We start from the raw sequence: 115343 nt of genomic DNA, 5'->3' as shown, positions 1-115343 counted from the left end.
GCAGCTTCACGTTTCGCTTTATCAGCGGCTTCACGCTTAGCTTGTTCTGCGGCCTCACGTTCGGCTTTTTGTTGCGCCTCGCGTTTGGCAGCTTCTTCTGCCTCACGACGGGCTTGCTCTTCCGCTTCACGCTGCGCCTGCTCTTCCGCGGCAAGGCGTTCAGCCTCTTGCGGATCGCGTTTCACAAAGGTGCGTGTCTTGCGGACTTCGATTTGTACCGATTTGCTTTTTCCACCGGTACCTGGAATATTGAGAGTACTGCGCGTTTTACGCTGCAATGTCAACTTATCCGGCGCTGAGCCGTTTTCACGGTTCAAATGCGCCAGTAAGGTTTGTTTCTCTTGTGCGGACACAGAGTCGTCAGCAGACTTCGGGATACCGGCATCAGCAAATTGCTGTACCAGGCGATCCACGGAAGTCTGTATCTCTGCAGCCAGCGTTTTTACGGTTACATCTGTCATACTGTTCCTTCCTGCTACAGTTTATTACGCTTCGTCGCCGAACCAGCAAATATTACGGGCAGCCATAATCAGCTCACCGGCTTTTTCGTCGGTCAACCCTTCGATATCAGCCAGATCATCAATGCCCTGTTCAGCGAGATCTTCCAGCGTACAAACACCACGGGCCGCCAGTTTGAAGGCCATCTCACGATCCAATCCTTCCAGATTCAGCAGATCGTCAGCCGGTTTGTTATCACCGAGGCTTTCTTCCTGGGCCAGTGCCAGAGTGGTCAGTGCGTTTTTAGCACGCTCGCGCAGCGCTTCAACGGTCTGTTCATCCAGGCCGTCAATTTCCAGCAGCTCTTTCATTGGCACGTAGGCCAGTTCTTCCAGCGTCGCAAAACCTTCTTCCACCAGAACGGTCGCGAAATCTTCATCGATATCGAGATATTTGGTGAAGGTATCGATGGCTGCATGTGCTTCAGCCTGATGCTTCGCCTGCAGGTCATCAACGGTCATCACGTTGAGTTCCCAACCGCTCAGTTGTGAAGCCAGGCGGACGTTCTGACCATTACGTCCAATCGCCTGAGCCAGGTTACCGGCTTCAACCGCGATATCCATGGTGTGCTTGTCTTCATCCACCACGATAGAAGCAACGTCTGCTGGCGCCATTGCGTTAATCACGAACTGCGCCGGGTTATCATCCCACAGGACGATATCGATACGCTCGCCGCCCAGTTCGGTAGAAACCGCCTGAACGCGCGCACCGCGCATACCAACACAGGCGCCGACCGGATCAATACGCTTGTCGTTGGTCTTAACGGCGATTTTCGCACGCGATCCCGGATCACGGGCAGCCGCTTTAATTTCGATAACTTCTTCGCCAATTTCCGGTACTTCAATGCGGAACAGCTCAATCAGCATTTCCGGTTTGGAACGGGTTACAAACAGCTGCGCACCGCGCGCTTCCGGGCGTACAGAGTACAGAACGCCACGAATACGGTCACCTGGGCGGAAGTTTTCACGCGGGAGCATGTCTTCACGCAGGATAACAGCTTCAGCATTGCTGCCCAGATCCAGAGAAATGTTGTCGCGGTTTACTTTCTTTACCACACCGGTGACGATTTCGCCTTCGTGTTCGCGGAACTGATCGACAACCATTGCGCGTTCAGCTTCACGTACTTTCTGTACGATAACCTGTTTCGCGGTCTGGGTGGTGATACGGTCAAAGGTGACAGATTCAATCTGATCTTCAACATATTCGCCCACGTTCAGACTTTCGTCTTCGAAGCGTGCCGCTTCCAGCGTAATTTCTTTGGTCGGCTGAGTAACTTCTTCTACGATTACCCAACGACGGAAGGTATCGAAATCACCGCTTTTACGATCGATTTCTACGCGAACGTCGATCTCTTGCTCATATTTTTTCTTTGTTGCTGTAGCCAGCGCACTTTCCAGTGCTTCAAAAATTTTCTCGCGTGGCAGCGCTTTTTCGTTGGATACGGCTTCAACAACAGCCAAAATTTCTTTGTTCATCGCGGGCTTTTCACCTCAATCCAGACTGTTAAAAGTGGGGAACCAGGTTCGCCTTCTGGATATTACTCAGCGCGAACACTTCATCTTTGCCTTCGACTGTGACCGTGATCATCTCACCGTCCACCGCTTTGATAACGCCCTGCCATTTACGACGGTTTTGTACCGCCATACGAAGAACCAGCGTGACTTCTTCACCCAGGAAACGCACGTAGTGTTCAGCTGTGAACAGAGGACGGTCGAGACCCGGAGAGGAGACTTCCAGGTTATAGGCAACGGTGATTGGGTCTTCGACATCCATCACGGCGCTTACCTGATGGCTCACATCAGCACAATCATCAACATTGATGCCATCTTCACTATCAATATAGATGCGCAGTGTGGATGTGCGACCACGAATAAATTCGATGCCGACCAGTTCGTAGCCCAGGGCTTCAACTGGCGCTGTAATCATCTCTGTTAATTTTTGCTCTAATGTGGACAAGCCCACCCCCAAGACATAAAAAAAGGGCCTAAAGCCCAGTTATTCTGTAGTCAGATAACAAAAAACCCCGATAAATCGGGGCTTTAGATAACTGAACCCTATGACCGCACCTGCGGTTCGGAGAACCTTCCGAAAGAATTTTTTTCAAATCCAGCTACGAAGGCCTAAGTCTTCACAGTATATTTGAAAAAGAACTCTAAGGGAAAGTGGTTGCGGGGGCCGGATTTGAACCGACGACCTTCGGGTTATGAGCCCGACGAGCTACCAGGCTGCTCCACCCCGCGCCTGAAACGTGGCAAATTTTACTCGTTTTGGGTAAAAAATGCAAATACTGCTGGGATTTGGTACCGAGGACGGGACGTAAAATCTGCGCACAGTATATTGATTCAATATGTGTTATGTCAACCTTGTTACGACTATGCAAATCAATGAATGCTGCCCAGCGCTAGCCCAGCAAGATAAATATGCCACCCACGCCGTTATTTAACGAAATTATCACTAAACTCTTCCTGTCATCCAGAAAAGATGATTAAATGAAAACTCATTTATTTTGCATAAAAATGCAATTAGCATAATAAGCGACCTCTTCACCAGTCTATCAAGCAGGGTTTTATTTTATGACGACGATTCTCAAGCATCTCCCGGTAGGTCAACGTATTGGTATCGCTTTTTCCGGCGGCCTGGACACCAGTGCAGCACTGCTGTGGATGCGACAAAAAGGGGCTGTCCCATATGCATATACTGCGAATTTGGGCCAGCCGGATGAGGATGACTATGACGCCATTCCTCGCCGTGCAATGGAATATGGTGCTGAGAATGCTCGCCTGGTAGATTGCCGTAAGCAGCTCGTTGCCGAAGGGATCGCTGCCATTCAGTGCGGTGCATTCCACAACACCACTGGCGGACTGACCTACTTCAATACCACCCCGCTGGGCCGTGCCGTGACCGGCACCATGCTGGTTGCCGCCATGAAAGAAGATGGCGTAAATATCTGGGGTGACGGTAGCACCTATAAAGGTAACGATATTGAACGTTTCTATCGTTACGGTCTGCTGACCAACGCCGAACTGCAGATTTATAAACCATGGCTGGATACCGATTTTATCGATGAACTCGGCGGTCGCCATGAGATGTCCGAATTTATGATTGCCTGTGGTTTCGACTACAAGATGTCCGTTGAGAAAGCGTACTCAACAGACTCCAATATGCTCGGGGCGACCCACGAAGCAAAAGATCTGGAATTCCTGAACTCAAGCGTCAAAATCGTCAACCCAATTATGGGCGTGAAGTTCTGGGATGAGAGCGTGAAGATCCCGGCAGAAGAAGTGACTGTGCGTTTTGAACAGGGTCATCCGGTTGCACTGAACGGTAAAACCTTCAGCGACGACGTTGAGATGATGCTGGAAGCCAACCGTATCGGCGGCCGTCACGGTCTGGGTATGAGCGATCAGATTGAAAACCGCATCATTGAAGCGAAGAGCCGTGGCATCTACGAAGCCCCGGGGATGGCATTGTTACATATCGCATACGAGCGTTTGCTGACCGGTATTCACAACGAGGATACCATCGAGCAGTATCACGCACATGGTCGCCAGCTTGGTCGTCTGCTGTATCAGGGTCGCTGGTTCGACTCTCAGGCGCTGATGCTGCGTGACGGTCTGCAGCGTTGGGTTGCCAGCCAGATTACCGGTGAAGTGACGCTGGAACTGCGCCGTGGTAATGACTACTCGATCCTCAACACCGTATCTGACAATCTGACTTATAAACCAGAACGTCTGACGATGGAAAAAGGCGATTCCGTATTCTCTCCGGACGACCGTATCGGTCAGTTGACCATGCGTAATCTGGATATCACCGATACCCGCGAGAAGCTGTTCGGCTATGCGCAGTCTGGTCTGCTGACCGCTTCTTCCACAACCGGCCTGCCGCAGGTTGAGAATCTGGAAAATAAGGCGAAGTAAAGATACACCATCTTAAGGCCGCGAAAGCGGCCTTTTTTATGTGCGGAATATAGCTCTGCGGCCCTGTAGGTCGGATAAGGCGTTTACGCCGCCATCCGACATTATTACAACGCCTGATGGCGCTATGCTTATCCGACCTACAGGACAGCCAAAAATAACAGACGAAAAAAAAGACGCTTTGCAGCGTCTTTTTTTTGGAATTTGGTACCGAGGATGGGACTCGAACCCACAAGCCCGTTAGGGCACTACCACCTCAAGGTAGCGTGTCTACCAATTCCACCACCTCGGTACAGAATACTTAGCGTGGGATATCGCTGGTCGGCTGAGCCGGAGCAGCTGGCTGAGTTTGCTCGATTTTCGCCGGTGCACTCAGATTTTCCCACTCACTTCCTTTATTGGTCTTATTGCTGTTCATGTTACCCAGCACCAGACTGATGATGAAGAACAAGGTTCCCAATACAGCTGTCATACGGGTCATGAAGTTACCAGAACCACTTGAACCAAACAGAGTACCAGAAGCGCCTGCGCCAAAAGAGGCTCCCATATCAGCGCCTTTGCCTTGCTGCAGCATGATCAAGCCTACCAGGCCAATTGCCACAATAAGGAAAACTACTAAAAGAGCTTCGTGCATAATCAACCTGTTCCTTGCGGAGTTGCCGCGTACAATGCTTCGACCATTAAAGCGGGAATATTTACTGTTTCCCACTGAAGCGGGTGTGAATACTAACCAAAGCGAATAACCTTCGCAAGGGCAATTTGTTAGCATTGTATCAACTGCGGAAAAAATCGCCATATCAATCAAAAACGCAGCAACTTCTCCCAGCATCTCTGCATGACGGCGCGTTGATCGTCAAGATTCGCCCATACCACAACGGGGATTTCACAAATCAGATCTGCATTTTGTGGCCAGCAGTGAATAATTTGCTGATTCACCAACTCTTCCGCCACCATTGATTCAGGTAACCAGGCCATTCCCATATGGCGCAACACCATTTCTCGTATCGTTTCGCTTAAACCACTCTCAAACACTTTTTTCAACCGTGGTCGCACTCGTTGTTCTGCCAGATCAATAATACGTCTGACAAAGGTATAGTCGCTGTAACATAGCCAGGGGATCGGGGTATGCGGATCGTCAAGCGTATCCACCAACTGTGCAGAAATCACAGGAATAAATCGCTCATACCGCCATAGTGAACGTTTTAACCCTCCGGCAATCTCCAGCCCTGGTTGTGAAGAGGGTAAATCGTAAGTCACCAGCATATCAATTTGCCGGTTTATCAGGGCATTGAAGTGGTTGTCTATCCCCTGGATACTGGCGTTTACCGTAAAGTTTAACTGCGGCTCACTCTGTCGCAGGTAGTTGATCATATCCGGCAGGATATTCACCGACAGCGTATGCAGGCTGACCATCACCAGCGTGTTATCCGTTGCTGGCGTCATCGCCGACAGCTCATGGCGTGCCTCTGTTAACGTACTGAGGACGTGCCGGGCATAAGGTTCAAAGCGTTCACCATAGCGCGTCAGCGTGACGGGGGTCGTTGTCCGATCAAACAAAGGCACGCCCAGCACCTCTTCCAGCGCCTTTATACGCCGACTCAGCGCAGGTTGAGTAATATGCCGCTGCGCCGCGGCCTGAGAGTAGTTTCCATGCTGGCTCAAGGCCAGAAAATCTTCCAGCCACTTACAATCCACGTTGTGCTCTCCGCCATGCCATAACCGCATCCTCCAATAACAAATCGGTAATAGTCATAGTTATAGTAATGGCTTTATGGTGGGCATCATAACAACAATATTCCGTTTCACCTGCCGACTCTCACCTTCGACGTTTGACAGGACCGCTATGTTTACTTTATTGACCAATGCCCGTGTTTTTTCTCCTGAGGATTTAGGCCTCTGCTCCCTGCTCATTCATGCCGACCGAATTGTGGCGGTAGAAAAAGATATTTCATTGTTTGATGGCGTCAACGAGGTCATCGATTGTCGGGGTAAATGGGTTATCCCTGGCATCATCGATCAGCATGTTCATCTTACCGGTGGCGGTGGCGAAGCCGGATTTGCCAGCCGGACACCCGCCGTCAAGCTGCGCGATCTGATTCAGGCGGGTATTACCACGGTGGTTGGCGTGTTAGGCACCGATGCCATTTCTCGTTCGCCCAAAGATCTCTACGCTAAAATGCAGTCTCTCAACCTTGAGGGATTACGCGCGTTTATGCATACGGGAGCCTACGCCGTTCCCAGCCCAACCATTACGCGATCCATCCGCGATGATATGGCCTTCATTCCGGCAATTCTTGGTGTAAAAATCGCCCTCGCCGATCACCGCGGCTCTTACCCCTCTTTCCAGGAGTTGCTGAGGATAGTGAGCGATATTCGCGTCGCTTCCCTGCTGGCAGGGAAAAAAGGCTTGCTGCATGTGCACCTGGGGAATCTGCCGGAAGGGATGTCGCAACTTATTGAGTTGTGTGATGCAGGTATTCCGATTAACCATATTTCACCGACCCATGTTGCAAGAACAGAGCCCTTGTTCGAACAGGCTATTGCTTTCGCCCATCGTGGCGGCCATATCGATGTTACGTCTGGTGGCAGTCGTTTTATGCCTCAGGAGCAAGCGATTCTCCACGCACTCGAAGCACAGGTTCCGGCGGAGCGCATCACGATCAGTTCTGACGGCAATGGCAGCGTTCCGCGCTTTAACGCTCAGGGTATCGTTGAAGGTTTAAGCGCGGCACCGGTCGCAGGCAATCTTAACCTACTTCCTCGCCTGATTGATGTCGGTATTCCGGTGCCGCAGGCCATCGCAATGCTGACGGCAAACGTTGCACGCTCGCTGGGTATTTCCGGGGGCGTGCTCTGCGCCGGAGAACGTGCCGATATCTGTGTACTCAATGATGACCTCTCGCTGGCCCATCTGTTTGCCGCGGGTAAACCGTTGCTGCGGGATGGCGAGTGCCTGGTTACCGGCAACTTCGAGTAAGGGGGCAAGAATGTCATTACTACTGGCGCTAATCGCCATCATTTTTGCCGGACGTCTGATCCTCAAAAAATATCACCCCCAGTCGGTACTGTTATTGACCGGGATTGTGCTGTTGCTTATCGCGCATTTTAGCGGAATGACCTCACTCAGTGGCCTGGTGAAAAAGAGCACCGGATTTGGCCCCTTTGACGCCTTTGAGTTTATCCGCGATACCCTGAGCGTGCGTCTCGGCGGCCTCGGGCTGCAAATTATGCTGATTGGTGGTTTCGCCACGTACATGTCAGCCATTGGCGCAAGCCAGGTACTGGTTCGGGTAACATCTCGTCCTTTACAACGGCTAAACTCGCCTTATCTGCTGCTGGGACTGGCACTGCTATTAGGCCAATTCCTGTCGCTGTTTATCAGCAGCGCCACCGGATTGGGTCTGCTGTTGATGGCGACGCTTTACCCATTGCTTACCCGTCTTGGCTGTAGCCGCGCCGCAGTTGCCGCAGTTATCGCCAGTACCTGTGCGGTTGAGTTTGGCCCAGGTTCCGGCAACTCGGTTCTCGCCGCCAAAACCGCAGGTATTGAGGTGGTGAACTATTTTGTGCAGGATCAGTTGCCGATCGTTGTGCCCGTCATCCTTTTCATCGCCCTGTTGCATATTGTTGTGCAACGCTTTTTTGACCGTCGGGAAAGTGGCGACAATGCAGCTCAGCAGATGCAGACATTAACGGCAACTGATGAAGCCGACGCACCTATCGCCTGGCTGTTTCTGCCCATGCTGCCGCTTGTATTGATGTTGGTGTGCAGCGATTTAGTATTCAGCTCGCTTAAGATTACGCTGGATACCGCCGTACTGATAAGCCTCGCTATTACGCTGGTTTGTGAGTACTGCCGTCATCGCAAAGCGCGCGAGGTGATGGCTGGCGTACAAAAGGTTTTCGACAGCATGGGCAGCGTTTTTGCCACCGTCGTGACGCTGATTATCGCCGGTGAAGTTTTTTCCGCCGGGCTGAAAGCCATTGGCGCCGTCGACGCGCTGCTGTCGCTTTCTGGCGAATTTGGCCTCAGCGCCGCCTCTATTATCCTGCTGATGACCCTAATCACCTTCGCAATTTCAGCGCTGATGGGCTCCGGGAATGCGGCATTTTTCTCCTTCGCACCCATGGTGCCGGACATCAGCCGTCATATCGGTAGCGATATCGCAGTCATGATGTTGCCTATCCAGATATCGGCGGGTATTGGTCGTACGTTATCGCCGATTGCCGGCGTCATCATTGCTATCGCAGGGATTGCAGGCGTCTCGCCTGTGGATATTGTTAAGCGCACCGCGATTCCGATGCTGGGCGGTTGGCTACTGATGATTGCGCTAACCTTTGCCCGGTCTGGGCATTTGCTGGCGGTTCTGCCGTGGCTGGCAGTCCTTGTACTACTGATGGTCGGTGGTTACTTCTGGCAGCGCCGACGTAAACAGCCGCTTACCGTACAGTAAAAAAAAGCCGGAGTCTCAGACTCCGGCTCTCACTTTCTTCGGGATTACGCCGCTTTCACAGCATCGGCAATACGGTGGGCGAATTCAGTCACCTGCGCTTCGTCTTCACCTTCAACCATCACACGAATTAACGGTTCGGTACCAGACTTACGCAGCAGGACGCGTCCACGGTTACCCAGTGCCGCTTCCACTTCCGCCATCACCGCTTTCACATTTTCATGTTCCAGCGGATCGCCGCTACCTGCGGTGTAACGTACGTTAACCAGCAGCTGTGGGAACATTTTCATGCCGCTGCACAGGTCGTGCAAACTCATATGGTTACGCACCATCGCCGCCAGCACCTGCAGGCCCGCCACGATGCCGTCACCAGTGGTGGTTTTGTCCAGCAGGATCACATGACCAGAGTTTTCGGCACCGATACGCCAGCCTTTTTCCTGCATTTTTTCCAGCACATAGCGGTCGCCAACTTTCGCCCGAGCAAAAGGAATACCCAGTTGTTTCAGCGCCAGCTCGAGGCCCATGTTGCTCATCAGCGTACCTACAGCACCACCACGCAGCTGTCCCTGACGCAGGGCTTCACGGGCGATGATGTACATGATCTGATCGCCATCGACCTTATTGCCTTCGTGGTCAACCATAATGACGCGGTCGCCATCGCCGTCCAGCGCAATACCCAGATCGGCTTTTTCCGCAATCACGCGCGCCTGCAGGGCACGGACGTCAGTGGCGCCGACTTCTTCATTGATGTTCACACCGTTTGGCTCACAGCCAATGGCAATCACGTTTGCACCCAGCTCACGCAGTACATTTGGTGCAATGTGGTACGTTGCACCGTTAGCGCAATCCACCACAATTTTAAGCTCACTCAGACTCAGTTCGTTCGGGAAGGTGCCTTTGCAAAACTCGATATAGCGACCGGCAGCATCAACGATACGGGTAGCTTTACCCAGTTCAGCCGAGTCCACGCAGGTGATCGCTTTTTCCATTTCGGCTTCGATAGCTTCTTCAACCGCATCCGGCAGTTTGGTCCCATCGATGGAGAAGAATTTAATCCCATTGTCATAGAATGGGTTGTGCGAAGCGGAGATAACAATCCCGGCCTCAGCACGGAAAGCACGCGTCAAATAAGCAACGGCAGGTGTTGGCATTGGCCCTGTGAATGAGGCTGAGAGTCCGGCGGCTGCCAGGCCCGCTTCCAGCGCGGACTCCAGCATATAGCCGGAAATACGCGTATCTTTACCGATAATAATTTTACGTGAACCATGACGAGCCAGCACTTTCCCTGCAGCCCAGCCCAGCTTGAGCACAAAGTCAGGAGTAATTGGGGCATCACCTACGCGACCGCGGATCCCATCAGTGCCAAAATATTTACGATTACTCATAGCGTTTTTTTTCCTTTGCAGACAATGTGGCTTCCACCACACGCATCGCTTCTACGGTTTCTTTGACGTCATGGACACGAACGATCTGCGCCCCCTGCATTGCGGCAATCACCGCGCACGCCAGACTGCCGCTCAGGCGTTCGGATGGCCCCACATTCAGCAACTGGCCAACCATTGATTTTCGTGACATCCCAACCAGCAGCGGCAGATTAAAATGATGAAACTCCGCCAGACGTGCCAGTAATGTGTAGTTGTGAGTGAGATTTTTACCGAATCCGAACCCGGGGTCGAGCAACAATTTATCTTTTGTGATTCCAGCCCGCTCGCAACGTGCTATTTGCTCAACAAAGTAACGATCTACCTCAGCAAAAACATCCTCATACTTTGGCGCTTCCTGCATGGTTTTCGGCTGCCCCTGCATATGCATCAGGCAAACCGGCAATCCGGTCTCCGCTGCGGCTTCCAACGCTCCAGGCTCCGAGAGTGAGCGAATGTCATTGATGATATGCGCGCCAACTCTGGCGCATTCGCGGATCACTTCGGGCTTTGAGGTATCAACCGAAATCCACACTTCAAAACGCTGAGCAATCGCCTCCACCACAGGGATCACTCGCTGCAACTCTTCTTCCACACTCACATCAGCCGCGCCCGGACGCGTGGACTCACCACCCACATCAATGATAGTCGCCCCGGCGTTAATCATCAGGTTTGCGTGTTTTACCGCCTCAACCAAAGAGTTGTGCGCTCCACCATCGGAAAATGAGTCTGGCGTGACGTTCAAAATCCCCATGACGTGCGGATGGCTGAGATCCAGTGAAGAACCCTGAGCAAAGAGTTTCATAGTTTTATCCCTGGTAAAATCTTGAATATGCAGATAAGAAAAACCCCGGAGCAAGCCCCAGGGTTTTCAATTAAAACACGGTCATCATCAACGATAACTTATTTGTCGCCCAGCTGCTCTGACATAGTGCCAGAGTCCGGCGCACGCGGTTCATCAACCGGACGCGGTGCACTCGGCTTGCCGGTGCTGCCAGAGTTGTTGTTAGAAGAACCCGGTTCCTCCCAACCCGCAGGCGGACGCACATCGCGGCGAGCCATCAGATCGTCAATCTGCGGCGCATCGATAGTCTCATATTTCATGAGCGCATCTTTCATCGAGTGCAAAATGTCCATGTTTTCGTTCAGCAAACGACGTGCACGGTCATAGTTACGCTCAATCAGCAGTTTAACTTCCTGATCGATAATGCGAGCGGTTTCATCGGACATGTGTTTCGCTTTCGCCACAGAACGTCCCAGGAACACTTCGCCTTCTTCTTCAGCGTACAGCAACGGACCGAGTTTATCGGAGAAGCCCCACTGAGTAACCATGTTACGCGCCAGGTTAGTCGCGACTTTAATGTCGTTCGACGCACCGGTAGAAACATGTTCAGCACCGTAGATGATCTCTTCCGCCAGACGGCCACCGTACAATGTGGAGATCTGACTTTCCAGTTTCTGACGGCTGGCGCTGATTGCATCGCCTTCAGGCAGGAAGAAGGTCACACCCAGCGCACGACCGCGCGGGATAATCGTCACTTTGTGCACCGGATCGTGTTCCGGCACCAGGCGACCGATAATCGCGTGGCCTGCTTCGTGATACGCGGTAGATTCTTTCTGCGCTTCCGTCATCACCATGGAGCGACGTTCCGCACCCATCATGATTTTGTCTTTCGCTTTTTCGAACTCAACCATCGACACTACGCGCTTGTTGCCACGAGCAGCAAACAGTGCCGCTTCGTTGACCAGGTTCGCGAGGTCCGCACCGGAGAAGCCAGGCGTACCACGTGCAATGATTGCCGCATCGATATCCGGAGACAGCGGCACGCGACGCATATGCACTTTCAGGATCTGTTCACGACCGCGAACGTCCGGCAGACCAACCACAACCTGACGGTCGAAACGGCCTGGACGAAGCAGCGCAGGGTCAAGAACGTCCGGACGGTTAGTCGCTGCGATAACGATAATACCTTCGTTACCTTCGAAGCCGTCCATCTCAACCAGCATCTGGTTCAGCGTCTGTTCACGTTCATCGTGACCACCGCCCAGACCTGCGCCACGCTGGCGGCCTACGGCGTCGATTTCATCGATGAAGATGATGCACGGTGCCGCTTTTTTGGCTTGTTCGAACATGTCACGCACACGAGATGCACCGACACCCACGAACATTTCCACGAAATCAGAACCGGAAATTGTGAAGAATGGAACCTTCGCTTCACCTGCGATAGCTTTCGCCAGCAGGGTTTTACCCGTACCCGGAGGACCGACCATCAGGACGCCTTTCGGGATTTTACCGCCCAGTTTCTGGAAACGGCTCGGTTCGCGCAGATACTCAACCAGCTCAGCGACTTCTTCTTTTGCTTCGTCACAACCCGCAACGTCAGCAAAAGTCGTTTTGATCTGATCTTCCGTCAGCATGCGCGCTTTGCTCTTGCCGAACGACATGGCACCTTTGCCACCACCGCCCTGCATCTGACGCATGAAGAAGATCCAGACACCAATCAGCAGCAGCATTGGGAACCAGGAAATGAAGATAGAAGCCAGCAGGCTCGGCTCTTCAGGTGGTTCGCCAACAACCTTGACGTTTTTGGTCAGCAGGTTATCAAGCAGCTTCGGATCGTTAACCGGGATGTAGGTCGTGTAACGGTTACTATCTTTCTTGGTAACGTTAATCTCACGTCCGTTGATCTTCGCTTCACGAACCTGGTCCTGATTGACCTCTTGCAGGAAGGTAGAGTAATCAACCTTACGGCCATTAGACTCGCTGGGCCCAAAGCTCTGGAATACTGACATCAGCACAACGGCAATGACCAGCCAGAGAATTAGGTTTTTCGCCATGTCACTCAAGGGATTAACCTCATATTACAACTGTGTTAAAAACAGCGTCAGGATACTCTATATCCAGTTTCTTTCAAACTTTCGTTTGAAATCTGCCGGTTATGGTTTACGCCCGGTCGCTACAATATACACTTCACGCGAACGGGCGCGAGAAGAGTCCGGCTTACGAACTTTGACCTTCGTAAACAGGGAGCGAATCTCTCTTAGATACTCATCGAAGCCTTCGCCCTGGAACACCTTCACTACAAAACTACCACCTGGCGCTAATACATCACGAGCCATTCCAAGCGCCAGCTCTACCAGATACATGGCCCGGGGAATATCCACCGCCGGTGTTCCACACATATTTGGCGCCATATCAGACATGACAACTTGTACTTTACTGTCACCTACGCGTTCAAGTAACGCTTTCAGGACTAATTCATCACGAAAGTCGCCCTGAAGGAAGTCCACACCAACGATTGGATCCATAGGTAAAAGATCGCAAGCGATAATGCGGCCGGTGTTGCCGATCTGCGTAACTGCATATTGCGACCAGCCACCGGGTGCAGCACCGAGATCAACTATCGTCATCCCCGGTTTAAAAATTTTGTCACTTTGCTGTATTTCATCAAGTTTAAACCAGGCACGGGAACGTAACCCCTTTTTCTGCGCCTGTTGAACATATTTATCGCTAAAGTGTTCCTGAAGCCAGCGACTCGAGCTGGCAGAACGCTTTTTACCTGTCATTTCACATTCCCAAAGGGCAGTTCATCGTAACCAATGGTGTAAATTTCTACACAGCTATTTGGTGATATATGGGAGATGGCGGTAGAATGACCCGTTTTCAATCCCAACGTAAGCAAAAATATACGATGAATCTGAGTACTAAACAAAAACAGCACCTGAAAGGTCTGGCACATCAGCTCAAGCCTGTAGTTATGCTTGGCAACAATGGTTTGACCGAAGGGGTACTGGCCGAGATTGAACAAGCGTTAGAGCACCATGAACTTATCAAGGTGAAAATCGCCTCGGAAGATCGCGATACTAAAACCTTGATCGTGGAAGCTATCGTACGCGAAACCGGCGCCTGTAATGTGCAGGTCATCGGCAAAACGCTGGTACTGTATCGCCCGACTAAAGAACGTAAAATCTCGCTGCCACGCTAAGAATATCCCAAAGTTGCACACGAAGTTTGTGTAAAACGCGGGGTTTTCCGCTAGCAGGAGAGCAAAATGCCACGCTCTCTTCGTTGATAAAAGGCCGCTATGCGGCCTTTTTCCTTTCTTTACAATGTATCAACATCTTAACCAAGATGCGAATTACAGGTATTCTACCTTCGTCACTTCATATTCAACTTCGCCGCCCGGCGTTTTGATAACCACGACGTCATCCTGCTCTTTACCGATAAGGCCACGAGCGATAGGCGAGTTCACTGAAATCAGGTTCTGTTTAAAATCGGCTTCATCATCGCCGACAATACGCCAGGTCTGCTCTTCATCGTTATCAAGATTCAACACGGTAACCGTCGCGCCGAAAACAACGCGGCCATTGTTCGGCATTTTAGTAACGTCGATTACCTGCGCGTTGGACAGTTTAGCCTCGATATCTTTAATGCGTCCTTCGCAGAAACCCTGCTGTTCGCGCGCCGCGTGATACTCCGCGTTCTCTTTCAGGTCACCGTGCTCACGCGCTTCAGCGATAGCGGCAATAATTTCAGGACGGCGCACAGATTTCAGAAAATCCAGCTCTTCGCGCAGTTTTTCAGCACCACGTAAGGTCATCGGGATAGCTTGCATTTGTTATACCTCTTGAACATTCCTGTAGGGGGCAGTTGCTCTCACCCCGGCTGCTAAGCCCACCCTGGCGAATGTCATGCCAGAGTCAGAAGCAAAAAAATACCGACCCGGGGCTCAAGGTCCCAGGTCAGCTACAATTCTCTATTTGATGATCATTTTACCCTGGAGTTCCTTATGGGTCATCGTTTACTTTTTGGGGCGTTGCGCCGTAGTATGACGGCCTGTTTCCAGGTTGTTAGCGCGAGATTATGCGATTTTCCAGATTTACCATCGGATTGACTGCCAGTATAGCGTTCAGTGTTCAGGCTGCGAACGTCGACGAGTATATCAATCAGCTCCCTGCCGGGGCCAACCTCGCCCTTATGGTACAGAAGGTTGGCGCACCTGCACCCGCTATTGATTTTCATAGCCAGCAGATGGCGCTGCCGGCCAGTACCCAGAAAGTGATCACCGCGCTGGCGGCATTGATTCAGCTCGGGCCTGACTTTCGTTTTACCACTACGCTTGAGACTAAAGGCAACGTGGAAGGCGGCGTATTGAAAGGTGACTTAGTGGCACGATTTGGTGCTGATCCGACGCTAAAACGCCAGGATATTCGCAATATGGTGGCAACCCTGAAAAAATCAGGCGTGACGCAAATTGCCGGAAATGTCCTGATCGATACCTCTATTTTCGCCAGTCATGATAAAGCGCCCGGTTGGCCCTGGAACGACATGACGCAGTGTTTTAGCGCACCGCCCGCAGCGGCTATTGTCGATAGAAACTGTTTCTCGGTTTCACTCTACAGCGCGCAAAAACCCAACGATCTCGCCTTTATTCGCGTGGCATCTTATTACCCGGTCACCATGTTCAGTCAGGTGCGTACTCTCGCCCGAGGTTCTGCGGAAGCGCAATATTGTGAACTGGATGTGGTTCCCGGCGATCTCAACCGCTATACGCTGACCGGATGCCTGCCCCAACGAGCCGATCCGCTGCCGCTGGCGTTCGCCATTCAAGACGGAGCCAGCTATGCCGGGGCGATTATCAAAGATGAGCTAAAACAAGCAGGTATCACCTACAGCGGTACGCTGCTGCGCCAAACGCTGGTCAACGAGCCGGGAACGGTGGTCGCCAGTAAGCAGTCAGCGCCACTGCATGACCTGCTTAAGATTATGCTGAAAAAATCGGACAACATGATTGCCGATACCGTTTTCCGTATGATTGGTCATGCCCGATTTAACGTGCCAGGCACCTGGCGGGCGGGTTCTGATGCCGTACGCCAGATTTTGCGTCAGCAGGCTGGCGTTGATATCGGCAACACCATTATTGCCGACGGTTCAGGCCTCTCCCGGCATAACCTGATTGCTCCGGCGACCATGATGCAGGTGCTGCAATATATCGCTCAACACGATAACGAGCTGAACTTTATCACTATGCTGCCGCTGGCGGGGCACGACGGCTCCCTGCAATACCGTGCGGGTCTGCATCAGGCTGGTGTGGATGGCAAAGTATCGGCGAAAACAGGCTCGCTGCAAGGAGTCTATAACCTTGCTGGCTTCATTACCACGGCAAGCGGCCAACGCATGGCATTCGTGCAGTATTTGTCTGGTTATGCGGTAGAGCCAGCTGACCAGCGTAATCGCCGTATTCCGTTGGTGCGCTTCGAGAGCCGATTGTACAAGGATATTTATCAGAACAATTAGATGGGTAGTTTGATTGCCGGATGGCGGCACTAACGTGCCTTATCCGGCCTACAGAGAGACCTGAAAACAATAACCCCGGCAACATGGCCGGGGTTTTTCATGCGATTAACGCTTGTAGATGAACTCGACGCCTTCGTCGTCTTCTTCGTCCCAATCGTCATCCCAGTCATCTTCCGCTTCGTCTTCGACTTCAGCGAGCTGCTGGCGGTGATAATCATCCCACATGAACTCAACTTTCTCTGGCTGTTTCGCTTCTTCAGCCTGAACAATCGGGTTCTCGATGATAAAGGTCATCACATCCCAGCAAAGATCCTTCACGCCCAGCTGGCTGGCGGCAGAGATCAGGTAATATTTACCTTCCCAGCCCAGCGCTTCGGCGATCGCTTTCGCTTTCTCTTCCGCTTCAGCCTTGTCCATCAAATCAATTTTGTTGAACACTAACCAGCGCGGTTTAGATGCCAGATCCTGACTGTATTTTTCCAGTTCGCCAATAATGATACGGGCGTTTTCTACCGGATCGGAACCGTCAATCGGATCGATATCGATGAGGTGCAGCAACACGCGGCAACGTTCCAGATGCTTCAGGAAGCGGATACCCAGGCCTGCGCCTTCAGCCGCACCTTCAATCAGACCCGGAATGTCGGCAACCACGAAGCTCTTTTCGTTGTCCATACGCACCACGCCCAGGCTCGGCACCAGGGTGGTGAACGGATAATCAGCGACTTTCGGCTTCGCCGCAGATACTGCACGGATAAACGTCGATTTCCCGGCGTTTGGCATACCCAGCATACCCACGTCTGCCAGCAGCATCAGCTCCAGCATCAGATCGCGCTTATCACCCGGCGTACCCATTGTTTTCTGACGCGGAGTACGGTTAACCGATGATTTGAAACGGGTGTTGCCCAGACCATGCCAGCCGCCTTTAGCGACCATCAGACGCTGACCGTGTTTGGTCATGTCGCCCATGGTTTCGCCCGTGCCCTGATCGATAACACGCGTACCAACAGGCACTTTAATCGTGACGTCTTTGCCACGCTTACCGGTGCAATCACGGCTCGCGCCATTCTGACCACGTTCCGCACGGAATGATTTTTCAAAACGGTAATCGATTAGTGTGTTCAGGTTTTCGTCGGCTTCCAGCCAAACGTCACCACCGTCACCACCATCACCACCGTCCGGACCGCCTTTTGGGATGTACTTTTCGCGGCGGAAGCTGACGCAACCATTACCGCCATCACCTGCAACGACCAGAATCGATGCTTCATCAACAAACTTCATTTTACTCTCCGTAAATCATTCGCCTGAGCGGGGTTGCGAAACCACCGTTTCATGCTTACGTAAACCGCCCCAAATTCGATGACCAATGGCGGAATACATCGCGCCCGCAACCACGATAAACGCACCGAGATAACCTAATAGGTTTAGCATCGGTCTGGCGAAGAAATCGGGCCAGGCCAGTGATAATAAATCTGAAAATAACAACGTAAACAGCGGTGTGAGCGTGATAATAGCGCTCACCTGCGCCGCCTGCCAACGCGCCATCGCTTCCGCAAGAGCGCCGTATCCTACCAGCGTATTCAGGCCGCAGAATACCAGGCATGCCAGCTGCCAGTCGCTGAGCTGCGTGATGACACCGGGTTTAGCCAGCGGCAACAACGCAATCGTACATAAAGTGTACAGTAAAAACAGGATCTGCGGTGATGCCAGGCGGCGCAATAACACCTTTTGCGCGACCCCATAGCTCACCCAAACCATCGCCGCACCGACACCAAAGATAACGCCCCAGGTGTAATCGGTGAGTCGGGTAAAAATTTCGATCAGACTGGTATTAAAAAACAGGACCAGGCCGCTCAGAAGCATAATGGCGCCAATTACTTGCGTGCCGCGCATCTTTTCTTTCAGGATAAAGACGCTGGCGATCATCATACCAACCGGTGACAGCTGACCGATAACCTGCGAAGCCGTTGGGCTCAAATACTGCAAGGATGAACTAAACAGAATGAAGTTACCGAACAGCCCACCGGTTGCGATAGCCAGCAACACCAGCCAACGCGCTTTGCGAAAAATACGCAACGGAGGGAGCTTTTTTTTAACCGCAAGAATAGCGCCAAGGCCAATGCTTGCCATTAAAAAACGGTAGAACACCACGGTAGGAGGCTCCATCACCTCCAGCACTTGCTTCATTGCTATTGGCAAAGCCCCCCAACATACTGCCGTTGTGAGTGCTAACAGAATACCAATGCCTGCCTGTTGCTTCATGCCGTATTCCCTGCAAGGGCTCGTTTCCGGGTTGTCACGGCGTGACGAGCGTATTTACCGGCCGTCGAATGTAAAAAGCCCCGCAACGTGTTGCGGGGCTTTTATCCGTTACCGGGACGCGAAAAACTTATTCAGCAACGATGCTGATGAATTTACGGTTTTTCGGGCCTTTCACTTCAAATTTCACTTTACCGTCTGCTTTAGCAAACAGAGTGTGGTCTTTGCCGCAACCAACGTTGGAGCCAGCGTGGAATTTAGTACCACGTTGACGAACGATGATGCTACCAGCCAGAACTGTTTCACCGCCGAAGCGTTTTACGCCCAGACGTTTAGCTTCTGAATCGCGACCGTTACGAGTCGAGCCGCCAGCCTTTTTATGTGCCATTTAATCTGCTCCCCTTAACTTAAGCGCTGATGCCAGTGATTTTCACATCAGTGAACCACTGACGATGGCCCTGCTGCTTACGGTAGTGTTTACGACGACGAAACTTAACAATTTTAACTTTCTCGCCACGACCGTGAGCAACAACTTCAGCTTTGATAACGCCGCCATCAACGAAAGGAACGCCGATTTTGACTTCTTCACCGTTTGCGATCATCAGAACTTCTGCGAATTCAACAGATTCGCCAGTTGCGATGTCCAGCTTTTCCAGGCGAACGGTCTGACCTTCGCTTACTCGGTGTTGTTTACCACCACTTTGGAAAACCGCGTACATAAAAAACTCCGCTTCCGCGCACACCTTTTTGATGATTCAGAGTGCGCTATAAATATTCACAATAGGGCGCGAATATTACGCAAAACGCGAGCCTTTGACAAGTGCTACCGTCAATACATGAAGAAAAAAAACACAACACGTACGGTAACGTTTATCTACGGCGTTTTTTCAGTACAATCAGCATATATTTATAACCCTAAACCCGACGTTACCTTCTCACACAGTAAGGTAATCGGGGCGAGAAGCCCGGCTTTTGCGATGAATTTAGAAAAAATCAATGAGTTAACCGCGCAAGATATGGCGGGGGTCAATGCGACAATCCTTGAACAGCTCAATTCTGACGTTCAGTTGATCAATCAACTGGGGTACTACATCGTTAGCGGCGGCGGAAAACGCATTCGCCCAATGATCGCCGTCCTCGCAGCGCGGGCCGTTGGTTACCAGGAAAATGCGCACGTTACGATCGCGGCCCTCATCGAGTTTATCCACACAGCGACCCTGCTGCACGATGATGTTGTGGATGAGTCAGACATGCGCCGTGGGAAAGCTACGGCAAATGCGGCGTTTGGTAATGCGGCCAGCGTGCTGGTTGGCGATTTTATCTATACCCGCGCATTTCAGATGATGACCAGCCTTGGCTCGTTGAAAGTGCTGGAAGTCATGTCGAAAGCAGTCAACGTCATCGCCGAAGGTGAAGTCTTGCAGCTGATGAACGTCAACGACCCAGACATCACCGAAGAAAACTATATGCGCGTCATCTACAGTAAGACGGCGCGGTTGTTTGAAGCGGCAGCCCAATGTTCAGGCATTCTGGCTGGCTGTAGCGAAGAACAAGAAAAAGGGTTGCAGGATTATGGCCGTTATCTCGGTACAGCTTTCCAGTTAATTGACGATTTGCTGGATTACAGCGCAGATGGCGAGCAGCTGGGTAAAAACGTCGGTGATGACCTCAACGAGGGTAAACCTACGCTGCCGCTGCTGCATGCCATGCGCCACGGTACTCCAGAACAAGCGCTAATGATCCGCCAGGCCATTGAGCAAGGTAATGGTCGTCACCTTCTGGAGCCGGTTCTGGAAGCGATGAACGCCTGTGGTTCCCTGGAGTGGACGCGCCAACGTGCAGAAGAAGAGGCTGATAAGGCCATCGCTGCGTTGCAGGTGCTGCCTGATACGCCGTGGAGAGAAGCGCTGATTGGTCTGGCACATATCGCCGTACAGCGCGACCGTTAATTCCCTACAGCATCCTCCCTCATCCCGTGCTCTGCACGGGATTTTTTTATAAGTTCTAGTACCCCCCCACTCTCCTCCGGATAATCACGCAGAACCTTGGCATATTCTGAATATACACACACTTTACATGAACATTTTAGAACATTCGTTCTTCGGGCGTTATAGTGTCGCCACAACCGATCGTGGAACCGTAAGTCGTTAACCAAAGGAGAGATGAATTTATGGAAAACAAGCTGATTGACTGGCATCCGGCCGACATCATCGCCGGACTGCGCAAGAAAGGGACCTCAATGGCCGCTGAATCACGTAAAAATGGATTGAGTTCATCAACGCTGGCAAATGCGTTAACGAGACCATGGCCAAAAGGTGAGTTGATTATCGCCCGGGCACTGGGAACTGATCCCTGGGTGATTTGGCCGTCACGCTATCACGATGCCAAAACGCATGAGTTCATCGACAGAACGCGGATGATGAGGAGTCGCAGAGAGAAAAAGAATCCGGAATGAACATTGAGCTGTAACCCCCGGCCAACTGAACTGGGGGTTACAAGAGACGTTGACGATTACTCGCCTTTCACGCGCTCAATGTTTGCGCCCAGCGCACGCAGTTTATCTTCGATGCGCTCATAGCCGCGATCGATGTGATAAATACGATCGACCACTGTTGTACCTTCAGCAATACAACCTGCCAGCACTAAACTTGCAGATGCGCGCAGATCGGTCGCCATAACCTGTGCGCCTGAGAGTGTTTCCACGCCGTGGCAAATCACGGTATTGCTTTCGATTTCTGCGTGAGCGCCCATACGGCTCAGCTCAGGCACGTGCATAAAGCGGTTCTCAAACACGGTTTCCGTGATGAAGCCGGTCCCTTCTGCCACCAGGTTCAGCAGCGTGAACTGGGCCTGCATATCGGTAGGGAACGCCGGATGCGGCGCAGTACGCACATTGACCGCTTTCGGACGTTTGCCGTGCATATCAAGGCTGATCCAGTCGTCACCCACTTCAATATCCGCACCCGCATCACGCAGCTTCGCCAGAACGGCATCCAGTGTGTCCGGTTGTGCATTACGGCAGATAATTTTGCCACGAGAAATTGCCGCCGCCACCAGGAAGGTACCGGTTTCGATGCGGTCTGGCAGAACGCGATACACACCGCCGCCGAGACGCTCAACGCCTTCGATCGTAATACGATCGGTGCCCTGGCCAGTGATCTTCGCGCCCAGCGCAATCAGGAAGTTCGCGGTATCCACAATCTCCGGCTCGCGCGCAGCGTTTTCGATGATGGTGGTGCCTTCGGCAAGCGTTGCTGCACACATGATGGTGACAGTCGCACCGACGCTCACTTTGTCCATGACAATATGCGCGCCTTTCAGACGGCCATCAACGGACGCTTTCACATAGCCTTCTTCCAGCTTGATAGTCGCGCCTAACTGCTCCAGACCGGTAATGTGCAGGTCAACCGGACGCGCGCCGATGGTGCAGCCGCCCGGCAGTGAAACCTGGCCCTGACCAAAGCGGGCAACCAGCGGCCCGAGCGCCCAAATGGATGCACGCATGGTTTTCACCAGATCGTACGGCGCACAGAAGACGTTCACATCACGCGCATCAATGTGCACGGAACCATTACGCTCAACTTTCGCACCCAGCTGGCTCAACAGCTTCATTGATGTGTCAACGTCCTTCAGTTTCGGGACGTTTTGGATCTCTACAGGTTCTTCAGCCAGCAGCGCCGCAAACAGGATCGGCAGTGCGGCGTTTTTAGCGCCTGAAATTGTGACTTCGCCCTGGAGCTTGGTTGGCCCCTGAACACGAAATTTATCCATTATTCTGTTCTCTGTTAAGAATTTATCTTCGCTACCGGCACATCACCCGTAGCTCAAAAACCGTTAAGTTTGCGATCGCGCGCCCATTCCGCTGGGGTAAACGCCTTAATCGACACGGCATGAATGCGGTTATCCGCAATGTACTCCATCAACGGGCCATAGACCGATTGCTGCTTCTTGACCCGGCTCATGCCTTCAAACATCTCACCCACGGCAATAACCTGAAAGTGACTGCCGTCGCCAGAAACGTGGACTTCCTGGAGGGAGAGTGCATTCATCAGCACGCTCTGAATTTCATTATTTTCCATGGGCTCTTCATTCGTCAGATAGTGAAAACAGCCCAACATCTTAGAGCAAAGTGGCGCTGTCATAAATAAGCAAAAAGCCTCGCTGATAAATCAGACAAGGCTTTAGTGGCAGATCCCCCTCGGGGGTTTTGCCGGATAGCGGCACAAGACCTTATCCGGCCTGGAAAAATTAACGCGGAAGGACGTCGTCAGGCAGATTGTAAAGCTGCGCCAGCGTGTACACTTTATCGTTAACACCAGTGAGCGAAACGCTGTTTCCCTGCTGCTTGCCTTGATTAATCAGATGCAACAGTAACGCCAGACCGCCGGTATCTACCCGGGATACCTGGTTCAGATCGATGCAGGATACCCCTTTCATCGCCTCAATTCGCGCATCCCATAAGGGATTTAACACGTCCTGATCCAGCTCTCCCACCAGCACCAGCTTGTCGCCTTCGCGCGTCCAGGTGAGTGACTGCGTCATTATTTTTTCTCTTCCAGCGTGATTTTCTGCTGAGAAATAGATTTCAGCTGTGCCGTCAGGCCATCAATACCTTTGGTACGCAGCAGGTCGCTCCACTCATTTTGTTTGGTGGTGATCATACTTACGCCTTCGGCGATCATGTCATACGCCTGCCAGTTACCGGTCTGGGAGTTTTTACGCCACTGGAAATCCAGACGTACCGGAGGACGACCGTTTGGATCGATGATGGTTACGCGGATAGGTACGATGGTCGCATCACCCAACGGCTGCTCAGGGGCAATCTGATAGGTCTGGCCGTGGTACATCGCCAGTGCCTGGCCGTAAGCCTGCTTCAGATATTCACGGAATGCAGCAAAATAGGCTTCACGTTGGGCAGGAGTCGCATCTTTGTAGTAACGACCCAGTACCAGCGCACCGGCATACTTAACCTGCACATAAGGCAGCAGTTCTTGATCGACGACCTGACGCAGGTAATCGGGGTTGGAACGGATTTTTGGTTGCTCGTTTTTCAGACGGTCAAAGGTCTTTTGCGCCGCCTCATCCATCAGTTTGTACGGGTTAGTCTGGTCTGCTGCGGTTGCCGCGCTAAGTGGAGCAATCACCAGCATAGCCACCATCATCAATCGTTTAAACATACGTCGATTCTCCTGATATTATTTCGTTGCGCCCGCAGGCGTAGTGGCTTCATTATTGCCTTCAGTCGCGGCTGGCGCATCGCCAGAATTCTTATTGTCATCACCTTTGCTGTTGCTGTTGTAAAGGAACTGACCAATCATATCTTCCAGCACCATCGCGGATTTCGTGTCCTGAATCGTACCGCCATCTTTGAGGATAGACGTTCCCAGCTCAGGATCTTCAAAACCCACGTTCAATGCCAGATACTGTTCGCCCAGCAGACCGGAAGTACGGATGCTCAGAGAACTGGTGTCAGGAATATGGTTAAAACGCGATTCGATTTCCAGCGTCACGCGCGGCAGGTACGTTTTCGGATCTAACGAGATGTCCGATACGCGTCCAACTACCACCCCGCCAATCCGCACCGGAGAACGCTCTCTCAGGCCGCCGATATTATCAAAGGTCGCATAAATCGTGTAAGTCGGTTCAGTACGCATTGAGGTAACGTTCGCCGCCTTCAGGCAGACAAACAGCGCAGCCAGCAGCGCAACCAGCAGGAATAACCCGACCCAAATTTCATTTTTTTTCGTTTGCATGAACTCAATTCCCAAACATCAGTGCGGTCAGCACAAAATCCAGCCCCAGAACGGCAAGAGAGGCGTGCACAACGGTGCGTGTCGTTGCCCGGCTAATCCCGGCAGAGGTCGGGATCGCATCATAACCATTGAACAATGCAATCCAGGTGACCGTAATGGCGAACACCACGCTCTTAATCAGACAGTTGACCAGGTCCAGACGCCAGTCGACGGCATTTTGCATAGCCGACCAGAAAAAGCCCGCATCAATACCCTTCCAGCTTACGCCAACCAGTGAACCACCCCAGATCCCCACGGCGACAAATATAATCGTTAGCAGCGGCAATGAAATGACACCGGCCCAAAAACGCGGAGAGATCACCCGGCGCAGTGGATCGACGGCCATCATTTCCAGGCTGGAAAGCTGCTCGGTCGCTCTCATCAGACCAATCTCTGCAGTTAAGGCCGATCCGGCCCGCCCGGCAAACAGCAGTGCCGCAACAACCGGCCCCAGCTCACGTAACAATGACAGCGCCACCAGCATACCGAGGCTGGTTTCCGCACTGTAGGTCGTCAGCACCAGGTATCCCTGCAATCCCAACACCATACCGATGAATACGCCTGACACAATAATGATCAGCATCGATAAGACACCGACATTATAAAGCTGGCGTATCAGCAGCGGCGCATGTTTGCGAAACTCCGGTTTGCCGACAACCGCATTGAACAACATTAATCCGGCTCGCCCGAACGTCCTGAGGGTTTTTATTCCTCGGTGTCCGAGTGATGCCAGCGCATTTAACAACATGGGTGGCTTAACTCCCTGTTTAGAGTAAATCGATATGGTAGTCACCCGCCGGGTAACGGAACGGAACCGGTCCATCGGCAATGCCGTCAAGGAACTGGCGTACGCGCGGATCGGCATTTTCTTGTAGCGCCTGAGCACTACCGTAGGCCACTATTTTTTTGTCCGCCATTATATAGGCGTAATCCGCAATACTCAGTACTTCAGGCACATCATGGGATACCACCACACAGGTGACACCCAGCGCGCTGTTCAGTTCTGAAATCAACTTCACCAGCACGCCCATGGTGATGGGATCCTGACCGACGAACGGCTCATCAAACATAATGAGGTCAGGCTCCAGCGCGATAGCACGCGCTAACGCAGCGCGGCGCGCCATCCCACCGGATAATTCAGAAGGCATTAATTTGGCCGCACCCCGCAGGCCGACGGCCTCGAGCTTCATCATCACTGTGCTCTTCAGCAACGGCGCTGGCAACGTCGTATGCTCGCGCAGAGGGTACGCAACGTTGTCAAACACATTCATGTCGGTAAATAGCGCACCTGACTGAAACAGCATACTCATGCGCTTACGCACGGTAAATAAACGCGAACGGGACATGGCCGGGACGTTCTCACCGTCAAACAGAATCTCGCCCTTATCCGGTGAGATCTGTCCGCCAATCAGACGCAACAGCGTCGTTTTGCCGATGCCTGATGGCCCCATGATTGCCGTCACCTTACCGCGCGGTACCGTCAGGGAAATATTATCAAAGATGCAGCGGTCGCCCCGGGAAAAGCTGACATCGCGCATATCGACTAGATTCGCCACAGACTGCCCCATTGATTCATCCTTTACTATTGCCTTGTTGATCGAAGAGTTTGGCGCTCAATTTAGCCCTGAACTCAACATATTTACAGATTATTGCCTGTCCTGGTTAGCGAAAGCTGGCATTTGTTTTACTTTTTAGCCGCATAAAGTCAAAATTAAGACTTCGTTACGGCTTCCAGAAGATCCTTCAAGAGGACCGGCGAGTATACCTGAAGAAAGGACTTTAGATGCTTTTAGCGACGGCGCTGTTAATAATTGGTTTACTTCTGGTGGTCTACGGTGCCGACCGTCTGGTATTTGCCGCATCCATTTTATGTCGAAACGTCGGTATTCCACCCATTATCATCGGAATGACCGTGGTCAGCATTGGTACGTCGTTACCCGAGATCATTGTCTCCGTTGCCGCATCGATGAATGGGCAACTCGATCTGGCTGTCGGGACCGCCATAGGTTCTAACATCACCAACATTCTGCTTATTTTAGGCCTGTCGGCGCTGATTCATCCTTTTACCGTGCATTCTGATGTTCTGCGTCGTGAATTACCGCTAATGTTGCTGGTAAGTATTTTAGCTGCATCCGTCCTGTATGACGGGCAGTTGAGCCGCAGCGACGGTTTCTTTCTTCTGCTCCTGGCCGTGCTATGGATGCTATTCATTGTTAAAATCGCTCGTCTGGCCGAGCGACAAGGCAATGACAGCCTGACACGCGAGCAGATAGCTGAGCTGCCGCGCGAAGGCGGGTTACCCGTCGCATTTTTGTGGTTGGGTATTGCGCTGATTATTATGCCTATGGCTACGCGTATGGTGGTAGATAACGCTACCGTACTGGCGAACTATTTCGCCATGAGCGAACTCACCATCGGGTTGACGGTGGTCGCCATTGGTACCAGCCTGCCGGAACTGGCAACGGCGATTGCGGGTCTGCGTAAAGGTGAAAACGATATTGCCGTCGGTAACATTATCGGCGCGAACATTTTTAATATTGTTATCGTCCTCGGGCTACCGGCGCTGATTACGCCGGGCGAAGTCAATCCGATGGCCTTCGTCCGGGACTACAGCGTCATGCTGCTGGTGAGCGTTATTTTTGCATTACTCTGCTGGCGACGTCCGCGCCAGATTGGTCGCGGCGCGGGCGCGCTGCTGACCGGCGGTTTTATCATATGGCTGGCGATGCTGTATTGGTTATCGCCACTTCTCGTTGGATAACTGGAAACGCATTATGTCGCACTTAGAGTTGCAACCGGGTTTTGACTTTCAGCAAGCAGGCAAGGAAGTCCTGGCAATTGAACGTGAAGGCCTGGCGGAGCTTGATCAGTACATCAACCAAAATTTTACCCTGGCATGCGAGAAAATATTCAGTTGCCCGGGCAAAGTCGTGGTGATGGGAATGGGGAAATCCGGCCATATCGGGCGGAAAATGGCAGCCACATTTGCCAGCACCGGCACCCCCTCATTTTTTGTACACCCAGGCGAAGCTGCACATGGCGATCTGGGTATGGTCTCGCCGCAGGATGTGGTCATCGCCATCTCTAACTCCGGTGAATCCAATGAGATAGCGGCGCTGATCCCGGTATTAAAACGTCTTCATGTACCGCTTATATGCATGACCGGTCGTCCGGAAAGCAGTATGGCGCGTGCAGCAGATGTGCATCTGTGTGTTAAAGTGCCCAAGGAAGCTTGTCCGTTAGGCCTGGCGCCGACCAGCAGCACGACAGCAACACTGGTGATGGGCGATGCCCTTGCGGTGGCATTATTAAAAGCGCGCGGCTTTACCGCGGAAGATTTTGCATTGTCTCATCCCGGTGGCGCACTGGGCCGTAAGCTTTTACTGCGCGTTAACGATATTATGCATACGGGCGACGAGATCCCGCATGTAACCAAAAACGCCAGCCTGCGTGACGCCTTAATTGAGATCACGCGTAAAAATCTCGGCATGACCGTCATTTGCGATGATGCCATGAAGATTGACGGTATTTTCACCGATGGTGATTTACGTCGTGTCTTCGATATGGGCGTTGATGTACGCCAGTTAGGCATTGCCGATGTGATGACCCCTGGAGGCATTCGCGTGCGTCCGGGTATTCTTGCCGTCGATGCCCTGAACTTAATGCAGTCCCGCCATATCACCTCGGTAATGGTTGCTGATGGCGACCAGTTACTCGGTGTGTTACATATGCATGATCTGCTACGTGCAGGTGTAGTGTAAGAAACTCAAGGATAACGAAAATGAGTAAAGCAGGTGCGTCGCTTGCGACCTGTTATGGACCCGTCAGCGCAGACGTTATCACCCGGGCAGAAAACATCCGTTTGCTGATCCTGGATGTGGATGGCGTACTGTCTGATGGTCTGATTTATATGGGCAACAACGGTGAAGAGCTGAAGGCTTTTAACGTCCGCGATGGTTACGGAATTCGCTGTGCGCTCACTTCCGGTATTGAGGTTGCCATTATTACCGGACGAAAGGCTAAACTTGTAGAAGATCGCTGTGCCACTTTGGGGATCACCCACCTGTATCAGGGACAGTCAGACAAACTGGTTGCTTTTGGCGATCTCCTTAGCAAACTGGCGATCGCGCCGGAGAATGTCGCCTACGTTGGCGATGACCTGATCGACTGGCCGGTGATGGCACAAGTGGGATTGAGCGTCGCGGTGGCAGATGCCCACCCTTTGCTGATCCCGCGGGCCGATTATGTCACCCGTATTAATGGGGGACGTGGCGCTGTGCGTGAAGTCTGCGATTTATTACTCCTGGCGCAGGGCAAACTGGACGAGGCCAAAGGGCAATCGATATGAGCAAAACCAGACGTTGGGTTATCATTCTACTGTCGCTGGCTGTCCTTGTGATGATTGGTATTAATCTGGCAGACAAAGAGGACACCGCTCAGGTCGTCGTCAATAACAACGAGCCAACCTATAAGAGCGAACATACTGATACCGTCGTGTATAGTCCGGAAGGCGCGCTGAGCTATCACTTGATCGCACAACACGTTGAATATTATTCGGAACAAGCGGTTTCGTGGTTTACTCAACCAGTATTAACCACATTTGATAAGGATAAAGTACCGACCTGGACGATCAAGGCCGATAAAGCCAAATTGACCAACGATCGGATGCTGTATCTGTACGGCCATGTTGAGGTTAACGCCCTGGTGCCTGACTCTCAACTACGCAGAATTACGACCGATAACGCGCAGATTAACCTGGTGACACAAGATGTCACTTCCGATGATCTGGTGACGTTGTATGGCACAACATTTAACTCCAGCGGACTGAAGATGCGCGGCAACTTACGCAGCAAGAACGCCGAGCTGATTGAAAAGGTTAGAACCTCATATGAAATCCAAAACAAACAAACTCAGCCTTAATCTTGTACTTGCCAGCTCACTTCTGGCCGCCAGCATTCCGGCATTTGCCGTCACCGGCGATACCGAGCAGCCGATTCACATTGAGTCGGACCAGCAGTCCCTGGATATGCAGGGCAACGTGGTAACGTTTACTGGCAACGTGATTGTGACTCAGGGCACCATCAAAATTAACGCCGATAAAGTCGTCGTGACCCGTCCTGGCGGCGAAGACGGCAAGGAAGTGATTGACGGCTATGGCAATCCAGCGACGTTTTACCAGATGCAGGACAACGGTAAACCGGTTAAAGGCCGCGCCTCGCAGATGCACTATGAACTGGCGAAAGACTTTGTCGTGCTAACCGGCAAGGCGTATCTGGAACAGCTCGATAGCAACATCACGGGCGATAAGATCACCTATCTGGTAAAAGAGCAGAAAATGCAGGCCTTCAGCGATAAAGGCAAACGCGTCACCACCGTTCTGGTTCCGTCGCAGTTGCAGGACAAAAACAAGGCTCCGGCAGAGAAAAAAGGTAACTGATTCGTTATGGCAACATTAACTGCAAAGAACCTTGCAAAAGCCTATAAAGGCCGTCGTGTGGTGGAAGATGTCAGTCTGACCGTCAACTCCGGGGAGATCGTCGGTCTGCTCGGTCCTAACGGTGCAGGCAAGACAACAACCTTTTACATGGTGGTCGGCATTGTCCCGCGCGATGCGGGTAACATTATCATTGATGACGAAGACATCAGCCTGCTGCCTCTGCATGCGCGCGCGCGTCGCGGCATCGGCTACTTACCGCAGGAAGCATCGATTTTCCGTCGCCTGAGCGTGTTTGATAACCTGATGGCGGTACTGCAAATTCGTGACGATCTGACCAGCGAGCAGCGGGAAGATCGCGCCAACGAGCTGATGGAAGAATTCCACATCGAGCACCTGCGTGACAGTATGGGGCAGTCGCTCTCCGGTGGTGAACGACGCCGCGTGGAGATCGCCCGCGCACTGGCCGCTAATCCGAAATTTATCCTGCTGGATGAACCGTTTGCCGGTGTTGACCCGATTTCCGTTATTGATATCAAACGGATCATCGAACACCTGCGCGACAGCGGCCTTGGCGTGCTGATTACCGACCATAACGTCCGCGAAACGCTGGCAGTGTGTGAGCGCGCCTATATCGTGAGTCAGGGGCACCTGATCGCGCACGGCACGCCAACAGAAATACTGCAGGATGAGCACGTTAAGCGCGTATACCTTGGGGAAGACTTCAGACTCTGATAGGGTAGAAGACTTCACGTCACCGCAGGAGAAAACAACTCTGAACATGAAGCAAGGTTTGCAACTCAGGCTTAGCCAACAACTGGCGATGACGCCTCAGCTACAACAGGCTATCCGTCTGTTGCAGCTGTCCACGCTGGAACTTCAGCAAGAACTTCAGCAAGCGCTGGAAAGTAACCCACTGCTCGAGCAAACCGATCTTCACGACGAAATTGATACCCAGGAAAAACAGGACAGCGAAACCCTCGACACCGCTGATGCTCTCGAACAAAAAGAGATGCCTGAGGAGCTGCCACTCGATGCCAGTTGGGATGAAATTTATACCGCCGGGACGCCTTCGGGCACCAGCGGAGATTACATCGACGACGAGCTGCCTGTGTATCAAGGTGAGACCACGCAATCACTACAGGATTACCTGATGTGGCAAGTGGAACTGACCCCGTTCTCGGATACCGATCGCGCCATTGCGACATCCATTGTGGATGCGGTAGACGAAACCGGTTATCTCACCGTGACCCTGGACGATATTCTCGAAAGCATGGGCGATGACGACGTCGGTATGGACGAAATCGAAGCCGTGCTTAAACGCGTTCAGCGCTTTGATCCCGTCGGCGTGGCCGCTAAAGATCTCCGCGACTGCTTACTGATCCAACTTTCGCAGTTTGATAAAGCCACACCGTGGCTGGAAGAAGCGCGCCTGATCATCAGCGATCATCTCGATCTGTTAGCCAACCATGACTTCCGCACGCTGATGCGTGTGACCCGACTGAAAGAAGACGTGCTAAAAGAAGCCGTCAATCTTATTCAGTCACTGGATCCAAGGCCTGGGCAGTCGATCCAGACTGGCGACCCAGAATACGTTATTCCGGATGTGCTGGTGCGTAAGCATAACGATCGCTGGGTGGTCGAACTCAACAGCGACAGCATCCCACGACTGCAGATTAACCAGCACTACGCCGCTATGTGCAATAGCGCGCGCAACGATGCCGACAGTCAGTTTATCCGTAGCAATCTACAGGATGCGAAGTGGCTGATTAAAAGCCTGGAAAGCCGCAATGATACACTGCTGCGCGTAAGTCGTTGCATCGTTGAACAACAGCAAGCCTTCTTTGAGCAAGGCGAAGAGTTTATGAAACCGATGGTGCTGGCGGATATCGCCCAGGCCGTCGAGATGCACGAATCGACCATTTCCCGTGTGACCACGCAAAAGTATCTGCACAGTCCGCGCGGCATTTTTGAATTGAAGTATTTCTTTTCCAGTCACGTTAACACTGAAGGTGGAGGCGAAGCCTCATCCACGGCGATCCGTGCGCTGGTGAAGAAATTAATTGCTGCGGAAAACCCCGCGAAACCACTGAGTGACAGCAAGTTAACCTCTATGCTGTCAGAACAGGGTATCATGGTGGCACGCCGCACCGTTGCGAAGTACCGAGAGTCTTTATCCATTCCGCCGTCTAACCAGCGCAAACAGCTGGTCTGACCCAACCGATAAGGAAGACACTATGCAGCTCAACATCACTGGAAACAACGTCGAAATCACTGAAGCCCTGCGCGATTTTGTTAATACAAAATTTGCCAAGCTTGAACAATATTTCGACCGGATTAATCAGGTCTATATTGTGTTGAAAGTGGAGAAGGTTACACATATCTCGGATGCAACGCTGCATGTGAACGGTGGCGAAATTCATGCCAGCGCGGAAGGTCAGGATATGTACGCCGCCATTGACGGTTTAATTGATAAACTGGCTCGGCAGTTAACAAAACATAAAGATAAACTGAAACAGCACTAACTTGTCCGGGCAGTTAGCGGGTGCAGGACGGCCTGTTGTGTAGCACAACGGGCCATTTGTACAGTTAGCGCTTAGGTGAAATTATGACAAATAACGATACGACTCTACAACTGAGCACTGTTCTTAACCAGGAATGTACACGCGCAGGCGTTCACTGCCAAAGCAAGAAACGCGCACTGGAAATCATCAGTGAACTGGCGGCAAAACAGCTCAGCTTGCCTTCTCAGGTGGTATTTGAGGCCATTCTGACGCGTGAAAAAATGGGCAGTACCGGCATCGGTAATGGTATTGCTATCCCGCATGGAAAGCTGGAAGAAGACACGATGCGCGCGGTTGGTGTGTTTGTGCAACTTGAAACGCCTATCGCCTTCGACGCTATTGATAATCAGCCAGTCGATCTGCTGTTCGCCCTGCTGGTTCCGGCGGACCAAACCAAGACGCATTTGCATACGTTGTCACTGGTCGCAAAACGTCTGGCGGATAAAACCATCTGTCGTCGTCTGCGCGCCGCACAGAGTGACCAGGAGTTGTATCAAATCATCACGGACACCGAAGGTGGACAGGATGAAGCATAACAACCCAATGGCATCCTTTTTTGTCGTTGTGAGGAGAAACAGTACATGGTACTGATGATCGTCAGCGGCCGTTCAGGGTCAGGTAAATCTGTCGCTCTGCGTGCGCTGGAAGATATGGGTTTTTACTGCGTGGATAACCTTCCCGTAGTGCTGTTGCCCGATCTGGCTCGTACTCTGGCCGATCGCCAGATTTCTGCGGCCGTCAGCATTGATGTGCGCAACATGCCTGAGTCCCCGGAGATTTTCGAGCAGGCAATGAACAATCTGCCTGAAGGCTTCTCACCACAGCTGCTGTTCCTTGATGCTGACCGTAACACGCTGATTCGTCGCTACAGTGACACGCGTCGCCTGCACCCACTCTCCAGCAAGAACTTGTCTCTGGAAAGCGCTATCGATAAGGAAAGCGATTTGCTTGAGCCTTTGCGCTCTCGCGCTGACCTGATCGTTGATACCTCCGAAATGTCCGTGCACGAACTGGCGGAAATGTTGCGTACCCGACTGTTGGGCAAACGTGAACGTGAATTGACGATGGTTTTCGAATCCTTTGGCTTCAAACACGGTATCCCGATTGATGCGGATTACGTCTTTGACGTGCGCTTCCTGCCTAACCCGCACTGGGATCCGAAGCTGCGCCCAATGACCGGTCTTGACCGCCCCGTCGCCGCGTTCCTCGACAGGCACACAGAAGTACACAATTTTATCTACCAGACGCGCAGCTATCTTGAGCTATGGTTACCCATGCTGGAGACCAACAACCGCAGCTACCTCACCGTAGCCATCGGTTGTACCGGCGGGAAGCACCGTTCGGTGTATATTGCAGAGCAGCTGGCAGACTACTTCCGCTCACGCGGTAAAAACGTGCAGTCACGCCATCGTACGCTGGAAAAACGTAAATCATGACCGTGAAGCAAACCGTTGAAATCACTAATAAGCTGGGCATGCATGCCCGTCCAGCTATGAAACTGTTTGAATTGATGCAGGGTTTCGAAGCAGAAGTTTTGCTGCGTAATGATGAAGGAACGGAAGCCGAGGCCAACAGCGTTATCGCTCTGCTGATGCTGGATTCAGCCAAAGGGCGTCAGATAGAAGTTGAAGCCACGGGTCCGCAGGAAGTTGAAGCCCTTGCCGCAGTGGTTGCCCTGTTTAATTCAGGTTTTGATGAAGATTAGTCAAGTGGTTTTAACACGTAGCCAGTAGGTCGGATAAGGCGTTTACGCCGTATCCGGCAATGCCATTGTGTCGTATTGTGTCTGATGCGCTGCACTTAAATCAGGCCTACAAAAACAGCGACAGCAGCAATTAATATAGCTTATTTTCCCGCATAAACGACTCACCGCCTAACTGGCGCATTTGACGCATGATCCACGCCTGACGGCTACGCACATAACCAGAAGGCGCATTCGCTTTAAAACGCAAAGGATTGGGTAATACCGCCGCCAGCAAGGCCGCTTCAGACAGACTCAACCGACTGGCAGGTTTATGGAAATAGCGCTGCGCCGCCGCCTCCACGCCGAAAACCCCATCGCCAAACTCAGCGATATTCAGGTAAACGGTCAGAATACGTTTCTTGCTCCAGACGGTTTCCATACCCAGCGTTAGCCCGGCTTCAAGACCTTTACGTACCCAGCTACGCCCATCCCACAGAAAGAGATTTTTCGCCGTCTGTTGCGATAACGTCGACGCCCCGCGAATACGGTTTTCATTGCGTTCATTGTGCGCCAGCGCTTTCTCTATGGCGGAGACATCGAATCCCCAGTGCTCGGGAAACTTCTGGTCCTCCGCGGCAATGACGGCCAGTCCCATCCACGGTGAGATCTCGTCCATGCTCACCCAGTCTGAGTGCGCCACATAACCAAAATCACCGGACAGCCATGCTCCCAGTTGCCGTTCAACCATCACCGCCGAGAAAGGTACAGGCATCACGCTGAAAAGTGCGATGCCTCCGCCCCAGAATACGCCGAGGACAATGACCGCCCGCAGAAAGATACGTCGCAGAAAGGCGGTAACTCCTGTTCTCATTCAGCCAGCACCAGCACACGTGATACCAGTTTATCGATGCCACTCGCAGCCTGAGCGATATCCTGCGCCAGCATATAGGCGGGCGTGGTGACAATTTTGTTGTCCTCATCGACGACAATGTCATCAACCGGACAAGGCACATGCTCAGCGCCCATCTCTTCCAGCACCTCTGCCGTATCGATATCAGTACCAATGGTCAGACGCAGAGGGAAATCAAAAATTTTAGGTAACATAGCGGGCGCAATGCACATAAATCCCAGCGGCTTACCCGCCTGATGCATAGCCACCGCCAGCGCGGCTAAATCGCTGTCAACCCGGCATTCGCTGCCCTGACTGGCAAAATTGCTCAGATTTTTGGCCGCACCAAACCCACCCGGCACGATCAACGCATCCAGTTCCGTTGAGACTGCCTGAGCGAGCGGGCGAATTTCACCGCGTGTTATACGTGCGGCTTCAATCAGTACATTACGCGTTTCCAGCATCGGCTCGCCGGTCAGATGATTAATCACATCCGCTTGCTGTTTATCCGGAGCAAAGCAGACGGCCTGAGCGCCGTTGCGGGCAATGGCCAGAAGCGTGAGAACAGTTTCATGGATCTCTGCACCGTCATACACGCCGCATCCGCTGAGCACTACACCCACTTTTTTCATCGTGATACTCCTTTCTCAACTGGCTGAAACATATTAGTTATTATGATTTAAATGCTACGCTTCACACATTTAACTGATTCATGTAACAAATTATTTAAGATTTGCTATCTTAACTGCGTGCGGCCTGAAAATTAGGGCTGCGCCCTTGTAAACAATGATAATAATTTACGGCGCAGCCACGATTTCCCTGGTGTTGGCGCAGTATTCGCGCACCCCGGTCAAGCCGGGGTCATTTTTTTTCCACGCTCGCCACCCAGGCTTTTAATACCGCCACGTCGTGCTGCCACTCCTGCTTCATCTCTTCAATCCATTCAGCAACGTTATCTTCCCAGGCGGGAAGGTCCGGCGACTGGATTTGCTGACCTAACTGTTGCAGGTGACGCAGCCCCACTGAACCTGCTGCGCCTTTAATTTTATGACCTTCCTCAACCACGCCTTTTTTATCCCGTGCGGTCAAGTTGGACTCCAACACGCTCAAATATCCCGGCATCATCTTCTCAAACACCGCCAGCCCGTCGGTAATTAACTTCGGTCCCACCAGCTCGAGGTATTGTTCCAACATAGGAATATCTAACAGCGCTTGCGATTTACTGCTTTCTTCAGATGTCACAGTGCTCTCCTCTTCGTTTCTGGTATCCCAGTATTTTTTGATCATGGCGGTTAGCGCCGGAACCGACAGCGGCTTACTCAGCACGTCATCCATTCCCGCGTCCAAATACTCTTTTTTATCTTTCAGTACGTTGGCGGTGAGTGCAACCAGCGGCGGAAGGTCCTCACGAGCGTATTTTTGCGTGAGCTCCCGCGAGATATCCAGACCGGTCATATCCGGTAGCTGAATATCCAGCAGCACCAGGTCATATTCACCCGGCTTAAACATTTCCAGCGCGGCTTTCCCGGTCATCGCGACATCCACGCTGTTGCCTAATTTTTCCAGCACGGAACGCGCAACAATAACGTTTAGTTCAATGTCTTCCACCAGCAGCACATTCAGGGCTGGCAGCGGCATGTCATCGTCTTCAAAGGCGTCTTCAATCTCTTCCGCTACCGCAGGCGCATGTACGGTCAGCGTAAAGATGGAGCCTTTACCTGCCTGGCTGGAAACCGTAATATCGCCGCCCATATTTTTCGCCAGACGCTTCGACACGGCCAAACCAATCCCGGTTCCTGTGGCCGGTTTACCGCCGTTACTGTCCTTCACCTGATAATACATGGCGAAGATTTTATCCTGCTCATCCTGCGGAATGCCGATCCCAGAATCTTCAACCTCGAAATGCAGCATATCGCCCTGGTCATAGCGCGCCCGCACGGTCACCTGTCCCTGCTGAGTGAACTTCACGGCGTTGCTGATCAGATTCCACAGAATCTGGCGCAAACGCGTGCCGTCGGTAATGACCTTATGCGGTAGCGGTAATGTTGGCTCAAGTACAAAACGCAGCCCTTTTTGCTGCGCCTGCAGGCCAGAAAGGTTTTCCAGATCCGCCATAAAGCTGGTGAAATCAACAGGCTGGTTATCGAGCTGGACTTTACGTCGCTCCATCTTATCCATATCTATGATATCGTTGAAAATATTCCCCAGCGTCACGGCAGAGACATGGATGGTTTTCAGGTATTTTTCCTGCTCAGCGGTCAGGTCTGTATCCAACAGGATCCGGCTTAAGCCGACAATGCCGTTAAGCGGAGTGCGCAGCTCGTGGCTGATGGTGGAAATGAAGGTGGTCTTATCACGGCTGGCACGTTCAAGCGCGTCCTGATAGCGCTTACGCTCGGTAATATCGCGCCCAAAGCCCATCAGGCCATGTCGCTTACCTACGCGGTCATAGTACGGCACTTTACGAATTTCAAAGCAGGCTTTGCGCCCGTCCGGGTAGTCCAGCCACTGTTCGTAGGTGAGTGAGACGTTATGACGGAATACCTTCTCGTCGGTTTCAATTACCTTTTCAGCCGCTTCAGGAGAGTAAACGTCAGCCGGTTTTAAGTTCACCAGCTGCTTTTCGCTTTTGCCAGTCAGCAGTTCCATGGCACGGTTACAGCCGGAAAATTCTTTATCTTCATTGCGATAAAAAACCAGATCCGGCGAGGCATCAAGGAAAGAGCGTAAAAAGGAAGACTGTTGCTCGAGCTGGATCTGCGCTTCTTCGCGCTCTTTGATTTCAACCTTCAGTTGCTCGAACGTTTCCTGGCGCTCCGCTTCGGCTTTTTCGCGCTCAACAATTTCCTGATTGAGCTGGGCTATATTATCTTTCAATTGCACATTGAGCTTGAGATCGCGCTCGCGCATCTCTTCCAGCTTTTGTACCAGTCGTGACAGGCGTTGCCGGGACTCTTCCAGTTGCTCCACCACCACTGACAGGAAATAGACAGCCCAAGGGGTAATTAACAGACCAAAAAAGATAGAACGGATAACATCAATGCTTTCTACCTGGCCATGCAGCACCATGGTGACAGCCATCTGCACCACAATTGCCAACACGACCAGAGCCAGCGCCAACAGCAGCGAAAAGCGCACCAGACCCAACTTCATCATTAGGTCGACGTAATATTGCGCCAGCATACGGATTTGCTTCATAGAGGGTTCCTTCACGACAACTTGGCACAATAATACTCAATTCTTGGCGTGACGTTTGAGAATGTGCAAGAAATGCGGAGGTTATCAGTGAAATGACCGTAGAGAGGTTAATCGTAGGCCTGATAAGCGAAGCGCCATCAGGCAAGCAGGCGCAGATTGCCGGATGTCGGCTTTGCCTTATCCGGCCTATGAGGGTTAGATCCCCGGCTGCACCCATGGCGTACCCAGCGCCGAGCCTTGCACGCCGTGCTCGTTAAGGTACTTATCCAGTTCAACCATCCCAGTCCAGCGATTTTCACACCATAGCGGTGCTAACAGCGTTGGGCGACGCGCGCTGGCGGAAATGCGATGATAAATCACCTCTGGCGGCGTATGGCGGATCATCTCCCCGGCGGTAACCGTATAATCGTCCAGTTCAATTCCGTTCAGCCGCCCAGCTTCCCAGGCTTTCGCCATCGTACTGCCTTTCACAATATGCAGCGGATGCAGCTTAATACCGTCGACACCCGTCTCCACCACACGTTCCATGGTTTGCAGGCATTCTGCCTGCCCTTCTCCCGGCAGACCGACAATCAGGTGCGAACATACTTTCAGCCCGCGTTCACGCGCCAGCCGCGTGGTGTTCTGGTAGCAGGCAAAATCATGACCGCGGTTAATACGGTGCAGGGTTTTGTCATGTGCGGTTTGCAGACCAAGTTCCAGCCATACCTCATAACCCAGGTCTTTATACTCGCAAAGCAGATCGAGTACCGCATCCGGCACGCAGTCGGGGCGCGTCCCAACGCATAACCCGACGATACTGGCCTGGCTGACCGCCTGCTGATACATCGAACGCAGCACCTGTACTTCAGCAAAGGTGCTGGTATAGGCCTGGAAATAGGCCAGATAGCGTCTGGCGCGATTGACCAACTGCGCCTGATGCTCAAGTTGCTCGGCAATGGAATGATGCTGCTGAGTTTCATCGGCAAACGAGGCGACATTACAGAAAGTACATCCGCCACGTCCGATGGTGCCATCACGATTTGGACAGCTAAAGCCGCCGTGCAGCGTGAGTTTATGAACCTTTTGCCCATAACGGCGAGAAAGATCCCCACCAAACATATTGACTAATTTCTGTAACTGCATAATCTGGTAGACCGCGCCTTGAAAAGAGGCCAAAGCCTGCCATTTTTTGCCCCAGTCGGCGATGACCTGGATCAATCGCCCTGGCGAGCCTTTATTTATTGCATAACAAATCAAAATAATTGAAATTTCATTCACTCAAAATCTAATTACTTTTCCTTATATTCAGCGGTTTTTTTTATCTTCTTATACTCTGAGCGTAAAAACAGTATCTTTAAGACGCCTGAACTCTAAAAACCAGCATAAAATGCCAGTCATCTCGATAAATAAAGGGAGGACGAGGGATATCCAGCCTTTCTGACAGTGAGACAGATCACACTTCCAGGGGGATTCCTCTTAGGTTAAATCAATGTAAAAAATCCTTTTATTTCAACATTTTCATAAAGTTAATTGCCCTATAGCACATTTATGCATAAATAAGATTGCCATTTGACCTGTGTGTGGATTCCCGATAACTTGGAAATCCGCTGGAAGCTTTCTGGATGAGCAGTCTGCTCATCATATTTATGCAGTAATTGAGATTCCCTCTGAAGCAAGTCCTCAAACTTGTTTGACCTGTGCGAAAAGGATAAAGAGGGCGAATGCGAGGTAAGCGTATGACACGCAAACCCCGTCGCCATGCTCTTGGTGTGCCCGTGCGCAACGGTCCAGATGGGAATCCCTCAGAGCCTGGGGAGGTTCACTGATATGTTGTACGATAAATCCCTTGAGAGGGATAACTGTGGTTTCGGCCTGATCGCCCACATAGAAGGCGAACCTAGCCACAAGGTAGTGCGTACCGCCATACACGCACTGGCCCGTATGCAGCACCGTGGCGCAATTCTTGCCGATGGAAAAACCGGCGATGGTTGCGGCCTGCTGTTACAAAAACCTGACCGCTTTTTCCGCATCGTGGCGCAAGAGCGCGGCTGGCGTTTAGCCAAAAACTACGCCGTCGGCATGATCTTTTTAAATAAAGACCCTGAACTGGCTGCGGCTTCTCGTCGCATTGTTGAAGAAGAATTACAGCAGGAGACCCTGTCGATTGTCGGCTGGCGCGACGTGCCGACCAACGAAGGTGTTCTCGGTGAAATTGCGCTCTCCTCCCTGCCTCGTATCGAGCAAATTTTTGTTAACGCCCCTGCGGGCTGGCGTCCGCGTGATATGGAGCGTCGCCTGTTCATCGCGCGTCGTCGTATCGAAAAACGCCTCCTGCAAGACAAAGATTTCTACGTCTGTAGCTTGTCGAATCTGGTCAATATCTATAAAGGTCTGTGTATGCCGGCGGATCTGCCGCGCTTCTACCTGGACCTGGCAGACCTGCGTCTGGAATCGGCCATCTGCCTGTTCCACCAGCGCTTCTCTACCAACACCGTACCGCGTTGGCCGCTGGCGCAGCCGTTCCGCTATCTGGCGCACAACGGTGAAATCAACACCATCACCGGCAACCGCCAATGGGCGCGCGCCCGTACCTATAAGTTCCAGACCCCGTTGATCCCGGATCTGCACGACGCCGCGCCGTTTGTTAACGAAACCGGCTCAGACTCCAGTTCGATGGACAACATGCTGGAACTGCTGCTGGCAGGCGGGATGGACATCATCCGTGCAATGCGCTTACTGGTTCCACCGGCATGGCAGAACAACCCGGATATGGATCCGGAGCTGCGCGCGTTCTTTGACTTTAACTCCATGCACATGGAACCGTGGGACGGCCCGGCGGGCATCGTCATGTCCGACGGCCGCTTTGCCGCCTGTAACCTTGACCGTAACGGCTTGCGTCCGGCACGCTACGTCATCACCAAAGACAAGCTGATTACCTGCGCCTCTGAAGTCGGGATCTGGGATTATCAGCCGGATGAAGTGGTAGAGAAAGGCCGCGTCGGCCCTGGCGAGCTGATGGTTATCGATACCCGCAGCGGGCGCATTCTCCACTCCGCCGAAACCGATGATGACCTGAAAAGCCGTCACCCATACAAAGAGTGGATGGAGAAAAACGTCCGCCGCCTGGTACCGTTCGAAGACCTGGCTGACGATCAGGTCGGCAGCCGTGAACTCGACGATGATACCCTCGCCAGCTATCAGAAACAGTTTAACTACAGCGCTGAAGAGCTGGATTCCGTGATCCGCGTGCTCGGCGAAAATGGCCAGGAAGCGGTCGGTTCAATGGGTGACGATACCCCGTTTGCCGTACTCTCCAGCCAGCCGCGCATCATTTATGACTACTTCCGCCAGCAGTTCGCGCAGGTGACTAACCCGCCGATCGATCCGCTGCGTGAAGCGCACGTTATGTCGCTGGCCACCAGCATCGGTCGTGAGATGAACGTCTTCTGCGAAGCCGAAGGTCAGGCACACCGCCTGAGCTTTAAATCGCCGATCCTGCTGTACTCCGATTTCACCCAGCTTACCACCATGAAAGAGGAGCATTATCGCGCTGACCGTCTGGATATCACCTTCGACGCGACCGAAACTACGCTCGAAGAGACCGTCAAAGCATTGTGCGATAAGGCGGAACAGATGGTGCGCAACGGCACGGTACTGCTGGTACTCTCTGACCGCAACATCGCTAAAAATCGTCTGCCGGTTCCGGCGCCGATGGCCGTGGGCGCAGTGCAAACGCGTCTGGTAGAACAAAGCCTGCGCTGCGACGCCAACATCATCGTTGAAACCGCCAGTGCCCGCGATCCGCACCATTTTGCCGTCCTGCTCGGTTTTGGCGCGACGGCAATCTATCCGTATCTCGCGTATGAAACATTGGGACGTCTGATCGACACTCAGGCGATTGCCAAAGATTACCGAACCGTGATGCTGAACTACCGTAACGGCATCAACAAAGGTCTGTACAAAATCATGTCCAAGATGGGCATCTCGACCATTGCCTCCTACCGCTGCTCGAAGCTGTTTGAAGCCGTTGGTCTGCACGATGATGTGGTTGCGTTGTGCTTCCAGGGCGTGGTCAGCCGTATTAGCGGTGCAGGGTTTACCGACTTCCAGCAGGATCTGCTGAACCTCTCCAAACATGCATGGCTGGCGCGTAAACCTATCAGCCAGGGCGGTTTGCTGAAGTACGTCCATGGCGGCGAATACCACGCCTACAACCCGGACGTGGTACGCACTCTGCAGCAGGCGGTACAAAGCGGCGAGTACAGCGACTATCAGGAATACGCCAAGCTGGTTAATGAGCGTCCGGCGGCCACGCTGCGCGATCTGCTGGCGATTACGCCTGGCGATGAAGCCGTAAGCATTAGCGAAGTAGAACCCGCGACCGAACTGTTTAAACGCTTTGATACCGCCGCCATGTCTATCGGCGCATTAAGCCCGGAAGCACACGAAGCGCTGGCCGAAGCCATGAACAGCATCGGCGGCAATTCGAACTCCGGTGAAGGCGGCGAAGACCCGGCGCGCTATGGCACCAATAAAGTGTCACGGATTAAGCAGGTTGCTTCCGGTCGCTTTGGCGTAACCCCGGCATACCTGGTCAATGCCGATGTCATTCAGATTAAAGTCGCTCAGGGCGCGAAACCTGGCGAAGGTGGTCAGTTACCGGGTGATAAAGTCACCCCGTACATCGCCAAACTACGCTATTCCGTACCGGGCGTGACGCTGATCTCCCCGCCGCCGCACCACGATATCTACTCTATCGAGGATTTAGCGCAGCTGATTTTCGACCTCAAACAGGTCAACCCGAAGGCGATGATCTCGGTGAAGCTGGTTTCCGAACCAGGCGTTGGTACCATCGCCACTGGCGTAGCGAAAGCCTATGCGGATCTGATCACCATTGCTGGCTACGATGGCGGCACTGGCGCAAGCCCGCTCTCATCAGTGAAATATGCGGGCTGCCCGTGGGAACTCGGCCTGGTGGAAACCCAGCAGGCGCTGGTGGCTAACGGTCTGCGTCACAAGATTCGTCTGCAGGTCGATGGCGGTCTGAAAACCGGCGTCGATATCATTAAAGCGGCAATTCTGGGTGCAGAAAGCTTTGGCTTCGGTACCGGCCCGATGGTGGCGCTGGGCTGTAAATATCTGCGTATTTGCCACCTGAACAACTGCGCAACCGGTGTTGCAACTCAGGATGAGAAACTGCGTAAGAACCACTATCACGGCCTGCCGTTTAAAGTGACCAACTACTTTGAATTTATCGCCCGTGAAGTGCGCGAGCTGATGGCCTCGCTGGGCGTTACCCGCCTGGTGGATCTGATTGGTCGCACCGACCTGCTCAAAGAGCTGGATGGCTTCACCGCCAAGCAGCAGAAGCTGGAGCTGTCTCGTCTGCTGGAAACCGCCGAACCGCATCCTGGTAAAGCGCTGCATTGCACCGAGAACAACCCGCCGTTTGATAATGGCGTGCTGAACGCCCAGCTGTTGCAGCAGGCGAAGCCGTTCGTCGACGAGCGCCAGAGCAAAACCTTCTGGTTCGATATCCGCAACACCGACCGTTCCGTCGGCGCATCGCTGTCGGGCTATATCGCTCAGACGCATGGCGATCAGGGGCTGGCGTCTGACCCGATCAAAGCGCACTTCAGCGGTACTGCAGGCCAGAGCTTTGGCGTGTGGAACGCGGGCGGCGTGGAGCTGTATCTGACCGGCGATGCCAACGACTATGTCGGTAAAGGCATGGCGGGTGGTCTGCTGGCAGTGCGTCCTCCGGTTGGCTCTGCTTTCCGTAGCCATGAAGCGAGCATCATCGGTAACACCTGCCTGTATGGCGCCACCGGTGGTCGCCTGTTTGCTGCGGGTCGTGCGGGTGAGCGCTTTGCAGTACGTAACTCCGGCGCAATCACCGTGGTTGAAGGTATTGGCGACAACGGCTGTGAATACATGACCGGCGGCATCGTCTGTATTCTCGGCAAAACCGGCGTTAACTTTGGCGCGGGCATGACCGGCGGATTCGCCTACGTGCTCGACGAAGACGGTGAATTCCGCAAACGCGTAAACCCGGAACTGGTCGAAGTGCTGAGCGTGGACTCGCTGGCGATCCACGAAGAGCACCTGCGTGGCCTGATTACCGAGCACGTACAGCATACCGGCTCTTCTCACGGCGAAGAGATCCTGGCGAACTGGCCAGCATTCTCGGCGAAATTCGCGCTGGTAAAACCAAAATCCAGTGATGTGAAAGCACTGTTGGGTCACCGTAGTCGTAGCGCAGCAGAGCTGCGTGTGCAGGCGCAGTAAGGGGTAGCAGCAATGAGTCAGAACGTATACCAATTTATCGACCTGCAGCGTGTTGATCCGCCGAAGAAGCCGCTGAAGATCCGCAAGATCGAGTTTATCGAGATTTACGAGCCGTTTTCCGAAGGCCAAGCCAAAGCACAGGCAGATCGCTGCCTGTCCTGCGGTAACCCGTACTGCGAGTGGAAGTGCCCGGTGCATAACTACATCCCGAACTGGCTGAAGTTGGCGAATGAGGGACGTATTTTTGAAGCGGCAGAGCTTTCGCACCAGACCAACACCTTGCCGGAAGTCTGTGGCCGTGTATGCCCGCAGGATCGACTGTGTGAAGGATCCTGTACGCTGAACGATGAGTTTGGCGCGGTAACCATTGGCAACATCGAGCGCTATATCAACGATAAAGCGTTCGAGATGGGCTGGCGTCCGGATATGACCGGCGTTCGCCAGACGGACAAGCGCGTGGCGATTATCGGTGCGGGGCCAGCGGGCCTGGCCTGTGCTGATGTGCTGACCCGCAACGGCGTAAAGGCGGTGGTATTTGACCGTCACCCGGAAATCGGCGGCTTGCTGACCTTCGGTATCCCAGCCTTCAAGCTGGAAAAAGAGGTCATGACCCGTCGCCGTGAAATCTTCACCGGCATGGGCATTGAGTTCAAACTGAACGTGGAAGTAGGCCGTGACGTACAGCTCAACGATTTGCTGAAGGATTACGACGCCGTGTTCCTTGGCGTAGGAACCTATCAGTCGATGCGCGGCGGGCTGGAAAACGAAGACGCTGATGGCGTGTTTGATGCCCTGCCGTTCCTGATTGCCAATACCAAACAATTGATGGGCTTTGGCGAAAGCAGCAATGAGCCATACATCAGCATGGAAGGCAAACGTGTCGTCGTGCTCGGCGGTGGCGATACCGCGATGGACTGCGTGCGCACCTCCGTACGTCAGGAAGCATCACACGTTATCTGCGCCTATCGTCGTGATGAAGAGAACATGCCGGGTTCGAAACGCGAAGTGAAAAACGCGCGCGAAGAAGGCGTCGAGTTCCAGTTCAACGTCCAGCCTTTAGGTGTGGAAGTGAATGCCAACGGGAAAGTGTGCGGCGTGAAAATGGCGCGCACTGAAATGGGCGAACCGGATGCGAAGGGACGTCGCCGTGCGGAGATCGTCGCTGGCTCCGAGCACGTTGTTCCGGCTGATGCCGTGGTCCTGGCGTTTGGTTTCCGCCCACACAGCATGGAATGGTTGAAAGAGCACAGCGTCGAGCTGGATTCACAGGGGCGCATTATTGCCCCGGAACGTAGCGACAACGCTTTCCAGACCAGCAACCCGAAAATCTTCGCAGGCGGCGACATCGTACGCGGTTCGGATCTGGTGGTCACCGCGATTGCCGAAGGTCGTAAAGCGGCAGACGGGATTCTGAATTATCTGGAAGTGTAAAAGAGCCTTCTCTGGCCCCTGTTCACGTTTGTCGACAGGGGCTTTTTTTCTCCGTATTTCTCCACCATTCTTTGAAAGCTACTCGCAATTAAGACTGCAATTCTTTGTAATTAGTAGAACGTGGATTGACCACTTCAGCACCCGGGCGTATTGATCGCGGAATATTTTTACACCGTAACTTTCACGAAAGGGATGAAGTATGACCACGCCGACGTCACTTCAGGATGCAGATGACTATCAGCAAATCCATAACGGAATTGTTCGACTACTGGACACCGCGCGGACAGAAACTGTCCGTAGTATCAATGCACTAATGACGGCGACCTACTGGGAAATTGGTCGACGAATTGTTGAATTTGAGCAAGGTGGTGAATCCCGGGCAGCCTATGGCGCTCAGCTTATTGAACGGCTGTCAGTGGATCTAAACCAACGCTATAAACGGGGGTTTTCCATGGTAAACATACGGCAAATGCGTATGTTTTATCTTTATTTTCAACAAATTGAGATTCAGCAGACACTGTCTGGTGAATCTCAAAATCTCATACAACTCGCCAAAACATTCCCACTACCCTGGTCGGCGTATGTCCGCCTCTTGTCTGTTAAAAATGCCGATGCCCGCACTTTTTATGAGAAAGAGACTCTCCGTAACGGCTGGTCAGTACGGCAGCTCAATCGACAAATTGCCACTCAGTTTTATGAGCGGACGCTGTTGTCCCGCGACAAATCCGCCATGTTGCAGAAGGCAGTCCCGACGGAGCCTGAAGTCTTGCCTGAAAAGGCCATCCGCGATCCGTTCATTCTGGAGTTTCTTGGCCTCAAGGATGAGTATTCAGAATCGGATCTTGAAGAGGCGCTGATCAATCACCTGATGGACTTTATGCTGGAGCTCGGCGACGATTTTGCTTTTGTTGGCCGTCAGCGTCGATTGCGCATTGACGATAACTGGTTCCGCGTCGATCTGCTGTTCTTTCATCGTCGTTTACGCTGCCTGTTGCTCGTTGATCTAAAAGTAGGCAAATTCAGCTATGCGGATGCCGGGCAGATGAATATGTATCTGAACTATGCCAAAGAACATTGGACGATACCGGGGGAAAATCCGCCAGTCGGGCTGATTCTGTGCGCAGGAAAAGGGGCGGGGGAAGCGCACTACGCGTTGAACGGCCTACCGAATACCATCCAGGCGAGCGAGTACAAAGTACAGCTACCTGATGAAAAATTACTTGCAGACGAGCTCATTCGTTCACAAACCATGCTGGGAACTCAACTCACAGACGCGGGTTAACTGTCGACCAAGGAAAATCAACGCAATCATCAACACCATAAATAATAACCATGTAAAGATTATACGTAATCGTTTGCTTTATTCTGAGAACTGTATATTATGCGGCGGATTTTTTGGGCAAAATTCATGGAGGCGTTGTGTCGCAGGACAACAATTATAGCCAAGGCCCCGTCCCTCTGGCGGCGCGGAAAGGCGTGGTTCCACTAACATTTGTCATGTTGGGGCTTACATTTTTTTCCGCCAGTATGTGGACCGGTGGCACACTCGGTACCGGTCTTTCCTATAATGATTTCTTCCTGGCAGTTCTCTTCGGTAATCTTCTCCTCGGTATTTACACTGCATTTCTCGGTTTTATCGGCGCAAAAACAGGGCTCTCAACCCACCTTCTGGCGCGTTACTCATTTGGTTTGAAAGGTTCATGGCTTCCCTCACTGTTGTTAGGCGGTACGCAGGTAGGCTGGTTTGGCGTGGGTGTGGCTATGTTTGCTATCCCGGTGGGCAAAGCGACAGGAATTGACGTCAATATCCTGATTGCGGTTTCCGGTCTGTTGATGACCCTGACCATCTTTTTTGGCATCTCGGCGCTGACCGTTTTATCTATCATCGCCGTGCCTGCCATCGTCGTTCTTGGCAGCTACTCCGTCTGGCTGGCGGTGAGTGATGTCGGCGGTTTAGACCATTTAAAAGCGATAGTGCCGCAGACGCCGCTGAATTTCTCCACCGCCCTGGCGCTGGTGGTCGGTTCGTTTGTCAGCGCAGGAACATTAACCGCCGACTTCGTTCGCTTTGGTCGCAACGCCAAAGGCGCGGTGCTGATTGCCATGGTGGCGTTTTTCCTTGGCAACTCCTTGATGTTCATCTTCGGCGCTGCGGGCGCGGCTGCCGTTGGACAGGCGGATATCTCTGACGTGATGATTGCCCAGGGACTGCTGCTGCCCGCGATTGTAGTGCTCGGTCTGAACATCTGGACGACTAACGACAATGCGCTGTATGCCTCAGGTCTGGGATTTGCCAATATTACCGGCCTTTCCAGCCGTACGCTGTCGGTGGCTAACGGTATTATCGGCACATTGTGCGCGCTATGGCTTTACAATAACTTTGTCGGTTGGCTGACTTTTCTGTCGGCAGCAATTCCTCCGATTGGCGGGGTGATCATCGCCGACTATCTGCTGAACCATCGTCGCTATGCCGACTTCAGCAAAGCGCAATTTATTTCCGTAAACTGGATAGCGATCCTGTCCGTTGCATTGGGCATTGCCGCAGGTCACTATATTCCCGGTATTGTGCCCGTCAACGCCGTACTTGGCGGCGTATTCAGCTATATCCTGCTGAATCCACTTTTTAATCGCAGCCTTGCTAAATCACCAGAGGTCAGCCATGCAGAATAATAACATCACCCTTCGTCAGGCACGTTTACAGGCACGCGAAGGATTGTGGCAGCTCACGATTGAAAACGGGCGCTTCAGCCGGATTGAGCCACAGGACACCGCCACGTTTCCGCAGGGCGAAGTGCTTGATGCCGAAGGCGGCCTGGCCATTCCACCGTTCGTTGAGCCACATATCCATCTGGACACCACGCAAACCGCAGGCGAGCCGAGCTGGAACCAGTCTGGTACGTTATTTGAAGGCATTGAGCGTTGGGCCGAACGTAAGGCAATGCTCACGCACGAAGACGTCAAAGCGCGCGCCATGCAGACGCTGAAGTGGCAGATGGCCAACGGCATCCAGTATGTCCGCACGCACGTTGACGTTTCCGATCCGACGCTGACTGCACTGAAAGCCATGCTGGAGGTGAAGCAAGAAGTCGCGCCGTGGGTAGAGCTGCAAATTGTCGCCTTCCCGCAAGAGGGCATTCTTTCTTACCCCAACGGTGAAGCGCTATTAGAGGAAGCCGTGCGTTTGGGCGCAGACGTCATTGGCGCGATCCCCCACTTTGAATTTACGCGTGAATATGGCGTTGAGTCTCTGCACAAAATTTTCGCTCTGGCGCAGAAATACGATCGGCTTATCGATGTGCACTGCGACGAAATTGACGATGAGCAGTCACGCTTTGTTGAAACCGTCGCGGCGCTGGCGCATCGTGACAATATGGGCGAACGCGTGACCGCCAGCCATACCACGGCAATGCATTCCTATAACGGCGCGTATGCTTCCCGCCTCTTTCGCCTGTTGAAAATGTCCGGCATTAACTTTGTCGCGAACCCACTGGTAAATATTCACCTGCAAGGGCGCTTTGATACGTATCCTAAACGTCGCGGCGTAACGCGCGTCAAAGAGATGCTGGAAGCGGAGATCAACGTCTGCTTCGGCCATGATGACGTCTTCGACCCGTGGTATCCGCTGGGCACCGCCAATATGCTGCAGGTACTGCATATGGGATTACATGTGTGTCAACTGATGGGATACGGACAGATCAACGATGGGCTGAACCTGGTTACCACCCACAGTGCGAAAACCCTGCACCTGCAGGATTACGGTCTGAACGTGGGAAACTCCGGAAATCTGGTGATTTTAGCGGCAGAAAATGGGTTTGACGCAGTTCGTCGCCAGACGCCTGCACGTTATTCCATTCGTCACGGGCGAGTCATTGCTGAGACAGTGCCAAGCCAGACCACGCTGCATCTGGCGCAGCCGGAAGCGGTGACGTTTAAGCGCTAAGTTGTTCTATCCAGTGTCGGATGGCGCAAGCCTTGCCATCCGACACGGTCTCTCATCGTCAGGCTTGTAATAAGCTGGCGCGCACCTTGATCACGACCTTTTTGATTTCCCCCGGCCCCCCCACCATACAGCCCGGTTTATGCGGCTCGCCCGGCATAAAAATCGCAAATCTTCCCGGTTTCAGTACGATCGCCTGCTCATCGGCAATCTCGCTGCACAGCTGATAGTCATCCTCAACATGCATCTCATCGCACTGGCGAGCAGAATCGGTCATCCCGAACAGAATGCGTTCTTCGCCGGACAACAGCACCTGAATATCAATGTACTGCTGATGCAGTTCCGCTTTCTTTTGCTCTGGGCTCTGCGTCGCAAACTGCATGACATTCATAAAAATAGTATCGCCCTGCAACGCGTAGCGCCCTGGCGTTTTCTCCTGCGGATTCGCCGCAATGGCAAGCGTTAATGCCTGCTGTAAGACCGGATGTAATCCGGCAGAAGGCAGTGAACGCAACTCATCTGATATCATCATCATTCTCCCTGGGCCAACAGCGCGGCCCCCAGTAATCCAGCGTCATGGCGGTAATGCGCCGCCAGTAATTCCACGTGATAGGCCAAGGGCTCTTGTGCCAGATAATGTTCCACCAGCGCCAGATATCCTTCAGCCAGCCCAACGCTGCCGCCAATCACCACAATCTGGCAATCGGTCGTGGCCTTCACATCGCCGATAAGCCTTGCCAAAGTACGCGCCGAGCGATGGATCAACCTGCTTGCCTGCTCATCTCCTTGCCCGGCGCGGCTAAAAATGGTTTTGGCGTCGCATCCAGCAAGCGTACCTTCGGCTGCAGCCGCGATCCCTCGACCGGAAGCAATCACCTCGACGCAGCCCACACGTCCGCAGCCGCAGGCCGGTCCATTGGGATCCGCCAGCGTATGTCCTAAGTGCCCAGCCAGACCACCAGACCCGGTGAGTAACTTGCCGTTGCTGATCACGCCGCCGCCGACGCCTGTCGACACGGTGATAAACACCATGTCGCTTATCCCATCTGCCATAGCGTGGTATTCCGCCCAGGCCGCCGCCTGTGCGTCATTGACTGCCAGCGTCGGCAGGCCGGTGATTTGTTCCAGCGTTTGTGTTAGCGGAAAATGCATCAACCCGCCAAGGTTATGCGGATTCAGCGCCAGTAAAGCCCCCTCACGGATAATCCCCGTCGAGGCGATCGCCACCCGATTAGCACGCCCCTGTAGCGGTGCAACCAGTGCTTGTAGCGCAGCGCGCAGCGCCTCCGGCGTTTTGCTGGCGGGCGTCGGCAATTCACGCCGCTCGCGAATTTGCAGATTACTGTCTAACAGCGCGGCAGCCAGTTTGGTACCGCCGATATCCATTGCCAATGTGGTCATGACACCGCCTTCTGCATCGCGGTGATACGCTTTTTATCCCGTTGCTCAAGTAACGACATACTTCTTCCCTTACGCTAATTGCCCGGTTCAACACCGGGCAATGGGATTAACTTTTGGATTTCACCATGGTGCTTTTGTCACCGCCGAACGGCACAGCCCCGCTAAACGGTCGGCCATCAATGGCATCATGCGTACGTAACGCTTCAGGACGCAGCCAGCGCTGTACGCGAGACGGCATATCGAGACCAATCAGCAGGATCACCACAAATGTCAGACCGAAAGAGAGCGATCCCAGCGCGGTGCCCAGATCCAGACGTTGGGCAATCAGCGCGCCGATGATCGGTGCCAGAGCCCCACCCAGCGCGCCCACGTTATAGGTGAAGCCCAGGCCCGCCGCACGCTGGTCGGTATCGAAATAGCCGCCAATCAGTTTTGGTAAGATCCCGGAGATCCCCTGGCCGAGCATTTGCTGGAAAAACAGCAGCAAACCCAGTACCCAGACGTTTGAACCGCCTATCGCAAACACCGGAATAATCAGCAACTGCGAGGCCAGCAAACTGCAGACATAGGCTTTACGCGTGCCCAGCCAGTCGCCAAGAAAACCGCCGACGCAACAACCGACCGCCGCACCAAAACCGCTAAAGAAGAGCACTCTGGCCACCGTGGAAGGATCGTACAGCAGTTCGGTTTTCAGATAGGTTGGCAACAATGCCTGAATCGGCCACGAGTACAGGAAGGCGAATAGTACGACCACCATCAGCATGACGCCCGTCGGCCAGCGCTTCCCGCTGCTTTGCACCATAAAGCTAATGAAAATAAACGCACATATCAGGCCGAGGACCGCCACGATAGCCGCATTTTGCAGGTCGCCAGCAAAGCAGAACCACAGCGCGGTTGCAGCGGCGATCGTCATCAGAATATTAATTACCCGATGCTCGCCCCGGTAGAGAATATCCACCATCGTGCGCACTGGCGCTTTGCCTTCGTGTTTCTCTTTCCAGTCTTCCGCTTCCGGAATATTTTTACGCAGCCAGAGGGCGAAGATAATTGGCAGAATGCCGATGAAGAACAGCGCGCGCCATCCCCAGACCGGAACCACCAGGCTATAGACCTGCGCGGCGATCACCGCGCCAACGGAAAAGCCGGAAATCAGGAAGCCACTGGCTTTATTTCGCAGGTGTTTAGGCCAACTTTCAATAACATAGGTTGCACTGGAGCCGTACTCACCCGCCATTCCCATACCGATAACCAGACGGGCGATAAACATGGTGGTGTAGCCCGGCGCGAAGCCGCAGGCCAGCGTCCCCACGGAGAACAGAATGATGCTGGTGACCATTGCCAGACGGCGTCCGTAACGGTCGCCCATTGCCCCCAGCATTAACCCGCCAAACCAACGGGAGATAAAGGCGGCCGAGATCAGGCTGGCGGCCTGCACCGTCGTCAGTCCGAATTCGCCCTGCACTTCTGTCAGCACAAGGGCGATTAACACAAAATCAAAACCATCAAGCAAATATCCCAGCCAGGCGGCGGAAAATGCCCGCCATTGTGCCCGATTGAGATGGCGATACCACGGGATGCTCTGGGTAGAAGTACTCATTTTACTCTCCCGACGATCTTTGTTGTTGTGCCGGGTGGTGGCTTTGCCTTACCCGGCTTACGGTCGAAAAATCCAGGCCGGGCAAGCGAAGCGCCCCCGGCGACCCGCGATTACGCCTTTTCCGCCAGCAGTTGGTTTGCCAGCGCTTTCAGTTCCGGCAGATAGCGTTCATCTACCGGAGCAAAGGGTTTACGGCACAGTGGAACAGAAACCACATCCATATAGTGCAGTACTGTTTTCAGGCCGCGGAAAACGCCAACCTTAATAAGCAGATCGATAACCTTATTGCACTCGGTTTGCAGCTTTTGCGCCGTGCGGATGTCGCCTTCTTTGAGCGCTTTCACAATTCCCTGATAACGCCATCCCATGATGTTGTAAGTGCTACCGATACCGCCATCTGCGCCTGCTAGCAGTCCAGAAGCGAAGATCTCGTCATAACCGTTATAAAGCACCAGATTGGGATGAGCGCGGCGGATCTGTTCCATCTGATAGAGATCGCCCGAAGTTTGCTTCAGTGCGCCAACGCCCGGCAACGTCACCAGCGTGTTGATCTGATCCAGCGTCAGTTTTACGCCGCTCAGCGCCGGGATGTTATAGACCACCATCGGCAATCCATTCGCTGAATCAATAATTGCGCGGTAGTGATCGCAGTGCTCTTCAAAGCTGAACGGATAGTAAAACGGCGTGACAGCGGAGACAGCATCAAAGCCGTAACGATGCGCGGCGCTCGCCAGTTGCTGGCTTTCTTCCGTACTGACCGTGCCAACATGGGCAATTAACGTCACTTTGCCTTTCGCTTCTTCAGCAACGATTTCCAGCACCTGCTCTCTTTCAGCGCGGTTTTGGACAAAGGCCTCACCCGTTGAGCCACCGACATACAGCCCATCGATCCCCTGACCAATGTTGAAACGCACCAGACGGCGCAGGCTCTCGATGTCCAGTTTCTGTTGGTTATCGAATGGAGTTAACAACGCTGGCATTACGCCTTTTAAATTTCTTGCCATAACGACCTCTGACGATGATTAGTGTTATCTGACTGTATACCTTTATACCTGTTATACCAGATCAAATAAGCAGCAATACAATAGAGAACGCTTATAGTGCGATCTACCTCACTAAACACTTCATCCTTCGAGCCGCCTCTGCGTTGGCTGCGTTCGCTCACCCCTGTCACATAGTTATCTATGCTCCAGGGGACTCGCTCTCTTGCCGCCTTGATGCAACTTGAATGATTTTGGGTTTAAAAGATCGTCAGGATCGCGATTACTTACGCAATTTTTTACTTTTGCTGAAGGCGTGCCAGGTTGCGGAAACGCTATTGAGATGTTCTTGCAGTGCGCGGTCTGCTTCTTCAGGATCGCGCTGACGAATCGCGTCAACGATAGCGATATGCTGCTGATAACTCACGTTATTGTGTTCATACAATTCTTGATCGGCAACGGCCGGACGGGCAGCAATTAACCAGTCTAACAGCGCAACATGGATCGCCATAAAGATGGGATTGCCCGGGATCTCCGCCAGTACGCGGTGAAAATCAACGTCCGAACGGATGAACAACGTATTGTCATCGAGCGACTGGCTGTTGATCTCCAGCGCTTTCGCCAGCCTGTCGATTTGCTCATCCGTCGCATGTTCGGCGGCGTATCGAACCAGGCTTGATTCAAAGAACAGTCGCAACTGCTCGAAGTGGGCAATGCCGCCGGGATGTGCGAGGAAATCTTTCGCCATACCAGACAGCTCGCTGATGATGGTATCAGCTGAAGGACGCGAAACGCGGGCGCGCTCGCCGTTGTTGATTTGTACCAGACCTTTGCGTTTTAACGCGGCCAGCGCTTCTCGTACAGAAGGACGGCCCACGTTAAAGAAGGCCATCAGCTCCCGTTCAGACGGCAACTGTTCGCCCTCGCCAAATTCCCGACGACGAATCATCTGCTCCAGTTCTTCCTCAACCATTTCAGACAGTTTTTTACGCGCCAGCGGGCGATTGCGTAAGCTACGGCCAATGGTGGATGGAGAGTCTTCAGCTTGCGAATCAAATGCGTTCATAGGGTCCATTCAGCTAAGTCGTGGTGACAAACAACAGCGGGTTTATCCTAACACAGGATCGAAAGCAGGGTGAAATGATGGTCGATCCGCCCCCGCTGGCTTATTGATAATATACGTAACAGCAATATTATTTTAAGCGAGTATCTTCCGCCTATTTTTAATTTAATAGAGTTATATCATCTTCATGAAATTTATGAACATTAACGTGATAATTTATCATAACCATCTATTTTATAAAGATAAATAATTAAACCCTTGAATTAAAAATAAGATATTCACTCCATAAAAAATGCCCAGAAAAATATAACATCCGTTGGGATAACAGCGTTATTACCGGATTTATCTTCTTCTCTGGCATGGAGTGAAACAATGTTCGGCATCATTATCTCTGTCATCGTTTTATTAACGATGGGTTACTTGATCCTCAAAAACTACAAACCGCAGGTCGTGCTGGCCGCCGCCGGGATCTTCCTGATGATCTGCGGCGTCTGGCTGGGCTACGGCGTGTTGGTCGCTGACAATAAGAGCAGTGGCTATCTACTGGTCGATATTTACAACGAAATTTTGCGTATGCTCTCCAACCGCGCGGCCGGACTGGGTTTATCAATCATGGCGGTGGGTGGTTATGCCCGTTATATGGACAGAATGGGAGCCAGCAGAGCGATGGTTAGCCTGTTAAGCCGCCCGCTCAAGCTAATCCGCTCACCCTATGTTGTGCTTGCCGCCACCTATGTGATTGGTCAGATCATGGCGCAATTTATTACCAGCGCATCCGGGTTAGGTATGTTGCTGATGGTGACGCTATTCCCAACGCTGGTCAGTCTTGGCGTGAGCCGTTTATCCGCTGTTGCGGTCATTGCCACTTCGATGTCGATTGAATGGGGCATTCTGGAAACCAACTCTATTTTTGCCGCGCAGGTCGCGGGTATGAAAATCGCCACTTATTTCTTTCAATACCAGTTGCCCGTCGCGTCGTGTGTCATTGTCGCCGTCGCCATTGCGCATTTTTTCGTTCAGCGTCAGTTTGATAAAAAAGCCGCACCGGAAAGCAACGGATTTGCTGAACAAAAGACGCTGGAAAACGTACCTCCGCTCTATTACGCCATTCTACCCGTCATGCCGCTGATCCTGATGCTGGGCTCGCTTGCCCTTGCGCAAATGGGGCTAATGAAAGCAGAGTTGAATCTGGTGGTGGTGATGTTGATGAGCATGACGCTGACTATGTTTGTTGAATTCCTGCATAAACATAATCTGCGCGAAACGATGGATGATGTGCAGGCTTTTTTTGACGGCATGGGGACGCAGTTTGCCAACGTTGTCACGCTGGTGGTCGCCGGTGAAATCTTTGCGAAAGGGTTGACGACTATCGGGACTGTCGACGCCGTAATAAAAGGCGCAGAGCATTCCGGTCTTGGCGGCATTGGCGTGATGATCATCATGGCGATGGTCATCGCCGCCTGTGCGATTGTCATGGGGTCAGGCAACGCACCGTTTATGTCTTTTGCCAGCCTCATTCCGGATATTGCCGCCGGGCTGCATATTCCTGCAGTAGTGATGATTATGCCGATGCATTTTGCCACTACGCTCGCCCGCGCGGTGTCACCCATAACCGCTGTAATTGTCGTGACATCAGGTATTGCCGGCGTATCGCCCTTTGAAGTGGTAAAACGTACAGCAATCCCGATGGCAGTAGGATTTGTGGTGAATATGGTAGCCACCATCGCGCTGTTTTACTGATCCCGAAGCCAGAAAACAGAACAGGCCCGAAAGGGCCTGTTTTTTTATTTCACTATTTATTTCACTACGCGCAGCGCTGGACGCCCACCGCGAGGTGGCGGCGGAGTGTCATCAGGATCGTTGTCGTCGCCATTGTCAGGCTTATCGCCATCAATGACCGACATGACTGTTTCACTCTCAAAACCAGACGCGTCGTTGTCGTCATCATTTAAGCTGGCGACATCTTCATCGTAGGCGGCTTCCGGTTCGAACATCGTACCAGCGCCATTTTCACGTGCATAAATTGCCAGAACAGCAGCCAACGGCACAGACACCTGACGCGGCACACCACCGAAGCGCGCGTTAAAGCGCACTTCATCGTTAGCCAGTTCCAGGTTGCCCACCGCACGCGGTGCAATATTCAGAACAATTTGCCCGTCACGCGCATATTCCATTGGAACCTGCACGTCCTGGAGCGTCACATCCACCACCAGATGCGGCGTGAGCTGGTTGTCTAGCAACCACTCATAGAATGCGCGCAGCAGATACGGACGGCGTGGTGTTAGCTGTGGCAAATCCATACAGGTTAACCCCGGCCCAGACGCATTTCACGTTCAGGCTCAGTCAGAGAAGCCAGGAAAGAATCACGTTCGAAGACGCGAGTCATGTACCCTTTCAGTTCTTTCGAACCTGCACCGTTGAATTCAATACCCAGCTGCGGTAAACGCCACAGCAGCGGCGCCAGGTAGCAGTCTACCAGGCTGAACTCATCGCTCAGGAAGTAAGGTTTCTGGCCAAATACTGGCGCAATTGCCAGCAGTTCTTCGCGCAGACGCTTACGCGCGACTTCGGCTTCAGATGCAGAACCGTTCACGATGACATTCATCAGCGTGTACCAGTCTTTTTCAATACGCTGCATGTACAGGCGGCTTTCACCACGCGCAACCGGGTAAACCGGCATCAGCGGCGGATGCGGGAAGCGCTCATCCAGGTATTCCATAATGATGCGAGATTCCCACAGGGTCAGCTCACGATCCACCAGTGTCGGTACGCTCTGATTCGGGTTGAGGTCGATCAGATCCTGAGGTGGATTGTCCTTTTCCACGTGCTCAATCTCGAAACTAACACCTTTCTCAGCCAGCACAATGCGGACCTGATGGCTATAGATGTCAGTAGGACCAGAAAACAGCGTCATTACCGAACGTTTGTTGGCAGCGACAGCCATGAAAACCTCCAGGTATATTCAGAATTTTTACTGCTACCAGCCACTCAGTGGCCAGCCAGAAGTGATGTCACCCAGACTCGGGAAAGTCATTGCTGTTCAAAATACAAACAAAAAATGAACGATACCGGACATTTGGGCAGAAAATTGGATGATAGTTTACCAGATTTTGTGACCTTTGTGGTGAGTCGATTCTTGAAATGGGGAAAAAGAGGTAGCAATCAGCGGATTACCGTGGATCTGAGGCGAAAAATAACGATAAAAAAACCCGCCAAAGCGGGTTTTTTCGCAAATTGTCGTCTGCCGAAGCAGAGTACAATTAACGTTTGGAGAACTGAGGACGACGACGTGCTTTACGCAGACCGACTTTCTTACGTTCAACCTGACGAGCATCACGGGTAACGAAGCCAGCTTTACGCAGTTCGCCACGCAGGGACTCGTCGTACTCCATCAGAGCGCGGGTGATACCGTGACGGATCGCACCAGCCTGACCAGAGATACCACCACCTTTAACAGTGATGTACAGATCCAGTTTCTCAACCATGTCGACCAGTTCCAGCGGCTGACGAACTACCATGCGGGCAGTTTCACGACCGAAGTACTGTTCCAGAGAACGTTGGTTGATTACGATTTTACCACTGCCCGGTTTGATGAAAACGCGAGCTGCGGAACTTTTGCGGCGACCAGTGCCGTAGTATTGATTTTCAGCCATTGCCTATAATCCCGATTAGATGTCAAGAACTTGCGGTTGCTGTGCCGCGTGGTTGTGCTCGTTGCCAGCGTAAACTTTCAGTTTACGGAACATAGCACGACCCAGCGGGCCTTTTGGCAGCATGCCTTTAACCGCGATTTCAAGCACACGCTCAGGACGGCGAGCAATCATCTCTTCAAAGGTCGCTTGTTTGATACCACCGATGTGGCCGGTGTGGTGATAGTACACTTTGTCAGTACGCTTGTTGCCGGTTACAGCAACTTTGTCAGCGTTCAGAACGATGATGTAATCACCGGTATCTACGTGCGGAGTGTATTCCGCTTTGTGCTTACCGCGCAGGCGCAGAGCCAGTTCGGAAGCCAGACGGCCCAGAGTTTTACCGGTCGCGTCAACAACATACCAGTCGCGTTTTACGGTTTCTGGTTTAGCTGTAAAAGTTTTCATTAAAAGCTTACCCAAATAAATAAGTTACACGTTGGTGAACACCCAAACGTTTTGTCAGTTGAGGTTCACACGACATTGTCCAGCAAACCTACCCCTTCGAATAGCCTATGCCGGCGCATAGAAAGTTTTGGGAAAAAAACTCTCTCGTAACGTGGGGTCGCAAGATTATAGAGAAGTCAGGGTCAAAGATCGACCCCTTTGTGTGATTTGCGGCAGGTTTAACCGGCTAAATGTTCCCGCTTCAGATACTCTTCGCTTTGCATCTCCTGCAAACGCGACAAACAGCGCTGAAATTCAAACTTCAGACGCTCGCCCTGATAAATTTCATAGAGTGGCGATGCCGCGCTGACCACCAGCTTGACGTGGCGTTCGTAGAACTCATCCACCAATGCGATAAAGCGCCGCGCTTCACTCTCCATCAGCGGAGTCATGACCGGCACATCAGACAACAGTACCGTGTGAAACAAACGCGACAGCGCAATGTAGTCATGCTGGCTACGCGCATCGACACAGAGCGTGGTAAATGACACCGCCAGTGTTTGGTTTTCGACGGCCAGCGTCTGCATCGGACGATGATTGATCTCCAGCGTCGGCGCATGTTCACCTTTGGTTCCCGCTAATGCCAGCCAGAGTTTATCCATCTGTTGGCGGGTTTCCTCATTCAGTGGCGACAGCCACAAATGCGCCTGCGTTAAGGTGCGCAGACGATAATCGACGCCAGCATCAACATTCATGATGTCGCAATGCTGTTTGATAGCATCAATGGCAGGAAGAAAACGCGCGCGTTGTAAACCGTTGCGATACAGCTCATCGGGCGGAATATTGGAGGTCGCCACCAGCGTAATGCCACGGGCAAACAGTGCCTTCATCAGGCCGCCGAGTAGCATGGCGTCGGTAATATCAGAAACAAAAAATTCGTCAAAGCACAGCACGTCCGTTTCGGCCTTAAAGCGATCGGCGATGATTTCCAGCGGATCGCTCTGCCCCTGTAAGGCAGTAAGCTCTTCATGCACACGCAGCATAAAACGATGAAAGTGCAAACGCTGTTTACGTTCGCCCGGCAGACTATGGTAGAACAGATCCATCAGCCAGGTTTTTCCGCGCCCAACTCCGCCCCACATATATAAACCACGCACCGGTGTGTTGATCGGCGACTCACGCTTGCCCAGCAATTTGCCAAAACGCGCCATCAGTCCGCTCTCCTGCGGCGCAGGTCGCGCTGGCGTCGTAAGTGCCTGGAAAATTGTTTCCAGTCGATTCACGGCTTCTTGTTGTACATTGTCGGGCTGATGACTGCCGTCGTTGAGGGCTTGCTGGTAACGCGATGTCGGGGAAAGGCTTTGCATGATGTTATTGTTATTCCTTGAGAATCGATGTGCCGTCGCTCACGGTTGACGAAAAAAAGGCCGTTCTACATTACGTGATATAAACACGGGATTCCACTTCTACGGGATTAGCGGTTATAGTGGCATAATCAGGCGCAGGCATGGAGCCTAAAGCCAACACCCTACGGAAACACAAGACAACGGGAGATGTTCATGACCTGGGAATATGCGCTAATTGGGTTAGTCGTCGGTATCATTATTGGTGCTGTAGCCATGCGTTTTGGTAATCGGAAATTACGCCAACAGCAGGCATTGCAGTACGAACTGGAAAAAAATAAAGCTGAGCTGGAAGAGTACCGTGAAGAACTGGTGAGCCACTTTGCCCGCAGCGCTGAATTGCTGGATAACATGGCGGACGATTATCGTCAGATTTACCAGCACATGGCGAAAAGCTCCAGCAACCTGCTGCCGGGTATGTCGCCGGAAAACAACCCGTTCCGTAATCGTCTGGCAGAGTCTGAAGCAGGCAACGATCAGGCGCCGGTTCAGATGCCACGTGACTATTCTGAAGGGGCATCTGGCCTGCTGCGTAGTGGCGCAAAGCGCGACTAACCGCACATCGTTAAGAAATTTATTGGGCGCAGCAATTGCGCCCTCCGCTTCTCTTCCCGTCCCAGCTATTATTTAGTCGTTAGCCTCATTGTGACCAAACCGAAAATTCAATAACATCAAACTGTTTTGAATCATCTTCCGTTTACTCAAGGTACGAGAGCAGGATCCATGAAAAAACAAACCCAGCTGTTGAGTGCATTAGCGTTAAGTGTCGGGTTAACTCTCTCGGCGCCATTCCCGGCCGTTGCGTCGATTCCCGGCCAGGTTCCCGGTCAGGCTGCGCTCCCCAGCCTCGCCCCGATGCTGGAGAAAGTGTTGCCAGCCGTGGTGAGTGTAAGGGTCGAAGGCACCGCCACTCAGGGGCAGAAAGTCCCGGAAGAGTTCAAAAAGTTTTTTGGTGATGAACTTCCCGATCAACCTTCCCAACCTTTTGAAGGACTGGGTTCAGGTGTCATTATTGATGCCGCCAAAGGCTACGTCCTGACCAATAACCACGTTATTAATCAGGCGCAAAAAATCAGCGTTCAGCTTAATGATGGTCGTGAGTTCGACGCAAAGCTTATTGGCAGCGACGATCAGAGCGATATCGCACTGCTACAAATTCAACACCCCAGCAACCTGACGCAAATTGCCATTGCTGACTCTGATAAACTCCGCGTGGGTGATTTCGCGGTGGCTGTGGGTAACCCGTTCGGTTTGGGTCAAACAGCCACCTCCGGCATTGTATCGGCTTTGGGTCGCAGTGGGTTGAACCTGGAAGGTCTGGAAAACTTTATTCAGACTGACGCCTCTATCAACCGCGGTAACTCCGGCGGCGCATTGCTTAACCTCAACGGTGAGCTGATCGGTATTAACACCGCGATTCTGGCCCCCGGTGGCGGCAGCATCGGTATTGGTTTTGCAATCCCGAGCAACATGGCGCGCACGCTGGCACAGCAGCTGATGCAGTTTGGTGAAATCAAACGCGGTCTGTTGGGCATCAAAGGCACCGAGATGACTTCCGATATCGCCAAAGCGTTCAAACTGGACGTACAGCGTGGCGCGTTTGTCAGTGAGGTTCTGCCTAACTCCGGCTCCGCAAAAGCGGGGGTGAAATCAGGTGACGTCATTACCAGTCTCAACGGTAAACCGCTTAACAGCTTCGCCGAACTTCGTTCACGTATTGCGACAACCGAACCAGGGACCAAAGTCAAACTGGGCCTGCTACGTAACGGTAAACCGCTGGAGGTTGAAGTCACCCTCGATACCAGCACATCATCGTCCGCCAGCGCAGAGATGATTGCGCCTGCGTTGCAAGGGGCCACGCTCAGCGACGGTCAGTTAAAAGACGGTACCAAAGGCATCAGAATTGATAACGTTGAAAAAAGCAGCCCTGCCGCACAGGCCGGACTGCATAAAGATGACGTTATTATTGGCGTTAACCGCGATCGCGTAAACTCGATCGCTGAAATGCGTAAAGTGCTGGAAGCGAAACCGTCGATCATTGCCCTGCAGGTGGTGCGCGGTAACGAGAGTATTTACCTGCTCCTGCGTTAACGCATGCAACCGGACATCAGCCCCTCGTGTGATGTCCGGTAAACTCGTGATATGCTGCAGCCGTTCCCTTTATTAATGACGCCGCCATCATGTTTGTGAAGCTTTTACGTTCGGTCGCGATTGGTTTAATCGTCGGCGCTATTCTGCTGGCCGCGATGCCCTCGCTGCGCAAAATTAATACGCTTACCGCACCGCAGTTCGACAGTGCAGATGAAACGCCCGCCAGCTATAACCCGGCGGTTCGCCGTGCAGCACCTGCCGTCGTTAACGTTTATAACCGCAGTATGAACAGCACAGCGCATAACCAGCTTGAGATCCGCACGCTCGGCTCAGGCGTTATCATGGATCAGCGCGGCTACATCATTACCAATAAGCACGTCATTAACGATGCCGACCAAATCATCGTCGCATTGCAGGACGGTCGCGTATTTGAAGCGCTGCTTGTGGGGTCTGATACGTTAACCGACCTTGCGGTGCTGAAAATCAACGCCACTGGTGGACTGCCGACAATTCCAATTAATAACAAACGCGTACCGCACATCGGCGATGTGGTTCTCGCAATCGGGAACCCGTACAACCTCGGGCAAACCATCACTCAGGGGATTATCAGTGCCACCGGTCGTATTGGCCTGAACCCGACGGGGCGGCAAAACTTCCTGCAAACCGATGCCTCCATCAACCACGGTAACTCCGGCGGCGCGCTGGTCAACTCGCTGGGCGAGTTGATGGGTATTAACACCCTGTCATTTGATAAGAGCAACGATGGCGAAACCCCGGAAGGGATCGGCTTTGCTATTCCTTTTCAGCTGGCAACCAAAATCATGGATAAGCTGATTCGTGACGGGCGCGTGATTCGCGGCTATATCGGCATCAGCGGCCGAGAAATTGCGCCACTGCACGCCCAGGGCGGCGGAATGGATCAAATTCAGGGGATTGTGGTTAACGAAGTAGCCCCGGACGGTCCGGCAGCGCAGGCAGGTATTCAGGTTAACGATCTGATTATCTCGGTCAATAACAAACCGGCGGTATCTGCACTGGAAACGATGGACCAGGTGGCAGAGATTCGACCAGGTTCAGTTATCTCCGTGGTCGTGATGCGCGATGACAAGCAGTTGACGCTGCAGGTCACGATTCAGGAATATCCGGCGACCAACTAATACGGATATAAAAAAACCGGAGCAAGTGCTCCGGTTTTTTACTTTTGGGCAGTTCGTTACTTAACGAACTCTTCGCCCAGAGTGATATCTTTCTTCAGCGTATCCAGCATACCTTCCAGCGCAGCTTGTTCAAACGCGCTCAGCTTGCCGATAGACTGACGCTCTTCTACGCCGTTTTTGCCCAGCAGCAGCGGCTGAGAGAAGAAGCGAGCATACTGGCCATCGCCTTCAACGTAAGCACATTCAACCACACCTTTTTCGCCGCTCAGTGCGCGAACCAGTGACAGTCCGAAACGTGCTGCGGCCTGACCCATAGACAGGGTTGCAGATCCGCCACCGGCTTTAGCTTCCACAACTTCAGTACCCGCATTCTGGATACGTTTGGTCAGGTCAGCTGCTTCTTGCTCGGTGAAGCTTACGCCAGGAATTTGTGACAGCAGCGGCAGAATGGTCACGCCAGAGTGGCCGCCAATAACCGGGACTTCAACGTCGCCAGGCTGCTTGCCTTTCAGTTCCGCAACAAAGGTGTTGGAGCGGATGATGTCCAGCGTGGTCACGCCAAACAGTTTGTTCTTATCGTATACGCCTGCTTTTTTCAGGACTTCTGCAGCGATAGCAACGGTCGTGTTCACCGGGTTGGTGATGATACCGATACATGCTTTCGGACAGGTTTTAGCAACCTGCTGCACCAGATTCTTCACGATACCGGCGTTGACGTTGAACAGGTCGGAACGATCCATACCCGGTTTACGTGCGACGCCCGCAGAGATCAGTACCACATCAGCACCTTCCAGTGCAGGGGTAGCGTCTTCGCCGCTGAAGCCTTTGATTTTCACAGCAGTAGGGATATGGCTCAAATCAACGGCCACACCAGGTGTTACTGGAGCGATGTCGTACAGGGAGAGTTCTGAACCTGAAGGCAGTTGGGTTTTTAACAGTAATGCTAGCGCCTGACCGATACCACCAGCAGCGCCGAGGACTGCAACTTTCATCCTAAACTCCTTATTATATTGATAAGCAAAATGTCTATTGCTCCGCGGCGGCGACCTTAATTCACAAATCCAACGAATACAACAACCACGCGTCAAGAATGCGTAGTCACGCAAATTTGGCTTTTATGCATTTAACTTACGTAAAATAAAACCTAAGTTACGTAATTCAAAACCACCCGCACAGTAGAGCAACTTTCCAACAGGTGCTGACAATATACCCTACCCACCTCTCAAAACAACATCAATTTGATAACATTTAATTTACTTTTAACCTTATTTGCGAGCCGTGACACAGGCATGTTTCTTGATAACGAAATTTGATAAAATTCCGCTCTTTCATAACATTATTTCAGCCTTGAACAAGGCAGACTGTTTGCATAAAAATTCATCTGTATGCACAATAATGTTGTTTCTACCGCCATATTACGGGTGACTTATGCGAAGCTCGGCAAAACAAGAAGAATTAGTAAAGGCGTTTAAAGCGCTGCTTAAAGAAGAAAAGTTCAGCTCTCAAGGCGAAATCGTCCTCGCATTGCAGGATCAGGGCTTTGATAATATCAATCAGTCCAAGGTTTCACGCATGCTGACCAAATTTGGCGCCGTGCGTACCCGCAATGCGAAAATGGAAATGGTGTACTGCCTTCCGGCGGAACTGGGCGTGCCTACGACCTCCAGTCCGCTGAAAAATCTGGTGCTGGATATCGACTATAACGATGCGGTCGTGGTTATTCATACTAGTCCTGGCGCTGCTCAGTTGATTGCACGTCTGCTGGACTCATTGGGGAAAGCGGAAGGTATCCTGGGTACGATTGCCGGTGACGATACCATCTTCACCACCCCAGCTAAGGGTTTTACGGTAAAAGATCTGTACGAAGCCATTCTGGAACTGTTCGAACAAGAACTGTAATACCGCCTCCCCGTCGCCTCGCGGCGGGGGAAAACACTCTCTTTCTACCCCCTTCCGTCTATTTTTAACTGCTATGCATTTAACAAATGGTGCGTTTAACCGTCAAAAACCATTCACACAGTGAATATGAAGGCTTAAAAACGCACATTTTGCAAAAAACCATATCCAATTGATTTTATTTAATTTATTTCTTTTAAAATGTTCGAAACGCTCTTTTTAATTCCATTTGGTTATAAAAAATATTTTTCTTAACACTTACTACCCATGGAAACAATTAGCGTGGTATTAATTTATCAGGTTATTAGTGTATACTTGATTTTGTGATGAGGGTCACGAAACGTAGACCCCTATAAAAGAATTCGACGAGGTAAATATCATGAAAATCAAAACTACTATTGCAACCTTAAGCCTTCTTTCTGTTCTCTCCTTCGGTGCAAGCGCCGCAGTTACTCAGGTGAACTCACAAGAAGCACAGAATCTGCAATCTATGGGTAGCATCTCCGTATCTCAAATCGGTAGTTCACCAATGGACATGCGTCAGGCCATCGCCGCTAAGGCTGAAAAAGCAGGCGCCAGCAGCTATCGCGTCACCGAACTCCGTGAAGGTGCTCACTGGCACGCTACTGCAGAACTCTACAAATAAACCCTCGTCGTCTAAGTCCGACGACTTGCCCCCGCCTGCCGGGGGCTTTTTTATGTCTTACATTGAGTGACGAACGTTAAAACGCAACTGCCCTTCCAGCTCTTCTTCCGCTTCATCGAACAGTAAAATCAGCGCGCCGTATCGCCTGCGCAGCTTGTCCGGTAAATGGACAAATTCAATCTCCAGCGGCAACGGTAAAACTTCCCCGATAACCACCTCCCACAGAGAATCTAAATCAACCACCTTCTCTCTGGCGAGACCGAACGTGCGCGTAAACTCGCGATAGAAATCACCCTGGTCTTCTATCTCGTCAAAATCAAATGTATAGATATTCATCTATAGCCACCATCCCGACGCCAGCCACTCTACAGACCGCCAATATGTAGGGGTCTCTCGCATTTTCAGGTAAGTATAGCCATAAAAAAACCGACGCTTTTAGCGTCGGTTTTCAACTCTTAATTACTGACCAGCGCATGCTGGTATTTGTGCAACATCCCACTGAGTCGTTTTACCGGCTCGGTCACCTGTGGTGGTGCTTGCCAGATGATTAATTTCTCCTGATAGATCTCAAGCTCTTCCAGCAACTGGCTAAAGTAGCGTCGGCGCTTGTCGTCATTTCCTGCAGAAATCACGCGATCGGCAGTGCGTCGAAGCTGGCGATGGAATGCGGAGAGATCTTCGTTTACCGGCACCGGCGCATCGCGCAGGCGCTGATGCGCGATGATCATGGTCAGCGCCAGGCGAAACTTCGCCAGGTCGCCCGGAAATTTGTTCATCAGCAAAAACAGCTGCTGATAAAGCGCCGGGAGGTGGTTTTCTTTACGACGTACCACGTTGGTGGTCATCGCTGAAACCGCCGCCGAGACAAACTGGTTGAGCAACACACGACCCGTTCTGTCACGAGAGTTATCACGCACTAGCAGAATGACGATAAACGCCAACATGCAGCCAACAATCTGCCCCAGTGCACTGTCAAGGAACTGGCTAAAGTGGAAGGTCATCGGGTTATCCAGCACGATGATATTAATGGTGCTGGCCAGCGCCCCCATCGAACCCAGCCGTCGTTTCTGTACTTCAATCCCCAGAAAGAATCCCAGCACTGCCAGGCTTAGGCACAGCAACAACATGCTTTGCTGCGTATTAGGGATAATCACCAGGAAATAGAGCGCGCCGAGCGGTAACGCCGCCAACGTACCGTAGATAAAGTCTATCGCCACCATGCGCGGGTTGGGCAAACGCATTGCCAGCGAGGTGACGACCGCAATCATCACCATTGCGCCGCTGCCGGATGTCCAGCCGGTCCACAGCCAGAATAAGGTTCCCAGCACACAAGAAAGCGTGGTGCGCCAAAAGTTAACCATCGCATGGTGACGCTCGGCAGATTCCACTTTCACCACCGGTTCACCTTGCAGGATCTCTTCTTCGATAGCGCTAATTTTGGTGTTGCTGACAACTCCACGTTTAAGTAACAGATAGCGCGTTGCCGCCCCGGCCCAGGTGTAAATTGTGACAGGTGTGTCACGTTCACCGGTCCATGCAATCACCCGACGCATCCGCTTCAGCTGTTTATGGACATCCTGTACCGTTTCAACCGGCGTATCGAACAACTCGCGGAAGGTATCGGTGATCAGTTCTGGTCGGGTGTTCTGAATAAGATAGGTTTCGCAGGATTGTGTGATAAGCGTAAGCGACAGCGTATTCAATGCCTTGAGTCTGCGGTTAGCCCGCACCCAGCGCGAGGACTCCATATTCAGGTTACTACGCATCCCTTCCAGCGCCGCCGTACGCCGGACTAAATCTCCCCAGGCTTTGTCTACTTCTTCACTGTCGCCATGCTTAATGCACAGCTGCATAAGCTGATATTGCGCCACCAGCAGGCTATCCAGTTCAACATCAATCTCCTGCTTCACCGAACGGGGCGAAAAGAGCAGGTCGGCAACAATGGCACAGACAATACCCATCACAATTTCACTACAGCGTTCGAGCGCAAATTGCGGCGTCAGCAGCGGTTCAGCCTGGATAGTAATGACGATGATCAGCGCCGTATAGCCTGAAAGCCCCCAGGCATAAGAGTTTTCGATCTTCACTAACGACGAGATCCAGGTACAAAAACCGGCCCAGATACAACACACCAGGATCATCAATAGCGGGGCGCGGATCATGCTGATGATAATGATCAGGGCGGCAATACAGCCGATAAATGTCCCGACAATACGCAACATGCCGCGATAGCGGATAGCACCTGAATAAGGTTCTCCGCCAGCGGCAAAGGCCGGACCTGCAGCCACAATGGCCGCGGTCAGCACCGCCCAGCGCGGGGTCTCAAGCTGGAAGTGAAAGCCAACGAACAGCGCCAGTACAATCGCGCAGGCCAGTTTTACCGCAAAGCGGATATGCTGGTTGGCAATGGAGAAAATACCCATCGCGATTAACCAAATTCGCGCAGGCGGTGCGCCATTTTACGGAAGAAAGATTCCTGGCTGGCATCGCGATCCTGCTTGCCGGTAATGACGACGGTCGCCGTCGTCCCGGCAGGCCACAAGGTTCCCTGCTGCTCATCAAGACGAATTCGCACCGGCACACGCTGCGCCAGACGCACCCATTCAAGATTGGAATCAATGGTCGCCATACCCTTGGCGTCCCGCGTGCTGCTGGCATTCGTTACGCCAGCCGCCACACTATCAACCGTGCCCTTCAGCACATTATTACTGCCAAGCGGGGTGATTTCAGCGCGATACCCAGGGCGGACGCCTTCCAGTTTGGTTTCTTCCATATACGCCAGCACATAGAAAGAATGCTGTTTGACCAATGCCACCGCCGTGGAACCGCGCGTGATAAATTCGCCGCTATAGACGTTCAGGTTAGTCACCCAGCCGTCTGCTGGCGCGCGGATAACGGTACGTTCCAGATCTAATTTCGCCAGATCGCGGGTCGCTTGCGCCTTCGCAAGCTGGTGTAATACGGTTTGCAGGACGTTGTTTGATTGGTCAATCTCTTCACGAGACATAGCCTGCACGCCCAATCGGTTACGACGACCGGCCTCCTGGCGTTTTTCCTGCGCCAGTACCTGATAATAGGCCACGTCAGCTTCGGCCTGCTCGAGGGCTTTCTTATAGCGTGGCTGGTCGATAGTGAACAGGATCTGATCCTTTTTCACCAGTTGGTTATCATGGATGTTAACGTTGGTAATAAGGCCCGCAACATCCGGCGCAATCGCGACGACATCGGCGCTGAAACGCGCATCACGCGTCCACGGCGACTCGGTGTAGAACACCCATGCGCGGAAAATAGCGATGAAAGCCAGAATGACCAGTATCACGGTAATGGCCGTGCGGGAGAGTTTTCTTGTTAGTGTTTTCACTTCAACCTCAAACGAACAGGCGCGTTATTAAATAGAACAGACAGCAATACAGCGCGGTGTTAAACAGAGCCGGATGCCAGACAAAATCATAGATGCCAGTCGGAACAAGCACCCGGCGCACCAGCCAGAAAATCGCCAGTGACAAAAGTAATTCGAAAAAAATCGGTGGGAAGGACAGACCAAACACCACGATAACGGGAAACAGACTCATGTTGACCTTGGTAACGTAAGAGAGTGCAGATGATAGATTTTCTAGCGTATGTCACCGCAGAGAAGGGCAAGGATGAGCCAGGCGAGAGCGACATAGCCGTTATTTGAATAATAATATATTAACGTAACTGTTATGCTGTTATCTATATTATGTGATCTAAATCACTTTTAAGCCAGAGTGAACAATGGAACGATTAAAACGTATGTCGGTGTTCGCCAAAGTTGTCGAAATGGGCTCCTTCACCGCCGCCGCAAGACAGCTACAAATGAGCGTTTCATCGATAAGCCAGACGGTCTCAAAACTGGAAGATGAGCTACAAGTCAAGCTGCTAAACCGCAGCACGCGTAGCATTGGGCTAACTGAAGCCGGTAAAATTTATTATCAGGGCTGCCGGAGAATGCTGCACGAAGCGCAGGATGTTCACGAGCAACTCTATGCCTTTAACAACACGCCCATCGGCACTCTGCGCATTGGCTGTTCTTCAACTATGGCACAAAATGTCCTCGCCGGATTAACCGCCACGATGCTGAAAGAGTATCCGGGATTGACGGTAAATCTGGTGACCGGCATCCCGGCCCCGGATTTAATCGCTGATGGTCTGGACGTGGTTATCCGCGTCGGCGCGTTGCAGGACTCCAGCCTGTTTTCACGCCGTTTGGGGGCTATGCCGATGGTGGTCTGCGCGGCGAAAAGCTATCTCGCACAGTTTGGCACCCCAGAGAAACCTGCCGATCTCAGCAACCACTCGTGGCTGGAATACAGCGTGCGCCCGGATAATGAATTCGAGCTTATCGCTCCGGAAGGAATTTCCACCCGCCTGATCCCAGAGGGTCGTTTTGTGACTAACGATCCGATGACATTGGTGCGCTGGCTGGCCGCAGGCGCGGGCATTGCCTATGTACCGCTGATGTGGGTGATCAATGAGATCAATCGTGGCGAAGTGGAGATTCTGCTTCCCCGCTACCAGTCGGATCCGCGTCCGGTCTATGCGCTGTATACCGAAAAAGACAAATTGCCGCTCAAGGTGCAGGTGGTGATTAACTATCTGACAGACTATTTTGTCGATGTAGCGCAGCTGTTTCAGGGAATGTACGGTCGGGGAAAAGAGAAATAAAAAAAGTGTAGGCCGGATAAGGCATTGACGCCGCATCCGGAAAGATGCCCGATGGCACTGGTGCTTATCGGGCATACATCATGATGTTATGCGGTGCCACCCACGGTCAGGTTATCCACCTTCAGCGTGGGCTGGCCCACGCCCACCGGCAGGCTCTGCCCTTCTTTACCGCACACACCAACCCCGTTATCCAGTTTCAGGTCGTTACCCACCATCGAAATCTGCTGCATCGCTTCGATACCAGAGCCAATCAGCGTCGCGCCTTTCACCGGTTTGGTGACTTTACCGTTTTCAATCAGATATGCTTCAGACGTAGAGAACACAAATTTTCCGGAGGTGATATCCACCTGGCCGCCGCCGAAGTTAGGCGCATAAATACCGTATTCAACGGATTCGATGATTTCCTGCGGCGTAGATTTCCCCGGCAGCATATAGGTGTTGGTCATACGTGGCATCGGCAGGTGCGCGTAAGATTCGCGGCGACCGTTACCCGTTGGCGCAACGCCCATCAGGCGCGCATTCAGTTTGTCCTGCATGTAGCCTTTCAGAATACCGTTTTCGATCAGCACGTTGTACTGACCCGGCGTGCCTTCATCATCAATAGCCACAGAGCCACGACGGTCCGCCATTGTGCCGTCATCCACCACGGTGCACAGTTCTGACGCTACCAGCTCCCCCATGTGACCACTGAATACCGAGGTACCACGGCGGTTAAAGTCGCCTTCCAGACCATGACCGACCGCTTCATGCAGCAGAACGCCAGGCCAGCCAGCGCCGAGTACTACCGGCAGCGTACCAGCAGGCGCAGCTACCGCTGAGAGATTAACCAACGCCATGCGTACGGCTTCTTTCGCCCATGCGTCAGCACGAACTTCACCATCAAGGTCGCCCAGGAAATAGTCATAGCCAAAACGACCGCCGCCACCGCTGGCGCCGCGCTCGCGCTTACCGTCCTCTTCCACCTGTACGCTTACGGACAGGCGTACCAGCGGGCGAACGTCAGCGGCCAGCGTACCGTCGGTCGCTGCTACCAGGATCAGTTCATAAACACCGGTCAGGCTGGCGGTTACTTCCTGGACGCGCTTGTCGGCGGCACGCGCCACGCTGTCTACGCGGCGCAGAATATCCAGTTTCTCTTCGCGGCTCATGCTCTGCAGGGGATCAACCGAGGTGTAAAGTGCCTGATGCTCCACAGCTCCCAGCGTTTTTACTTTGCCGTCACCGCTGTCACGCACGATAGTACGGGCAGCATGAGCACTCTGCTCCAGCGCCAGCAGGCTAATCTGGTCTGCATAGGCAAACCCTGTTTTTTCGCCGCTGATGGCGCGCACGCCAACGCCCTGATCGATATTGTAAGAACCATCTTTAATGATGCGGTCTTCTAAAACCCAGGATTCGTGATAGCTCGACTGAAAATAGAGATCGCCGTAATCAAGACGGCGTTCGGCCAGTTGGCCCAGGATGGCAAACAGATCCTGATGTTTCAGGCCATTTGCCGCTAGCAATTGTTCACTTACCAGGTTCAGACTCATCGTTTTGCTACTCATTAGTTACTGTTGTAGGCCTGATAAAACGCGCCAGCGTCGCCATCAGGCACTTCAATGCCGGATGGCGGCGTGAACGCCTTATCCGGCCTACGGACTGCGGTAGAGGATCTATGTTGAGATTGGGGCAATTACTCGCCCCCGTCAAATTATTGCTGGCTTTCTTTGCGCGGCTGACGCAGAACTTCGTTAATCTGCGGCTTATCGACCGGACCGGTGATGCGATAGCGCAGAATCGACACTTTGCTCCACAATGGTCCCAGAACCTTACTGGCAGCAAACACCGCCGCGCCGACAATCGGATTGACAGCAAACGCAGCGGCAACGCCTACGGTGGCAGAAATTTCCGGCGCGACAATGGCTTCCATATCCAGCTCCCGGCGTACCAGGTTCACCGAGCCTTTCATCGCAATGTCTGCCTCCAGACCGTCCACCAGCGTGTCATCGGTATGCATCACGCCATCTTTGATCCAGGCCGTGCTGCGAATCGAGTCGAAATAGAAACCTTCGCTGAAGGTGTCGCTGAAATCAAAACGCAGTTTACGCAGCAACGCATCAAAGCTTAGCAGTCGCAATAGTTGCCCCGCATGTCCGGTGCTGAGTTCAGTAAGCTCACCTTTGCCCAACCGGGTACGCAAAATCCCATTCAGCGAAGCTTCATCTGGATCCCATGGCGGGTTACGCCAGTGCAGGTCATACTCCACGTTGAACGAAGAGTTACGAATCGGGGTCGATACACCAAAGAAACTGGCAGCGGAGTCAATTTTACTGCCGCTCAGTTTACCCTTCAGTGACGTTCGTTCTTTGCCCGGCGCGTTCACCCACACGCCATCGGTGGTCAGTCTGGCAAAGCCTGTATCCAACAGACCGTTACTCAGCGTTAGCGTGTCGCCTTTAATCGCCACATCGGCATCAATACGCCCATATTTCTGTCCCCACATCCAGCACTCGGCACAGCGTAACTGAAGATCCGGCCAGCCGTGGAAGCTGACGTTGTCCACGGCGGAAAACGGCGAGGCTGGAGTACTATTCAGTGGTGCTTTCGTCGGCGACGCTTTCGCCGCGCTGGGGTTGTAATAAAGATACTTAATATTGGCCAGCCACGGCGCATTATTGCGCATAGCCAGCGTGGCATTAATTTCACGTCCCTGCGCCTGCACGATGGAGCCATTGCTCGCAGGCTCAGACACGATACTCAAGTTATTCCACTGCTGACCGCCCAGGGATAACGATGGCGTACGCACCGTGATGCGCTGCGGGAAGTTGGCGTTGGTGCCAACGTTATCTGCTGCGCCTTTCTGGAACAACGCCAGCCATTGCGCGCCATCCATAGGGGGAAGGTTAAGCTCAATGCCTTGCTGATCGGGTAACGCGGGCACGGTGCGGCTTTCCGACGTCCAGATTGCGCGGTCAAGCGTCAGTTTCTGATTCAGCAACCAGCGGCTGTTAAAGTGGTTCTTACTGCCCGCGTTGCCGGTCAGTTCAAAACTGCGCAGATTGCCGTTGGCCTTAACGTTCACCGGTAATGCCTCACCGGCTGCCTTATTCAGCGGAGCAGGTAAGTGACTACTTACATTCTTCAGGTCGCCTTTAAGCTCAATGTCGTAGGTCGGTCCGGCATGATACGGAAGATCGATACCCACCTTGCCATTCCACGCCATGCTACCGCTTAAGGCATCGTTGACCTGCGCCGGTAAAATCCCCATGCGGGTTGGCTGCCAGTCGCCTTGCAGGTTCACGGCTACCTGATAGGCTTTCGCCCCTTCGGTGGTGGAGAAGTCGACGTTCAGCGGCTGATTAAACCAGTTCGCCGTCATCGGCTCGCTCTTCAGATCGCCGTTGATAAAGCTGAATTTACCATTCAAATTCTTCAGCGTGCTGTCGAGCGGTTTAATAAACAGGCTGTTATTACGCAGGTTGACATCGCCTTTGGCGGTAACCAGCGAGCCGTCTAGCGGAATATCCAGATGTAAGCGAGCATTCACATCGCCGTCAATCTGCAACTGCTCAAGCGTGGCGCCGAGGGAGTCCTTCAACGGCGTCTCATCAAAATAAGGTCCGACCGCCTTGCCCGGCCCGTTGATATCGGCATCAATCAGCAGTTTTTCTTTAGCATAGTCGGGGATATTGGCCGTCAGATTACTGGCCTTCACGCCGCCCAGATTAACGCTATCCGTCTTCATCCACAGACCATCGTTAATGAAGTTCAGTTCAATATTGAGATCGGTTAGCGCAGGCCAGTCGGGCTGGAAAGCAAATTTCGCGTTACGTAGCGGCACCAGGACCTGAAATTGCCCTTCGTTGTGCAGATACGGGAACAGATGCGGGTTACCGCCATACACCAGCGTGGCGTTATCCGCTTCACCGCCCTGAATAGCACCGCTGAGGTAGTCAACCAGCTCTTTGCCCATCAGGTTTTCCGGGAAATAGCGCCAGGCCTGAGAGCCGTCGTCGGTGCTAATGCCAGCCAGAATGCCTAACCACGGTTCATCTCCAGTGGGCTGCAGATAGCGAAAACCACCGCGCGCGCGTACCGCTTTCGCTTTAACATCGATGTTGCGCCCATCTAACTGAAAACCTTTATCATTTTTCAGCCAGCTTAGCGTCGCTACGCCGTTCTCTATTTCCAGCGGCGCGCGGAAGACAGTTTCATACGGCATTTTGGCTTGCTTCATGGAGGCGGTGAGCGTCCCATTTTCAACGCTGCCCGCAAGCGTACCGGAGAAATGTTCTGCCCCCGGCAGCAGCTTCCACTGTTTCCAGGCCAAATCGGTCCACGAGGACAGGAAGCGGGTTTTTTCTGTCGCCTGTAACGGGATATCCAGCGCCAACACATCGATCTTGCCACTTGGCTGCGTGGCCCGCCAGATATCACCCAACGCTGGTGATAACCTGGACGCCATCGGACGTAGCCCTTCTAACCCGGCCAGTTCCAGATTGCTGGCACGAATGCGTAACTCGTCGCTGCGTTTGTTATTCTCGCCACCGACTTCCTGCTCAGGGATCCAGGCCAGCGTTAATGCACCGCTCGGCCAGGGTTTATCATCCATGGTAATACGAGTATCGGGAATAAAGAATTGCCAGCCCGCCTCTTCACGGCTGATGTGCGCTGTCAGATTATCGACGGAGAGCGTGTGCGTACGATTTTCACCCAGCCAACTTGCTCCACCTTTTTTCAGCCAGACATCGCCCCCGGAGACGACGCCTTTATTGATCGTCATCCATGCTTCCAGGCTAAAACGCGCGGTTTGTAGCGCGACATTATCCTGCATCCATTTGCCCAGCCATGGTTTGACGTCGATGTCGTCTGCCTGCAGCCAGACCCGACCGTTATTCAATAGCCCTTCGTCATCACGCAGATCCATACGCACCTGCATAACGCCGTGCTGTCCGGTCAGGCTGGAGAGGCTGACCTGACCCTCGGCGCGATGCCGATTTTTACCGTTCAGCCAGGTAAGCTGTGGGATCGCCAGTTCAGCACGTTGACCTGAGAGGGTTATAAAGCTGATATGACTGTCGCGTAGATCGAAATGATCAAACTGACGCAGGAAGAGATTGCTGAGATGGTCGGTTTCAATTCCATCTCCGCCTTCGCTGCGCTGGATAGGAGTATTGGTGCGCAACTGCAGTTGCCAAAAGGTGAGATCGCGAAACTGCCAACGCATGTGCAGCAAACTTTGCCAGACATCCAGCGCCAGCGTGACGCGTTTTACCGAAAATTCTCCCCCATCTTTTAGCTGCGCATGGATATTACGCGCTTCAAGCGTAGGACCGAAATTTTGCCAGTTGGCAGAAAGCTGACTGGCGGAAACAGATAGACCTGTAGCGGATTCAATCTTGCCAAGAATGGCTGGACGCCAGCTATCAAGATGAGGTAACGCAAGGCGCAGTCCACTGACCAGCAGCGCTGCGATGACAACGAATGCGGCTCCAGTGAGCAGTAATATCCCCGGCAATCGCCTCACGCACCTCTCCTTGTCTACCAAAAAATATGACTCACACCCCTTGAGTGAATATTGCCGGATGACGGCGCTTGCGCCTTATCCGGCCTACATGCGCGGGTGCCACTACACGATTTACATCATGACGACGTCGAACTGCTCCTGGTTATACAGCGGTTCGATTTGTACTTTGACCTGTTTGCCGACAAAGATCTCAACCTCCGCCAGCGCATGTGACTCTTCACCTTTCAGGGTTTCAGCCACTGCCGGAGAGGCATAAACCAGGAAACGATCGGAGTCATATGCATGATGTACCCGCACGATTTCGCGCATGATTTCATAACATACGGTTTCCACCGTTTTCACCGTACCACGCCCATGGCAGGTTGGACACTCGTTGCACAATACATGTTCCACGCTTTCACGTGTGCGTTTGCGCGTCATCTCCACCAGGCCCAGCTGTGAAAAACCGTTAATGCTGGTTTTTACACGATCCTTGCTCAGAGCCTGCTCCAGGGAGTGCAGTACCCGGCGACGGTGATCTTCATTATTCATGTCGATAAAATCGATAATGATAATGCCGCCGAGGTTACGCAGACGCAGCTGACGAGCAATGGCCTGCGTTGCTTCAATATTAGTATTAAAGATAGTGTCGTCGAGATTACGATGCCCAACAAACGCGCCGGTATTGATGTCGACGGTAGTCATCGCTTCAGTTTGATCGATGATCAGATAACCGCCGGACTTCAGCTCAACTTTGCGTTCCAGCGCGCGCTGGATTTCATTCTCTACGTCAAAGAGATCAAAAATAGGCTGACGCCCGCTGTAATGTTCCAGCTTGCTGGTCATCTCGGGGATATATTCCGCCGTAAATTCCAGTAACGCCTCATAGGTCAGACGGGAGTCGACGCGGATGCGGTCAAGCTGGGCATCAGCAAAGTCACGCAACACGCGCTGTGCCAGTGCCAGTTCACCGTACATCTGGTAGCGCGTTTGCGGGCGCTTTTTACGCTCCATGACTTTTGTCCAGACGCGCTTCAGGTAGGCAGCATCCGAGGCCAAATCCTCTTCGCATACGCCTTCTGCCGCCGTGCGAATGATGAAGCCACCCTGCTCATCGCAGTAATCCGCCACCACTTTTTTCAGACGTTCGCGTTCCGTTTCGCTTTCGATACGTTGGGATACGCCAACGTGCGAGGCCCCCGGCATAAAAACGAGATAACGGGAAGGAAGCGTGATGTCCGTCGTCAGGCGTGCGCCCTTCGTTCCCAAAGGATCTTTTACCACCTGCACCATCAGATCCTGACCCTGGCGCACCAGTTCAGAAATGTCGCGTACCGTGAACTGTTTTTGTTCTTCACCCGCCACGCATTCGGTGTGCGGCATGATGTCAGAAGCGTGAAGAAATGCGGCTTTATCCAGTCCAATATCTACAAAAGCCGCCTGCATACCCGGAAGTACACGACTTACACGACCTTTGTAGATATTGCCTACGATTCCGCGTCGCGCCTCACGTTCAATATGAATTTCCTGCAGAATACCGCCATCAATGTAAGCCACCCGAGTTTCCGATGGCGTTACGTTTACCAACAATTCAGCCGTCATGTTTATCCCTTTTCTCACGCAGTGCGTTAAAATTGGTCAGCAACTCATACGTTTCTACCAGCGGTAAGCCGACTACGGCGTGATAGCTGCCATTTATCTTCCTGACAAAACAGCCACCCAACCCTTGAATACCGTATGCACCTGCTTTATCCATTGGTTCACCGCTGGCAACATAACCCGCGATGTCCTCATCGGTTAGTGCTCTGAATGTCACTTCCGTCACTACCAGGCAGTCCAGACTGTGCTGGCAATCGGCCAGTGCCACGGCCGTCATAACTTGATGCGTTTTGCCCGACAGTTTGCGCAGCATTGCTGCGGCGTGGGCAGCGTCGTGCGGTTTTTCCAGCACTTCGCCATTAAGGATAACGATGGTATCCGCACCCAATACCGGCAAATCGCGCGGTGCCAGCGCTACACCAGCCTGCGATTTTTCGCGCGCCAGACGCGAAACGTACTGCTGCGCACTTTCCTGCGGGTGCCGCTGTTCTTCAATCCCAGGGATCAGCCGTTCAAACGTAACACCAAGCTGAGCAAGCAACTCCTGACGACGTGGAGAACCTGAAGCAAGATACAGAGTATTCATATCAACCTTATTGCACCGCAAACTGCTGACGGACTTTACGCATCAGTAAGAATAGCCATGGCCAAAGCACGCCATTCACTACACTACTCCAGAACACTTCAGGTCTGAAAGAGACGTTGATCACTAAAAACTCGGCCCAGAAAACAATAATATCCACGACCAGTGATAACAACATGACCACCAGCGCCTGTTGCCAGAGCGCGAGGTTTCGGAATAGCTGGAATTTCAGCGCGACCAGATAAGCAATGATACTCATCGACAATGCGCGCACGCCAAGCGTGGAGCCGCTGATGAGATCCAGTATGGCACCCACCACAAATCCCGTGCCCACATTTACGCGATGCGGCAGCGCCAGGATCCAATACAACAAGATGAGCAGTACCCAGTTTGGCCGGAAAACCAGAATGTCATCCGGCCAGGGCATGACTTGCAGCAACAGTGCAATAAGGAACGAGAGCCAAATCACCCAACGTCCCTGGCTACGATAGCTTGCCACTTACTGTCCTCCCGGCTTACGCGGAGCAGGTTGTGGCGGCGTGGTATCCACAGGCGCAGGAGTCACACCTGTTGCAGGAGTTGGCACTGGCGCAGGCGGCCCCATGGCATCTGGTGCTGGCAGAACTTGCGGCATCATTTGCATCAAACGTTCATTGGCAACGCGGTGTACTTCTTCCGGCGTCATCGGGTTCGCGCCATTACGATCGGCACCCCACAACAGCAACAGATAGCGCAAACGCTGCAGACCCGCGGTCGGGCGAGCCTGAATCACGGTATAAGCGCGCTGAGTGTCCAGCTTAACGGAAGAAACAACAGCAACTGGATAACCTTCTGGGAAACGTCCGCCCAGACCCGAGGTGACCAGCACATCGCCAACGCGAATGTCGGTATTGGCCGGCAGGTGTTCGAGCTGAAGATCGTCAGTGCAGCCGTTACCCGCAGCGATCACGCGAATATCGTTACGCAGAACCTGAATGGGCAGCGCATGCGTTGCATCGCAAATCAGCAGCACACGGCTCGTCAGTTTAGCCACCGCCACGACCTGACCCACAACGCCTTTGTCACTAATAACCGGCTGACCTTCGTAGACGCCGTTAACGCTCCCTTTGTCGATCACCACCTGATCGCTGTAAGGGTCATTAACCGTTGAGATGACTTGCGTCACCATCTTTTGTTCGTCCTGACGCAATGGCGATCCCAGCAGCTCACGCAAACGCGCGTTCTCCTGTTTGTATTGCCCCAGCATCAGCAGTTCGCTATTTTTCAGCAGCAGTTCCTGACGCAATGCCCGGTTTTCAAGTTCGAGTTGGTCACGCGAAGCCAGCGTTTGCGACACGCCGTCAAGTAATTCACGAGGACCATTTGAGATAAAGTAGAAAGGACTGACGGCGGTATCCATGTACGTTCGGATTTGACTAAACGTACCCAAGCGGCTGTCGGCAATAATAACGCCGAGCGCCACCAGCACCGCCAGAATAAGGCGAATCTGTAGCGAAGGGCCACGGCTAAAAATTGGCTTCATAGTCTATGCGTATTCTCGTATCAGAGCGGAAGGGCAACCCGCGGGGGCTACCCAACCTGCATCCGATTACTCTTCGCTGAACAGGTCGCCGCCGTGCATGTCGATCATTTCCAGCGCCTTGCCGCCGCCGCGCGCCACGCAGGTCAGCGGATCTTCAGCAACAACAACTGGAATACCGGTTTCTTCCATTAACAGACGGTCAAGGTTACGCAGCAGCGCACCGCCACCGGTCAGCACCATACCGCGTTCGGAGATGTCAGACGCCAGTTCCGGCGGGCACTGTTCCAGTGCAACCATTACCGCGCTAACGATACCGGTCAGCGGTTCCTGCAGGGCTTCCAGAATCTCGTTGGAGTTCAGGGTAAAGCCGCGCGGAACGCCTTCAGCCAGGTTACGACCGCGAACTTCGATTTCGCGCACTTCGTCGCCCGGATAAGCGGAACCGATCTCGTGTTTAATACGTTCTGCGGTCGCTTCACCGATCAGAGAACCGTAGTTACGACGAACATAATTAATGATGGCTTCATCAAAGCGGTCGCCGCCAATACGAACAGAAGAGGAGTAAACCACGCCGTTCAGGGAGATAACGGCAACTTCAGTGGTACCACCACCGATGTCAACAACCATTGAACCGGTTGCTTCAGAAACTGGCAGACCCGCACCGATCGCAGCCGCCATCGGCTCTTCGATCAGGAAGACTTCACGAGCACCTGCGCCCTGAGCTGATTCACGGATCGCACGGCGTTCAACCTGAGTTGCTCCAACCGGTACACACACCAGTACGCGCGGGCTTGGACGCATGAAGCTATTGCTGTGCACTTGCTTGATAAAGTGCTGGAGCATTTTTTCAGTCACGAAGAAGTCAGCGATAACGCCGTCTTTCATTGGGCGAATTGCAGCGATATTGCCCGGCGTACGACCCAGCATCTGCTTCGCATCATGACCTACTGCAGCCACGCTTTTCGGCGAACCGGCACGATCCTGACGAATGGCCACAACAGAAGGCTCATTCAATACGATGCCTTGTCCTTTTACATAAATAAGGGTATTCGCGGTACCCAGGTCAATGGACAGGTCATTGGAAAACATGCCACGAAATTTTTTCAACATACTAAGGGATAATCCTGAAAGCTGGGGCGGAAAACAAAATCCGCTTACTTTACCAACCACACGCAGCAGCGACAAGGCGCAAAAATCATCTGCTACGGTGAAAATTAGTGCAGTTCGTTTCCTTTGTTACAAAACCGGCCTGAGTCCATCAGGGCTGAATAAATCAGCAGCACTCCTCGCTTTTGTTTGCAACCTGTCAAAGGTCATTCACCTGCATGTTTGCTGTTACAACCTGGCGAGCAGGCAAGCACACCCCCAGAAGGCACAGCGCGCGTTATTCTACGTGAAAACAAATTAAACGGCAGGTTAAACCGAGTATCTTTGCGAATATTTTTTCACGTTAGTGTCAAGTGGTTGTGATGCAGCAAAAAAATCCCCTTGCCCACCCGCAACTCCGCGTTCTGTCAGCGTATGCCACTCACTACGCGAACGTACGCCCGTAGCGTAAACCTGCGTGGGTGTTCCCGAACAGGCCTCCACCAGGCTTTGAACCAGAAGCTGATTTTCCGTTCGCTTATCAATGTTCCTCACCAGACTTGGATGCAGCTTCAATAACTCAACGTTAAGCTCTTTAATCCAACTGGTGCTCACCAGCGTTAACCCCGCCTGCGTAACGGCAATACGCACGCCCAGCGCATTCATCAATCTGATGACAGGCTGTAACCGGCTGATATGTTGACAGACATCTGCCTCAGCAAGTTCAATAATTATGCGTTTGCGTAATGATTTTTCGCACTGCATCAGCGTATCACGCAGCCAGCGCTGAAAACGTGGGCGAATAAGCGATTCAACCGTTATCTGCATCGCCAGATTTTCCTGCGGCCAGTAACCCAAAAGCAGGATCAGACGGCTTATCTGCAAACGGTCATACTCTTCAGCCAGGCCAAATTGAAGGACCATCGGCATATATTCCGCCGAAATGACCTCTTCGTTACCATCAAAAATACGGCACATCAGCTCCCGATGGTGCACTCGCCCTTCACGGGTTACTGCTGGCTTTTGATAAATTCTCGGCCCACCCCGGCTGAGCATCTGTTCGATCAGCGTTCGCCAGCGTACGTTGCCCCGACCTTTTTCCGGCAGCGAGTCATCATAGACCGACCAGCTATTTCCGCCCTGCAAAACCGAATTCCGCGTGGCTGCTTCAGCATGATCCATCACTTGCTCCGGCGACTGACCGCTGCGGCAAACGCAAATACCAATATGAACCATATCGGCACGATCGATCATTTTATTAGCCGGAAGTGCATCTACCGCTTTTAATAATTGCCCGGCAATGCTTTCCGCCTCTTTCAACGTGCGGTGTGGCAGCAGGATGGCAAAATCGCTACGGTGGTAACGCGCCAGCAACGCGCCCGGATAGCGCGTCATAAAAGTCGACAACAAATTGATCAGCGTCGAGATTTGTTCTTCCGCGAGGGTGATTCCCCAGCTATCGCGCAGCAGCGTAAAGTCCGGCAGGCGCACCATCATCACGACGCCATGCGAGCCTACTTTTTCCTGATCTTCCAGCAGCGTGGCCAGTTGGTTATCAAAGAACAGGCGGTTGCTTAGCCCAGTTTTTGTATCCTGCGCGACATAGGAACGAATCAGCGTATCCAGGCGGCTGCGTTGCTCGCGAGCATTTTGAATTTCAGTCAGCAGCATATCGAGCGCACTGCTGGTGCGCGCAGGCCATTCATAGACCGTTCCCCGCACGTTCGGTCCACGTTCGCCGTTCAGAATACGTGTGGAACGAATCTCCAGCAGCTCCTGACCCGAAAGCTGGCGCTGAAGCCAGCGCACAGACAAAAAGAGCATCAGAATAATGAAAGCAATGGCTATCGTGAGCGGTGCGGTGGTCAGTAGCGAATGGAAATAGTTACCCATCGGATCCTGATAAACCAGACGCAATGACATGCCCGGATGCTTGACCAACGGTACGGTGATCTCGCGGTAGAGATTGTTCGTCCCTGCCGGTCGGTAGCTACTGGTGCGCGAATGGTCATACACCACGTGTTCGCCCTGCAACAGTTCGATGCGCACGATATCAACAGAAACCATCAGCTCATCGATTTGCGGGGTTAACGCAACGACATCTCTGGAGACCAGATGCGTATCAATCGCCGTCGCGACCGCCTGCACGCGCGTGGTGAACTTATATTGAATAGCGTTATAGAAACTCAGCGAACAGCCGATCAGAGTCACGAAGATCGTTAACCCAGTAAGCAGCGTGACAAAAGCTGAAAATTTCGTCGTTAATCGCATCCTTGTGTTAACTCCGACAGTTATGAAACAGGCCTGAAAGTGATAAAGCGACCCAAATATACAAAACTGAACGCAAAATCCGTCCATTTATACATACAGTGTGGGCATACTACCAAATCAGGTATATCTGGCAATTTATTGCGCAGAATCGGCATCATGTTTTGATTAGCGAGTATAGTCTTCATTAATAATTTTCCAATCCACTATACGAATTGAGGACAGGTTATGCAGGCTTTGATCTTAGAACAGCAGGACGGAAAAACCCTCGCATCCGTTCAACCCCTCGACGAAAATCAGCTACCTGAAGGCGATGTTACGGTGGATATCCACTGGTCAAGCCTGAACTATAAAGATGCTCTGGCTATCACTGGCAAGGGTAAAATCATTCGTAATTTTCCGATGATTCCTGGTATCGATTTCGCCGGTACCGTACGTGCAAGCGAAGATCCCCGTTTTCATGCGGGTCAGGAAGTGTTGCTGACCGGCTGGGGCGTGGGTGAAAATCATTGGGGTGGACTGGCTGAGCGTGCACGCGTGAAAGGCGACTGGCTGGTTGCGCTGCCAAAAGGACTGGATGGACGTAAAGCCATGGTCATCGGTACCGCCGGCTTTACCGCTATGCTGTGCGTTATGGCGCTTGAAGATGCAGGTATTCGCCCGCAAGACGGTGAAATTGTCGTCACCGGCGCCAGCGGCGGCGTGGGCAGCACAGCCGTTGCGTTACTGCATAAGCTGGGTTATCAGGTTGCGGCGGTTTCGGGCCGTGAAAGCACCCACGACTACCTGAAAAGCCTTGGCGCTAACCGTATTCTTGGCCGCGATGAGTTTGCCGAGTCTCGTCCGCTGGAAAAACAGCTGTGGGCTGGCGCGGTGGATACCGTTGGCGACAAAGTTCTGGCAAAAGTTCTGGCGCAGATGAACTACGGTGGCTGCGTTGCCGCCTGCGGCCTGGCGGGTGGTTTCGCTCTGCCGACCACGGTGATGCCATTCATTCTGCGTAACGTTCGTTTGCAAGGAGTGGACTCGGTGATGACCCCGCCGGCACGCCGTGCAGAGGCCTGGGCGCGTCTGGTTAAGGATCTGCCGGAATCTTTCTATGCTCAGGCGGCAACGGAAATTACGCTGGCTGATGCGCCGAAGTTCGCCGATGCCATCATCAATAACCAGGTGCAAGGCCGTACGCTGGTGAAGGTGAAGTAACAGGCCCTGGCGCAGAAATTTACACTTAATTAACCAAATTTCGCGGCACATCTACAGACTCCCTGCCATATTAACTACGCGTCCCCTGTCAGTTATGACGCGTAAGCCGGGAGTCTGTTATGAAGAAATTACGTCCATTTACAGAAGCCGACGTCACTGACGAGTCGGCTTTTTTTATGCAGCGTCGCCAGGTGCTGAAAGCACTAGGGATCAGCGCAGCCGCGTTGTCTTTACCCCACTCTGCACAGGCTGACCTTCTGAGTTGGTTTAAGGGTAATGACCGCCCGCCCGCACCTGCAGGTAAGCCGCTTGATTTCAGTAAGCCCGCCGCCTGGCAAAATTCACTTCCTTTAACGCCTGCGGATAAGGTTTCTGGCTACAACAACTTCTACGAGTTCGGTCTCGATAAAGCGGATCCGGCAGCCAATGCAGGCAGCCTGAAAACCGATCCGTGGACGTTGCAAATCAGTGGCGAGGTGGCAAAACCACTCACCCTCGATCACGATTCGCTGACCGCCCGTTTCCCGCTGGAAGAACGGATTTATCGGATGCGCTGCGTGGAAGCCTGGTCAATGGTCGTGCCGTGGATTGGCTTTCCGTTACATAAACTGCTCGCGCAGGTTGAACCCACCAGTAACGCAAAGTATGTCGCGTTCGAAACACTGTACGCACCGGATGATATGCCGGGACAGAAAGATCGCTTTATTGGCGGCGGGCTAAAATATCCCTATGTTGAAGGACTGCGTCTGGATGAAGCAATGCACCCACTCACACTGCTTACTGTGGGGGTTTATGGTAAGGCCCTTCCGCCACAAAATGGCGCGCCCATTCGCTTAATTGTGCCGTGGAAATATGGATTTAAAGGCATTAAGTCGATCGTGAGTATCAAACTCACGCGCGAACGCCCTCCGACAACCTGGAATCTGGCCGCGCCCAATGAATACGGATTTTATGCCAACGTGAATCCGCATGTCGATCACCCCCGCTGGTCCCAGGCCACTGAGCGTTTTATTGGCGCAGGCGGTATCCTGGACGTACAGCGTCAGCCCACGCTGATGTTTAACGGCTATGCCGAAGAGGTTGCGTCACTGTATCGCGGACTCAATTTGCAGGAGAATTTTTAAGTGCGTCTGACCGCAAAGCACATTACCGGGCTGAAAGTTTGCCTGCATCTTGCCGGTTTATTGCCGTTTATCTGGCTATTTTGGGCGGTAAATCACGGTGGCCTGAGCGCCGATCCGGTCAAAGATATCCAGCACTTTACCGGTAGGACAGCTCTGAAATTCTTGCTGGCGACCTTGCTGGTCTCTCCACTCACGCGCTACGCTAAACAGCCATTATTGATACGCACACGTCGTCTGTTAGGGCTATGGTGTTTCGCTTGGGCAACGCTACATTTAACCAGCTACGCGTTACTGGAGCTGGGCATTAATAATCTGGCGTTATTAGGGCGGGAATTACTTACGCGACCTTATTTAACATTGGGCATTGCTAGCTGGGTCATATTATTCGCCCTCACCTTAACGTCTACACAGGTTGCACAGCGAAAGCTGGGTAAAAACTGGCAGTATCTGCACAACTTCGTCTATCTTGTGGCGATCCTGGCACCCATACATTATCTGTGGTCGGTAAAAATTATCTCCCCTCAACCGATTATTTATGCAGCACTCGCGGCGGTGCTGTTAGCGTGCCGTTACAAGAAGTTTCGCCAGTGGTGGCGGTAGTTTCACGTTATGTGCAGTGCGTTGCAAAACACTGACGATCCGATTTTCTTTACATGTTAACGGTTGATTATCTTCCCTGATAAGACCAGTATTTAGCTGCCAATTGCTACGAAATAGTTATAATGTGCGACTTTGCTATCCCCGGTAGCGTTTTTAAAGCGCTGAAAGGGTGACAATCGCATATTGAAGGTATATTTTGTCTTTTACCCGAAAATGGCAGAAGATAGCCGCACAATGACTAACAAGTCTGGCAATCTCATTTAATGGCAGCAGCACCCAGTGCAGCGCCTGAGATGCGTGGCATCTTGTCACTCACTGTTATAAAAATGCTATACAGACGGCGGTAAAACGCTTGTCACAATCTCACTAAACAAAGAGTACGGAACCCACTCATGGATATTCGTAAGATTAAAAAACTGATCGAGCTGGTTGAAGAATCAGGCATCTCCGAACTGGAAATTTCTGAAGGCGAAGAATCTGTACGCATCAGCCGTGCAGCGCCAGCTGCAAGTTTTCCGATGATGCAACAGGCTTATGCTGCACCAGTGATGCAGCAGCCAGCTCTGTCTAACGCTGTCGCACAAACTGCCTCTCCAAGTATGGAAGCTCCGGCAGCAGCGGAAATCAGTGGTCACATCGTACGCTCCCCAATGGTTGGTACGTTCTACCGCACCCCGAGCCCGGATGCGAAAGCGTTCATCGAAATCGGCCAGAAAGTGAATGCGGGCGATACCCTGTGCATCGTTGAAGCCATGAAAATGATGAACCAGATCGAAGCCGACAAATCCGGCGTAGTTAAAGCGATTCTGGTAGAAAGCGGTCAACCGGTAGAATTTGACGAGCCGCTGGTCGTCATCGAATAACGAGGCGAACATGTTGGATAAAATTGTTATCGCCAACCGCGGCGAGATTGCCTTGCGTATTCTTCGTGCCTGTAAAGAACTGGGCATCAAGACTGTCGCGGTGCATTCAAGCGCGGATCGCGATTTAAAACACGTATTGCTGGCGGATGAGACGGTCTGTATTGGCCCGGCAGCATCCGTAAAAAGCTATCTGAATATCCCGGCTATCATTAGCGCTGCTGAAATCACCGGCGCGGTGGCAATTCACCCGGGTTATGGCTTCCTCTCTGAGAACGCCAACTTTGCTGAACAGGTAGAACGTTCCGGCTTTATCTTCATCGGCCCGAAAGCCGACACCATCCGCCTGATGGGTGACAAAGTGTCCGCAATCACCGCGATGAAGAAAGCAGGTGTACCAACAGTCCCAGGCTCTGACGGCCCGCTGGGTGATGACATGGACGCTAACCGCGCTCATGCTAAACGCATCGGTTATCCGGTTATCATCAAAGCCTCCGGCGGCGGCGGCGGTCGCGGTATGCGCGTCGTGCGCAGCGATGCCGAACTGGCACAATCCATCTCCATGACCAAAGCGGAAGCGAAAGCGGCTTTCAACAACGACATGGTTTACATGGAGAAGTACCTGGAAAACCCACGCCACATCGAGATTCAGGTGCTGGCAGACGGTCAGGGTAACGCAATTTATCTGGCAGAGCGTGACTGCTCCATGCAGCGTCGTCACCAGAAAGTTGTCGAAGAAGCACCAGCACCGGGCATTACTCCGGAACTGCGTCGCTACATCGGTGAGCGTTGCGCCAAAGCCTGTGTTGATATCGGCTATCGCGGGGCGGGTACTTTCGAGTTCCTGTTCGAAAACGGCGAGTTCTACTTCATTGAGATGAACACCCGTATTCAGGTTGAACACCCGGTAACCGAAATGATCACCGGCGTTGACCTGATCAAAGAGCAACTGCGCATCGCAGCGGGTCAACCGCTGTCCATCAAGCAGGACGAAGTTGTGGTTAAAGGCCATGCGGTAGAATGCCGTATCAATGCCGAAGACCCGAACACCTTCCTGCCAAGCCCGGGTAAAATCACGCGTTTCCACGCGCCGGGTGGTTTTGGTGTGCGTTGGGAGTCTCATATTTACGCAGGCTACACCGTACCTCCGTACTATGACTCAATGATCGGTAAGCTGATCTGCTATGGCGAAAACCGCGACGTCGCTATCGCCCGTATGAAAAACGCCTTGCAGGAACTGATCATCGACGGTATCAAAACCAACGTTGACCTGCAGATCCGTATCATGAATGACGAGCACTTCCAGCACGGTGGAACCAATATCCACTATCTGGAGAAAAAGCTCGGACTTCAGGAAAAGTAAGCGTGCGTTAACCAAAAAGGCCGGAAATTCCGGCCTTTTGTTTTTCTCCCCTCCCGCACGTGCCATAAGGTACAATCCCCGCTTTCTTTATCCACAAGGGACAAAAAATGGACGCTCGTTTTGTTCAGGCCCATAAAGAGGCGCGCTGGGCGCTGTGGCTAACCCTTTTATATCTGGTTACATGGTTAGTGACCGCTTACTTACCTGATTCAACGCTGGGTTTTACCGGCTTACCGCACTGGTTCGAAATGGCCTGCCTGCTAACGCCGCTGGTTTTCATCGTGCTGTGCTGGGCGATGGTGAAGTTTATCTATCGCGACATTTCGTTGGAGGATGACGATGCAGCTTGAAGTTATTTTACCGCTGGTCGCCTATCTTCTGGTGGTCTTCGGTCTTTCTGTTTACGCCATGCGTAAGAGAGTGACCGGTACCTTCCTGAATGAATATTTCCTTGGCAGCCGTTCCATGGGCGGGGTCGTGTTAGCGATGACGCTAACGGCAACCTACATTAGCGCCAGCTCGTTTATTGGCGGTCCTGGCGCTGCTTACAAATACGGACTGGGATGGGTGCTGCTGGCGATGATCCAGTTGCCTGCCGTCTGGCTCTCATTGGGGATTCTTGGTAAGAAATTCGCGATTCTGGCGCGTCGTTATAATGCTGTTACCCTCAACGATATGCTGTTTGCGCGCTACCAGAGCCGCCTGCTGGTGTGGCTGGCGAGTCTCAGCCTGCTGGTCGCGTTTGTCGGAGCAATGACCGTACAGTTTATTGGCGGCGCACGTCTGCTTGAAACCGCAGCGGGCATTCCTTACGAAACTGGATTGCTGATTTTTGGCGTCAGTATCGCATTGTATACGGCGTTCGGCGGATTTCGCGCCAGTGTACTGAACGATACCATGCAGGGTATGGTGATGCTGATTGGAACTATCGTTTTGCTGGTCGGCGTCGTCCATGCTGCCGGTGGCCTTAGCAATGCGGTGGTAACCCTGCAGACTATCGATCCTAAACTGGTCTCGCCGCAGGGCGCTGATGACATTTTGTCACCCACGTTTATGACCTCATTCTGGGTGCTGGTATGCTTTGGCGTGATTGGCCTGCCGCATACGGCGGTACGCTGCATCTCTTATAAAGACAGTAAAGCGGTACACCGCGGCATTATCATCGGCACCATAGTAGTGGCGATCCTGATGTTTGGTATGCATCTGGCGGGTGCTCTGGGACGGGCGGTAATCCCTGACCTGACGGTACCAGATCTGGTTATCCCTACGCTGATGGTCAAAGTCTTGCCGCCGGTCGCTGCCGGGATTTTCCTCGCGGCCCCAATGGCTGCGATCATGTCGACGATCAATGCCCAATTGCTGCAAAGTTCCGCTACGATCATTAAGGATCTGTACCTGAACCTTCGCCCGGAACAGCTGGAAAACGAAACCCGGCTGAAGCGCATGTCAGCCGTGATTACCCTGCTGCTCGGCGCGTTACTGCTGCTGGCAGCATGGAAACCGCCTGAGATGATTATCTGGCTTAACCTGCTGGCGTTTGGCGGGCTGGAAGCCGTCTTCCTGTGGCCGCTGGTGCTGGGCCTGTACTGGGAGCGAGCAAACGCGGCTGGCGCATTGAGCGCGATGATTGTCGGCGGCGTGCTTTATGCCGTACTAGCGACCTTTAACGTTCAGTACCTGGGCTTCCATCCAATTGTGCCTTCGTTACTGATTAGCTTGCTGGCTTTCCTGATCGGCAACCGTTTCGGTTCCACCGTTCCGCAAGCCGCCATATTGACTACTGATAAATAAAGAGTTTTGCCATGCCATGGATCCAACTAAAACTGAACACGACCGGTGCCAACGCTGAAGAGTTAAGCGATGCGTTGATGGAAGCGGGCTCCGTTTCTATTACTTTCCAGGATACGCATGATACGCCGGTATTTGAGCCTCTGCCGGGCGAGACTCGCCTGTGGGGTGATACCGACGTTATCGGCTTGTTCGATGCAGAAACCGACATGAAAGAAGTCGTTGCCATCCTGGAGCAGCATCCGCTGTTGGGTGAAGGCTTCGCACATAAAATCGAACAGCTTGAAGACAAAGACTGGGAACGCGAATGGATGGATAATTTCCATCCGATGCGCTTTGGCGAGCGTCTGTGGATTTGCCCGAGCTGGCGCGATGTCCCGGATGAGAATGCTGTCAACGTGATGCTGGACCCGGGTCTGGCGTTTGGTACAGGCACGCACCCCACCACTTCCCTGTGCCTGCAATGGCTGGACGGTCTCGATCTTAACGGTAAAACGGTTATCGACTTTGGCTGCGGCTCCGGTATTCTCGCCATTGCAGCACTGAAGCTAGGTGCGGCGAAAGCCATTGGCGTGGATATCGATCCGCAAGCGATTCAGGCCAGCCGTGATAACGCCCAGCGTAATGGTGTTTCTGAGCGTCTGGAGCTTTATCTACCGAAAGACCAGCCACAAGCGATGAAAGCCGACGTGGTGGTCGCCAACATCCTTGCTGGCCCATTACGTGAACTGGCGCCGTTAATCAGCGTACTGCCCGTTGAGGGCGGTTTACTGGGCCTTTCTGGCATTCTTGCCAGCCAGGCGGAAAGCGTCTGTGAGGCCTATGCCGATCTCTTTACGCTCGATCCAGTTATCGAGAAAGAAGAGTGGTGTCGAATTACCGGCCAGAAAAAATAATCGTCACGCGTTACTATCGCTAAACCCAAACTCGCTTTCGTTTTCGCAAAATGATTTGCGGAAATGAGAGCGAGATCGCATTACAACGTCACTGTTTGTTCATAAAAACAGCTTTTTATTCTGATGTTCTGAGCCTGACCGCAATAAAAAAAGAGAAGTTTTCGGAATTTATAAACAGATGATAAATTAGCACAACCACGTATCTAAATGATTATTAAAGCTTTTAATTTGAAACTGCGTACTTAGTCAGCAATTCATTGATCCACCTCAGTGGATTGGTCAAAGTTTGGCCTTTCATCTCGTGCGAAAAATGCGTAATATACGCCGCCTTGCAGTCACAGTATGGTCATTTCTTAACTCATGCGCATCGGACAATATCAGCTCAGAAATCGCCTGATCGCAGCACCTATGGCTGGCATCACTGACAGACCATTCAGGACGCTGTGCTATGAGATGGGAGCAGGATTGACGGTATCCGAGATGATGTCTTCTAACCCGCAGGTTTGGGAAAGTGACAAGTCTCGTTTACGGATGGTGCACGTTGATGAGCCAGGAATTCGCACGGTGCAAATTGCCGGTAGCGACCCTGTTGAGATGGCCGATGCCGCACGTATTAACGTGGAAAGCGGCGCCCAGATTATTGATATCAATATGGGGTGTCCGGCTAAAAAAGTGAATCGCAAGCTCGCAGGTTCAGCCCTCTTGCAGTACCCGGATTTAGTGAAGTCGATACTAACCGAGGTCGTCAATGCAGTGGACGTTCCTGTCACACTCAAGATTCGCACCGGCTGGGCTCCGGAACACCGTAACTGCGTAGAGATTGCCCAACTGGCTGAAGATTGTGGCATTCAGGCTCTGACCATTCATGGACGCACCCGCGCCTGTTTGTTCAATGGAGATGCTGAGTACGACAGTATTCGGGCAGTTAAGCAGAAAGTTTCCATTCCGATTATCGCGAATGGCGACATTACTGACCCGCATAAAGCCAGAGCTGTACTCGACTATACGGGGGCGGATGCCCTGATGATAGGACGTGCAGCTCAGGGAAGACCCTGGATCTTTCGGGAAATCCAGCATTATCTGGACACTGGGGAGCTGCTGCCCCCGCTGCCTCTGGCAGAGGTGAAGCGCTTGCTTTGTGCGCACGTTCGGGAACTGCACGACTTTTATGGTCAGGCAAAAGGGTACCGAATTGCGCGTAAACACGTATCCTGGTATCTCCAGGAACACGCTCCGGATGACCAGTTTCGGCGCACATTCAACGCCATTGAAGATTCCAGCGAACAGCTGGCGGCGTTGGAGGCATACTTCGAAAATTTTGCGTAAACAGAAATAAAGAGCTGACAGAACTATGTTCGAACAACGCGTAAATTCTGACGTACTGACCGTTTCTACCGTTAACTCTCAGGACCAGGTAACTCAAAAGCCCCTGCGTGACTCGGTTAAACAGGCACTGAAGAACTATTTTGCTCAATTGAATGGTCAGGATGTTAACGATCTCTATGAGCTGGTACTGGCTGAAGTAGAACAGCCCCTGTTGGACATGGTGATGCAATACACCCGCGGTAACCAGACCCGTGCTGCCCTGATGATGGGCATCAACCGTGGTACGCTGCGTAAAAAACTGAAAAAATACGGCATGAACTGATACTAATCAGTTAAATGTTTGTTTTAAAAGGCGCTACTCGGCATGGGGAAGCGCCTTTTTTATTAACTTCACACGGGAGGCTTTGGCGATGAACGCAAGATGTGAACCTGTCTATTTTGGCGATGAATCTAAAAAGATAATCCTGGGTGATGCACTGACCGAACTGAAAAAGCTGCCTTCTGAAAGCGTCGATCTCATTTTTGCTGATCCACCTTATAACATCGGTAAAGATTTTGACGGGATGGTGGAGTCCTGGGATGAGGAAGCCTTTCTGGCGTGGTTGTTTGAGTGCATCGACGAGTGCCATCGCATTCTCAAACCGCACGGCACCATGTACATCATGAACAGTACGGAGAACATGCCGTATATTGACCTCAAATGCCGCCAGCTCTTTACTATCAAGAGCCGCATCGTGTGGTCATACGATAGCTCAGGGGTACAGGCCAAAAATTACTTTGGTTCGATGTATGAACCGATCCTGATGATGGTAAAAGATCAGAAAAACTACACATTTAATCGTGACGATATTCTGGTTGAAGCCAAAACCGGGGCTCAACGCGCGCTAATAGACTACAGAAAAAACCCGCCGCAGCCATACAATCAGAAAAAAGTGCCGGGAAATGTCTGGGAGTTCCCACGCGTTCGCTATCTGATGGACGAATACGAAAACCACCCCACCCAGAAACCCAAAGCCCTCCTGGAGCGTATAATTCTTGCATCCTCGAACCCAGATGACAGGGTACTGGATCCGTTTGCCGGCAGCTTCACCACCGGTGCCACCGCCGTGGAATTGGGTCGCAAGTTTGTCGGGATTGAGATCAATGTTGAATACGTAAAAATGGGGCTCAGAAGACTGAGTATCGGTTCTCATTTTTCAGAAATTGAGCTTGCCAAGGTGAAAAAACGTAAGACAAAAAACCTGTCTAAAAAGAGTCGATTGACGGCAAAGAGCGGCGATCTTTCAACAAAGTAAAGGCATTGTAAGTCTGCTTTTCAGGTTACAGATTTCGTGTATATTCCCTGCACGCTTGGGCATGAATACACAGGGTTTGGTAATGATTCACAAGTATTGGTGGCTGGTTGTTTTTGCAGTATTCGTTTTTCTTTTTGATGCGCTGCTCATCCAATGGATAGAGCTGATGACAACAGAGCACGATAAGTGCCGGAATATGAACTCAGTGAATCCCCTTAAGCTGGTCAACTGCGTCGACCTCGAATAGCGCCACCAACCCCACTTCAGCAGCCGTCAGGCCTGGCGGCTAAAACTACCCCACCTGACTCTCACTCTGCGCTAATTGCCTTACGCTACCATCTGGGCTTAACATTTTTAATACATTATCAACTAATACTGGCGCTTGTTTATAAAGATCATAACTCATTGGATTAATGAGCCAGTTTTTAACAATGCCACTAAAACTCCCATGAAGAATAATTATTATAACGTCTAAATCAAGGCTGGTTGCGATAAGTCCGTCATCCATACATTTCTGCAAGGCAATGCGCATACCCAGATGATTGATACCAATTTTTTCACGAATAGCCTGTTCCGATATCATATCGTTATGGAATTCACATTTATGATATAAAATCTGCATTAATGCCTGCTGGCGAGGATTCTGCGCAATATATTGCAAACCCACAACTAACTTTTCACGCAGTCGCTGTAAAGGATTATCTCCCCAACGGCCAATAAGCTGGTCCTGAATAAGATCGCGCAATGGCGGTTGTTGTAACCATAGTTCATTAAACAATTGCGTCTTGTTTTCAAAATGCCAATACAGCGCCCCCCGCGTCACACTGGCGGCATCTGCAATGTCGTTTAGCGTCGTATTGCTTACGCCACGTGCGGCAAACTGTACAATCGCTGTTTCTATCAGGTGCTGCCGCGTTTTGAGGGCATCAGCTTTCGTTTTTCTGGCCATGGTTTCAGCTGTCTGAGGTAAGGGTAAGGTAGAGAATGATTAACTTTCTTATCTAATATTTGCTAAACGCAATAAATGTATCACTTAGCATTTATTTAAACGAGCCCTAAAAAATATTATTACTGACTTTGCACACAAATAAATAAAACAAATACCAACAATAAATACATTCATAAACCAAATGCTTATTTCAATTTGTGTTTATACGCATCATAGCATTGCTATTAACACCTCAATAAAACAACAGTCGATTAATCTCTTTTTGCTTTTACGTGCCGTGAATCGCCCCCATAAATAAGTATTACTTACATCGCTAGCTAATAATTTGTAGGATAGCCAACTATTATTTTCTCTTGTGCGCGTTATCGCCCCTGCGTTACCCGGTTAATAACGAGCGTTCGGTTTTTTAAGGAATTAAAATGACGAAAAATGCCAGGTTTTCACTCCTGCCCTCATTCATCATCGTCTCCGCTGCATTACTCGCCGGTTGTAACGATCAGGGAGAAACACAAGCTCATCCCGCAGAACCGCAGGTGACTGTCCATGTCGTCGAAAAGGCTCCTTTAGCCGTAACGACCGAATTACCCGGGCGCACAACGGCATTCCGAATTGCAGAAGTCCGTCCCCAGGTCAGCGGGATAGTGCTTAAACGGAATTTCACTGAGGGAAGCGATATTGAAGCCGGACAGTCGCTTTATCAGATCGATCCCGCGACTTACCAGGCCGACTATGACAGCGCCAAAGGTGAACTGGCGAAGAGTGAAGCGGCTGCTGCAATCGCGCATTTAACGGTAAAACGCTATGTGCCATTGGTTGGCACCAAGTACATCAGCCAGCAAGAGTACGATCAGGCAATTGCTGATGCTCGTCAGGCCGATGCCTCCGTGATCGCGGCAAAAGCGGCGGTCGAAGGCGCGCGTATCAATCTGGCCTACACAAAAGTGACATCGCCGATTAGCGGACGCATCGGTAAATCTAACGTCACCGAAGGCGCATTAGTCACGAATGGCCAGGCTACAGAGCTTGCTACCGTTCAACAGCTCGATCCCATTTACATCGACGTAACACAGTCCAGTAACGACTTTATGCGCCTCAAACAGTCTGTTGAACAAGGGAGTCTGCATAAAGACAGCGCCAGCAGTACAGTCGAACTGGTGATGGAAAATGGTCAGTCATACCCGCTAAAAGGCTCTTTGCAGTTTTCTGATGTGACGGTTGATGAAAGCACCGGATCAATCACCCTCAGAGCCGTGTTCCCTAACCCACAGCATACGCTGTTGCCGGGCATGTTTGTGCGCGCACGCATTGATGAAGGTGTTCAGCCAAATGCCATTCTCGTTCCGCAGCAGGGGGTAACGCGTACGCCTCGCGGCGATGCCACCGTAATGGTCGTCAATGACAAGAGTCAGGTTGAGTCTCGCGCAGTCGTTGCCGCACAAGCCATTGGCGACAAATGGCTTATCAGCGAAGGACTGCAACCGGGTGACAAAGTTATCGTGAGCGGCTTACAGAAAGCACGTCCAGGCGTTCAGGTTAAAGCAACCGCCGATACCGAAACTCCTGCCACGAAAGCCCAATAAGGTAACCGGACATGGCTAACTTTTTTATCAGGCGTCCTATCTTTGCCTGGGTACTGGCTATCATTCTGATGATGGCGGGTGCTCTGGCAATCATGCAACTGCCCGTGGCACAGTACCCGACCATTGCGCCTCCTGCGGTCGCCATTTCTGCCACCTATCCTGGTGCAGATGCGCAGACGGTTCAGGATACAGTCACACAGGTTATCGAACAGAATATGAATGGTATCGATAACCTGATGTATATGTCCTCCACCAGCGACTCAGCCGGGAGTGTGACTATTACGCTGACCTTCCAGTCCGGTACCGATCCCGATATCGCGCAAGTACAGGTGCAAAATAAACTGCAGCTCGCCACTCCGTTACTGCCGCAAGAAGTTCAGCAGCAAGGGATCAGCGTCGAGAAATCGAGTAGCAGCTTTTTGATGGTCGCGGGTTTTGTTTCTGACAACCCACAAACCACACAGGATGACATTTCCGACTACGTCGCTTCGAACGTTAAAGACTCAATCAGCCGTCTGAATGGCGTGGGTGACGTGCAGCTGTTTGGTGCACAGTACGCCATGCGCATCTGGCTGGATGCAAATTTATTGAACAAATATCAGCTCACGCCGGTTGATGTGATCAATCAGTTGAAGGTACAGAACGATCAGATTGCCGCAGGTCAGTTAGGGGGGACGCCTGCATTACCTAACCAGCAGTTGAACGCCTCTATCATTGCGCAAACGCGACTGAAAGACCCTGAAGAGTTCGGAAAAGTGACTTTACGCGTGAACAGCGATGGTTCGGTTGTTCACCTGAAAGACGTCGCGCGCATCGAGTTGGGTGGGGAAAACTACAACGTCGTGGCGCGTATTAACGGTAAGCCTGCATCCGGCCTTGGAATCAAGCTGGCAACCGGGGCAAACGCGCTGGATACCGCTAACGCCATCAAAGCCAAGCTGGTTGAACTGCAACCATTCTTCCCGCAGGGAATGAAGGTGGTCTACCCGTACGACACGACGCCGTTTGTGACCATCTCCATTCATGAAGTGGTAAAAACGCTGTTTGAAGCGATTGTGCTGGTGTTCCTGGTCATGTATTTGTTCCTGCAAAACATCCGGGCAACGCTCATTCCAACCATCGCTGTCCCCGTCGTATTGTTGGGCACATTCGCCGTACTTGCCGCGTTTGGCTACTCGATAAACACCCTGACGATGTTCGGCATGGTGCTCGCCATCGGTCTATTGGTCGATGATGCGATAGTGGTGGTGGAAAACGTGGAACGCGTGATGATGGAAGATAATCTGCCGCCCAAAGAGGCGACGGAAAAGTCCATGTCACAAATACAGGGGGCATTGGTTGGTATTGCCATGGTGCTGTCTGCGGTATTTATCCCGATGGCCTTCTTTGGCGGTTCAACTGGGGCTATCTATCGGCAGTTCTCCATTACCATCGTTTCCGCCATGGCGCTTTCTGTACTGGTAGCGCTGATCCTGACTCCTGCGCTTTGTGCAACGCTGTTGAAGCCGGTATCGGCTGAGCATCACGAGAAAAAAAGCGGTTTCTTTGGCTGGTTTAATGCCAAATTCGATCACAGCGTCAATCACTATACCAATAGCGTCAGCGGTATTGTGCGTAAAACCGGACGTTACCTTGTCGTCTATCTGATCATCGTGATCGGAATGGCGGTTCTGTTTATGCGCCTGCCGACCTCCTTCCTGCCAGAGGAGGATCAGGGTGTGTTTATGACAATGATTCAACTTCCGGCAGGAGCTACGCAAGAGCGCACCCAGAAAGTACTGGATCAGGTTACTCAGTACTACCTGACCAATGAGAAAGCTAACGTCGAAAGCGTCTTCACGGTTAACGGTTTTAGCTTCAGCGGTCAGGGGCAAAACTCAGGTCTGGCATTCGTTAGCCTCAAACCCTGGGATGAACGTAGCGGCGAGGAAAATAGTGTTGAAGCGGTCATTGCACGCGCCACACGCGCGTTCAGCCAGATCCGCGATGGGTTAGTCTTCCCCTTCAATATGCCCGCTATTGTTGAACTGGGTACCGCAACCGGCTTCGATTTTGAGCTGATCGATCAGGGCGGTCTGGGGCATACGGCGTTGACGCAAGCGCGTAACCAACTACTGGGAATGGTGGCTAAACACCCCGATCTGTTGGTTCGCGTTCGTCCTAACGGACTGGAAGATACTCCGCAGTTTAAGCTGGATGTTGATCAGGAGAAAGCACAGGCACTGGGGGTATCGCTGTCGGATATCAACGAAACTATCTCCGCATCACTGGGCGGCTATTACGTCAATGACTTTATTGACCGCGGTCGTGTGAAAAAAGTGTACGTTCAGGGGGATGCAAAATACCGCATGCTGCCAGCGGACATCAATAATCTGTATATCCGCAGCTCCAATGGCGAAATGGTTCCGTTCTCTGCGTTCAGTGCATCACATTGGATTTATGGTTCACCGCGACTGGAACGTTACAACGGTATGCCATCCATGGAAATACTGGGCGAAGCGGCACCAGGGCGAAGCACTGGTGAAGCAATGGCGCTGATGGAAAGTCTGGCGGAAAAACTGCCGAATGGTATTGGTCATGACTGGACGGGTATGTCTTATCAGGAAAGGCTGTCGGGTAACCAGGCGCCTGCGCTGTATGCCATCTCGTTAATCGTAGTATTCCTTTGCCTTGCCGCATTGTATGAAAGCTGGTCTATTCCTTTCTCGGTGATGCTGGTTGTACCGCTCGGTGTTGTAGGCGCATTGTTAGCAGCATCACTGCGCGGGATGAATAACGATGTGTATTTCCAGGTTGGCTTACTAACCACTATCGGCCTCTCGGCTAAGAACGCCATCCTGATCGTCGAGTTTGCCAAAGACCTGATGGATAAAGAAGGCAAGGGGTTGATTGAAGCGACGCTGGAGGCATCGCGTATGCGTCTTCGTCCTATCCTGATGACATCCCTGGCCTTTATTCTGGGGGTTATGCCTCTGGTTATCAGTCACGGAGCAGGTAGTGGTGCACAGAATGCGGTCGGTACAGGTGTTATGGGAGGAATGCTGACCGCAACATTGTTGGCTATCTTCTTCGTCCCCGTCTTCTTTGTTGTCGTGAGACGGCGTTTTAGTCGGCACAACGATTAATTTGTAAAATAAAGGCGTCTACGGACGCCTTTTTTACCTACGATGCTCCTCTTTATTTATTAGTAAGATAGCCATTTATTTCATTTAAACTATCCCTCTAAACTCGCCTACGACCTTTCTTTTTATCCATTATTTTTACAATCCACATGAATTGAGATTATTCCTCATGTCAGTCCTTTTTTAAGAAGTGGTAAAATAATCACCGAGTTCGCAGATGGCTTAGCGTTTGTCTTTGCTTAATTAGCGAAACGCTTATTTTGAGGTAACACCATGAAAAGATTAATATCCGTTGCATTGCTTACCGCATTCCTGGCTGGCTGTGCACACGATTCTCCTTGCGTACCTGTATACGACGATCAGGGGCGCCTGGTTCATACCAATACCTGTATGAAAGGCACTACCCAGGATAACTGGGAAACAGCCGGAGCCATCGCCGGTGGTGCTGCAGCCGTTGCCGGACTGACACTTGGGATTGTCGCCCTGACCAAATAAATCATCTCAAAAGCGCGGTTATTACCGCGCTTTGAGCACTAAGCATAAAATCTACATATAAGACAAAACGTTGCTTAATAGCGACTGACATATAATAAAATTATTATAGATTTCCCTCACACATCCACGATTTAAAATTAGCATTTTTTCTGTTTTTCGTTACACCACAGTTTCTTTTCATTATTCTCACGCCATTAATATTAACGCCAGAAATCGTTATCACGCGTCCTGTCTGATTTTTAAATTTTTTGCGCTGAAATGTGGCTTACGTTTCAATTTTGCACCACTTCAGGGCGCTGCATTTATTTTTTCCTGTCTACACTCTGCATATTGCGTCGAATAATCAGGCGCAAAAAACTGGCACTACCTTTGCTTAAAAGAGTATGGCCAAAGCCACAGACAGGTAAAAGACGTTTTCAGAACGTTTCCATAACAATAATTCCTCCACACAGGATGCTCTATGAAAAAGATGATAATCGCCAGCCTGGCTGCGGCCGGCGTGCTGCTTGCTGTTGCAAATCAGGCGCATGCCGGCGCAACACTTGATGCCGTAAAGAAAAAAGGGTTTGTGCAATGTGGGATCAGCGACGGCTTGCCTGGCTTTTCTTATGCCGATGCAAGCGGCAAGTTCTCGGGTATTGATGTTGATGTATGTCGTGGCGTTGCCTCCGCCGTATTTGGCGATGATAGCAAAGTAAAATATACCCCGCTCACCGCCAAGGAACGCTTTACTGCATTACAGTCTGGTGAAGTCGACATGCTCTCTCGTAATACCACGTGGACCTCCTCTCGTGATGCCGGTATGGGTATGTCCTTCACTGGCGTAACGTATTATGACGGCATTGGTTTTCTTACCCACAATAAAGCAGGTCTGAAGAGCGCTAAAGAGCTGGATGGCGCAACGGTCTGTATTCAGGCGGGAACCGATACCGAACTGAACGTGGCCGACTACTTTAAAGCCAACAATATGAAGTACACCCCCGTCACCTTTGACCGCTCGGATGAATCAGCCAAAGCTCTGGAATCTGGACGTTGCGATACGCTGGCTTCCGACCAGTCTCAGTTGTATGCCCTACGCATCAAGCTGAGCAATCCTGCGGAGTGGATCGTCCTGCCAGAAGTTATTTCTAAAGAACCGCTGGGACCTGTCGTACGTCGTGGGGACGATGAGTGGTTCTCCATTGTTCGCTGGACGCTGTTCGCCATGCTGAATGCGGAAGAAATGGGTGTTAACTCGAAAAACGTCGATGAAAAAGCGGCTAATCCAGCAACTCCGGATATGGCTCACTTGTTGGGTAAAGAAGGGGATTATGGCAAGGATCTGAAGCTTGATAACAAATGGGCCTACAACATTATCAAGCAGGTTGGTAACTATTCGGAGATCTTTGAACGTAACGTAGGATCGGAAAGTCCGCTGAAGATCAAACGTGGACAGAACAACCTCTGGAATAACGGTGGCATCCAATATGCGCCACCGGTGCGCTAATGCGTAGTGATGTAACGGGCGCCGCAACTGCGGCGCTCAGCCCAGAGTCATAGTTACTGAGGTTTTCTTATGTTCCATCGCCGCTCAACCGTAAAAGGATCGTTATCCTTTTCTAACCCTGCGGTCCGCGCCTGGTTATTTCAAATACTCGCCGTCATTGCGGTTATCAGCATTGCGGTCTATCTCATTCATAACACGATAAATAACCTGAACAATAGCGGTATTACCTCGGGGTTTTCTTTTCTCGATCGCAGTGCCGGATTTGGTATTGTCCAGCATCTTATTGATTACGAGCAAGGCGATACGTATGGTCGTGTCTTTGTGGTCGGCCTGCTCAATACACTATTAGTTTCTGCATTGTGTATTGTTTTCGCATCAATTCTCGGTTTCTTTCTCGGACTGGCACGCCTGTCAGATAACTGGTTATTGCGAAAACTCTCGACGATCTACATCGAAACGTTCCGCAATATACCGCCGTTGCTGCAGATCTTCTTCTGGTATTTCGCTGTATTACGTAACCTGCCCGGCCCACGCCAGGCTGTTAACGCACTGGATTTGATGTTCCTGAGTAACCGGGGGCTCTATATACCAGCCCCGCAAATGGGAGAAGGTTTTTTTGCCTTTTGCACCACTGTCGTTATCGCTATTGTCGTCACCATCGGATTATTTCGCTTCAACAGAATGCATCAAACCAAAACCGGCCAACTACGTCGGACCTGGCCCACGGTTCTGGCGTTGATCATACTTTTACCGGTGATTTCACAGTGGATGTTTGGCGCTGCGCTTCACTGGGACATTCCCGCGCTTCGTGGTTTTAACTTCCGTGGCGGTATGGTGCTTATTCCCGAACTGGCGGCACTGACTCTGGCGCTTTCGGTGTACACCTCGGCATTTATTGCAGAAATTATTCGGGCGGGAATTCAGGCCGTTCCTTATGGCCAACATGAAGCCGCACGCTCGCTGGGTCTGCCAAATCCGGTGACGCTACGCCAGGTAATCATCCCACAGGCGCTACGCGTCATCATTCCCCCACTGACCAGCCAGTACCTGAATATCGTCAAGAATTCTTCTCTTGCGGCCGCCATTGGCTATCCGGACATGGTTTCACTGTTTGCCGGCACGGTACTCAATCAAACAGGGCAAGCCATTGAAACGATCGCCATCACCATGTCGGTATACCTGATCATTAGTCTGAGTATTTCTTTGCTGATGAATATTTATAACCGCCGTATTGCACTGATTGAGCGCTAAGGAGCCATGATGACAAAAGCCCTGCTGTCTCACCCCTCACGCCAGCGCAGTAATCCGGCAAGCCGCAGCCTACTCTGGGTGCGTAAAAACCTGTTCTCCAGTTGGTCAAATAGCCTGCTCACCCTACTATGCATATGGCTGATTTGGTCATTTCTTCCGCCACTGTTGAACTGGGTATTCTTTCAGGCCAACTGGGTAGGTTCAACCCGAGCAGACTGCACCAAAGCCGGAGCCTGCTGGGTGTTCATTCATGAACGCTTTGGGCAATTCATGTATGGACTTTATCCCCACGATCAGCGCTGGCGTGTAAATCTGGCCCTGATAATTGGTTTACTGTCTATCGTTCCCATGTTCTTGAAAACAATCCCGCATCGTGGCCGCTATATCGCTGTCTGGGCCGTCGTTTATCCAGTGGTGGTTTGGTGGCTGATGTACGGGGGTTTTTTCGGGCTGGAGCGCGTAGAAACCCGGCAGTGGGGTGGATTAACACTGACGCTAATTATCGCATCCGTGGGGATTGCAGGCGCGCTTCCATGGGGCATTTTACTGGCGCTGGGACGTCGTTCCCATATGCCAGTCGTGCGGGTTTTATCCGTCATTTTCATTGAGTTCTGGCGCGGTGTGCCGTTGATTACCGTTCTGTTTATGTCCTCGGTCATGCTTCCTCTGTTTATGTCCGAAGGAACCAGTATCGACAAGCTTATCCGGGCCCTGGTCGGCGTTATTCTTTTCCAGTCGGCCTATGTCGCAGAAGTGGTTCGCGGAGGGTTACAAGCCCTACCAAAAGGTCAGTATGAAGCCGCTGAATCACTGGCGTTAGGATACTGGAAAACTCAGGGGCTGGTCATTCTTCCGCAAGCCCTCAAGCTGGTTATCCCTGGCCTGGTTAACACGATTATCGCCCTGTTCAAGGATACCAGTCTGGTCATTATCATCGGTCTGTTTGATCTCTTCAGTAGCGTGCAGCAAGCAACTGTGGACCCTGCGTGGCTGGGTATGTCGACAGAAGGATATGTTTTCGCTGCACTGATTTACTGGATCTTCTGTTTCAGTATGTCGCGTTACAGCCAACATCTGGAAAAACGTTTTAACACCGGGCGTACACCGCACTGAGGAATTTATGAGCCAATTATTAATGCCGTCTACCGACGCGATGATTACGCTGGAAAACGTCAACAAATGGTACGGACAGTTTCACGTCCTGAAAAACATCAACCTGAAGGTAAAACAGGGAGAGCGCATCGTATTATGCGGGCCTTCCGGTTCGGGTAAATCGACAACTATCCGCTGTATTAACCATCTGGAAGAGCATCAGCAAGGACGCATTGTGGTGGATGGGATTGAACTCAATGAAGACATCCGCAATATTGAGCGCGTCCGACAAGAAGTTGGCATGGTCTTTCAGCACTTTAATCTCTTTCCTCATTTAACTGTCCTACAAAACTGCACACTGGCGCCTATCTGGGTGCAAAAGATGCCGAAAAAAGAGGCTGAAGTACTGGCAATGCACTACCTCGAGCGGGTCCGCATTGCCGAACATGCGCATAAATATCCCGGGCAAATCTCTGGTGGACAACAACAGCGCGTGGCCATTGCACGCTCGCTGTGTATGAAACCCAAAATCATGTTATTTGATGAACCCACATCAGCGTTGGATCCTGAAATGGTCAAAGAAGTGCTGGATACCATGATAGGTCTGGCACAATCGGGCATGACCATGCTATGTGTAACCCATGAAATGGGCTTTGCCCGCACAGTAGCTGACCGGGTGATCTTTATGGATCTTGGCGAGATTGTGGAACAGGCACCACCGGATGAGTTTTTTGCTCACCCCAAATCTGAACGCACTCGTGCGTTTTTATCGCAGGTTATTCATTAAAGCCATATGCCGGATACAGTTCCGGCTTATTTCCGCGTATAAACGCAAAAAGGCCATCCTTTCGGATGGCCTTTCGCTTTTATTTGATGTCTGGCAGTTCCCTACTCTCGCATGGGGAGACCCCACACTACCATCGGCGCTACGGCGTTTCACTTCTGAGTTCGGCATGGGGTCAGGTGGGACCACCGCGCTACAGCCGCCAGACAAATTCTTTTCTAAGTGCCGAACTTTAACCGAAAAACTGGTGCTGATACCCAGAGTCGAACTGGGGACCTCACCCTTACCAAGGGTGCGCTCTACCAACTGAGCCATATCAGCACACTAAATTTGATGCCTGGCAGTTCCCTACTCTCGCATGGGGAGACCCCACACTACCATCGGCGCTACGGCGTTTCACTTCTGAGTTCGGCATGGGGTCAGGTGGGACCACCGCGCTACAGCCGCCAGGCAAATTCTGTTTATCAACACACTTTTTGGGTCTGTCGATGTAATCTGTAATCAAGCTGAAATCAATGTCTGTCTTTCGCCAAAACATCTTCGGCGTTGTAAGGTTAAGCCTCACGGTTCATTAGTATCGGTTAGCTCAACGTATCGCTACGCTTACACACCCGACCTATCAACGTCATCGTCTTTAACGTTCCTTCAGGAGACTTATAGTCTCAGGGAGAACTCATCTCGGGGCAAGTTTCGTGCTTAGATGCTTTCAGCACTTATCTCTTCCGCATTTAGCTACCGGGCAATGCCATTGGCATGACAACCCGAACACCAGTGATGCGTCCACTCCGGTCCTCTCGTACTAGGAGCAGCCCCCCTCAATTCTCCAGCGCCCACGGCAGATAGGGACCGAACTGTCTCACGACGTTCTAAACCCAGCTCGCGTACCACTTTAAATGGCGAACAGCCATACCCTTGGGACCTACTTCAGCCCCAGGATGTGATGAGCCGACATCGAGGTGCCAAACACCGCCGTCGATATGAACTCTTGGGCGGTATCAGCCTGTTATCCCCGGAGTACCTTTTATCCGTTGAGCGATGGCCCTTCCATTCAGAACCACCGGATCACTAAGACCTGCTTTCGCACCTGCTCGAGCCGTCACTCTCGCAGTCAAGCTAGCTTATGCCTTTGCACTAACCTCCTGATGTCCGACCAGGATTAGCTAACCTTCGTGCTCCTCCGTTACTCTTTAGGAGGAGACCGCCCCAGTCAAACTACCCACCAGACACTGTCCGCAACCCGGATTACGGGTCCACGTTAGAACACCAGCCATTAAAGGGTGGTATTTCAAGGATGGCTCCATGCAGACTGGCGTCCACACTTCAAAGCCTCCCACCTATCCTACACATCAAGGACCAGTGTTCAGTGTCAAGCTATAGTAAAGGTTCACGGGGTCTTTCCGTCTTGCCGCGGGTACACTGCATCTTCACAGCGAGTTCAATTTCACTGAGTCTCGGGTGGAGACAGCCTGGCCATCATTACGCCATTCGTGCAGGTCGGAACTTACCCGACAAGGAATTTCGCTACCTTAGGACCGTTATAGTTACGGCCGCCGTTTACCGGGGCTTCGATCAAGAGCTTCTCCTTACGGATAACCCCATCAATTAACCTTCCGGCACCGGGCAGGCGTCACACCGTATACGTCCACTTTCGTGTTTGCACAGTGCTGTGTTTTTAATAAACAGTTGCAGCCAGCTGGTATCTTCGACTGATTTCAGCTCCATGAGTAAATCACTTCACCTACATATCAGCGTGCCTTCTCCCGAAGTTACGGCACCATTTTGCCTAGTTCCTTCACCCGAGTTCTCTCAAGCGCCTTGGTATTCTCTACCTGACCACCTGTGTCGGTTTGGGGTACGATTTCGTGTTACCTGATGCTTAGAGGCTTTTCCTGGAAGCAGGGCATTTGTTACTTCAGCACCGTAGTGCCTCGTCATCACACCTCAGCGTTAAAAGGTACCGGATTTACCTGGAACCTCCGCCTACATGCTTAAACCGGGACAACCGTCGCCCGGCTAACATAGCCTTCTCCGTCCCCCCTTCGCAGTAACACCAAGTACAGGAATATTAACCTGTTTCCCATCGACTACGCCTTTCGGCCTCGCCTTAGGGGTCGACTCACCCTGCCCCGATTAACGTTGGACAGGAACCCTTGGTCTTCCGGCGTGCGGGTTTTTCACCCGCATTATCGTTACTTATGTCAGCATTCGCACTTCTGATACCTCCAGCATACCTCACAGTACACCTTCAACGGCTTACAGAACGCTCCCCTACCCAACAACACATAGTGTCGCTGCCGCAGCTTCGGTGCATGGTTTAGCCCCGTTACATCTTCCGCGCAGGCCGACTCGACCAGTGAGCTATTACGCTTTCTTTAAATGATGGCTGCTTCTAAGCCAACATCCTGGCTGTCTGTGCCTTCCCACATCGTTTCCCACTTAACCATGACTTTGGGACCTTAGCTGGCGGTCTGGGTTGTTTCCCTCTTCACGACGGACGTTAGCACCCGCCGTGTGTCTCCCGTGATAACATTCTTCGGTATTCGCAGTTTGCATCGGGTTGGTAAGTCGGGATGACCCCCTAGCCGAAACAGTGCTCTACCCCCGAAGATGAATTCACGAGGCGCTACCTAAATAGCTTTCGGGGAGAACCAGCTATCTCCCGGTTTGATTGGCCTTTCACCCCCAGCCACAAGTCATCCGCTAATTTTTCAACATTAGTCGGTTCGGTCCTCCAGTTAGTGTTACCCAACCTTCAACCTGCCCATGGCTAGATCACCGGGTTTCGGGTCTATACCCTGCAACTTAACGCCCAGTTAAGACTCGGTTTCCCTTCGGCTCCCCTATACGGTTAACCTTGCTACAGAATATAAGTCGCTGACCCATTATACAAAAGGTACGCAGTCACCCCATAAAGAGGCTCCCACTGCTTGTACGTACACGGTTTCAGGTTCTTTTTCACTCCCCTCGCCGGGGTTCTTTTCGCCTTTCCCTCACGGTACTGGTTCACTATCGGTCAGTCAGGAGTATTTAGCCTTGGAGGATGGTCCCCCCATATTCAGACAGGATACCACGTGTCCCGCCCTACTCTTCGAGTTCACAACCTGTGCATTTTGGTGTACGGGACTATCACCCTGTACCGTCGGACTTTCCAGACCGTTCCACTAACACACAAGCTGATTCAGACTCTGGGCTGCTCCCCGTTCGCTCGCCGCTACTGGGGGAATCTCGGTTGATTTCTTTTCCTCGGGGTACTTAGATGTTTCAGTTCCCCCGGTTCGCTTCATTACGCTATGTATTCACGTAATGATAGTGTGACGAATCACACTGGGTTTCCCCATTCGGAAATCGCCGGTTATAACGGTTCATATCACCTTACCGACGCTTATCGCAGATTAGCACGTCCTTCATCGCCTCTGACTGCCAGGGCATCCACCGTGTACGCTTAGTCGCTTAACCTCACAACCCGAAGATGTTTCTTTCGATTCATCATCGACTTGCAAAAATTTGAGAGACTCGAACACACCATTTTTCATTTCTTATTACGGAGAAATGAAACAGTGTGTCGTTTCAATTTTCAGCTTGATCCAGATTTTTAAAGAGCAAAACTTCGCAGTGAACCTTTTCAGGTACACTCTGAAGTTTTCTTGTGTTTTTGCAGTAAAGATGGTGGAGCTATGCGGGATCGAACCGCAGACCTCCTGCGTGCAAGGCAGGCGCTCTCCCAGCTGAGCTATAACCCCATCGTAAATGCTAATCTCTGTACCCTAATTCGTTTCCGGGCAAGGCGCGGTGGTGCGAAGCATACTGAAGTATGCGAGCATCGCCGTAACACAGCACGGAGGCGAATTTGGTAGGCCTGAGTGGACTTGAACCACCGACCTCACCCTTATCAGGGGTGCGCTCTAACCACCTGAGCTACAAGCCTGCAGAGATTTTCTTACTGCTAATTTTCATCAGACAATCTGTGTGAGCACTACAAAGATCGGTTCTTTAAGGTAAGGAGGTGATCCAACCGCAGGTTCCCCTACGGTTACCTTGTTACGACTTCACCCCAGTCATGAATCACAAAGTGGTAAGCGCCCTCCCGAAGGTTAAGCTACCTACTTCTTTTGCAACCCACTCCCATGGTGTGACGGGCGGTGTGTACAAGGCCCGGGAACGTATTCACCGTGGCATTCTGATCCACGATTACTAGCGATTCCGACTTCATGGAGTCGAGTTGCAGACTCCAATCCGGACTACGACATACTTTATGAGGTCCGCTTGCTCTCGCGAGGTCGCTTCTCTTTGTATATGCCATTGTAGCACGTGTGTAGCCCTACTCGTAAGGGCCATGATGACTTGACGTCATCCCCACCTTCCTCCAGTTTATCACTGGCAGTCTCCTTTGAGTTCCCGACCGAATCGCTGGCAACAAAGGATAAGGGTTGCGCTCGTTGCGGGACTTAACCCAACATTTCACAACACGAGCTGACGACAGCCATGCAGCACCTGTCTCAGAGTTCCCGAAGGCACCAAAGCATCTCTGCTAAGTTCTCTGGATGTCAAGAGTAGGTAAGGTTCTTCGCGTTGCATCGAATTAAACCACATGCTCCACCGCTTGTGCGGGCCCCCGTCAATTCATTTGAGTTTTAACCTTGCGGCCGTACTCCCCAGGCGGTCGACTTAACGCGTTAGCTCCGGAAGCCACGCCTCAAGGGCACAACCTCCAAGTCGACATCGTTTACGGCGTGGACTACCAGGGTATCTAATCCTGTTTGCTCCCCACGCTTTCGCACCTGAGCGTCAGTCTTTGTCCAGGGGGCCGCCTTCGCCACCGGTATTCCTCCAGATCTCTACGCATTTCACCGCTACACCTGGAATTCTACCCCCCTCTACAAGACTCTAGCCTGCCAGTTTCGGATGCAGTTCCCAGGTTGAGCCCGGGGATTTCACATCCGACTTGACAGACCGCCTGCGTGCGCTTTACGCCCAGTAATTCCGATTAACGCTTGCACCCTCCGTATTACCGCGGCTGCTGGCACGGAGTTAGCCGGTGCTTCTTCTGCGAGTAACGTCAATCGTTGCGGTTATTAACCACAACGCCTTCCTCCTCGCTGAAAGTACTTTACAACCCGAAGGCCTTCTTCATACACGCGGCATGGCTGCATCAGGCTTGCGCCCATTGTGCAATATTCCCCACTGCTGCCTCCCGTAGGAGTCTGGACCGTGTCTCAGTTCCAGTGTGGCTGGTCATCCTCTCAGACCAGCTAGGGATCGTCGCCTAGGTGAGCCGTTACCCCACCTACTAGCTAATCCCATCTGGGCACATCCGATGGCAAGAGGCCCGAAGGTCCCCCTCTTTGGTCTTGCGACGTTATGCGGTATTAGCTACCGTTTCCAGTAGTTATCCCCCTCCATCGGGCAGTTTCCCAGACATTACTCACCCGTCCGCCACTCGTCACCCAAGGAGCAAGCTCCTCTGTGCTACCGTTCGACTTGCATGTGTTAGGCCTGCCGCCAGCGTTCAATCTGAGCCATGATCAAACTCTTCAATTTAAGTTTGATGCTCGTGAATTAAACTTCGTAATGAATTACGTATGTTCACTCAGAGACTTGGTATTCATTTTTCGTCTTGCGACGTTAAGAATCCGTATCTTCGAGTGCCCACACAGATTGTCTGATAAATTGTTAAAGAGCAGTTGCGACGCGCTTTAGCGCTCTGTCGCGAGGTGGCGTATATTACGCTTTCCTCTTTCAGAGTCAACCCTCATTTTCAGGTTTTTCTCTTCAACCGAACCGGCTGTTTGCGTGAAGTGATTCACATCCGCCGTGTCGATGGAGGCGCATTATAGGGATCCCATTTTTTAGCACAAGTATTTTTTGGATCTTTTTTTCTGAATGCTTGTTTTTCACTCCTTTCGCTACATTCCTGCGCAATTTGACTGATTTTTGATAGCTAAACCACTTGCACAGTCTCAATAATCCAACCAAAGTCTTCATTACTGCTCTATTTTCGTTGAGGTAAACATGTCTGATGTACTGCGTCCTTATAAGGATCTTTTCCCACAGATCGGAAATCGCGTGATGATCGACACCAGTAGTGTCGTCATTGGTGATGCTCGTTTAGCTGATGATGTCGGAATTTGGCCACTGGTTGCCATTCGTGGCGACGTTAACTATGTACAAATTGGTGCCCGTACAAACATCCAGGACGGCAGCGTTCTCCATGTCACGCATAAATCCACGTCTAATCCGCAAGGTAATCCACTGATCGTGGGTGAGGACGTTACGGTTGGTCATAAAGTCATGCTACACGGCTGTATCATTGGCAACCGTGTATTAGTCGGCATGGGATCGATTCTGCTGGATGGCGTAGTCGTAGAAGACGACGTTATGATTGGGGCTGGTAGCCTGGTTCCACAAAACAAACGCCTGGAAAGCGGATATCTGTACCTGGGAAGCCCGGTTAAGCAAATCCGTCCATTAAGCGATGAAGAGAAAGCAGGCTTACAATATTCAGCTAACAACTATGTTAAGTGGAAAGACGAGTATTTAAGTCAGAGTAACCACACCCAACCTTGAGCATCTTCCTGCTGGGCCTGGATCAATGCTTCAGCTTCTTCTTCCAGATCCCAGCGATGCTGTTGAAATATTTCCAACCACTGCTCAGGCGTGTCGCCGCCAAAGCGGGACGCCATAATCTCTCCAGATATGGCACATGTTAACTGCATACCATGAACCATCGCCGGAAACACAACGGCGTTAACATCCGTGCGCCATTCTTCCCGATCGGGAAACTGGATCGCCTGATTCATGCCGACAATTCCTGTTGCATGCTTTTTATGACAGGCTCCACCTGTGGCAAAACGCCATGCCAAAGTAAAACTGCATGCGCAGCCTGCCCCACCAGCATCCCCAGGCCATCGGCATAATGTTTCGCCCCATGCGAAACACACCAGGAAAGAAACGGTGTGTTCCCTTTCTGATAAAACATGTCATAACAATAGACCGAAGGGTGGATAAGAGATGCTGGAATAGCTGGTATCTCACCGCTCATTCCGCTGGATGTGGCATTGATGATCAAATCAAAACTGCAATTATCAAGATCGTCCATTCCCACCGCCTGCACGCTGCCGGTGTGGTAGAAGATTTGTGCCAGTTCTTCAGCGCGCGAAGCGGTACGGTTAACAATAGTCACCGCACAATCCATAGAAAGAAGAGGTAATAAAACTCCACGGGATGCACCACCCGCACCAATCAGCAGAACTCGCGATCCGGGATGAATGAAAGATAAACGCTCAAGATCGCTTAATAAGCCGATACCATCCGTGTTGTCTCCCAGTAAACGCCCATCCTCCAGCCGTTTAAAGGTGTTGACTGCTCCAGCAAGCGATGCCCGCTCCGTTAGTTCATTAGCACGTGCAAACGCCTCTTCTTTAAAAGGCACAGTGACATTTGCCCCCTTCCCGCCCTCAGCAAAAAAAGCGTTCAGCGTATTCACAAAATCATTGATGGGCGCCAGTACACGCCCATAGGAATGATCAATCTTCAACTGCTCTGCAAATTGCTGATGAATAAAGGGCGATTTACTGTGCGCTATCGGATTACCAAAAACAGCATAGGCTTCTTTCATATTACCCCTGTCGAAACTGTTCACCCGTCAGAGCATCACGGATCTCCGAAGGATTCAAACGGCCTCCGGTCTCCCCCTCAACCACAGGAAAGTCTGTACCAAACTGCGCACGGACTTCCTCAACCGTTCTGCAAGGCGGTAAGCCACTCAGATTAGCACTGGTAGAGACCAATGGTTTGCCATAAGTCTGGCACAATGCAACCACCAGCGGATGATCGGTGACACGCACGGCCAGCGAGTCAAAACGACCGGTCAACCAACGAGGCGTAGTCGCGGGCGCCGGGAAAACGAAAGTAACAGGCCCAGGCCAGCGGGCGAACACAGCCTCACGTTGGGCCTCGGTGAGCATGCTATCGTCGATATAGGGTTTAAGCTGGTCAAAGCTTGCCGCAATCAAAATTAAACCTTTATCAACTGGGCGTTGTTTTAACTCTAACAGACGGGTAACAGCCGTTTCGCTGTCGGGATCGCAACCGACACCGAAAACAGCTTCAGTTGGATAGGCGATGACTTTTTCTTGTTTCAGAACCGCTATCGCCGCAGCGATAGCGTCTGTGGGCAGGTTATTATTCACTTTTTTATTCCGCCGAAATCGGCTTTCCACATTGTTTACTGGCACAGAAATGCTTCACACCCTGTGCGGTTTTCTTTTCGATGAGAAGCGGATAATGACACTCAGGACATTCTCCGGATAACGGTTTGAAGTTAATGACAAACTGGCACTCCGGATAGCGATCGCAGGAGTAGAAGGTTTTGCCATAACGGGAACGCCGCTGGACAAGATGACCAGTCTGGCATTGAGGACAGACTATTGCTGTTTCATCAGGCTTGTCGATGAGCTCGGTGTGATCGCACGCAGGATAGTCACTGCATCCAATGAACATACCGAATCGTCCCTGTCTCAGCACCAGCTCAGCGCCACATGCAGGACAAAGCTTACCCTCCAGAACTTTGACAATATGCCCGTCCGCGGGAGATTTCAGCGGACGGATATAATCGCATTCTGGATAGTGTGAACAACCGAGAAACGGACCGTGTTTCCCGGAACGAATAACCAATTCAGCCCCGCATTGTGGGCAGGGCTCATTTTTACGCACCGTGAACAGTGCTGATTTAGCCATAACAACTCATACTGAATGAAGATTGATTAGTGCAGCATACCTTCATTCACTTCAAAGAGTAATTCTTCCATTTGCTGATAGGCATTTTCACAACCTGGAATGTTGAATAGCACCATCAGGATTACCCACTTAAGATCTTCCAGATCGAACTCTGCCGTATCCAGCGCGAGTACACGCTCAATGACCATTTCTCGCGTTTCGAGGTTTAGCACCTGAATCTGCTCCAGGAATAGCAGGAATCCTCTACAGCTTGCATCCAGCCGATCGCACTCTTCCGCAGTATAAATACGTATAGAAAGAGGGTCAGATGCCAGTTGCATAGGTTCAGCAAGGCCATCCTGATAGTCAGCAAGCTTTTCCAGCCAAAGTAACGCGTTGTAAATGTCTTCACGATCAAAACCAGCGTCGGTAAGATCCCGTTCCAGTTTGTCCTGATCCACACGCAGCTCAGCTTCGTTATGGATATATGTCTCAAACAAATACATTAGTACGTCGAACATGGCATGCCCTCCTCAATCGGACATAGCCGCCGGGTACAGCTGCGATCCACCCTGCTAACTCCAGTTCGAGCAGTTGAGCCACTACCTCTGGCACAGGTTGGCCGGCACGTTCAGCGACGACGTCAACAGGTGTTACCTCATCTCCTACGTTAGCCAGGAGCTCCGGAAATGGCAATGCCACCTCTTCGTGATCTGGCGAATAAATTGATTTTTCAGGTTCATCTGGCAACCATTGCAGCCCATATTGCAAATTTTCAAGAATTTCCTCTGGTGTCGTCACAAGCATGGCTCCCTGCTGAATTAGCCAATGCGGGCCTTCACTTCCCGGGCTCCCAATCGGCCCAGGCAAAGCAAACACCTCCCGCCCTTGTTCCAGTGCACAGCGAGCAGTAACCAGTGACCCGCTACGCTGTGCAGCTTCGACGACCAGTACACCTTTACTTAGACCACTGATAATGCGATTTCGTCGGGGAAAATTGCGTGGCAAAGGGAGCGTATCTAATGGGAACTCAGACACCAGTGCACCACCTGCCTCAATCAGTCGCTGAGCAAGACGGATATGCTGTCGTGGGTGAATGGTCTCAAGTCCATTTCCCAGCACTGCAATACTTGTGCCTTGTCGGTTTATCGCAGCACTGTGTGCCACACCATCAATTCCCCGGGCCAGACCGCTGGTGATCGTCACACCACATGCAGCAAGCTTTTCACAAAACAATCGCCCCCAGCGTTCGCCATACCAGGAGTGCTGTCTGCTGCCGACAACGGCCACCTGGAATGAGCGAAGACATGCGAGATTTCCTGCGACAAAAAGCACCCCAGGATAATCCTCAATCGCACGGAGCTGTGGCGGGTAATGCTCGCTGTCGGCAACCACAAAATGGTGGTTAGGCTGTTCAAGCCAGCGCAACGTTTTTTCCAGCGTCAGATCCGAAAAGGTTAAAAAGCGCCTTGCCTGGCGGGGAGAGAATCCTGCCTGAAGGAGTACCGCGTTGCTAATCGACGGTTGAGTATTGAGCCAGTGGGCAATGCACACCATCTCATCACCATACAGTTCATTCACTTGCGCTAAACGTAGCCAAATTTCGATTTGGGTCATCCTTGTCCCCCTGCCACAAGCAGTCCTGGCAATCTTTGCGATTGGTCACTGATGCTGTCAATCAGAGGGGGTTTTGTCTAGAATAGAGGTAATAATCTTTTCAACTCCTGAACACAACTCTGGATAACTATGTCAGTTTTGCAAGTGTTACATATTCCGGACGAGCGCCTTCGCAAAGTCGCAAAACCGGTCGAAGAAGTTAATGCAGAAATTCAGCG

Annotated in this window: 107 protein-coding genes, 5 tRNA genes and 4 rRNA genes (2 of these 116 only partly in view); 52 read left to right on the top strand and 64 right to left on the bottom strand. The window is 52.0% G+C overall.

Going from position 1 to position 115343, the window contains the following annotated elements; translation table 11 throughout:
- The 4 genes from infB to SK33_RS02545 all read right to left on the bottom strand — a co-directional run.
- On the bottom strand, positions 1-461 hold the 5' portion of the coding sequence (gene infB, locus SK33_RS02560) for a translation initiation factor IF-2 (RefSeq protein ID WP_048218714.1). It extends 2230 nt beyond the left edge of the window; the window shows 461 of its 2691 coding nt (coding positions 1-461); it begins with the start codon at positions 459-461; its stop codon lies beyond the left edge, outside the window.
- A gap of 24 nt (positions 462-485) precedes the next feature.
- Positions 486-1973, bottom strand: a complete 1488-nt coding sequence (nusA, locus tag SK33_RS02555; protein WP_003024992.1) for a transcription termination factor NusA — start codon at positions 1971-1973, stop codon at positions 486-488.
- Positions 1974-2001: 28 nt separating this feature from the next.
- Complete coding sequence (gene rimP / locus SK33_RS02550; protein ID WP_003024996.1) at positions 2002-2454, bottom strand: ribosome maturation factor RimP; 453 nt, start codon at positions 2452-2454, stop codon at positions 2002-2004.
- A 207-nt stretch (positions 2455-2661) separates the two neighbouring features.
- Positions 2662-2738 (bottom strand) — tRNA-Met (locus SK33_RS02545).
- 333 nt (positions 2739-3071) lie between these two features.
- Between SK33_RS02545 and argG the strand changes: the two genes are divergently transcribed.
- Positions 3072-4415, top strand: coding sequence for an argininosuccinate synthase (argG, locus tag SK33_RS02540; protein WP_003024998.1), 1344 nt, complete (start codon positions 3072-3074; stop codon positions 4413-4415).
- A gap of 202 nt (positions 4416-4617) precedes the next feature.
- Here argG and SK33_RS02535 read toward each other — a convergent pair.
- The 3 genes from SK33_RS02535 to SK33_RS02525 form a co-directional block, all read right to left on the bottom strand.
- A tRNA-Leu gene (locus tag SK33_RS02535) sits at positions 4618-4704 on the bottom strand.
- A 9-nt stretch (positions 4705-4713) separates the two neighbouring features.
- Positions 4714-5046, bottom strand: coding sequence for a preprotein translocase subunit SecG (gene secG, locus SK33_RS02530; protein ID WP_048218715.1), 333 nt, complete (start codon positions 5044-5046; stop codon positions 4714-4716).
- Positions 5047-5213: 167 nt separating this feature from the next.
- Positions 5214-6107 (bottom strand): LysR family transcriptional regulator, encoded by an 894-nt coding sequence (locus tag SK33_RS02525; RefSeq protein ID WP_008320638.1) that lies wholly within the window; start codon positions 6105-6107, stop codon positions 5214-5216.
- 148 nt (positions 6108-6255) lie between these two features.
- Here SK33_RS02525 and iadA point away from each other — a divergent pair, with 148 nt between their 5' ends.
- The gene (iadA, locus tag SK33_RS02520) at positions 6256-7389 is read left to right on the top strand and encodes a beta-aspartyl-peptidase (protein ID WP_048218717.1); all 1134 of its coding nucleotides are present in this window, start codon (positions 6256-6258) and stop codon (positions 7387-7389) included.
- A gap of 10 nt (positions 7390-7399) precedes the next feature.
- Positions 7400-8866, top strand: a complete 1467-nt coding sequence (gene dcuC, locus SK33_RS02515) for a C4-dicarboxylate transporter DcuC (protein WP_048218718.1) — start codon at positions 7400-7402, stop codon at positions 8864-8866.
- 44 nt (positions 8867-8910) lie between these two features.
- On the opposite strand, the gene glmM is transcribed toward dcuC (SK33_RS02515), so the two are convergent.
- From glmM to rlmE, 4 genes are all read right to left on the bottom strand, one after another.
- Positions 8911-10248: a phosphoglucosamine mutase gene (glmM, locus tag SK33_RS02510; RefSeq protein ID WP_003025008.1), complete on the bottom strand. Its 1338-nt coding sequence runs from the start codon at positions 10246-10248 to the stop codon at positions 8911-8913.
- A complete protein-coding gene (folP, locus tag SK33_RS02505; protein WP_003025010.1) occupies positions 10241-11089 on the bottom strand; it encodes a dihydropteroate synthase in 849 nt (282 codons plus the stop codon). The genes glmM and folP overlap by 8 nt, the downstream gene beginning before the upstream one ends.
- A gap of 98 nt (positions 11090-11187) precedes the next feature.
- Positions 11188-13122 carry an ATP-dependent zinc metalloprotease FtsH gene (ftsH, locus tag SK33_RS02500; RefSeq protein ID WP_003025013.1) on the bottom strand — a complete coding sequence of 645 codons (1935 nt, stop codon included), beginning with the start codon at positions 13120-13122 and terminating at the stop codon, positions 11188-11190.
- Between the two features lie 99 nt (positions 13123-13221).
- Positions 13222-13851 carry a 23S rRNA (uridine(2552)-2'-O)-methyltransferase RlmE gene (gene rlmE, locus SK33_RS02495; RefSeq protein ID WP_003025015.1) on the bottom strand — a complete coding sequence of 210 codons (630 nt, stop codon included), beginning with the start codon at positions 13849-13851 and terminating at the stop codon, positions 13222-13224.
- 125 nt (positions 13852-13976) lie between these two features.
- Here rlmE and yhbY point away from each other — a divergent pair, with 125 nt between their 5' ends.
- The gene (gene yhbY / locus SK33_RS02490) at positions 13977-14270 is read left to right on the top strand and encodes a ribosome assembly RNA-binding protein YhbY (protein WP_048218929.1); all 294 of its coding nucleotides are present in this window, start codon (positions 13977-13979) and stop codon (positions 14268-14270) included.
- Between the two features lie 153 nt (positions 14271-14423).
- Here the strand turns inward: yhbY and greA are convergent, their stop codons facing one another.
- A complete protein-coding gene (gene greA / locus SK33_RS02485) occupies positions 14424-14900 on the bottom strand; it encodes a transcription elongation factor GreA (RefSeq protein ID WP_003025019.1) in 477 nt (158 codons plus the stop codon).
- 248 nt (positions 14901-15148) lie between these two features.
- On the opposite strand from greA, the gene dacB reads away from it, so the two are divergent.
- A complete protein-coding gene (gene dacB, locus SK33_RS02480) occupies positions 15149-16582 on the top strand; it encodes a serine-type D-Ala-D-Ala carboxypeptidase (RefSeq protein WP_003025021.1) in 1434 nt (477 codons plus the stop codon).
- 105 nt (positions 16583-16687) lie between these two features.
- Here dacB and cgtA read toward each other — a convergent pair whose 3' ends face one another.
- From cgtA to rplU, 4 genes are all read right to left on the bottom strand, one after another.
- A complete protein-coding gene (gene cgtA, locus SK33_RS02475; protein WP_003025024.1) occupies positions 16688-17860 on the bottom strand; it encodes an Obg family GTPase CgtA in 1173 nt (390 codons plus the stop codon).
- 15 nt (positions 17861-17875) lie between these two features.
- Complete coding sequence (locus tag SK33_RS02470; RefSeq protein WP_003025028.1) at positions 17876-18841, bottom strand: DMT family transporter; 966 nt, start codon at positions 18839-18841, stop codon at positions 17876-17878.
- 127 nt (positions 18842-18968) lie between these two features.
- Positions 18969-19226, bottom strand: a complete 258-nt coding sequence (gene rpmA / locus SK33_RS02465) for a 50S ribosomal protein L27 (protein ID WP_003025030.1) — start codon at positions 19224-19226, stop codon at positions 18969-18971.
- Between the two features lie 19 nt (positions 19227-19245).
- Positions 19246-19557 carry a 50S ribosomal protein L21 gene (gene rplU / locus SK33_RS02460; protein ID WP_003025032.1) on the bottom strand — a complete coding sequence of 104 codons (312 nt, stop codon included), beginning with the start codon at positions 19555-19557 and terminating at the stop codon, positions 19246-19248.
- A gap of 258 nt (positions 19558-19815) precedes the next feature.
- Between rplU and ispB the strand changes: the two genes are divergently transcribed.
- Positions 19816-20787, top strand: coding sequence for an octaprenyl diphosphate synthase (ispB, locus tag SK33_RS02455; protein ID WP_003839953.1), 972 nt, complete (start codon positions 19816-19818; stop codon positions 20785-20787).
- Positions 20788-21008: 221 nt separating this feature from the next.
- Positions 21009-21293: a DNA-binding transcriptional regulator SfsB gene (gene sfsB, locus SK33_RS02450; protein WP_003839952.1), complete on the top strand. Its 285-nt coding sequence runs from the start codon at positions 21009-21011 to the stop codon at positions 21291-21293.
- 56 nt (positions 21294-21349) lie between these two features.
- On the opposite strand, the gene murA is transcribed toward sfsB, so the two are convergent.
- From murA to mlaF, 7 genes are all read right to left on the bottom strand, one after another.
- Positions 21350-22609 (bottom strand): UDP-N-acetylglucosamine 1-carboxyvinyltransferase, encoded by a 1260-nt coding sequence (murA, locus tag SK33_RS02445; protein ID WP_003839949.1) that lies wholly within the window; start codon positions 22607-22609, stop codon positions 21350-21352.
- 53 nt (positions 22610-22662) lie between these two features.
- Positions 22663-22917 (bottom strand): BolA family iron metabolism protein IbaG, encoded by a 255-nt coding sequence (gene ibaG, locus SK33_RS02440; RefSeq protein WP_003025040.1) that lies wholly within the window; start codon positions 22915-22917, stop codon positions 22663-22665.
- 169 nt (positions 22918-23086) lie between these two features.
- The gene (gene mlaB / locus SK33_RS02435) at positions 23087-23380 is read right to left on the bottom strand and encodes a lipid asymmetry maintenance protein MlaB (RefSeq protein ID WP_003025045.1); all 294 of its coding nucleotides are present in this window, start codon (positions 23378-23380) and stop codon (positions 23087-23089) included.
- Positions 23380-24015: a phospholipid-binding protein MlaC gene (gene mlaC / locus SK33_RS02430; RefSeq protein WP_003025047.1), complete on the bottom strand. Its 636-nt coding sequence runs from the start codon at positions 24013-24015 to the stop codon at positions 23380-23382. Before mlaC ends, mlaB begins: the two co-directional genes overlap by 1 nt.
- A gap of 18 nt (positions 24016-24033) precedes the next feature.
- The gene (gene mlaD / locus SK33_RS02425) at positions 24034-24591 is read right to left on the bottom strand and encodes an outer membrane lipid asymmetry maintenance protein MlaD (protein WP_003025050.1); all 558 of its coding nucleotides are present in this window, start codon (positions 24589-24591) and stop codon (positions 24034-24036) included.
- Positions 24592-24595: 4 nt separating this feature from the next.
- A complete protein-coding gene (mlaE, locus tag SK33_RS02420) occupies positions 24596-25378 on the bottom strand; it encodes a lipid asymmetry maintenance ABC transporter permease subunit MlaE (RefSeq protein ID WP_003025053.1) in 783 nt (260 codons plus the stop codon).
- 19 nt (positions 25379-25397) lie between these two features.
- A complete protein-coding gene (gene mlaF / locus SK33_RS02415) occupies positions 25398-26198 on the bottom strand; it encodes a phospholipid ABC transporter ATP-binding protein MlaF (protein WP_003025057.1) in 801 nt (266 codons plus the stop codon).
- 215 nt (positions 26199-26413) lie between these two features.
- On the opposite strand from mlaF, the gene SK33_RS02410 reads away from it, so the two are divergent.
- The 11 genes from SK33_RS02410 (at position 26414) to npr (ending at position 34333) form a co-directional block, all read left to right on the top strand.
- A complete protein-coding gene (locus SK33_RS02410; RefSeq protein WP_048218720.1) occupies positions 26414-27391 on the top strand; it encodes a calcium/sodium antiporter in 978 nt (325 codons plus the stop codon).
- 13 nt (positions 27392-27404) lie between these two features.
- Complete coding sequence (gene kdsD / locus SK33_RS02405; protein WP_003025063.1) at positions 27405-28391, top strand: arabinose-5-phosphate isomerase KdsD; 987 nt, start codon at positions 27405-27407, stop codon at positions 28389-28391.
- A gap of 20 nt (positions 28392-28411) precedes the next feature.
- Entirely contained in the window at positions 28412-28978 is a 567-nt protein-coding gene (gene kdsC / locus SK33_RS02400) for a 3-deoxy-manno-octulosonate-8-phosphatase KdsC (protein WP_003025065.1), read from the top strand.
- Positions 28975-29550: an LPS export ABC transporter periplasmic protein LptC gene (lptC, locus tag SK33_RS02395; protein ID WP_003025068.1), complete on the top strand. Its 576-nt coding sequence runs from the start codon at positions 28975-28977 to the stop codon at positions 29548-29550. Before kdsC ends, lptC begins: the two co-directional genes overlap by 4 nt.
- Positions 29519-30067 carry a lipopolysaccharide ABC transporter substrate-binding protein LptA gene (lptA, locus tag SK33_RS02390; RefSeq protein ID WP_003025070.1) on the top strand — a complete coding sequence of 183 codons (549 nt, stop codon included), beginning with the start codon at positions 29519-29521 and terminating at the stop codon, positions 30065-30067. Before lptC ends, lptA begins: the two co-directional genes overlap by 32 nt.
- Before the next feature lie 6 nt (positions 30068-30073).
- Complete coding sequence (gene lptB / locus SK33_RS02385) at positions 30074-30799, top strand: LPS export ABC transporter ATP-binding protein (protein WP_003025073.1); 726 nt, start codon at positions 30074-30076, stop codon at positions 30797-30799.
- A gap of 46 nt (positions 30800-30845) precedes the next feature.
- A complete protein-coding gene (rpoN, locus tag SK33_RS02380; RefSeq protein ID WP_048218723.1) occupies positions 30846-32279 on the top strand; it encodes an RNA polymerase factor sigma-54 in 1434 nt (477 codons plus the stop codon).
- Between the two features lie 22 nt (positions 32280-32301).
- Positions 32302-32589, top strand: coding sequence for a ribosome hibernation promoting factor (hpf, locus tag SK33_RS02375; protein WP_003025078.1), 288 nt, complete (start codon positions 32302-32304; stop codon positions 32587-32589).
- Between the two features lie 83 nt (positions 32590-32672).
- Positions 32673-33164, top strand: a complete 492-nt coding sequence (ptsN, locus tag SK33_RS02370; RefSeq protein ID WP_003025083.1) for a PTS IIA-like nitrogen regulatory protein PtsN — start codon at positions 32673-32675, stop codon at positions 33162-33164.
- A gap of 45 nt (positions 33165-33209) precedes the next feature.
- Complete coding sequence (rapZ, locus tag SK33_RS02365) at positions 33210-34064, top strand: RNase adapter RapZ (protein WP_003025085.1); 855 nt, start codon at positions 33210-33212, stop codon at positions 34062-34064.
- Positions 34061-34333 (top strand): PTS phosphocarrier protein NPr, encoded by a 273-nt coding sequence (npr, locus tag SK33_RS02360; RefSeq protein ID WP_003025086.1) that lies wholly within the window; start codon positions 34061-34063, stop codon positions 34331-34333. The genes rapZ and npr overlap by 4 nt, the downstream gene beginning before the upstream one ends.
- A 130-nt stretch (positions 34334-34463) precedes the next feature.
- Here npr and mtgA read toward each other — a convergent pair whose 3' ends face one another.
- From mtgA to SK33_RS02340, 4 genes are all read right to left on the bottom strand, one after another.
- Positions 34464-35183 carry a monofunctional biosynthetic peptidoglycan transglycosylase gene (gene mtgA, locus SK33_RS02355; protein ID WP_003025087.1) on the bottom strand — a complete coding sequence of 240 codons (720 nt, stop codon included), beginning with the start codon at positions 35181-35183 and terminating at the stop codon, positions 34464-34466.
- Positions 35180-35833, bottom strand: a complete 654-nt coding sequence (gene elbB / locus SK33_RS02350; RefSeq protein WP_003025088.1) for an isoprenoid biosynthesis glyoxalase ElbB — start codon at positions 35831-35833, stop codon at positions 35180-35182. Before elbB ends, mtgA begins: the two co-directional genes overlap by 4 nt.
- Positions 35834-36062: 229 nt before the next feature.
- Positions 36063-38399: an aerobic respiration two-component sensor histidine kinase ArcB gene (gene arcB, locus SK33_RS02345; protein ID WP_003844840.1), complete on the bottom strand. Its 2337-nt coding sequence runs from the start codon at positions 38397-38399 to the stop codon at positions 36063-36065.
- A 195-nt stretch (positions 38400-38594) separates the two neighbouring features.
- Entirely contained in the window at positions 38595-39524 is a 930-nt protein-coding gene (locus tag SK33_RS02340) for a TIGR01212 family radical SAM protein (protein WP_003839924.1), read from the bottom strand.
- A 684-nt stretch (positions 39525-40208) separates the two neighbouring features.
- Here SK33_RS02340 and gltB point away from each other — a divergent pair.
- From gltB to SK33_RS02315, 5 genes are all read left to right on the top strand, one after another.
- The gene (gltB, locus tag SK33_RS02335; RefSeq protein WP_016151061.1) at positions 40209-44669 is read left to right on the top strand and encodes a glutamate synthase large subunit; all 4461 of its coding nucleotides are present in this window, start codon (positions 40209-40211) and stop codon (positions 44667-44669) included.
- Between the two features lie 12 nt (positions 44670-44681).
- Complete coding sequence (locus SK33_RS02330; protein ID WP_003025096.1) at positions 44682-46100, top strand: glutamate synthase small subunit; 1419 nt, start codon at positions 44682-44684, stop codon at positions 46098-46100.
- 199 nt (positions 46101-46299) lie between these two features.
- Positions 46300-47382, top strand: coding sequence for a PDDEXK nuclease domain-containing protein (locus tag SK33_RS02325; RefSeq protein WP_003025099.1), 1083 nt, complete (start codon positions 46300-46302; stop codon positions 47380-47382).
- 137 nt (positions 47383-47519) lie between these two features.
- Positions 47520-48770 (top strand): cytosine permease, encoded by a 1251-nt coding sequence (gene codB, locus SK33_RS02320; protein ID WP_003844832.1) that lies wholly within the window; start codon positions 47520-47522, stop codon positions 48768-48770.
- A complete protein-coding gene (locus tag SK33_RS02315) occupies positions 48760-50040 on the top strand; it encodes a cytosine deaminase (protein WP_048218726.1) in 1281 nt (426 codons plus the stop codon). Before codB ends, SK33_RS02315 begins: the two co-directional genes overlap by 11 nt.
- A gap of 58 nt (positions 50041-50098) precedes the next feature.
- On the opposite strand, the gene nanQ is transcribed toward SK33_RS02315, so the two are convergent.
- The 5 genes from nanQ to nanR all read right to left on the bottom strand — a co-directional run bounded on the left by nanQ (position 50099) and on the right by nanR (position 55090).
- Entirely contained in the window at positions 50099-50566 is a 468-nt protein-coding gene (gene nanQ / locus SK33_RS02310) for an N-acetylneuraminate anomerase (RefSeq protein WP_003025108.1), read from the bottom strand.
- Positions 50567-50568: 2 nt separating this feature from the next.
- Positions 50569-51438: an N-acetylmannosamine kinase gene (nanK, locus tag SK33_RS02305; protein WP_048218728.1), complete on the bottom strand. Its 870-nt coding sequence runs from the start codon at positions 51436-51438 to the stop codon at positions 50569-50571.
- Between the two features lie 106 nt (positions 51439-51544).
- The gene (locus SK33_RS02300; RefSeq protein ID WP_003025119.1) at positions 51545-53035 is read right to left on the bottom strand and encodes an MFS transporter; all 1491 of its coding nucleotides are present in this window, start codon (positions 53033-53035) and stop codon (positions 51545-51547) included.
- Between the two features lie 110 nt (positions 53036-53145).
- The gene (gene nanA, locus SK33_RS02295; protein ID WP_048218730.1) at positions 53146-54039 is read right to left on the bottom strand and encodes an N-acetylneuraminate lyase; all 894 of its coding nucleotides are present in this window, start codon (positions 54037-54039) and stop codon (positions 53146-53148) included.
- A 259-nt stretch (positions 54040-54298) separates the two neighbouring features.
- Positions 54299-55090 carry a transcriptional regulator NanR gene (gene nanR / locus SK33_RS02290; RefSeq protein ID WP_003844825.1) on the bottom strand — a complete coding sequence of 264 codons (792 nt, stop codon included), beginning with the start codon at positions 55088-55090 and terminating at the stop codon, positions 54299-54301.
- Between the two features lie 360 nt (positions 55091-55450).
- Between nanR and dcuC (SK33_RS02285) the strand changes: the two genes are divergently transcribed.
- Positions 55451-56818, top strand: coding sequence for an anaerobic C4-dicarboxylate transporter DcuC (gene dcuC / locus SK33_RS02285; protein WP_048218732.1), 1368 nt, complete (start codon positions 55451-55453; stop codon positions 56816-56818).
- A 56-nt stretch (positions 56819-56874) separates the two neighbouring features.
- Here dcuC (SK33_RS02285) and sspB read toward each other — a convergent pair whose 3' ends face one another.
- From sspB to zapE, 5 genes are all read right to left on the bottom strand, one after another.
- Entirely contained in the window at positions 56875-57378 is a 504-nt protein-coding gene (gene sspB, locus SK33_RS02280; protein WP_003025130.1) for a ClpXP protease specificity-enhancing factor, read from the bottom strand.
- Positions 57379-57383: 5 nt separating this feature from the next.
- A complete protein-coding gene (sspA, locus tag SK33_RS02275) occupies positions 57384-58022 on the bottom strand; it encodes a stringent starvation protein SspA (RefSeq protein ID WP_003025132.1) in 639 nt (212 codons plus the stop codon).
- A 316-nt stretch (positions 58023-58338) separates the two neighbouring features.
- Complete coding sequence (gene rpsI / locus SK33_RS02270; protein ID WP_003025138.1) at positions 58339-58731, bottom strand: 30S ribosomal protein S9; 393 nt, start codon at positions 58729-58731, stop codon at positions 58339-58341.
- Between the two features lie 15 nt (positions 58732-58746).
- Positions 58747-59175 (bottom strand): 50S ribosomal protein L13, encoded by a 429-nt coding sequence (gene rplM / locus SK33_RS02265; RefSeq protein ID WP_003025141.1) that lies wholly within the window; start codon positions 59173-59175, stop codon positions 58747-58749.
- A gap of 218 nt (positions 59176-59393) precedes the next feature.
- Positions 59394-60521: a cell division protein ZapE gene (gene zapE, locus SK33_RS02260; RefSeq protein WP_003839902.1), complete on the bottom strand. Its 1128-nt coding sequence runs from the start codon at positions 60519-60521 to the stop codon at positions 59394-59396.
- Positions 60522-60713: 192 nt separating this feature from the next.
- Here zapE and zapG point away from each other — a divergent pair, with 192 nt between their 5' ends.
- From zapG to degS, 3 genes are all read left to right on the top strand, one after another.
- Positions 60714-61112 (top strand): Z-ring associated protein ZapG, encoded by a 399-nt coding sequence (gene zapG / locus SK33_RS02255; protein ID WP_003025147.1) that lies wholly within the window; start codon positions 60714-60716, stop codon positions 61110-61112.
- A 168-nt stretch (positions 61113-61280) separates the two neighbouring features.
- Positions 61281-62648: a serine endoprotease DegQ gene (gene degQ / locus SK33_RS02250; protein ID WP_003025151.1), complete on the top strand. Its 1368-nt coding sequence runs from the start codon at positions 61281-61283 to the stop codon at positions 62646-62648.
- An 89-nt stretch (positions 62649-62737) separates the two neighbouring features.
- The gene (gene degS / locus SK33_RS02245) at positions 62738-63805 is read left to right on the top strand and encodes an outer membrane-stress sensor serine endopeptidase DegS (RefSeq protein WP_003025154.1); all 1068 of its coding nucleotides are present in this window, start codon (positions 62738-62740) and stop codon (positions 63803-63805) included.
- Positions 63806-63861: 56 nt separating this feature from the next.
- Here degS and mdh read toward each other — a convergent pair whose 3' ends face one another.
- Complete coding sequence (gene mdh, locus SK33_RS02240; RefSeq protein ID WP_003025158.1) at positions 63862-64797, bottom strand: malate dehydrogenase; 936 nt, start codon at positions 64795-64797, stop codon at positions 63862-63864.
- A 436-nt stretch (positions 64798-65233) separates the two neighbouring features.
- Between mdh and argR the strand changes: the two genes are divergently transcribed.
- Together argR and yhcN are read left to right on the top strand one after the other, a co-directional pair.
- Entirely contained in the window at positions 65234-65704 is a 471-nt protein-coding gene (gene argR, locus SK33_RS02235; protein WP_003025162.1) for a transcriptional regulator ArgR, read from the top strand.
- 376 nt (positions 65705-66080) lie between these two features.
- Entirely contained in the window at positions 66081-66347 is a 267-nt protein-coding gene (gene yhcN, locus SK33_RS02230) for a peroxide/acid stress response protein YhcN (RefSeq protein WP_003025165.1), read from the top strand.
- Between the two features lie 57 nt (positions 66348-66404).
- Here yhcN and SK33_RS02225 read toward each other — a convergent pair whose 3' ends face one another.
- The 4 genes from SK33_RS02225 to aaeX all read right to left on the bottom strand — a co-directional run bounded on the left by SK33_RS02225 (position 66405) and on the right by aaeX (position 69919).
- The gene (locus tag SK33_RS02225; protein ID WP_003025168.1) at positions 66405-66683 is read right to left on the bottom strand and encodes a barstar family protein; all 279 of its coding nucleotides are present in this window, start codon (positions 66681-66683) and stop codon (positions 66405-66407) included.
- Between the two features lie 119 nt (positions 66684-66802).
- Positions 66803-68770 (bottom strand): p-hydroxybenzoic acid efflux pump subunit AaeB, encoded by a 1968-nt coding sequence (gene aaeB / locus SK33_RS02220; protein WP_003025171.1) that lies wholly within the window; start codon positions 68768-68770, stop codon positions 66803-66805.
- 5 nt (positions 68771-68775) lie between these two features.
- Entirely contained in the window at positions 68776-69708 is a 933-nt protein-coding gene (gene aaeA / locus SK33_RS02215) for a p-hydroxybenzoic acid efflux pump subunit AaeA (RefSeq protein ID WP_003025174.1), read from the bottom strand.
- Between the two features lie 7 nt (positions 69709-69715).
- Positions 69716-69919: a p-hydroxybenzoic acid efflux pump operon protein AaeX gene (aaeX, locus tag SK33_RS02210; RefSeq protein WP_003025177.1), complete on the bottom strand. Its 204-nt coding sequence runs from the start codon at positions 69917-69919 to the stop codon at positions 69716-69718.
- A gap of 184 nt (positions 69920-70103) precedes the next feature.
- On the opposite strand from aaeX, the gene aaeR reads away from it, so the two are divergent.
- A complete protein-coding gene (aaeR, locus tag SK33_RS02205) occupies positions 70104-71033 on the top strand; it encodes an HTH-type transcriptional activator AaeR (protein WP_003839896.1) in 930 nt (309 codons plus the stop codon).
- Positions 71034-71119: 86 nt separating this feature from the next.
- Here aaeR and tldD read toward each other — a convergent pair whose 3' ends face one another.
- The 7 genes from tldD to mreB form a co-directional block, all read right to left on the bottom strand.
- On the bottom strand, positions 71120-72565 hold the full coding sequence (gene tldD / locus SK33_RS02200) for a metalloprotease TldD (RefSeq protein ID WP_003025183.1): 1446 nt from the start codon (positions 72563-72565) through the stop codon (positions 71120-71122).
- Between the two features lie 161 nt (positions 72566-72726).
- Positions 72727-76542, bottom strand: a complete 3816-nt coding sequence (gene yhdP / locus SK33_RS02195) for an AsmA2 domain-containing protein YhdP (RefSeq protein ID WP_048218734.1) — start codon at positions 76540-76542, stop codon at positions 72727-72729.
- 111 nt (positions 76543-76653) lie between these two features.
- On the bottom strand, positions 76654-78123 hold the full coding sequence (rng, locus tag SK33_RS02190; RefSeq protein ID WP_003025190.1) for a ribonuclease G: 1470 nt from the start codon (positions 78121-78123) through the stop codon (positions 76654-76656).
- Positions 78113-78706 carry a Maf family protein gene (locus SK33_RS02185; RefSeq protein WP_048218736.1) on the bottom strand — a complete coding sequence of 198 codons (594 nt, stop codon included), beginning with the start codon at positions 78704-78706 and terminating at the stop codon, positions 78113-78115. Before SK33_RS02185 ends, rng begins: the two co-directional genes overlap by 11 nt.
- 7 nt (positions 78707-78713) lie before the next feature.
- Positions 78714-79202 (bottom strand): rod shape-determining protein MreD, encoded by a 489-nt coding sequence (gene mreD, locus SK33_RS02180; RefSeq protein WP_003025196.1) that lies wholly within the window; start codon positions 79200-79202, stop codon positions 78714-78716.
- Positions 79203-80225: a rod shape-determining protein MreC gene (mreC, locus tag SK33_RS02175; protein WP_003025198.1), complete on the bottom strand. Its 1023-nt coding sequence runs from the start codon at positions 80223-80225 to the stop codon at positions 79203-79205.
- Between the two features lie 66 nt (positions 80226-80291).
- A complete protein-coding gene (mreB, locus tag SK33_RS02170) occupies positions 80292-81335 on the bottom strand; it encodes a rod shape-determining protein MreB (protein ID WP_000913396.1) in 1044 nt (347 codons plus the stop codon).
- Here mreB and SK33_RS02165 point away from each other — a divergent pair.
- Positions 81313-81633 (top strand): hypothetical protein, encoded by a 321-nt coding sequence (locus SK33_RS02165; RefSeq protein ID WP_153752135.1) that lies wholly within the window; start codon positions 81313-81315, stop codon positions 81631-81633. The two genes, mreB and SK33_RS02165, sit on opposite strands and share 23 nt — an antisense overlap.
- Positions 81634-81641: 8 nt before the next feature.
- On the opposite strand, the gene csrD is transcribed toward SK33_RS02165, so the two are convergent.
- Complete coding sequence (gene csrD / locus SK33_RS02160; protein ID WP_003025202.1) at positions 81642-83582, bottom strand: RNase E specificity factor CsrD; 1941 nt, start codon at positions 83580-83582, stop codon at positions 81642-81644.
- 225 nt (positions 83583-83807) lie between these two features.
- Between csrD and acuI the strand changes: the two genes are divergently transcribed.
- The 12 genes from acuI (at position 83808) to SK33_RS02100 (ending at position 94281) form a co-directional block, all read left to right on the top strand.
- Positions 83808-84782, top strand: coding sequence for an acrylyl-CoA reductase (NADPH) (acuI, locus tag SK33_RS02155; RefSeq protein WP_016151069.1), 975 nt, complete (start codon positions 83808-83810; stop codon positions 84780-84782).
- A 119-nt stretch (positions 84783-84901) separates the two neighbouring features.
- On the top strand, positions 84902-85906 hold the full coding sequence (msrP, locus tag SK33_RS02150) for a protein-methionine-sulfoxide reductase catalytic subunit MsrP (protein WP_032938263.1): 1005 nt from the start codon (positions 84902-84904) through the stop codon (positions 85904-85906).
- Entirely contained in the window at positions 85907-86506 is a 600-nt protein-coding gene (gene msrQ, locus SK33_RS02145) for a protein-methionine-sulfoxide reductase heme-binding subunit MsrQ (protein WP_048218738.1), read from the top strand.
- Positions 86507-86898: 392 nt separating this feature from the next.
- On the top strand, positions 86899-87369 hold the full coding sequence (gene accB, locus SK33_RS02140) for an acetyl-CoA carboxylase biotin carboxyl carrier protein (protein ID WP_003025210.1): 471 nt from the start codon (positions 86899-86901) through the stop codon (positions 87367-87369).
- A gap of 10 nt (positions 87370-87379) precedes the next feature.
- On the top strand, positions 87380-88729 hold the full coding sequence (gene accC / locus SK33_RS02135) for an acetyl-CoA carboxylase biotin carboxylase subunit (RefSeq protein ID WP_003025213.1): 1350 nt from the start codon (positions 87380-87382) through the stop codon (positions 88727-88729).
- Between the two features lie 107 nt (positions 88730-88836).
- Positions 88837-89079, top strand: a complete 243-nt coding sequence (locus SK33_RS02130; protein ID WP_003025216.1) for a YhdT family protein — start codon at positions 88837-88839, stop codon at positions 89077-89079.
- Entirely contained in the window at positions 89069-90520 is a 1452-nt protein-coding gene (gene panF, locus SK33_RS02125; RefSeq protein ID WP_048218739.1) for a sodium/pantothenate symporter, read from the top strand. The genes SK33_RS02130 and panF overlap by 11 nt, the downstream gene beginning before the upstream one ends.
- Before the next feature lie 11 nt (positions 90521-90531).
- The gene (prmA, locus tag SK33_RS02120; RefSeq protein WP_048218741.1) at positions 90532-91413 is read left to right on the top strand and encodes a 50S ribosomal protein L11 methyltransferase; all 882 of its coding nucleotides are present in this window, start codon (positions 90532-90534) and stop codon (positions 91411-91413) included.
- A gap of 360 nt (positions 91414-91773) precedes the next feature.
- Positions 91774-92739 (top strand): tRNA dihydrouridine synthase DusB, encoded by a 966-nt coding sequence (gene dusB, locus SK33_RS02115; protein ID WP_003025224.1) that lies wholly within the window; start codon positions 91774-91776, stop codon positions 92737-92739.
- A 25-nt stretch (positions 92740-92764) separates the two neighbouring features.
- Positions 92765-93061, top strand: a complete 297-nt coding sequence (fis, locus tag SK33_RS02110; protein ID WP_000462905.1) for a DNA-binding transcriptional regulator Fis — start codon at positions 92765-92767, stop codon at positions 93059-93061.
- An 88-nt stretch (positions 93062-93149) separates the two neighbouring features.
- Entirely contained in the window at positions 93150-94034 is an 885-nt protein-coding gene (gene yhdJ, locus SK33_RS02105; RefSeq protein WP_003844806.1) for an adenine-specific DNA-methyltransferase, read from the top strand.
- Positions 94035-94116: 82 nt separating this feature from the next.
- Positions 94117-94281: a DUF2556 family protein gene (locus SK33_RS02100; protein ID WP_048218743.1), complete on the top strand. Its 165-nt coding sequence runs from the start codon at positions 94117-94119 to the stop codon at positions 94279-94281.
- A gap of 45 nt (positions 94282-94326) precedes the next feature.
- Here SK33_RS02100 and envR read toward each other — a convergent pair whose 3' ends face one another.
- Positions 94327-94983: an acrEF/envCD operon transcriptional regulator gene (envR, locus tag SK33_RS02095; protein ID WP_003025283.1), complete on the bottom strand. Its 657-nt coding sequence runs from the start codon at positions 94981-94983 to the stop codon at positions 94327-94329.
- A gap of 419 nt (positions 94984-95402) precedes the next feature.
- Here envR and SK33_RS02090 point away from each other — a divergent pair, with 419 nt between their 5' ends.
- From SK33_RS02090 to SK33_RS02060, 7 genes are all read left to right on the top strand, one after another.
- Positions 95403-96563 carry an efflux RND transporter periplasmic adaptor subunit gene (locus SK33_RS02090; protein WP_048218744.1) on the top strand — a complete coding sequence of 387 codons (1161 nt, stop codon included), beginning with the start codon at positions 95403-95405 and terminating at the stop codon, positions 96561-96563.
- A gap of 11 nt (positions 96564-96574) precedes the next feature.
- Positions 96575-99688, top strand: coding sequence for an efflux RND transporter permease subunit (locus SK33_RS02085; protein ID WP_032950345.1), 3114 nt, complete (start codon positions 96575-96577; stop codon positions 99686-99688).
- Positions 99689-99958: 270 nt separating this feature from the next.
- Positions 99959-100180 carry a lipoprotein gene (locus SK33_RS02080; RefSeq protein ID WP_003025292.1) on the top strand — a complete coding sequence of 74 codons (222 nt, stop codon included), beginning with the start codon at positions 99959-99961 and terminating at the stop codon, positions 100178-100180.
- A gap of 460 nt (positions 100181-100640) precedes the next feature.
- Positions 100641-101666, top strand: coding sequence for an amino acid ABC transporter substrate-binding protein (locus SK33_RS02075; RefSeq protein WP_003025295.1), 1026 nt, complete (start codon positions 100641-100643; stop codon positions 101664-101666).
- A 69-nt stretch (positions 101667-101735) separates the two neighbouring features.
- Positions 101736-102917, top strand: a complete 1182-nt coding sequence (locus tag SK33_RS02070) for an amino acid ABC transporter permease (RefSeq protein WP_048218746.1) — start codon at positions 101736-101738, stop codon at positions 102915-102917.
- A 9-nt stretch (positions 102918-102926) separates the two neighbouring features.
- A complete protein-coding gene (locus SK33_RS02065) occupies positions 102927-104030 on the top strand; it encodes an amino acid ABC transporter permease (protein WP_003025299.1) in 1104 nt (367 codons plus the stop codon).
- A 7-nt stretch (positions 104031-104037) separates the two neighbouring features.
- Positions 104038-104796 (top strand): amino acid ABC transporter ATP-binding protein, encoded by a 759-nt coding sequence (locus tag SK33_RS02060; RefSeq protein ID WP_003025300.1) that lies wholly within the window; start codon positions 104038-104040, stop codon positions 104794-104796.
- Positions 104797-104884: 88 nt separating this feature from the next.
- On the opposite strand, the gene rrf (SK33_RS02055) is transcribed toward SK33_RS02060, so the two are convergent.
- From rrf (SK33_RS02055) to SK33_RS02025, 7 genes are all read right to left on the bottom strand, one after another.
- Positions 104885-105000, bottom strand: a 5S ribosomal RNA gene (gene rrf, locus SK33_RS02055).
- A gap of 38 nt (positions 105001-105038) precedes the next feature.
- Positions 105039-105114: transfer RNA gene (locus SK33_RS02050), tRNA-Thr, on the bottom strand.
- A gap of 14 nt (positions 105115-105128) precedes the next feature.
- Positions 105129-105244, bottom strand: a 5S ribosomal RNA gene (gene rrf, locus SK33_RS02045).
- 99 nt (positions 105245-105343) lie between these two features.
- Positions 105344-108249 (bottom strand): 23S ribosomal RNA (locus SK33_RS02040).
- 208 nt (positions 108250-108457) lie between these two features.
- Positions 108458-108533 (bottom strand) — tRNA-Ala (locus SK33_RS02035).
- Positions 108534-108641: 108 nt separating this feature from the next.
- Positions 108642-108718: transfer RNA gene (locus tag SK33_RS02030), tRNA-Ile, on the bottom strand.
- A 71-nt stretch (positions 108719-108789) separates the two neighbouring features.
- Positions 108790-110331: ribosomal RNA gene (locus SK33_RS02025) — 16S ribosomal RNA — on the bottom strand.
- Together the 16S, 23S and 5S rRNA genes with 3 tRNA genes alongside form the textbook arrangement of a ribosomal RNA operon.
- Before the next feature lie 471 nt (positions 110332-110802).
- Here SK33_RS02025 and SK33_RS02020 point away from each other — a divergent pair.
- Complete coding sequence (locus tag SK33_RS02020; RefSeq protein WP_003031171.1) at positions 110803-111357, top strand: gamma carbonic anhydrase family protein; 555 nt, start codon at positions 110803-110805, stop codon at positions 111355-111357.
- Here SK33_RS02020 and SK33_RS02015 read toward each other — a convergent pair.
- From SK33_RS02015 to dprA, 6 genes are read right to left on the bottom strand one after another with little or no spacing between them, the layout of a single operon-like run.
- Positions 111333-111590 (bottom strand): DUF1488 domain-containing protein, encoded by a 258-nt coding sequence (locus SK33_RS02015; protein ID WP_003031169.1) that lies wholly within the window; start codon positions 111588-111590, stop codon positions 111333-111335. The genes SK33_RS02020 and SK33_RS02015 overlap by 25 nt on opposite strands.
- A complete protein-coding gene (gene aroE, locus SK33_RS02010) occupies positions 111587-112408 on the bottom strand; it encodes a shikimate dehydrogenase (RefSeq protein ID WP_048218748.1) in 822 nt (273 codons plus the stop codon). The genes SK33_RS02015 and aroE overlap by 4 nt, the downstream gene beginning before the upstream one ends.
- A gap of 1 nt (position 112409) precedes the next feature.
- Positions 112410-112982: an L-threonylcarbamoyladenylate synthase type 1 TsaC gene (tsaC, locus tag SK33_RS02005; RefSeq protein WP_032950356.1), complete on the bottom strand. Its 573-nt coding sequence runs from the start codon at positions 112980-112982 to the stop codon at positions 112410-112412.
- Between the two features lie 4 nt (positions 112983-112986).
- Positions 112987-113529, bottom strand: a complete 543-nt coding sequence (locus SK33_RS02000) for a DNA topoisomerase family protein (protein ID WP_008324985.1) — start codon at positions 113527-113529, stop codon at positions 112987-112989.
- A gap of 26 nt (positions 113530-113555) precedes the next feature.
- Positions 113556-114029 carry a DUF494 family protein Smg gene (gene smg / locus SK33_RS01995; protein ID WP_003031162.1) on the bottom strand — a complete coding sequence of 158 codons (474 nt, stop codon included), beginning with the start codon at positions 114027-114029 and terminating at the stop codon, positions 113556-113558.
- A complete protein-coding gene (gene dprA / locus SK33_RS01990) occupies positions 114001-115125 on the bottom strand; it encodes a DNA-protecting protein DprA (protein ID WP_032950358.1) in 1125 nt (374 codons plus the stop codon). The genes smg and dprA overlap by 29 nt, the downstream gene beginning before the upstream one ends.
- Positions 115126-115254: 129 nt before the next feature.
- Between dprA and def the strand changes: the two genes are divergently transcribed.
- Positions 115255-115343, top strand: the beginning of a protein-coding gene (gene def, locus SK33_RS01985) for a peptide deformylase (protein ID WP_003031159.1). Its footprint extends 421 nt past the window's final position; only the first 89 of its 510 coding nucleotides appear in the window; its start codon is at positions 115255-115257; the stop codon falls past the right edge of the window.

The organism is Citrobacter sp. MGH103, assembly GCF_001034475.2.
Classification (GTDB): Bacteria; Pseudomonadota; Gammaproteobacteria; order Enterobacterales; family Enterobacteriaceae; genus Citrobacter; species Citrobacter freundii.
The sequence above is the reverse complement of the archived record's forward strand: the minus strand, read 5'-3'. Positions and strand labels throughout refer to the sequence as shown.

Coding starts and splice junctions, on each gene's coding strand:
- rpsI (WP_003025138.1), bottom strand. CDS start 58,731: ATGGCTGAAAATCAATACTACGGCACTGGTCGCCGCAAAAGTTCCGCA.
- SK33_RS02315 (WP_048218726.1), top strand. CDS start 48,760: ATGCAGAATAATAACATCACCCTTCGTCAGGCACGTTTACAGGCACGC.
- rplM (WP_003025141.1), bottom strand. CDS start 59,175: ATGAAAACTTTTACAGCTAAACCAGAAACCGTAAAACGCGACTGGTAT.
- SK33_RS02075 (WP_003025295.1), top strand. CDS start 100,641: ATGAAAAAGATGATAATCGCCAGCCTGGCTGCGGCCGGCGTGCTGCTT.
- csrD (WP_003025202.1), bottom strand. CDS start 83,582: ATGCGATTAACGACGAAATTTTCAGCTTTTGTCACGCTGCTTACTGGG.
- ispB (WP_003839953.1), top strand. CDS start 19,816: ATGAATTTAGAAAAAATCAATGAGTTAACCGCGCAAGATATGGCGGGG.
- SK33_RS02185 (WP_048218736.1), bottom strand. CDS start 78,706: ATGAATACTCTGTATCTTGCTTCAGGTTCTCCACGTCGTCAGGAGTTG.
- rapZ (WP_003025085.1), top strand. CDS start 33,210: ATGGTACTGATGATCGTCAGCGGCCGTTCAGGGTCAGGTAAATCTGTC.
- yhcN (WP_003025165.1), top strand. CDS start 66,081: ATGAAAATCAAAACTACTATTGCAACCTTAAGCCTTCTTTCTGTTCTC.
- gltB (WP_016151061.1), top strand. CDS start 40,209: ATGTTGTACGATAAATCCCTTGAGAGGGATAACTGTGGTTTCGGCCTG.
- kdsC (WP_003025065.1), top strand. CDS start 28,412: ATGAGTAAAGCAGGTGCGTCGCTTGCGACCTGTTATGGACCCGTCAGC.
- nusA (WP_003024992.1), bottom strand. CDS start 1,973: ATGAACAAAGAAATTTTGGCTGTTGTTGAAGCCGTATCCAACGAAAAA.
- ftsH (WP_003025013.1), bottom strand. CDS start 13,122: ATGGCGAAAAACCTAATTCTCTGGCTGGTCATTGCCGTTGTGCTGATG.
- SK33_RS02470 (WP_003025028.1), bottom strand. CDS start 18,841: ATGAAGCAACAGGCAGGCATTGGTATTCTGTTAGCACTCACAACGGCA.
- mlaE (WP_003025053.1), bottom strand. CDS start 25,378: ATGTTGTTAAATGCGCTGGCATCACTCGGACACCGAGGAATAAAAACC.
- dusB (WP_003025224.1), top strand. CDS start 91,774: ATGCGCATCGGACAATATCAGCTCAGAAATCGCCTGATCGCAGCACCT.
- mreB (WP_000913396.1), bottom strand. CDS start 81,335: ATGTTGAAAAAATTTCGTGGCATGTTTTCCAATGACCTGTCCATTGAC.
- SK33_RS02080 (WP_003025292.1), top strand. CDS start 99,959: ATGAAAAGATTAATATCCGTTGCATTGCTTACCGCATTCCTGGCTGGC.
- murA (WP_003839949.1), bottom strand. CDS start 22,609: ATGGATAAATTTCGTGTTCAGGGGCCAACCAAGCTCCAGGGCGAAGTC.
- elbB (WP_003025088.1), bottom strand. CDS start 35,833: ATGAAAAAAGTGGGTGTAGTGCTCAGCGGATGCGGCGTGTATGACGGT.
- aaeX (WP_003025177.1), bottom strand. CDS start 69,919: ATGAGTCTGTTTCCCGTTATCGTGGTGTTTGGTCTGTCCTTCCCACCG.
- SK33_RS02325 (WP_003025099.1), top strand. CDS start 46,300: ATGACCACGCCGACGTCACTTCAGGATGCAGATGACTATCAGCAAATC.
- tldD (WP_003025183.1), bottom strand. CDS start 72,565: ATGAGTCTGAACCTGGTAAGTGAACAATTGCTAGCGGCAAATGGCCTG.
- npr (WP_003025086.1), top strand. CDS start 34,061: ATGACCGTGAAGCAAACCGTTGAAATCACTAATAAGCTGGGCATGCAT.
- cgtA (WP_003025024.1), bottom strand. CDS start 17,860: ATGAAGTTTGTTGATGAAGCATCGATTCTGGTCGTTGCAGGTGATGGC.
- accB (WP_003025210.1), top strand. CDS start 86,899: ATGGATATTCGTAAGATTAAAAAACTGATCGAGCTGGTTGAAGAATCA.
- rpmA (WP_003025030.1), bottom strand. CDS start 19,226: ATGGCACATAAAAAGGCTGGCGGCTCGACTCGTAACGGTCGCGATTCA.
- msrP (WP_032938263.1), top strand. CDS start 84,902: ATGAAGAAATTACGTCCATTTACAGAAGCCGACGTCACTGACGAGTCG.
- SK33_RS02340 (WP_003839924.1), bottom strand. CDS start 39,524: ATGCAGTTACAGAAATTAGTCAATATGTTTGGTGGGGATCTTTCTCGC.
- SK33_RS02130 (WP_003025216.1), top strand. CDS start 88,837: ATGGACGCTCGTTTTGTTCAGGCCCATAAAGAGGCGCGCTGGGCGCTG.
- aroE (WP_048218748.1), bottom strand. CDS start 112,408: ATGAAAGAAGCCTATGCTGTTTTTGGTAATCCGATAGCGCACAGTAAA.
- dcuC (WP_048218718.1), top strand. CDS start 7,400: ATGTCATTACTACTGGCGCTAATCGCCATCATTTTTGCCGGACGTCTG.
- ptsN (WP_003025083.1), top strand. CDS start 32,673: ATGACAAATAACGATACGACTCTACAACTGAGCACTGTTCTTAACCAG.
- panF (WP_048218739.1), top strand. CDS start 89,069: ATGCAGCTTGAAGTTATTTTACCGCTGGTCGCCTATCTTCTGGTGGTC.
- envR (WP_003025283.1), bottom strand. CDS start 94,983: ATGGCCAGAAAAACGAAAGCTGATGCCCTCAAAACGCGGCAGCACCTG.
- nanK (WP_048218728.1), bottom strand. CDS start 51,438: ATGACCACATTGGCAATGGATATCGGCGGTACCAAACTGGCTGCCGCG.
- yhdJ (WP_003844806.1), top strand. CDS start 93,150: ATGAACGCAAGATGTGAACCTGTCTATTTTGGCGATGAATCTAAAAAG.
- mlaC (WP_003025047.1), bottom strand. CDS start 24,015: ATGTTTAAACGATTGATGATGGTGGCTATGCTGGTGATTGCTCCACTT.
- SK33_RS02085 (WP_032950345.1), top strand. CDS start 96,575: ATGGCTAACTTTTTTATCAGGCGTCCTATCTTTGCCTGGGTACTGGCT.
- SK33_RS02000 (WP_008324985.1), bottom strand. CDS start 113,529: ATGGCTAAATCAGCACTGTTCACGGTGCGTAAAAATGAGCCCTGCCCA.
- kdsD (WP_003025063.1), top strand. CDS start 27,405: ATGTCGCACTTAGAGTTGCAACCGGGTTTTGACTTTCAGCAAGCAGGC.
- sspA (WP_003025132.1), bottom strand. CDS start 58,022: ATGGCTGTCGCTGCCAACAAACGTTCGGTAATGACGCTGTTTTCTGGT.
- secG (WP_048218715.1), bottom strand. CDS start 5,046: ATGCACGAAGCTCTTTTAGTAGTTTTCCTTATTGTGGCAATTGGCCTG.
- degS (WP_003025154.1), top strand. CDS start 62,738: ATGTTTGTGAAGCTTTTACGTTCGGTCGCGATTGGTTTAATCGTCGGC.
- SK33_RS02410 (WP_048218720.1), top strand. CDS start 26,414: ATGCTTTTAGCGACGGCGCTGTTAATAATTGGTTTACTTCTGGTGGTC.
- greA (WP_003025019.1), bottom strand. CDS start 14,900: ATGCAAGCTATCCCGATGACCTTACGTGGTGCTGAAAAACTGCGCGAA.
- dacB (WP_003025021.1), top strand. CDS start 15,149: ATGCGATTTTCCAGATTTACCATCGGATTGACTGCCAGTATAGCGTTC.
- rpoN (WP_048218723.1), top strand. CDS start 30,846: ATGAAGCAAGGTTTGCAACTCAGGCTTAGCCAACAACTGGCGATGACG.
- iadA (WP_048218717.1), top strand. CDS start 6,256: ATGTTTACTTTATTGACCAATGCCCGTGTTTTTTCTCCTGAGGATTTA.
- SK33_RS02090 (WP_048218744.1), top strand. CDS start 95,403: ATGACGAAAAATGCCAGGTTTTCACTCCTGCCCTCATTCATCATCGTC.
- mtgA (WP_003025087.1), bottom strand. CDS start 35,183: ATGAGAACAGGAGTTACCGCCTTTCTGCGACGTATCTTTCTGCGGGCG.
- mlaF (WP_003025057.1), bottom strand. CDS start 26,198: ATGGGGCAGTCTGTGGCGAATCTAGTCGATATGCGCGATGTCAGCTTT.
- lptA (WP_003025070.1), top strand. CDS start 29,519: ATGAAATCCAAAACAAACAAACTCAGCCTTAATCTTGTACTTGCCAGC.
- mlaB (WP_003025045.1), bottom strand. CDS start 23,380: ATGACGCAGTCACTCACCTGGACGCGCGAAGGCGACAAGCTGGTGCTG.
- glmM (WP_003025008.1), bottom strand. CDS start 10,248: ATGAGTAATCGTAAATATTTTGGCACTGATGGGATCCGCGGTCGCGTA.
- sfsB (WP_003839952.1), top strand. CDS start 21,009: ATGGAAAACAAGCTGATTGACTGGCATCCGGCCGACATCATCGCCGGA.
- argG (WP_003024998.1), top strand. CDS start 3,072: ATGACGACGATTCTCAAGCATCTCCCGGTAGGTCAACGTATTGGTATC.
- lptC (WP_003025068.1), top strand. CDS start 28,975: ATGAGCAAAACCAGACGTTGGGTTATCATTCTACTGTCGCTGGCTGTC.
- SK33_RS02100 (WP_048218743.1), top strand. CDS start 94,117: ATGATTCACAAGTATTGGTGGCTGGTTGTTTTTGCAGTATTCGTTTTT.
- arcB (WP_003844840.1), bottom strand. CDS start 38,399: ATGAAGCAAATCCGTATGCTGGCGCAATATTACGTCGACCTAATGATG.
- SK33_RS02070 (WP_048218746.1), top strand. CDS start 101,736: ATGTTCCATCGCCGCTCAACCGTAAAAGGATCGTTATCCTTTTCTAAC.
- dprA (WP_032950358.1), bottom strand. CDS start 115,125: ATGACCCAAATCGAAATTTGGCTACGTTTAGCGCAAGTGAATGAACTG.
- degQ (WP_003025151.1), top strand. CDS start 61,281: ATGAAAAAACAAACCCAGCTGTTGAGTGCATTAGCGTTAAGTGTCGGG.
- SK33_RS02060 (WP_003025300.1), top strand. CDS start 104,038: ATGAGCCAATTATTAATGCCGTCTACCGACGCGATGATTACGCTGGAA.
- aaeR (WP_003839896.1), top strand. CDS start 70,104: ATGGAACGATTAAAACGTATGTCGGTGTTCGCCAAAGTTGTCGAAATG.
- SK33_RS02300 (WP_003025119.1), bottom strand. CDS start 53,035: ATGAGTACTTCTACCCAGAGCATCCCGTGGTATCGCCATCTCAATCGG.
- SK33_RS02330 (WP_003025096.1), top strand. CDS start 44,682: ATGAGTCAGAACGTATACCAATTTATCGACCTGCAGCGTGTTGATCCG.
- yhbY (WP_048218929.1), top strand. CDS start 13,977: ATGAATCTGAGTACTAAACAAAAACAGCACCTGAAAGGTCTGGCACAT.
- lptB (WP_003025073.1), top strand. CDS start 30,074: ATGGCAACATTAACTGCAAAGAACCTTGCAAAAGCCTATAAAGGCCGT.
- rplU (WP_003025032.1), bottom strand. CDS start 19,557: ATGTACGCGGTTTTCCAAAGTGGTGGTAAACAACACCGAGTAAGCGAA.
- rng (WP_003025190.1), bottom strand. CDS start 78,123: ATGACGGCTGAATTGTTGGTAAACGTAACGCCATCGGAAACTCGGGTG.
- acuI (WP_016151069.1), top strand. CDS start 83,808: ATGCAGGCTTTGATCTTAGAACAGCAGGACGGAAAAACCCTCGCATCC.
- hpf (WP_003025078.1), top strand. CDS start 32,302: ATGCAGCTCAACATCACTGGAAACAACGTCGAAATCACTGAAGCCCTG.
- nanR (WP_003844825.1), bottom strand. CDS start 55,090: ATGGACCCTATGAACGCATTTGATTCGCAAGCTGAAGACTCTCCATCC.
- nanQ (WP_003025108.1), bottom strand. CDS start 50,566: ATGATATCAGATGAGTTGCGTTCACTGCCTTCTGCCGGATTACATCCG.
- SK33_RS02020 (WP_003031171.1), top strand. CDS start 110,803: ATGTCTGATGTACTGCGTCCTTATAAGGATCTTTTCCCACAGATCGGA.
- sspB (WP_003025130.1), bottom strand. CDS start 57,378: ATGGATTTGCCACAGCTAACACCACGCCGTCCGTATCTGCTGCGCGCA.
- argR (WP_003025162.1), top strand. CDS start 65,234: ATGCGAAGCTCGGCAAAACAAGAAGAATTAGTAAAGGCGTTTAAAGCG.
- folP (WP_003025010.1), bottom strand. CDS start 11,089: ATGAAACTCTTTGCTCAGGGTTCTTCACTGGATCTCAGCCATCCGCAC.
- smg (WP_003031162.1), bottom strand. CDS start 114,029: ATGTTCGACGTACTAATGTATTTGTTTGAGACATATATCCATAACGAA.
- mdh (WP_003025158.1), bottom strand. CDS start 64,797: ATGAAAGTTGCAGTCCTCGGCGCTGCTGGTGGTATCGGTCAGGCGCTA.
- zapG (WP_003025147.1), top strand. CDS start 60,714: ATGACCTGGGAATATGCGCTAATTGGGTTAGTCGTCGGTATCATTATT.
- dcuC (WP_048218732.1), top strand. CDS start 55,451: ATGTTCGGCATCATTATCTCTGTCATCGTTTTATTAACGATGGGTTAC.
- mreC (WP_003025198.1), bottom strand. CDS start 80,225: ATGAAGCCAATTTTTAGCCGTGGCCCTTCGCTACAGATTCGCCTTATT.
- mlaD (WP_003025050.1), bottom strand. CDS start 24,591: ATGCAAACGAAAAAAAATGAAATTTGGGTCGGGTTATTCCTGCTGGTT.
- SK33_RS02165 (WP_153752135.1), top strand. CDS start 81,313: ATGCCACGAAATTTTTTCAACATACTAAGGGATAATCCTGAAAGCTGG.
- SK33_RS02015 (WP_003031169.1), bottom strand. CDS start 111,590: ATGAATCAGGCGATCCAGTTTCCCGATCGGGAAGAATGGCGCACGGAT.
- nanA (WP_048218730.1), bottom strand. CDS start 54,039: ATGGCAAGAAATTTAAAAGGCGTAATGCCAGCGTTGTTAACTCCATTC.
- zapE (WP_003839902.1), bottom strand. CDS start 60,521: ATGCAAAGCCTTTCCCCGACATCGCGTTACCAGCAAGCCCTCAACGAC.
- prmA (WP_048218741.1), top strand. CDS start 90,532: ATGCCATGGATCCAACTAAAACTGAACACGACCGGTGCCAACGCTGAA.
- SK33_RS02065 (WP_003025299.1), top strand. CDS start 102,927: ATGACAAAAGCCCTGCTGTCTCACCCCTCACGCCAGCGCAGTAATCCG.
- aaeB (WP_003025171.1), bottom strand. CDS start 68,770: ATGGGTATTTTCTCCATTGCCAACCAGCATATCCGCTTTGCGGTAAAA.
- SK33_RS02225 (WP_003025168.1), bottom strand. CDS start 66,683: ATGAATATCTATACATTTGATTTTGACGAGATAGAAGACCAGGGTGAT.
- fis (WP_000462905.1), top strand. CDS start 92,765: ATGTTCGAACAACGCGTAAATTCTGACGTACTGACCGTTTCTACCGTT.
- rlmE (WP_003025015.1), bottom strand. CDS start 13,851: ATGACAGGTAAAAAGCGTTCTGCCAGCTCGAGTCGCTGGCTTCAGGAA.
- accC (WP_003025213.1), top strand. CDS start 87,380: ATGTTGGATAAAATTGTTATCGCCAACCGCGGCGAGATTGCCTTGCGT.
- ibaG (WP_003025040.1), bottom strand. CDS start 22,917: ATGGAAAATAATGAAATTCAGAGCGTGCTGATGAATGCACTCTCCCTC.